General features: G+C 57.7%; 89 protein-coding genes and 4 tRNA genes (1 of these 93 cut by a window edge). 47 read left to right on the plus strand and 46 right to left on the minus strand.

Features of this window, described 5'->3' with window-relative positions; translation table 11 throughout:
• Positions 1-130 precede the first annotated feature (130 nt).
• The 9 genes from TSACC_RS07855 to TSACC_RS07900 form a co-directional block, all read right to left on the minus strand.
• Positions 131-1,246 carry a formylglycine-generating enzyme family protein gene (locus tag TSACC_RS07855; RefSeq protein ID WP_501211790.1) on the minus strand — a complete coding sequence of 372 codons (1,116 nt, stop codon included), beginning with the start codon at positions 1,244-1,246 and terminating at the stop codon, positions 131-133.
• Positions 1,247-1,365: 119 nt separating this feature from the next.
• Positions 1,366-2,406, minus strand: a complete 1,041-nt coding sequence (locus TSACC_RS07860; protein WP_075078797.1) for a vWA domain-containing protein — start codon at positions 2,404-2,406, stop codon at positions 1,366-1,368.
• A 14-nt stretch (positions 2,407-2,420) separates the two neighbouring features.
• The gene (locus tag TSACC_RS07865) at positions 2,421-2,879 is read right to left on the minus strand and encodes an ExbD/TolR family protein (RefSeq protein WP_075078798.1); all 459 of its coding nucleotides are present in this window, start codon (positions 2,877-2,879) and stop codon (positions 2,421-2,423) included.
• Positions 2,880-2,885: 6 nt separating this feature from the next.
• On the minus strand, positions 2,886-3,347 hold the full coding sequence (locus tag TSACC_RS07870) for an ExbD/TolR family protein (protein ID WP_075078799.1): 462 nt from the start codon (positions 3,345-3,347) through the stop codon (positions 2,886-2,888).
• Between the two features lie 12 nt (positions 3,348-3,359).
• Positions 3,360-4,196 (minus strand): MotA/TolQ/ExbB proton channel family protein, encoded by an 837-nt coding sequence (locus TSACC_RS07875; protein ID WP_075078800.1) that lies wholly within the window; start codon positions 4,194-4,196, stop codon positions 3,360-3,362.
• The gene (locus TSACC_RS07880) at positions 4,193-5,062 is read right to left on the minus strand and encodes a hypothetical protein (protein WP_075078801.1); all 870 of its coding nucleotides are present in this window, start codon (positions 5,060-5,062) and stop codon (positions 4,193-4,195) included. The genes TSACC_RS07875 and TSACC_RS07880 overlap by 4 nt, the downstream gene beginning before the upstream one ends.
• Entirely contained in the window at positions 5,062-7,932 is a 2,871-nt protein-coding gene (locus TSACC_RS07885; protein ID WP_084400302.1) for a tetratricopeptide repeat protein, read from the minus strand. The genes TSACC_RS07880 and TSACC_RS07885 overlap by 1 nt, the downstream gene beginning before the upstream one ends.
• Before the next feature lie 235 nt (positions 7,933-8,167).
• Positions 8,168-9,340, minus strand: a complete 1,173-nt coding sequence (rhaT, locus tag TSACC_RS07895; protein WP_075078804.1) for an L-rhamnose/proton symporter RhaT — start codon at positions 9,338-9,340, stop codon at positions 8,168-8,170.
• A gap of 40 nt (positions 9,341-9,380) precedes the next feature.
• On the minus strand, positions 9,381-9,884 hold the full coding sequence (locus TSACC_RS07900) for a carbohydrate binding domain-containing protein (protein WP_084400303.1): 504 nt from the start codon (positions 9,882-9,884) through the stop codon (positions 9,381-9,383).
• Between the two features lie 413 nt (positions 9,885-10,297).
• Here TSACC_RS07900 and TSACC_RS07905 point away from each other — a divergent pair, with 413 nt between their 5' ends.
• Entirely contained in the window at positions 10,298-11,152 is an 855-nt protein-coding gene (locus TSACC_RS07905; RefSeq protein WP_169809576.1) for an NAD(P)-dependent oxidoreductase, read from the plus strand.
• Here the strand turns inward: TSACC_RS07905 and TSACC_RS07910 are convergent.
• From TSACC_RS07910 to vccA (TSACC_RS07920), 3 genes are all read right to left on the minus strand, one after another.
• On the minus strand, positions 11,121-12,242 hold the full coding sequence (locus TSACC_RS07910) for a LacI family DNA-binding transcriptional regulator (protein ID WP_075078806.1): 1,122 nt from the start codon (positions 12,240-12,242) through the stop codon (positions 11,121-11,123). The genes TSACC_RS07905 and TSACC_RS07910 overlap by 32 nt on opposite strands.
• Positions 12,243-12,380: 138 nt before the next feature.
• A complete protein-coding gene (locus TSACC_RS07915; protein WP_084400305.1) occupies positions 12,381-15,824 on the minus strand; it encodes a glycosyl hydrolase in 3,444 nt (1,147 codons plus the stop codon).
• Positions 15,825-15,837: 13 nt separating this feature from the next.
• Complete coding sequence (gene vccA / locus TSACC_RS07920) at positions 15,838-19,617, minus strand: Verru_Chthon cassette protein A (RefSeq protein WP_075078808.1); 3,780 nt, start codon at positions 19,615-19,617, stop codon at positions 15,838-15,840.
• A 398-nt stretch (positions 19,618-20,015) separates the two neighbouring features.
• Here vccA (TSACC_RS07920) and TSACC_RS07925 point away from each other — a divergent pair, with 398 nt between their 5' ends.
• A complete protein-coding gene (locus tag TSACC_RS07925; RefSeq protein WP_153811333.1) occupies positions 20,016-21,857 on the plus strand; it encodes a beta strand repeat-containing protein in 1,842 nt (613 codons plus the stop codon).
• 226 nt (positions 21,858-22,083) lie between these two features.
• Here TSACC_RS07925 and TSACC_RS07930 read toward each other — a convergent pair whose 3' ends face one another.
• The 3 genes from TSACC_RS07930 to TSACC_RS07940 form a co-directional block, all read right to left on the minus strand.
• Positions 22,084-23,616 (minus strand): alginate lyase family protein, encoded by a 1,533-nt coding sequence (locus TSACC_RS07930; protein WP_084400306.1) that lies wholly within the window; start codon positions 23,614-23,616, stop codon positions 22,084-22,086.
• A 97-nt stretch (positions 23,617-23,713) separates the two neighbouring features.
• Positions 23,714-25,042: a DUF2334 domain-containing protein gene (locus tag TSACC_RS07935; RefSeq protein WP_075078811.1), complete on the minus strand. Its 1,329-nt coding sequence runs from the start codon at positions 25,040-25,042 to the stop codon at positions 23,714-23,716.
• Between the two features lie 95 nt (positions 25,043-25,137).
• Positions 25,138-26,826, minus strand: coding sequence for an FAD-dependent oxidoreductase (locus tag TSACC_RS07940; protein ID WP_237763921.1), 1,689 nt, complete (start codon positions 26,824-26,826; stop codon positions 25,138-25,140).
• Positions 26,827-27,059: 233 nt separating this feature from the next.
• Here TSACC_RS07940 and TSACC_RS07945 point away from each other — a divergent pair, with 233 nt between their 5' ends.
• The 3 genes from TSACC_RS07945 to TSACC_RS07955 all read left to right on the plus strand — a co-directional run bounded on the left by TSACC_RS07945 (position 27,060) and on the right by TSACC_RS07955 (position 30,714).
• A complete protein-coding gene (locus TSACC_RS07945) occupies positions 27,060-28,496 on the plus strand; it encodes an arylsulfatase (RefSeq protein WP_084400598.1) in 1,437 nt (478 codons plus the stop codon).
• Between the two features lie 157 nt (positions 28,497-28,653).
• Complete coding sequence (locus tag TSACC_RS07950; protein WP_075078813.1) at positions 28,654-29,460, plus strand: sugar phosphate isomerase/epimerase family protein; 807 nt, start codon at positions 28,654-28,656, stop codon at positions 29,458-29,460.
• Between the two features lie 57 nt (positions 29,461-29,517).
• Complete coding sequence (locus TSACC_RS07955; RefSeq protein ID WP_202815928.1) at positions 29,518-30,714, plus strand: multidrug effflux MFS transporter; 1,197 nt, start codon at positions 29,518-29,520, stop codon at positions 30,712-30,714.
• Here the strand turns inward: TSACC_RS07955 and TSACC_RS07960 are convergent.
• A complete protein-coding gene (locus tag TSACC_RS07960) occupies positions 30,698-31,609 on the minus strand; it encodes an AraC family transcriptional regulator (RefSeq protein WP_075078815.1) in 912 nt (303 codons plus the stop codon). The genes TSACC_RS07955 and TSACC_RS07960 overlap by 17 nt on opposite strands.
• 86 nt (positions 31,610-31,695) lie before the next feature.
• Here TSACC_RS07960 and TSACC_RS07965 point away from each other — a divergent pair, with 86 nt between their 5' ends.
• Positions 31,696-34,068, plus strand: coding sequence for an alpha-L-rhamnosidase-related protein (locus tag TSACC_RS07965; protein WP_075078816.1), 2,373 nt, complete (start codon positions 31,696-31,698; stop codon positions 34,066-34,068).
• A 100-nt stretch (positions 34,069-34,168) separates the two neighbouring features.
• A complete protein-coding gene (gene xylB / locus TSACC_RS07970) occupies positions 34,169-35,656 on the plus strand; it encodes a xylulokinase (protein WP_075078817.1) in 1,488 nt (495 codons plus the stop codon).
• A 7-nt stretch (positions 35,657-35,663) separates the two neighbouring features.
• Here the strand turns inward: xylB and vccD are convergent, their stop codons facing one another.
• Genes vccD through TSACC_RS07990 form a run of 4 tightly spaced genes read right to left on the minus strand, consistent with a single transcriptional unit; the run spans position 35,664 to position 41,612 of the window.
• Complete coding sequence (vccD, locus tag TSACC_RS07975) at positions 35,664-36,272, minus strand: Verru_Chthon cassette protein D (protein WP_075078818.1); 609 nt, start codon at positions 36,270-36,272, stop codon at positions 35,664-35,666.
• On the minus strand, positions 36,272-39,973 hold the full coding sequence (vccA, locus tag TSACC_RS07980) for a Verru_Chthon cassette protein A (RefSeq protein WP_075078819.1): 3,702 nt from the start codon (positions 39,971-39,973) through the stop codon (positions 36,272-36,274). The genes vccD and vccA (TSACC_RS07980) overlap by 1 nt, the downstream gene beginning before the upstream one ends.
• A 5-nt stretch (positions 39,974-39,978) precedes the next feature.
• Positions 39,979-41,049 (minus strand): hypothetical protein, encoded by a 1,071-nt coding sequence (locus tag TSACC_RS07985; RefSeq protein ID WP_153811335.1) that lies wholly within the window; start codon positions 41,047-41,049, stop codon positions 39,979-39,981.
• Between the two features lie 50 nt (positions 41,050-41,099).
• Positions 41,100-41,612: a hypothetical protein gene (locus TSACC_RS07990; protein WP_075078821.1), complete on the minus strand. Its 513-nt coding sequence runs from the start codon at positions 41,610-41,612 to the stop codon at positions 41,100-41,102.
• A gap of 273 nt (positions 41,613-41,885) precedes the next feature.
• Here TSACC_RS07990 and TSACC_RS07995 point away from each other — a divergent pair, with 273 nt between their 5' ends.
• Complete coding sequence (locus TSACC_RS07995; RefSeq protein WP_169809577.1) at positions 41,886-44,438, plus strand: LamG domain-containing protein; 2,553 nt, start codon at positions 41,886-41,888, stop codon at positions 44,436-44,438.
• A gap of 4 nt (positions 44,439-44,442) precedes the next feature.
• Here the strand turns inward: TSACC_RS07995 and TSACC_RS08000 are convergent, their stop codons facing one another.
• On the minus strand, positions 44,443-45,564 hold the full coding sequence (locus tag TSACC_RS08000; RefSeq protein WP_075078823.1) for a substrate-binding domain-containing protein: 1,122 nt from the start codon (positions 45,562-45,564) through the stop codon (positions 44,443-44,445).
• Positions 45,565-45,820: 256 nt separating this feature from the next.
• Here TSACC_RS08000 and galB point away from each other — a divergent pair, with 256 nt between their 5' ends.
• Both galB and TSACC_RS08010 read left to right on the plus strand, forming a co-directional pair.
• The gene (gene galB / locus TSACC_RS08005; protein ID WP_075080630.1) at positions 45,821-48,439 is read left to right on the plus strand and encodes a beta-galactosidase GalB; all 2,619 of its coding nucleotides are present in this window, start codon (positions 45,821-45,823) and stop codon (positions 48,437-48,439) included.
• A gap of 7 nt (positions 48,440-48,446) precedes the next feature.
• Positions 48,447-50,885, plus strand: coding sequence for a hypothetical protein (locus TSACC_RS08010; protein ID WP_075078824.1), 2,439 nt, complete (start codon positions 48,447-48,449; stop codon positions 50,883-50,885).
• 363 nt (positions 50,886-51,248) lie between these two features.
• On the opposite strand, the gene TSACC_RS08015 is transcribed toward TSACC_RS08010, so the two are convergent.
• The 5 genes from TSACC_RS08015 to TSACC_RS08035 all read right to left on the minus strand — a co-directional run bounded on the left by TSACC_RS08015 (position 51,249) and on the right by TSACC_RS08035 (position 59,509).
• A complete protein-coding gene (locus TSACC_RS08015) occupies positions 51,249-53,024 on the minus strand; it encodes a right-handed parallel beta-helix repeat-containing protein (protein WP_169809578.1) in 1,776 nt (591 codons plus the stop codon).
• A gap of 67 nt (positions 53,025-53,091) precedes the next feature.
• Complete coding sequence (locus TSACC_RS08020; RefSeq protein ID WP_075078826.1) at positions 53,092-55,038, minus strand: sodium:solute symporter family protein; 1,947 nt, start codon at positions 55,036-55,038, stop codon at positions 53,092-53,094.
• 189 nt (positions 55,039-55,227) lie between these two features.
• Positions 55,228-57,555, minus strand: coding sequence for a glycoside hydrolase family 2 TIM barrel-domain containing protein (locus TSACC_RS08025; RefSeq protein WP_075078827.1), 2,328 nt, complete (start codon positions 57,553-57,555; stop codon positions 55,228-55,230).
• A 7-nt stretch (positions 57,556-57,562) separates the two neighbouring features.
• The gene (locus TSACC_RS08030) at positions 57,563-57,754 is read right to left on the minus strand and encodes a hypothetical protein (RefSeq protein ID WP_075078828.1); all 192 of its coding nucleotides are present in this window, start codon (positions 57,752-57,754) and stop codon (positions 57,563-57,565) included.
• A gap of 9 nt (positions 57,755-57,763) precedes the next feature.
• Entirely contained in the window at positions 57,764-59,509 is a 1,746-nt protein-coding gene (locus TSACC_RS08035; RefSeq protein ID WP_075078829.1) for a sodium:solute symporter family protein, read from the minus strand.
• Positions 59,510-59,755: 246 nt separating this feature from the next.
• Between TSACC_RS08035 and TSACC_RS08040 the strand changes: the two genes are divergently transcribed.
• The 6 genes from TSACC_RS08040 (at position 59,756) to TSACC_RS08065 (ending at position 66,726) form a co-directional block, all read left to right on the plus strand.
• Positions 59,756-60,778 (plus strand): UDP-glucose--hexose-1-phosphate uridylyltransferase, encoded by a 1,023-nt coding sequence (locus tag TSACC_RS08040; RefSeq protein ID WP_075078830.1) that lies wholly within the window; start codon positions 59,756-59,758, stop codon positions 60,776-60,778.
• Positions 60,779-60,907: 129 nt separating this feature from the next.
• Complete coding sequence (locus tag TSACC_RS08045) at positions 60,908-62,638, plus strand: right-handed parallel beta-helix repeat-containing protein (protein ID WP_237763922.1); 1,731 nt, start codon at positions 60,908-60,910, stop codon at positions 62,636-62,638.
• Between the two features lie 55 nt (positions 62,639-62,693).
• A complete protein-coding gene (locus TSACC_RS08050; RefSeq protein ID WP_075078832.1) occupies positions 62,694-63,521 on the plus strand; it encodes a type II secretion system protein in 828 nt (275 codons plus the stop codon).
• Positions 63,522-63,610: 89 nt separating this feature from the next.
• On the plus strand, positions 63,611-65,290 hold the full coding sequence (locus TSACC_RS08055) for a right-handed parallel beta-helix repeat-containing protein (RefSeq protein ID WP_169809579.1): 1,680 nt from the start codon (positions 63,611-63,613) through the stop codon (positions 65,288-65,290).
• A gap of 84 nt (positions 65,291-65,374) precedes the next feature.
• On the plus strand, positions 65,375-66,112 hold the full coding sequence (locus TSACC_RS08060; RefSeq protein ID WP_075078834.1) for a hypothetical protein: 738 nt from the start codon (positions 65,375-65,377) through the stop codon (positions 66,110-66,112).
• A gap of 17 nt (positions 66,113-66,129) precedes the next feature.
• A complete protein-coding gene (locus TSACC_RS08065) occupies positions 66,130-66,726 on the plus strand; it encodes a hypothetical protein (protein ID WP_153811336.1) in 597 nt (198 codons plus the stop codon).
• A gap of 215 nt (positions 66,727-66,941) precedes the next feature.
• Here the strand turns inward: TSACC_RS08065 and TSACC_RS08070 are convergent, their stop codons facing one another.
• Positions 66,942-68,705, minus strand: a complete 1,764-nt coding sequence (locus TSACC_RS08070; RefSeq protein ID WP_075078836.1) for a right-handed parallel beta-helix repeat-containing protein — start codon at positions 68,703-68,705, stop codon at positions 66,942-66,944.
• Positions 68,706-68,891: 186 nt separating this feature from the next.
• Between TSACC_RS08070 and TSACC_RS08075 the strand changes: the two genes are divergently transcribed.
• From TSACC_RS08075 to TSACC_RS08100, 5 genes are all read left to right on the plus strand, one after another.
• Positions 68,892-69,425, plus strand: a complete 534-nt coding sequence (locus TSACC_RS08075) for a hypothetical protein (protein ID WP_075078837.1) — start codon at positions 68,892-68,894, stop codon at positions 69,423-69,425.
• A 419-nt stretch (positions 69,426-69,844) separates the two neighbouring features.
• Positions 69,845-70,255, plus strand: a complete 411-nt coding sequence (locus TSACC_RS08085) for a response regulator transcription factor (RefSeq protein ID WP_237763923.1) — start codon at positions 69,845-69,847, stop codon at positions 70,253-70,255.
• Between the two features lie 13 nt (positions 70,256-70,268).
• Entirely contained in the window at positions 70,269-71,666 is a 1,398-nt protein-coding gene (locus TSACC_RS08090) for a sigma-54-dependent transcriptional regulator (protein WP_202815929.1), read from the plus strand.
• Positions 71,663-73,447, plus strand: a complete 1,785-nt coding sequence (locus TSACC_RS08095; protein ID WP_075078839.1) for an ATP-binding protein — start codon at positions 71,663-71,665, stop codon at positions 73,445-73,447. The genes TSACC_RS08090 and TSACC_RS08095 overlap by 4 nt, the downstream gene beginning before the upstream one ends.
• On the plus strand, positions 73,447-74,073 hold the full coding sequence (locus TSACC_RS08100; RefSeq protein WP_075078840.1) for a response regulator transcription factor: 627 nt from the start codon (positions 73,447-73,449) through the stop codon (positions 74,071-74,073). Before TSACC_RS08095 ends, TSACC_RS08100 begins: the two co-directional genes overlap by 1 nt.
• Positions 74,074-74,098: 25 nt before the next feature.
• Here the strand turns inward: TSACC_RS08100 and TSACC_RS08105 are convergent, their stop codons facing one another.
• Positions 74,099-75,079 carry an alpha/beta hydrolase gene (locus TSACC_RS08105; protein WP_075078841.1) on the minus strand — a complete coding sequence of 327 codons (981 nt, stop codon included), beginning with the start codon at positions 75,077-75,079 and terminating at the stop codon, positions 74,099-74,101.
• Positions 75,080-75,107: 28 nt separating this feature from the next.
• On the minus strand, positions 75,108-75,848 hold the full coding sequence (locus tag TSACC_RS08110; RefSeq protein WP_075078842.1) for an SDR family oxidoreductase: 741 nt from the start codon (positions 75,846-75,848) through the stop codon (positions 75,108-75,110).
• Positions 75,849-76,033: 185 nt separating this feature from the next.
• Between TSACC_RS08110 and TSACC_RS08115 the strand changes: the two genes are divergently transcribed.
• The 6 genes from TSACC_RS08115 (at position 76,034) to TSACC_RS08140 (ending at position 82,953) form a co-directional block, all read left to right on the plus strand.
• The gene (locus TSACC_RS08115; protein WP_075080633.1) at positions 76,034-77,044 is read left to right on the plus strand and encodes a zinc-binding alcohol dehydrogenase family protein; all 1,011 of its coding nucleotides are present in this window, start codon (positions 76,034-76,036) and stop codon (positions 77,042-77,044) included.
• A 128-nt stretch (positions 77,045-77,172) separates the two neighbouring features.
• The gene (ahr, locus tag TSACC_RS08120) at positions 77,173-78,189 is read left to right on the plus strand and encodes an NADPH-dependent aldehyde reductase Ahr (RefSeq protein WP_075078843.1); all 1,017 of its coding nucleotides are present in this window, start codon (positions 77,173-77,175) and stop codon (positions 78,187-78,189) included.
• Positions 78,190-78,322: 133 nt separating this feature from the next.
• A complete protein-coding gene (locus tag TSACC_RS08125; protein ID WP_202815930.1) occupies positions 78,323-80,062 on the plus strand; it encodes a SulP family inorganic anion transporter in 1,740 nt (579 codons plus the stop codon).
• A gap of 60 nt (positions 80,063-80,122) precedes the next feature.
• Entirely contained in the window at positions 80,123-81,085 is a 963-nt protein-coding gene (gene cysK, locus TSACC_RS08130) for a cysteine synthase A (protein ID WP_075078844.1), read from the plus strand.
• A 75-nt stretch (positions 81,086-81,160) separates the two neighbouring features.
• A complete protein-coding gene (locus tag TSACC_RS08135) occupies positions 81,161-82,138 on the plus strand; it encodes a sulfate ABC transporter substrate-binding protein (protein WP_075078845.1) in 978 nt (325 codons plus the stop codon).
• Positions 82,138-82,953 (plus strand): M14 family metallopeptidase, encoded by an 816-nt coding sequence (locus tag TSACC_RS08140; protein WP_075078846.1) that lies wholly within the window; start codon positions 82,138-82,140, stop codon positions 82,951-82,953. The genes TSACC_RS08135 and TSACC_RS08140 overlap by 1 nt, the downstream gene beginning before the upstream one ends.
• Here TSACC_RS08140 and TSACC_RS08145 read toward each other — a convergent pair whose 3' ends face one another.
• The 8 genes from TSACC_RS08145 to TSACC_RS08180 all read right to left on the minus strand — a co-directional run bounded on the left by TSACC_RS08145 (position 82,954) and on the right by TSACC_RS08180 (position 88,984).
• Positions 82,954-83,535: a putative antibiotic biosynthesis monooxygenase gene (locus TSACC_RS08145; protein ID WP_075078847.1), complete on the minus strand. Its 582-nt coding sequence runs from the start codon at positions 83,533-83,535 to the stop codon at positions 82,954-82,956.
• Between the two features lie 15 nt (positions 83,536-83,550).
• Positions 83,551-84,279 carry a hypothetical protein gene (locus TSACC_RS08150; protein WP_153811337.1) on the minus strand — a complete coding sequence of 243 codons (729 nt, stop codon included), beginning with the start codon at positions 84,277-84,279 and terminating at the stop codon, positions 83,551-83,553.
• 278 nt (positions 84,280-84,557) lie between these two features.
• Positions 84,558-85,556, minus strand: a complete 999-nt coding sequence (locus TSACC_RS08155; protein ID WP_084400313.1) for an SGNH/GDSL hydrolase family protein — start codon at positions 85,554-85,556, stop codon at positions 84,558-84,560.
• A gap of 100 nt (positions 85,557-85,656) precedes the next feature.
• Entirely contained in the window at positions 85,657-86,115 is a 459-nt protein-coding gene (locus TSACC_RS08160) for a GNAT family N-acetyltransferase (RefSeq protein ID WP_084400314.1), read from the minus strand.
• Positions 86,116-86,121: 6 nt separating this feature from the next.
• Complete coding sequence (locus tag TSACC_RS08165; RefSeq protein ID WP_075078849.1) at positions 86,122-86,601, minus strand: hypothetical protein; 480 nt, start codon at positions 86,599-86,601, stop codon at positions 86,122-86,124.
• A gap of 101 nt (positions 86,602-86,702) precedes the next feature.
• Complete coding sequence (locus tag TSACC_RS08170; RefSeq protein ID WP_075078850.1) at positions 86,703-87,149, minus strand: hypothetical protein; 447 nt, start codon at positions 87,147-87,149, stop codon at positions 86,703-86,705.
• Positions 87,150-87,329: 180 nt separating this feature from the next.
• Positions 87,330-87,770 carry an acyl carrier protein gene (locus tag TSACC_RS08175; protein WP_169809580.1) on the minus strand — a complete coding sequence of 147 codons (441 nt, stop codon included), beginning with the start codon at positions 87,768-87,770 and terminating at the stop codon, positions 87,330-87,332.
• An 806-nt stretch (positions 87,771-88,576) separates the two neighbouring features.
• On the minus strand, positions 88,577-88,984 hold the full coding sequence (locus TSACC_RS08180) for a PH domain-containing protein (RefSeq protein WP_075078852.1): 408 nt from the start codon (positions 88,982-88,984) through the stop codon (positions 88,577-88,579).
• Between the two features lie 412 nt (positions 88,985-89,396).
• On the opposite strand from TSACC_RS08180, the gene TSACC_RS08185 reads away from it, so the two are divergent.
• From TSACC_RS08185 to TSACC_RS21720, 12 genes are all read left to right on the plus strand, one after another.
• Positions 89,397-89,472 (plus strand) — tRNA-Ile (locus tag TSACC_RS08185).
• 115 nt (positions 89,473-89,587) lie between these two features.
• On the plus strand, positions 89,588-90,607 hold the full coding sequence (locus tag TSACC_RS08190) for an alpha/beta fold hydrolase (protein WP_075078853.1): 1,020 nt from the start codon (positions 89,588-89,590) through the stop codon (positions 90,605-90,607).
• A gap of 11 nt (positions 90,608-90,618) precedes the next feature.
• Entirely contained in the window at positions 90,619-92,490 is a 1,872-nt protein-coding gene (locus TSACC_RS08195; protein ID WP_075078854.1) for a M48 family metallopeptidase, read from the plus strand.
• Positions 92,487-93,374 (plus strand): class I SAM-dependent methyltransferase, encoded by an 888-nt coding sequence (locus TSACC_RS08200; protein ID WP_075078855.1) that lies wholly within the window; start codon positions 92,487-92,489, stop codon positions 93,372-93,374. Before TSACC_RS08195 ends, TSACC_RS08200 begins: the two co-directional genes overlap by 4 nt.
• 57 nt (positions 93,375-93,431) lie before the next feature.
• On the plus strand, positions 93,432-94,538 hold the full coding sequence (locus TSACC_RS08205) for an ABC transporter permease (RefSeq protein ID WP_075078856.1): 1,107 nt from the start codon (positions 93,432-93,434) through the stop codon (positions 94,536-94,538).
• A gap of 1 nt (position 94,539) precedes the next feature.
• The gene (locus tag TSACC_RS08210) at positions 94,540-95,295 is read left to right on the plus strand and encodes an ABC transporter ATP-binding protein (protein ID WP_075078857.1); all 756 of its coding nucleotides are present in this window, start codon (positions 94,540-94,542) and stop codon (positions 95,293-95,295) included.
• 7 nt (positions 95,296-95,302) lie between these two features.
• Positions 95,303-96,247 carry an MlaD family protein gene (locus TSACC_RS08215; protein WP_075078858.1) on the plus strand — a complete coding sequence of 315 codons (945 nt, stop codon included), beginning with the start codon at positions 95,303-95,305 and terminating at the stop codon, positions 96,245-96,247.
• A 53-nt stretch (positions 96,248-96,300) separates the two neighbouring features.
• Complete coding sequence (gene lysS / locus TSACC_RS08220; protein WP_075078859.1) at positions 96,301-97,752, plus strand: lysine--tRNA ligase; 1,452 nt, start codon at positions 96,301-96,303, stop codon at positions 97,750-97,752.
• A complete protein-coding gene (locus TSACC_RS08225) occupies positions 97,749-99,128 on the plus strand; it encodes an MFS transporter (RefSeq protein WP_075078860.1) in 1,380 nt (459 codons plus the stop codon). Before lysS ends, TSACC_RS08225 begins: the two co-directional genes overlap by 4 nt.
• A 6-nt stretch (positions 99,129-99,134) precedes the next feature.
• Positions 99,135-100,424: an ABC transporter permease gene (locus tag TSACC_RS08230; protein WP_084400317.1), complete on the plus strand. Its 1,290-nt coding sequence runs from the start codon at positions 99,135-99,137 to the stop codon at positions 100,422-100,424.
• Between the two features lie 103 nt (positions 100,425-100,527).
• Positions 100,528-100,601, plus strand: a tRNA-Arg gene (locus tag TSACC_RS08235).
• A 747-nt stretch (positions 100,602-101,348) separates the two neighbouring features.
• Positions 101,349-101,861, plus strand: coding sequence for a hypothetical protein (locus tag TSACC_RS21720; RefSeq protein ID WP_153811338.1), 513 nt, complete (start codon positions 101,349-101,351; stop codon positions 101,859-101,861).
• A 615-nt stretch (positions 101,862-102,476) separates the two neighbouring features.
• On the opposite strand, the gene TSACC_RS08240 is transcribed toward TSACC_RS21720, so the two are convergent.
• Positions 102,477-102,552 (minus strand) — tRNA-Phe (locus TSACC_RS08240).
• A gap of 165 nt (positions 102,553-102,717) precedes the next feature.
• Between TSACC_RS08240 and TSACC_RS08245 the strand changes: the two genes are divergently transcribed.
• Positions 102,718-103,374: a hypothetical protein gene (locus TSACC_RS08245; RefSeq protein ID WP_153811339.1), complete on the plus strand. Its 657-nt coding sequence runs from the start codon at positions 102,718-102,720 to the stop codon at positions 103,372-103,374.
• Entirely contained in the window at positions 103,371-103,937 is a 567-nt protein-coding gene (locus tag TSACC_RS08250) for a LemA family protein (protein WP_075078862.1), read from the plus strand. Before TSACC_RS08245 ends, TSACC_RS08250 begins: the two co-directional genes overlap by 4 nt.
• Before the next feature lie 50 nt (positions 103,938-103,987).
• Here the strand turns inward: TSACC_RS08250 and TSACC_RS08255 are convergent, their stop codons facing one another.
• Both TSACC_RS08255 and TSACC_RS08260 read right to left on the minus strand, forming a co-directional pair.
• Positions 103,988-104,467 (minus strand): hypothetical protein, encoded by a 480-nt coding sequence (locus TSACC_RS08255; protein WP_075078863.1) that lies wholly within the window; start codon positions 104,465-104,467, stop codon positions 103,988-103,990.
• Between the two features lie 344 nt (positions 104,468-104,811).
• Positions 104,812-105,081: a hypothetical protein gene (locus TSACC_RS08260; protein ID WP_075078864.1), complete on the minus strand. Its 270-nt coding sequence runs from the start codon at positions 105,079-105,081 to the stop codon at positions 104,812-104,814.
• Between the two features lie 107 nt (positions 105,082-105,188).
• Between TSACC_RS08260 and TSACC_RS08265 the strand changes: the two genes are divergently transcribed.
• Positions 105,189-106,007: an HAD family hydrolase gene (locus TSACC_RS08265; protein ID WP_075078865.1), complete on the plus strand. Its 819-nt coding sequence runs from the start codon at positions 105,189-105,191 to the stop codon at positions 106,005-106,007.
• Positions 106,008-106,021: 14 nt separating this feature from the next.
• Here the strand turns inward: TSACC_RS08265 and TSACC_RS08270 are convergent, their stop codons facing one another.
• Positions 106,022-106,417: a hypothetical protein gene (locus TSACC_RS08270; RefSeq protein WP_075078866.1), complete on the minus strand. Its 396-nt coding sequence runs from the start codon at positions 106,415-106,417 to the stop codon at positions 106,022-106,024.
• 59 nt (positions 106,418-106,476) lie between these two features.
• Between TSACC_RS08270 and TSACC_RS08275 the strand changes: the two genes are divergently transcribed.
• Complete coding sequence (locus TSACC_RS08275; RefSeq protein WP_075078867.1) at positions 106,477-107,172, plus strand: 4'-phosphopantetheinyl transferase family protein; 696 nt, start codon at positions 106,477-106,479, stop codon at positions 107,170-107,172.
• Here TSACC_RS08275 and TSACC_RS08280 read toward each other — a convergent pair.
• The 5 genes from TSACC_RS08280 to TSACC_RS08300 form a co-directional block, all read right to left on the minus strand.
• A complete protein-coding gene (locus TSACC_RS08280) occupies positions 107,169-108,122 on the minus strand; it encodes an AEC family transporter (RefSeq protein WP_075078868.1) in 954 nt (317 codons plus the stop codon). The genes TSACC_RS08275 and TSACC_RS08280 overlap by 4 nt on opposite strands.
• An 8-nt stretch (positions 108,123-108,130) precedes the next feature.
• A complete protein-coding gene (locus TSACC_RS08285) occupies positions 108,131-109,516 on the minus strand; it encodes a nucleoside recognition domain-containing protein (protein WP_075078869.1) in 1,386 nt (461 codons plus the stop codon).
• An 85-nt stretch (positions 109,517-109,601) separates the two neighbouring features.
• Positions 109,602-110,057: a peptidoglycan-binding domain-containing protein gene (locus TSACC_RS08290; protein ID WP_075078870.1), complete on the minus strand. Its 456-nt coding sequence runs from the start codon at positions 110,055-110,057 to the stop codon at positions 109,602-109,604.
• A 78-nt stretch (positions 110,058-110,135) separates the two neighbouring features.
• The gene (locus tag TSACC_RS08295) at positions 110,136-110,615 is read right to left on the minus strand and encodes a hypothetical protein (protein ID WP_075078871.1); all 480 of its coding nucleotides are present in this window, start codon (positions 110,613-110,615) and stop codon (positions 110,136-110,138) included.
• A gap of 33 nt (positions 110,616-110,648) precedes the next feature.
• Complete coding sequence (locus TSACC_RS08300; RefSeq protein ID WP_075078872.1) at positions 110,649-110,852, minus strand: hypothetical protein; 204 nt, start codon at positions 110,850-110,852, stop codon at positions 110,649-110,651.
• Positions 110,853-110,936: 84 nt separating this feature from the next.
• On the opposite strand from TSACC_RS08300, the gene TSACC_RS08305 reads away from it, so the two are divergent.
• The 4 genes from TSACC_RS08305 to TSACC_RS08320 all read left to right on the plus strand — a co-directional run.
• Positions 110,937-111,410, plus strand: a complete 474-nt coding sequence (locus TSACC_RS08305) for a Dps family protein (RefSeq protein ID WP_075078873.1) — start codon at positions 110,937-110,939, stop codon at positions 111,408-111,410.
• A gap of 524 nt (positions 111,411-111,934) precedes the next feature.
• Positions 111,935-113,161 (plus strand): DEAD/DEAH box helicase, encoded by a 1,227-nt coding sequence (locus tag TSACC_RS08310; protein WP_075078874.1) that lies wholly within the window; start codon positions 111,935-111,937, stop codon positions 113,159-113,161.
• A gap of 86 nt (positions 113,162-113,247) precedes the next feature.
• Positions 113,248-113,322, plus strand: a tRNA-Val gene (locus TSACC_RS08315).
• Positions 113,323-113,530: 208 nt separating this feature from the next.
• Positions 113,531-115,343: the 5' portion of a DUF4962 domain-containing protein gene (locus TSACC_RS08320; RefSeq protein WP_153811340.1), read on the plus strand. It continues 1,700 nt past the right edge of the window; 1,813 of the gene's 3,513 nt are visible here — the first part of the coding sequence; the start codon lies at positions 113,531-113,533; the stop codon falls past the right edge of the window.

Genomic DNA, 115,343 nt, shown 5'->3' on the forward strand with positions numbered 1-115,343 from the left:
TTCCTACAGGGCTCTCAGAATCATGACAACGGCTGCACCAGAGGAACTCATTTGTTTTTCCTGACTGGGGAGTGCCGCGTGATTGAGAGATGTTTTCGATCCAGTTTTTGACTGGTGATTCTGCGACAGCCTAAGGATTGGACGGAAGAGATTTGACGCAGCGGAAGCCAATATGGCTCGTGCCGGTATCGGGGGTCGAACCGCGACGGGCGGCAGGGCGATAGCTTTCGCAATAACTGGGAGAACAGAGAAAACTGCCGCCTTTGATGACCCGGCGCACGGTGCCGGGGACATCGGCTGGCGAGGGATCACCGGGCAGAATACGCTCCGGCTCTCCCGAGGCAGGGCCGCGGGGATCGCAGCACACCATGGTCTTGTTCTCGCCGCGTTCGGCGAATGCCGCCCCATGATAGATATCGGCGCACCAGTTCCAGACATTGCCGCCCATGTCATAGAGCCCGAATCCATTGGCAGGGAAGCTGCCGACGGGTGAGGTGCCAATAAACCCATCGGCTGCCGTATTGTGATACGGAAAGTCCCCGGTCCAGCGGTTGGCATGGTATTTGCCATCGACGATCTCTTCGTCGCCCCAGGCATACCGCTGACCATCCAGTCCGCCCCGGGCGGCGTATTCCCACTCGGCTTCTGTGGGTAGACGCTTGCCCGCCCACTTGGCATAAGCCTCGGCGTCTTCCCATGCGATTTGGACCACAGGATGATTCTCGCGGCCCTTGATCGTGCTGCCGGGGCCTTCGGGATGCTGCCAGTTTGCTCCCGGTGTCCATACCCACCAGTTAGCCATATTGTTAAGCGGCACGGGTCCGGCGGTGGGTTGAAAGACGAGAGAACCCGGTTGGAGCATTTCGTCCGGTGGCTTGGGCGTGCCGGGGGGAACCTGCTTCTTGATTTCCTCCCAGTCGACCGGCCGCTCCGCCACGGTCTTGTATCCCGTCGCTGCGACAAATTTTGCGTAATCGGCGTTTGTGACGGGGTAGATATCGATCAAAAAGGGTGAGACCTTCACGCGATGGGCGGGCTTTTCATTAGCTTGTGCATACGGTGCATCGGACCCCATCGTAAATTCCCCTCCAGGCAGGGCCGCCATGCCCGGTTCAGCTGCGGCTAAGCGCGGAACTACAGAGGACAGCGCAACGCTCAGCGCGACGAGCGCGATGAGGAGGCGGTTTCGATCCGTCGGAGTATTGCAGTTCAGAGACGAAAGCATTTCGGTTTGCTGGATTCCCATGGTCGATCTGTCGATGCCCCGTGCATAGCGCTCATCGCAGGAGTTTACTATGCCCTCGATTAATGGATAGGGAAGCCTTTACGTCCGCATCAATCGTGAGCGAGTTGGGTGGTCTGGAGCTATTTGCCGACTTCGACGTACTCTCCATCGTATTTTTCGGCGAGACGCTTGAGCACCTCGGGATGGCATTCCGACTCCGGGCGGGCGATCCAGATACAGTTTACCTTGGGCTTCTGAAAGTTCTTGCTTATGGCGTTATCGATCGCGCTGAGGGTCTTTCCGATATTATCCTTCGGGATCTGTCCATCGGTCATGAAGAAGATCAGATCGGGCGCTGGTGAGGCCAGCATGGCGTAGCGAAAGGGCTGCTTCCAGTCCGTACCGCCAGGTGCCGCCGATTGCTGGCGGAGATTGGACATAACGGAATCCACGTTCTCGGAACTGATGGAAATCCAAGGCGGGGAGTCGAGCTTTTCGTCCCCGACGAGGGAAAAGTCATCGTAGCCGGAGCCTTTTTTCCACTTGGAGTTAACTTCGCTGATTCGCTGGGTGGGCAGCCAGGCAGGGCCAGCCCAGAGGATGAGCATCACCTGCGTGCCAGGGGCGAGGGAGCGAAGGCTGCGCTCGAGTTCCTTCTCCATTTTGGTCCGAAATGGACCGCTCATGCTCCCGCTATAGTCGAGGAGGAATGCGATCCGCTTTTTTGCCTGCATGTTGACACCGAAGAAGGGAATGGATCGTCCTCCCGGAGAGCCTCCTCCTCCGGCGAGTCCGCCGAGCGAACCTAGCGACGGGGAACTCGCTCCTGCCATCGATGAAGGCAGCATGGAATTCATTTGAGGCATGTCGGGCATATCCGGGAGGGCGATTTTCGAGGCCGCGTTGGCGGTGATCTTGCTTGTCATCGCCGGCATCATGGCCGAGGCGGGGGATTGGGGTGCGGCGACCTTGTACTCCAGAACCCGACTGCTTGCCTGGGTGGATTTTCCTGCTCCCTGGAAGGTCACCTTGCGCTTGGTAACGATGCTCTGGACGACAAACGCAGTGGCGACGACGAGGATCAGGACATGAACGGCGACACTGACCCAGAAGAACCAACCTTTCTTGAGTGAGCTGAATCGGTTTTGCAGCCAATGGGTGATGGCGACTTTGGCATCCATGGCGGGAGGGTGATTTATTGGCTGACCGAATCGTCGGTGGTTGAGAATGTGACGCCCTTTACTTCGCATAGGGCGAGGGCATCGAGTACCTGGATCGCACGGGAGTATGGAGTGTCGCCTTCGCTGACCAGTGTGACCAGCAGCTCGGTCCTGGCCGCGTCGGCGTTCTGCTTCAAGCGCTGCATCGCGGCGGAGAGTTGCGGCAGGCTTTTGTTGCTGGCCGCTGTCTCGATTGGTTCTTCGTTGAGCAACACGTCTCCGTTAGCCGAGATCGAGACGATCTGTTCGTCCGGGAAGTCGACCGACTCGGATGTTGGGGCATTGCCAGGGAGTTTTGTGTTGAGCTCGCGCTCGATTTTCACCGAGCCAGCCATCACCATAAAGAAGAGCATGAGGACAAACATCACGTCCAGCATGGGGGCGATCTGAAATCCCAGGTATCCCTCCTGATCATCAAGGTCAACGTGTCGCATGGTGAACTAGTCCCTGTTGGTGGCGGAAAAGCTGATATCCGAAATCCCTGCCTGGGCGCAGGCCCCCATGGCCGCGGCGACATAGCGCACGGGGACATCGCGGTCGGCGCGGATGACCGCACGATATTCCTCGGGCGAGGTGGCGGTGTCCCGGGTTTGATCCGAGCGGGCTTTGGCGCTCCGGAGCGGTTCCAGCATGCGGGAGGCATCCTCGTAGCTTTGATCGTCGAAGGTGAACCCCGCGCTATGCTTTTCGGCATTCCATTGCACGTTGACGATGGCCTCCCGGCGCATGTTTTCCTTCTTGGTCGCGTTTTGGGCGATGGGCAGTTTGATGTTTCGGTCCACTTTAAGAACCTGCGCGGAAGTGATCGTCATGAAGAAGATCAGGATGACCAGCAGGACATCGACCATCGGAGCAATCTGAAACTCCGGTTCGCCGCTCTCGAGATTTCCACCGCCAGCCATGGATTAAAGAGGCTAGGCGTTGACTGGAGAGGCTGCCTCGACTTCCTCAGCTTGCTGGGGAAGCGTCCAGTTGGGCTGTGCGGCATAAAGCTCCTCGCTGCCGAGATGAACGTCCTTGAGCAGGTCATAAGGCATGCGGCGGAACAGTCGGGCGATTTCATCCTGGAGGTCGTGCATTGCCCGGGAGAGGCGATTGCGCAGGAAGTAGAAGCAGCCGAAGGCCGGGATCGCGATGAAGAGGCCCGATGCGGTGGCGACCAGGACCTCGCCGATGGCAGCCGAGAGACTCGAGGGGTCGCCGATGCCGGAGGAGCCCAGGGTGGCAAACGCGCGAATCATCCCGGTGACTGTCCCGAGAAGTCCGATCATGGGCGTACAAACGCCGATGACGGAAAGGTAGCTGATGTAGGTGTTGACGCTGGAGTTGACCCGTACGACCTCGCCGTGGATGGCTTCTTCGGTCGCTGTTTTCCCTTCTCCGAGTCCCGATAGTCCGGCGCAGGCGACCCTCGCCAGCGGGGAGGGGTTCTTCTGGCAATACTCATAGGCATTGACGTAATCGCCCTGCCGGAAAAAGGTTCGCAGGTTCTCCATGGTTGCCTCAGGCATCATGCGCTTGCGGCTGGTGCGCAGGACGCCTTCCCCGACGAGATACAGGGTGAGCAGAGAACATATGCTGATGGGGATCATGACCCATCCGCCTTCCTTGAGGGTTTCAAAGAGTGTTTTCTCGTGGACGCTGCCTGCTTCGCCTGCCGGACCTTCCTCCGCGAGACACAGCGGAGCAAAGCCGAGAAGCGCTATCAAAAGCAGAGCGTTCTTGATTCGATGGATTCTGTCTTTTTTCATTTGGTCTGGATGCTGGATGTGTCGGCGGGCCTGTTCTGTCGCCGCTCAAGACGCGCAAAATCGTCTTTCGCCGCCGCGAGTTCGGGTGACGCCGGGTAGAGACTCTTGAGATCCTGAAGGTAAAATGCCGTCCACTTCAGGTCATCCATCTGGAAGAACGCGCGGGCAGCCTCCAGCGTCGCGGCGGCCTGCAATTCCTTCACGCCTGGATAAAACACGCGAATACCCAGAAAGCCTTCCGCAGCCTCGCGAAATCGATCTTGCTGAGAGAGCGCCCGGGCGGTGAGGAATTTCAGCTCGGCCTTGGTGTGCGGGTCCGGGTCCTTCAGTGCCTCAGCGACCCTAGTGACGCTTTCACTGAGTTTGACACCGTGGAGTTGATCGGAGAGAGCGAGTTTTCGGAGGGCGGCGAGCGCGCCGGGTTGAGTATCCACCGGGAAATGGGTGGTGATCTCATCGTAGACCTGCGCGGCACCGGAACGATCGCCGGAGATTCGCAGTGCATCGGCCTGCACCAGTGCCGCCTCCGCCCACCATTGGCCGGGGAGATCTTTGACGGGGCCGTAGAGTTGCAGTACGGGCCGCAGCATTGCGCGGGCTTCAGCGGGCTTGTTCTCACCCAGGAGCGACTTTGCGGAGCGAATCTCCGCAGGCTCCTCGGCATCAATGGTGGCAATACTGGAAAGCGGATAACCGACCTCCATCTTTCCTCCTTCCGCCAGATCGGTCGGAACCCTAAGCGTTGCGCCGGATACGGAAAATGTCGCAAAAGGAATCCGGCGGCCATCTTTCAGAACGAGCTCCTGGGAATGCAGAGAAGCGGTCGCGATCAGCGCAAAAATGGCGGTGGGGAGTATGGCTTTCATCACTGGGCGGACTGATGGGTGGCGAGTTCTTTCCGGGCTGTGGCGAACTCCGGAAGCTTCGATAAAGCATCCTGCCTTAGCATTTCCTGCCACGTCCGGATGGCCTCCTGGGGCTTGTTCATGCGGAGAAAGCAGTCCGCGCTGGCGAGATAGGAGCGTGCGACCCAATGGGGAAACTTGAGCCAGGAGACATAGACACGCTGAAAGTATGCGTTGGCCTCGGCGTATTTCTGCTGCTTGCGCTCAATTTCGCCAAGCCAGTAAAGGCTTTCCGCCGTGGGTTCGCCCCGCCACTGTCTGGTCGACGCCACCTGCTGGAAGGTCTTGGTCGCTTCACGGTATTGACTCATCGCCATCTGGGTTCGTCCCAGACCCACGAGGGCCTGGGGCATCCATGAGCCGGGGCGGGCGATCGCCGCCTGGAAGTGCTTTTGAGCACCATCGGTGTCTCCGCCGAGCAGCGCGAGGCGGCCCAGTCCAACCTCAGCAGCATCGATATTGGCGCTCTTGGGGAAATCGCTTTTGAGGACCTCGTAAAACGATTTCGCGCGCTCTGTGTCTCCCGCAGTCAGCAGCCGGTCGCCGGCCATGGCCAGCAGTGGAGCGCTCAGGTCTTCCGGTTTGAAGTCACGGGCGATTTGATCCAGCAGGGCATTGGCGCGTTCGGGATTGCGCTTCAGGCGTGCGGCCTCAGCCTGCGCATAAAGAATGCGGGCCTTTACGAGAGGCAATTCGGTCTCTGGATCGGCGAGCGAGGAGGCGATCTCCTCGTCGATCCCCTGGGTCGTCCCGGCCTTATGATCGGCAGTGAGATTGTCTGCTCTTTTCCTGGATGCCAGTTGGGCGTAGAGGAGGAGAAGCTGTTCCACGCCGTCGCGCCGCCGGTCGGCAATGTAACGCTTTACGTTTTCCGCTGTGATGCGGCGGGCTTCCGTGGGCTGGCCGAGGCGCTCCCGGGCACGCCCGACCCAGTAGATCGCCATGACGTTCAGCGGGCTGTCGGGATGTGTATCGACAAATTCCTGGAACAGTTTTCCGATGCTTTCCCAGTCTCCGGTCTTCTGGTACGACTTCTGTGCTTCCTGCAGGGCATACTGAAGCACCTCGTCAGTCCTCGCCAGACGTACTGCGGACGCATAGGCGGCAGCTGCCTCGGGAAAGCGTTCGAGGGCTGCGTAGGTGTCGCCAAGCAGGGCGGCGTTTTCCGCCTGCAAGGGGTCCTCGGGAAATTCCTTTGCCCAGGACTGGCAGGAGGCGATCACCTTGTCGTAATCTTTTGCCGCGTAGTCCGCCACCTCCAGGCGGTATTTAGCCTCAGCGCGGAAGTTTCCCTTGGGATACTTCTCCAGATATTGGTTGAACCCCTGAACTGCCCGATTGAGATCTCCCTCAAAGAAATAGCTTAGCCCGAGGCGACAGATGATTTCCTCGGCATATTCGCCGGAGGGGAATTCCCGGAGATAGCCTTCGTATTGCTTGCGCGCCTCGGGAAGCCGGCCTTGCATGAAATTCACGTTGCCCAAAAGATAGACCATTTCGCCGCGCCGGGGATTCTTTGGCTGATCTTTGAGAGCCACCCCAAAGAACGTGGCTGCGCTGGCGAGATCCTGATGTTGCAGGGCGAGCGCGCCGTTGAGGTAGGAGATTTCCTCCGCGCGTTCGCCTTTCGGAAACTCCTTCAGGTACTGAGCGCATGCTGCCTGGGTTTCCTTGTAGGGCACGATGTCGGCCATGGAGTAAATCCAGAGCGACATCATGCTTTCGCGCAGAGGACTCTTGGGAAATTCCTCCAGCATATGCCTGAGTACGAGGTAGGACTCCCATGGCCTGCCCGCGGTGGAATAGGCGCGGGCAATACGGAACCAGACCGACTCGTCAAATCCGGACAGTTGACGAAACCCGCCCAGCGCTTCCTCCGCGGCGGCAACTGCATTCTCCAGGTCCGCAAGACGCGCGGTGCCTGCCGCGTCCTGCGTGGCGGGTTTCTTCTTCTCGTTCTCTATGGCCTGCTTCAGCTCGGCGATCTTCTTTTCCTGGAGTGCAATCAAGTCTGCCTGCAATCGGGCCATTGCGTAATATGCCAGGGCATCGGCCAGCTCGCCTTTGTCGGAATAATGATCTCCCAGACTCAATGTCAGGATGTTTAGCTGGAGCGGATTGTCGATCCTGGCCGGATGATCCTGCAGAACGCGGATGACTCTGGATGCCTCATCCCAGCGCTCGGTCGAGAGCAGCGCCTCCGCCAGCATCTGGCTGGCCGCGGCCTTTTGCCTGCTGTCCGGCAGCGGCGGCTTTCCGGTCAGGGCCTCCAGCAAAGGAATCGCTTCAGCGGGCTTCTTTTCCTGCATGGAAAGCGAGGCCTGATAGAGCAGAATTTGATTCCGGTAAGCAGGAAGTTGCTGAAGGAGGGCAAACTGGGCTTTCGCTTTTGATGGAACTCCGCTTTTTAGCGCTGCGATAGCCAGATTCATTCGCGCTTCATTCACCTTGGGCGAAGCGGGAAATTTCGAGAGAAATTTTTCCCAAGAGGATATGGCTGCGGAGTAGTTGGCGGTGTTAAAATTTGCCGCAGCCAGCGTAAGATAGGCTGCCTCGATCGCGGATTGCCATTCGGGCGGAGCGGAGGCGGGAAGCAGCGAGAAGAACTGGTTCAGATTTGTGATCGCACCAGCGAAGTCATTGGCGGAGAAGGCGGACATGCCATCGCCATGGGCCTTCATCACCTTCTCCGTCGTTGCCAGAGCGTCGGGAGCAGCCGGGGCTGCTCCGACGGCGCGGACTCCCGAGCACGCGATTCCGACCACCAATGAAGCAAGAACCACGCTGGTAGCGAGCGTGGTTCGTCTGGAGGAGGGACAAGCGAACGACATTTTTCCGAGATGTGATGGGGGTACTCTATGGGGAAATACAGTAGACTGACGTGTCTGGCGTATCCTTAAAGAAGCGATACGAAAAGAAAAATATATCGATTGAAAAGAAATGTCAACGAGGCGACCAGATGCATGCGGTCTGGTTGGAGAATGAGGGGAACCCCGGTTCAAGGGGCGCTCTTCTGATGAGCCGCGGGGATGACTATCGCGGCGATTTGCGCGGTTTTGGGAGGCGCTAGTGGGAGGGTTCCGTCCCCAGGAAGTTTCCGTATCCGACAATGACGGTCGATCCGATGAGCAGAAGGAGGCCGAGGGCAATCAAGGCATGCGTGCGGCGACTGGTGCCTCGCCACTCGTGGAGAACGATCCCCCACAATGTGCTGAAAATGATGATGCTGGCCATGTGGAGGGTCCAACTGGAAAACTCGTACTGGCCCATTTTTGTCTGCCCCATGCTATAAAAGAAAAACTGCAGATACCACGTAATGCCCGCTGCCGCGGAGAGCAGGTAATTTCGCAAGAGCGGCGCAGGTCCCGCGATGGTTTGGAGAGGTTTCTCCGAGGAGACGGATTTCTCCTCTGCGGCAGTAGAGAGCATCAGACCCTCGGCGGCACTGACTTCGGCAACCGCCGCAGGACGGAGGTTGAGGTATTCGTGTCCTGATCGGTTTTTGAAGTTCAGGATGAGGCACCAGATGAAGTTGGTGGTGAACCCGCCGAGGAGCACGATGACGAGGACGGGGAGATTCTGCCAGAGGTCGCTTCCACCATGCTCGAGGAGCGAGGCTTTGGCGAGGTCGCCTAGAGGCTTTCCGGCGGCCAGGCCGAAGGCAAAGCACGAGCTCATGATGCCGGAGAACGTCGCGACGAGCATGCCCTTGGTGAAGTGAAACTCCTTCACGGTGGCAGCCTTTTGCTCGGGAGAAAGCTCTCGTTCCTTGGACATTCCTGCCATGCCGCTAATACCGATGCCGACCAGGCATGCGAGCACACCGAGAATAACCATCTGCCCTGATACGGTGCCGACGATACTCCCGATCTTTCCCTCAAATAACGGAGGGATCAGCGTGCCAAAGGCTGCGCAGAAGCCCAGTGCAACCGCCATGCCCAGAGCGATGCCGAGATAGCGCATGGTGAGACCAAAGGTGAGCCCTCCCACGCCCCAGAGGACGCCAAAAGTATAAGCCAGTAGCAGCGCCTGCGGGGGCGCCGAGGAGATAACATGCCATAGCCGGGGTATCAGCAGCCCTGCGAAGATCCAGGGAGCAATGATCCAGCTGAAGACGCCTCCTACGAGCCAGTAGGTCTCCCACGACCAGCGCCGCACCCCGCGATAGGGGATGTAGAAACTCGCGGAGGCAAGGCCTCCCAGCCAGTGATAGAAGACGCCGAGGATCGGATTGCTCATCGGAGCAGATCAAAAGCGTGGTTAATGTAAAAATGATAGCTTATTCGATCTTAAGGCTGAAGTCATCCAGGTCTGCTTCGCCTTTTGACCCCGTCCAGGACCGAATCCAGATGCCAAATGAGGTGGCATCCTCTGGAGCAGAAAATTCCACTTTGTATGGACTCCACTCTGCGGATTTCTTTGCAACGATGATCACCGGGGGATTTCCTTTTTCGTTCAAGATAGGGCGCTTGTTTCCGCCATAGGGGACGAGCATGACGACGGCCAGGCCATTGGACGTGGCACGAGCCCAGAATTCCAGAGTCACCTTCTGCCCAGGCACGACCTCCATTCGCTCGGATTCGATGCGTGCACCAGGACCCGAGAGGTGCAGCCCAAAGGTGCCGGTGTGAGCGGCTTCCTGAGTTACGGAAGACACGGGCTGCTTTTCCTGCACCTTCCATTCATTGAACTCGGACTCAAACCCGGGATTGGTCAGTTGATTGGCGGAGAGCGGGGTCGATGCCAGCAGGACCATCGTCGCGAGGGAAAATAAAGTTCTCATCGTGGGAGGAGCGGTATGCAGACAGGCTAGCCCATTCGGCAAACTCCGGGCAATGACAGTGAAATTCGTTTTGTAGAATCTGGGGCGATTTTCCCTGTTCAGGGAATGGATGCAGAGGTCCCGGGAGCAACGTGTTGAGATTCGACAGTAAGAACAAATGCGTCGAGGCGATTCGTTTACGCCCAATGAAGCATGACCTACGATTGGTGAGTTCCTGCATGAATACGCTTGAGCTTTCGGAAACGCTGCGGGCTGCGAGATCCTCCAACGATCACGTGGTCGCTGTTTTGACGCCCTATGAAAGAGACCTCTTCCTGCCAGGTTGGAGGCCTGATAGCGGGAGCTCTGCGAGGGTCAGCCAGGTGGACGTGTCGCGGATGTCTCGGGAGGAGTGGCTGGATATGCTCAGGGAAATGCAGCCGACGGTCCTGTTGACGGCCTGGAGTTGTCCCACCCTGCCCATGGAATGGTGGGCAGAGAGCTCGTTGCGTTATCTATGCAGCATCACGGGATCAGTCAAACCGCGGGTTCCGCGCATCTTTATCGAGCAGGGGTTGCTGGTGAGTAACTGGGGCAGCCTGATCAGCCACACCGTCGCCGAGCATGCGCTATTGTTGGTCCTTGCTGCCTTGCGAGGGATCTCAGGGTGGCCCGCCATGATGAGGGAGCCGCGGGACATGCTTCAGATGATGCAACGCCTCAAGACGAAGAGGCTCCGGGGTGCACGGGTGGGGGTTCATGGGTTTGGAGCGGTCGCCCGGGAGCTTATCCTGATGCTAAAGCCGCATCACGTTGAAGTCTCCGTTTATTCGGAAGGGGTGCCGCAGGCCCACTATGATGAATACTCCGTCAGGAGATGCGATTCGCTGGACGACCTGTTTGCTGGTACCGAGGTTTTGATTGAATGCGAGGGATTGAATGACCGCACCAAGGGCGTCGTGACTCGAGAGCTCCTGTCGCTTCTGGCCGACGATGCCGTGTTTGTGAATGTCGGACGGGGACGGGTGGTGGATGAAAATGCTTTGATTGATCTCGCCCGGGAAGGACGGCTGCGGGTGGCGCTGGATGTCTATCACAGGGAGCCGCTTCCAGGGGATTCACCTCTCCTTGATACGCGGGGAATCCTGCTCTCGCCTCATGTGGCCGGGCCGACCTCCGATACCTATCCGTTGTGTGGGTGGCAGGCATTGGAGAATGTTGCCAGATTCCTGAGGGGCGAGACACCCGCTCATCTTGTCACTTTGGAGGCTTACGACCGGGCGACTTGACCGCCTTTTGTTTTTTCTGCCGGGTCGTATTCTGACGTTCGGGATGCACGGGCGACGGTTCCTGGCGCTGCAAGGTTTTGCCGGGTTGCCAGGTTCCCTCGACGAGTACGCGGACGGGAGTTTCCGGGATACCGGTTTCCCTGCGGTGAATCATGTCGACGACCATGTCGACGGCCTTGCGTCCGATGAGCCGGCCATTCTGGTGAACTCCAGATAGGTAGTAATCGTTATTATCCAGAAACGGACAGGCGAAGCCGATATCCTGAGGAACCCGGTAGCCGATCGAGCGCAGGCGATGAGCTGTCGTATGAAACGAGATGACCACATCTGGGCGGTGTTCCTTTGTCCACGCCTCCAGCTCTTTGGTTTCTTCGTTGTCCCAGATATCCCAAAGAATCGGGAGCCGAGCCAGATCCGGTCGCTGGGCGTGCAGAAGCAGCAGTCCGCTTTGCCAGGCGTGCTCCACCTTGGCGTCCCAATCACTTGGGATCACCAGGCCGATCCTGCGATAGCCCAACTCGAGCACCTTTTGCAGCAGGAGCTTCATGGTGTGCACGTGATGGTTGGACACCAGATCGAGGACGGCCGGCTGCATGGTGTAGCCAAAGGCGATGGCGGAGAGCTCGTCGTATCGGAGGTCGAGATAGATGTTTGCCAGTGGCTGGGGAGCCAGCAGTGCTCCCTGAATATTGCGTGCTCTCAGGATACGGTGGAGCTTTTCCACAGTCATGCCTGACTCTCGGAGCCAGAATTCCTCAACCATGTATCCACGCTCCTGCGCTCGCTCGCTGGCCCCGGCGTAGTATTGGCTAAACTCCCCATGACGGTAGAGCTGCTCTGGGCTCGGCCAGTTGTGAATCCACGCTATGGTGGCTTGATAATGCGCGGGGCGGCAGGACTTCCGATAGGCGTTGAGCGCAGCCAGCATCGGGTCTGGGCGATAGCCCATGGACTCCGCGATCTGAAGGACTTTTTCTCTCGTGGAGGCTTTCAGTCGAGGGCTTTGACGCAGTGCCAGGCTGACTGTGGTGAAGTGCACCCCGGCCTTTTCAGCAATATCGCGAACCGTAACCCGGGGTAAGGAAGGCATAAGATACGAAGTTCAACAGTGAGCAAGATAATGCAAGGAAATCCGGTGCGGAGAGGCAGGACGCATTCTACAACGATGAATAATTCCGGGGAACAGACTCAGTGCAGCCTTGTCAGTGGATTTCATGTGGAAAGGCATTCAGCGAGTGGCCGGCAACTCGATCTCCGGGTAGGCCACGAGTTTCACGGGGCCGAGCAAGCCGCTCTGTTCAGGCTCGGCATTCTCCGCGAGCCAGTCCTTGATCCGGGGCCACGACGTCCACGTGGTTCTCTCCCGCGCGGGCAGTGACTGGTCGGCCATGAGGCGGTTATACCAGGTGTTGACCACCTCTATGCTAATGGAATTTTCGCCGGGGTTGACAAGTCGATCGACTGAAATCTGCCATGGCTGGCGCCAGAGCGTCCCTGCATTGCGGCCGTTGATGGAAACACGGCACGCCCGCCCGACGTGGCCGATATCGAGGATTACATTTCCTGCATCCCTGAGAAAATCCGGAGGGACATTGAGCGAGGTTTCATAAACGACGAGACCGGAGTAGTTCCGGAATCTGTCGTCGGATAGACTGGTCCAGGATACGGGTTCGGTCATGGTGATTTCGGGCTGTCCTGCCAGTTGTCTAAATTGAAGCCGCCATGGTGTGTTCACGGGCAATGTGCGAGGCGAAGGAAAGTTGAGCGTAATGACTGCGCCTTCGGGGCATGTGAGGGAGACCTCTTTGCTCTGGGTTGAGGTTGCAGTCCAGCGGGTGGGCGAGCGTTCCCGAAAAGCAATGCCAGCCAGGCCGGTGAAACTGGATTCGCTCGGATGCGTCGACACCCAGCGGGGTGCCGCAACGGTTTGCAGGACGATGAAAACACTGCTTTTTGCCGGGATATCGACTGGAAAGATCGTACGGCCTGCGCGGTGCCGGAAGACGGGCAGAGGTGCAATGGAGCCGTTGGCGGGGTCCCAGCGTTCCGGCATCCTCTTTTTCAGGTCTGCGACATCGCAGACAAAGCTGGCCGGGCCCTCGTTGGGGTTGAATAAAAAGTAAGCTTCCTTATCCTCTGACAGAATGTGGCAGAATTTTACATTTCGCCCCCCTTCGGAGGAGTTCGATCGTAGCGTCGGCAGGTAGCCTGCATTTGCCAGCACCTGGGCTACGTTGTCGGTCCGATAAACAAAGCCCTTTCCCACTCGATGAGGATCAAGGGTGTTGTCAGGCAGGTTGTTCCATAGGTGCGCGACCAGCGCCTTCAGCAACGCATCCTCTTCGCGAAAATTGAGCAGTCCCGGTGTACGCAAAGGCGGCTCGCCAATGAGAGTAGCGCCTGCATCCACCAGTTTCGAGAGGCACTGCAATGTATCCACGCGCAACGCACTTCCGGAGGAGAACATCGTGCTGCCAGGCAGGATCAGGCAGGCAAAGGTTCCCGCGTTGTCGAGCCGGAGCATGCCGTCCTTTACGCTGATGCGGTTTATCAGGGTGTCGTGATCGATGAAGAGCGGCTGGACATTTTCCGGCAGGACGAACTTTGAGAGATTGAGCTCACTGCGCGGCAGAGTGTCGCCGTAGTAGATCAGGATGTCGTGAAAGGAGGAGGAGTTTTGAAAGATGTATTGTTTGCGCGCCAGCTCGGAAAGCCAGTCGCGGGCCAGGGTCCACCAGGTGTTGTGCCGCTGGAAATGCTGGCCGAATCCCTGCAAGGTCAGGCCAGGCTGTCGCTCGTCCGGCTGGTGCATCATGGAGTGCAGCGAGGCCTGATTCATGCCCTTGAGGAAAGCGAGGTCTCCGACAAACGAAAAATCTCCGGGCGTCCTGCGCCAGTCGCCACGGAGCGAGGTAAACAATTCGTAGCCAAATATCCTTTTGCCACACACCTGCGCGGCACTGGCAAATACCGTTTGCGTGATCGTGCCGTCTGGAATGGTCGGAGGTTTGCCGTCCTTCCAGTCGGACCAAAGCTCCTCCATGGGAACATCGATGGCGCGGGTCATACGGAAGGCGTCGAGACGAGGCCCGGCGAAGGCAAACTCTGCGGCAAATGCGAGGCCGTCAGCATGTGCCAGTTGGCAAAGCTTCTCGTAATAGTTCTCAATGACGAGGTCCGAGATGGTTTCCCTAAAGTCATTGAAGAAACGCAGAGTTTCCTGCGTGGAATTCACCGTCGCTCCTGTGAGTGCGGGCATCCAAGGTACGATATCGTAGCCTCGACGACGTCGGAATTGCTCGGGAAAATCGGCGCACCAGTTTTGCATGCCCGACTCCCAGCTGTCGGCTGTGAGCAGCGTGAATGTTGAGCGATTCCCAGACCCGGCTGCTTCCAGAATGGGCGTGATATATGAGCGATATTGCAACTCGGTAGCCGCGGCGCTCATCTTGTCGGACTCATAGCCAGCTCCACCCGGTGGCGCCGGGTTGATTTTCTGGTTTGTCGTGGTGTATCCGTAGCGCACGATCCGCCAACGCCCCGGCGGAACTTTCCACGTTACGATGTCGCCCGTGCGAAGAGCGGTCAGGTTGACCACCTTGTCCGCCGGGATGTCGCCTGCAGTCGGCGTGAGCGAGGCCGTTGCCAGGATGGAGAGCGGACCAGCCGAGTCGGAAATCTGGCTTCCCAGATCGCGGAATGCGCTGTCCCACTGAGGGGATTCTTCTGCCTCGAGGAACTCCGCCTCGCGCAGGGAGAACTGACTGGCATTGAAGGAGGCATTATCCGGAAGCCGGACCTCCACCTCAAAGGTTTGCGCAGTAACGCGGGGAAAGGTGATCGTGATTGGCTCCTCCAGTTGGGAAACTGACATTTCCTTTTCCGCGACGAGATGTCCGTCAGCCCTTATGCCAAGGGTGAGGGGCTGGCTTTTCATCCAGATCGAACTTTGAAGCCAGATAAAGGCCCTTTCGGCGCGGTGTCCGGTAGAGAAGGGAATCGAAACACTCCAGGTTTTACTGTCGGCTGATGCCGCTGAAGCGATCGAGGTGGATGGATTTGCATCGCATAGGGCATTCGTATCCTCAGACCGGCCGTTATTGAGAACCCGGGGTGAAAGGGACATGCGCGAGGGCGTCCGATGATCCGGCCACGCCAGGACATAGGTATCTCTGGCCCAACCGGCATTCGCCGGCAGGGCGGGAAGCTGTACGGTGACTTCCCTGTCACCATCGACGGTTACGGATGAGAAGACGACACGCTTCATGGATTGTTCCACGGGAATCCATGGCCCTCCCGCACCGCTCCAGCCGGGTCCGGCGGTGAGGCCGAGCGTAATGCCGCGCATTTTCGCTTCGTTTGCGGTAAACCGGATAACGTCGAAGAACTCCGGCGTTCCCAATGCAATCGGAGAGTCAGCGCCTGCTCCAAATCCCACCAGGGTGATCGTGGCTCGCTGTATGCCCTGCATCTTCATGCTGTCGAGATCCAGGGACAAACCGTCCTTGCTGATCCGGCCATCCATCCAGTGCCACCAGGTTTCCACTCTCGACCTTGCGGGAGGCTGGGCAAAGGAGGAAGGTTCAAACGTCTCGCCAATCACCGTGGAGAGCAACATGCTCGCGGCACCGACGGCCAGGACTCCTGCTTTCCATGATCGAGGACGATTCATATGAGGAGTGCTGTCAGGGAGCGAACGGTCGATTCGAGCGCTGGCGCCACCGGTAGAAAGTGTCGAGCGAGGGGGTGGCGTTTGGATTGGCCGCGTAGTCCTTGATATCAGGATTGGCCGGGTTGATGAACCTCTCCAGAGTCGTCGAGCCGCGGTAGTCGCCGGTGACGCTATCCTTGCCTTCTTCCCACACACCTTGATTGGAGCCGGGGCGCTTCTTTAGTGATTGGGTGCGGTAATACACGGTATAGGTATTTGAGCGGGTGGTTAGGCGAGGGTACACCGTCGTGTAGATCCGCTCTCGTGAATTGTCACCAGTAAGGGCGTGAGCCGCCCAGTAGGCGGCCATGCTTTGGTCGAGGGACTGCTTGGACCCGGTGGATGGAGAGGCGTCGTCGGGAATGATGTGAAAGTCACAGATCTCAGCGGGGGTTCGGAAGGCGTAGAGGCCCGACCCATCGGAGTTTGAAAAGCGGTAGTCGAGCTGCTTGAGGGTGTCGGGTATATTGACGGGACGTCGATAGGAGTTGGTGCCGCTATTTTTGTATGTGCCAGTGTCTTCATTGGGCACCGAAACGACCTTCTCCTGTTTAAGCACGGCGTTCAGTCCGGTATTTCGCTGCACCCAGGTGAACGGAATGATCTGCTGGTTGAGATTGATCTTTCCGGCCGTCGAGAGAGGTTCGCTGATCGCGTAGGGTTCGACGACCGGCATCCAGAAGAGATCGAGGATCAGGTAGTCGGGGTTGGCAATGAAGCCTCCGGGCGCGGAGGGGTAGTTCGGATGGCCGGGCTGCCTGCGGAAAAGCAGCGTTTCCCAATGATGCTCCCTTTTGATCCCGGTCGGCAGCGAACCAAACATGCCGGGAGAGGGAATGATGCGGTTCGGCGAGAAGAAATTGCTGACGTCGAACATTTCCGCTCCATAGCTCTCATAGTAGGGGACGCGTTCGGATGATGCGTTGATGTATGTATTGCCTTCATCTGGCTTGTTGAGGTAGGGGCCGTCGGCATCATTCGTCAATCCATTGTCCCAGTCGCCTGTCGCCTGGGCCGCGGGGACGGGGAGGGGGGTGTCGGGATGGCTGGAGCGCTGATAGTTTTGGGTCATGTTGGCCAGCTTGCCCCCATAGGTTGTGGACAGGCTGTCGTATTTGGACCCATCGCGAAAGACATGCATGTACCAGCCGCCACTATACTCGGTGAAGGAGTCGGCCAGGCGATAGTCGTTGTTATAAAGCGGGTGAGGAACGAAGTGCGTGTCTGTCGTCGGAGTGATGTCGTCGGTCCTGGCAGCGAGGATGCGGAAGTCGGCATTGTTGCCGTTTTTGTCGGCAGGCACGATGGAACGGACAAGATCGGAGTTCCGTTCCAGGACGAAAAAGTCTCCGCCTCCGAAATCACCAGCCAGCCTGCCGGCAGAGACCGTGCCACCCTTGTCATCGGTAAGTCCGGCTCCTCCTGCCTGGAACGTCCACTGCTTCTGCGCCGCTGACTTGACGGAGCCATCGGCATTTAGTGTCGTCGTATTATTCAGGATCGGCGCAGGAAAGGTGCCTCCCGGCATGTCTGCGGTGATCTTCTGTACGACGTCTCCCGTGGCCCGCTTGAGGATATGGAAGGTCAGACGTCCTCCGCTGAAGGTGAGCCTCGGATCGCTCGCCATGACCCGGATCGTCACCGGCTCACTAATAAATGGGTATTGTCGGTTCTTTGTTACTCCGGCTCCTCCATCCGTGCTGCTGCTAAACATGGAATCCTGTGGCAGGCGGCCATTGTTGCGGGCACGCACGCCTCTGCCGTCGAGAGTCCACCAGAGCCCCATGTTGCCGCCGGTTGGGAACCCCCCATTCACATCATGCGAGTATTTCCCGAGAATCATTCGGCCCGCCTTCGTTTCAGTCTGGTCGCTTTCGGGAGGGAAGCCCAGTGCAACCGCGGAGCCATCGGCATTGCCTTTTACGGTGAAGTTCTCCAGTCCCTCGATCTTGATCTCGATGTCCGGCCTCAGCCCCGCATAGCCCTGCATGGGGGTAAAGAGCTCCAGGAGCATTGCCGCCTCGATGCGGATTTGCTTGGTGCCAGCCGATGTGTCTTTCTGAAGCACCCTGTCATCCCATGCCGTGGCGGGGTCATTTGTTCCCGGCAGAGTCTTGTTGCGATCGGTGAAGACGCCGTTGGAGTCGATGCTGTTATTGGAGGCGGGAATGTCGGGGTCTGCCGTGCAGATGAACCAGATGCCTGCCTCGGTCAGGCTTAGTTCGCGTCCGAACCCCTTGGTGTCTCCGATGCGGATCGGCTCCACGACTCCATAATCAAGACGGGTTTTGTTGTCTGCTGAGTTGGCCTTTATGCCGGTGGCATACCGGCTTGCCTTGGCCAGATTGCCGTCATAGAGATTCGTGCTTCGGATATAGTCAAATATCTCGGTCAGGACCTGATCGGAATCATTGCCATATTTCCCGGAGAGCGTATCTCCGAACCCCGGAAATTTGCGCGCCATGAGGTCCCTTAAGTAGGCGTAGAGGGTCCTGTTACGGAGGATCTTGTCGTAGTCATCAGTCGGGCTGGCGGCATTGGCTCGTTGAAAGTAGTAGGGCTGATTATTGATCGTGCTGCAAAACGCGATCAGCCGGTCAAACGGGGTTCTGTAGTTGGAGGAGTTGGTCGAGTGAATCGGCCAGCACGAAACGCGGGGAAGATTGAACAGATTCGTCTCCGGAGCCCTGCTGGAGGTGGTGAGGAAGAACTTTCCGCGCTCCAGCATTGAGCGGGTGATGCCTGCATTTTCCGCGCGCGAGTTGGAGAAAAGCAGTTCGTCCTCTGTGGCGATGAGCCGGTCCTGGTCCAGCCCTGCCGCGGCGGCATCGCTGACCTTGATGGTTCCATTCCGGGAACCCTCGTTCTTCAGGCGGGGAACCAGGCTGAAGATCTGGTCTCGCGTCAGGTTGGGAAACACGGCTGAGAGGCTCGTAGTTGCCGGGTGGCCGGGATAGGCCTGAAACTCGTTCTTTGCGGGCTGGTACTGGGCCAGGTCCTTTTCCTGGGGGGTGCCAAATCTCGGGGCATCCCAATACGTTCCCTCCGAGGCGGTATTGACGTTGATCTTGCAACTCTCGTCGTCGGTCCAGAACGCGACGCGGCCCACGATGCGGTTGGAATCCGAGGCGCCGGGCACGGTGGCGGTATCGCCTGATCCTGAAGGGGCGACCATCTGGCCGTCCTGGAGGATGTAGAGCCAGGTGACGGGCATGGGCGCCGGGTTGGTGATTCCCTGGGATGCACCGGTCGGGGCGGAGTTCAGGGCGAAGCCTTCCACCTCCCCGGCGGCTGATGGATCAAGGATCGGCCACTTGTCCACTGTACCGTCGAAATCGCTATCGGCCGGCATGTTGAGGTCCGTGTAGAGAGCCGGGTGTTTATACCAATCGGAAAGTGTCGATGCTTCCGCGGTCGGAACGAGCGCTCCCTCCGTCCACATGGACGGAGAGCTGTAGAGTTTGTATGTTCTTTGAGCCTTTCCGCTGTTGTCAAAGGTGCGGATGAGCCCCGGCTGTGAGGTCCATGCGACTGTCGTGCCTTGTTTGGTAGCGGCATCGATCTGCGCCTGGACGACCTGTACAGCGTCTTCCGCAAGTATCTTTGCGCTGATGGAGGAAGCGTAACCACTGGCCACTCCTCGCTCGACCTGCACCCGCGAAAGAATTCCTACGACGAGAGCCAGCACCAGTACCATGATCGCGAGGGCGATGATCAGTGCAGCTCCCTTTGTTGGAGTGGGACGAGACTTCATGGACGCGGGGTAAAAGCTAGGCGGATATCGTTAGGTCCCCGACAAGTGGCCGGGCGAGGAATCTCGGCTTTCCATCGCGCACGATTACTTCCCGCGACGCAGGGATTTGAATCGTTTCGGAGGGTGAAACGGAGTCCATGGAGGACTATTAGGCTGGGGGGAGGGGGAAACCAAATCGTTTATTGTTCGTGTTGTAGAATCTCGCGCTTTCGGCGAGCTTCCGTCCGCGAACAGGTGAGATGATGTGAGGGAAATTTCAGGCTGTCGATTTTGATGGTCGGAAGTGGTTTTTGGAAGGCGCTGCACCGGAATTCCCTCGAGGAGAGGGAATCAACAGGTAGAATGGATTTTTTGAGAATTTCGCTTTTGTGCGGCTGGTTGCATTCTAAAATCGTCTCATGAGTAAGTGTCCCCTCACACTTCCGATGCTGTTGATTTGTGCCTCGGCGGCATTTGGACAGACCTCCCAAACCTGGAACTCCGATGTGGCGGGTTCGCTATGGTCCGAAAATACAAACTGGAGTCCCAACGGCAGTCCGGCGGGAAATGACGTGATATTCGGAGATACTTACGGAAAGACAGCGAATTCCACCACGGTCGGAAATGTCGTCGATCAAAGCTATACGCTGAACTCACTGACGTATAATAATACGAATATCGCCGGAAATCCCTGGCAGGTCACCCAGATCAACTCTGGTGTCACGCTGACGCTGAATTCCTCGGCGACCACGGCGCCGAACCCCATTTTCTCCGTCGGCGGAGTGGCGGCAACGGTAACTAGCATTCAAATGAGGGTGGCTATACGCGGAAGCGGCGCCCTGGTGATTGATGAAAGTTCTTCCAGTATCTCTGTGGGCGGGCCATCTTCAGGATCATCCGCGATGCTGGATATGTCGGGGCTGTCGACCTTCAATGCCAACGTGGCGACCCTGAACTTCGGCGGTGATACGAGTCGGTCGACGGGATCGGTTTCCCTCGCAGATGCCAATGTGCTGACGGCTTCCACTATGAACCTCGGCACCTCGACCGGCAGCACGAGCGGTGGAGCGGTGAGTGCGCTCACTCTGGGGCAGACCAATACGATCAATATCTCGACGATCAATGTGGGCAGCAATTACGGTGGAGCTACGATTTCCTATCGTGCGAGCCTGATTGACGCGACGACGGTGATACGTGGGACGAGCGGAGGCTCCGCACGGGCCAATCTCAATATCGGAACATTCGCGAGCACCTTCGGCGTGAACAACTCCAAGAATGGGACAGTTGATCTACGTGGCGGCAGTATTGATGCGTTAATTGATCAGATGAAGGTGGGAACCCGCTCTGAGTCAGGAGCCAACCTCGGCGGCAACACGACGGCCGGCTTTTATATGAAGCAGGGCACCGTGGATGCAAACTCCCTGGTCGTGGGAAGGACCGCATATGGTTCCGGAACCCCGGGGAGTTTAGGGGCTCTCACCGCAACCATCGGCATCGAGGGCGGGTCCTTCCGTGTCAACGGAGATGTCAATATGGCAGAAAATGCCAGCGGGGTCGTTCCAGTGACCGCCTCCATTAATGTCTCGGTCACCGGATCGATGTCAGTCGGAGGCAATGTAACCATGGGAAGCAAGGCGGGAACAGCCGCCACGGTCGCCGCCAATGTCACGGTCTCGGGCGGCACGCTCCTGATCCAGGGAAATCTCACGGAGGGAGCAGGAGGCGATGGAGTCACGTCGACCGTCACAGTGAGCGGCGGCACCCTGAACATGGATCGTGGCAATATCGCGGTGGATACATTCAACTTCACCTCGGGAAAGCTGAAGGACGTCGCGTCTTTCTCGGCAGGCACCTCTGGCGGTCTCAATGTGCAGAATGCATCCACTCTCGCCTATAGCCTGGATGGATCGTTCACCAGCCTGGCTCTGGTGGGAACACTGACTTTGGGCGCAGCGTCAAACCTGGAGCTCACTCTTGCCAGTGGATTTACGCCCGGAGGGAGCTTTGTCCTGGTGGCGAATGACCAGTTGGATTCCATCACTGGAACATTTGCCAAGATCAACGGTTCGGCTTTTGGAGTTGGCAATACGTTTTATCTCAGCAACGACATGGGGACTTTTGAATATCGCCTCAGCTACGCCGGAGGGGATGGAAATGATCTGGTCATTTCGGCTGTTCCCGAACCCGTCACTGGCGCTCTCTTCGTGGGTGCATTGGCCAGCCTGTGGATATTACGTCGACGTGCCACCTCGCAGGGTTAAGGGCTTTCCCCAAACCCGCCGGCATTGATCTGTCCTAGACGGCGGAAGAGGGGACGTGCGGTGAACTGCACGTCGGTAGGGCGGCAGGGAGTTCATGTCGACTCGTTTGTCCAGGGGGCTCGGGCCTGCCTTGGGTACCGCGGGAGGTCTTCTTCATGATGCCTCAAGCAAAAAGGCGCGCTGAGGATAGCGCGCCTTTTCCTGCCTTGGTAGCTCGAGATGAAGGTTACTTTGTCGGACCGGTATTCGAGTGAGTCAGCGTTTCCCAGGCGACATTACACCCGGTGGGCCACACGACGTTCTCGGCGCGGATGCCGGGTTCCACGGGAACCCAGGACCAGGAGCGCCCGTTGATTTCCTTGGTGAGGCAGGGACGCAGAGCCTTGTCGATAAGGGCCTTGGTTTTGGGCAGTTCCATGCCGAGGCGGTTGTGATAGTGATTGTAGCCAGCCTCCACGAACGACTGGATCGGCGTACCACGAACGCGGAAAAATACCGGAGGAACGGTTTCGTCAATACGTAATCCGGAGTTCAGCTCGAGGAACTTCGTGAGCCTTTTCGCCTCCAGGGCATAGAGGTCGATGCCCTGGTGCCAGGCGATTTCCGCGCAGCTTACGAGCGCGGCAAATCCCAGGTCGCAATGGCCCAGGTCGCGGAATGTTTCCGCCGACAAGCCATCTACAAATGCCGCAGCCGGCGCGCCGTTCCAATGGCGACGACCCACACCGAAGTTTTCCTCCAGCTTGTAGAGCGAGGAATCGTCGCCCAGCTTGTTCTCCTTCATGACCGTCAGTATCTCCTGGTCGCGGAACATCCACTTTTTTCCCGGTGAGAGGGCGGCAAGCTCTTCATTGCTGGGCTTGGTCAGCCAGAAGTCGGGGCGGATTGGCTCAGGACCATCCTCTGTCAGGTAGATCCAGCAAGGCACGTAGCTGATCCACCGGTGCATGCCCTCGGCAAAGGCAGCCTTGTCATTGTTGAAGACGCCGATGGCCATCATAGCCTGACAGACGGAGAAGTACCGGTTCCCGAAGGCCATGCGATTGTGAAAGATCGGCAGAAAGGCTTCCTCCAGCATTTCGGAAAAGGCGGCGATTTCGTCCTGTTTCCAGCCATCCCAGGTATAACGCATGATCTCGGCCGCCTCGGCAAACGTGCCTGCGAGCCAGGCTGCCTGCAGATACCAGTTTCCTCCCAGGTTTTCTCGCAGGATGCTCCAGTTATTCAGGATCGCCACCGCATTGCGGGCATATTGCTCGTTGCCGGTGAAGACCCACATGAGTGCCTGGGTATATGCCGCCTTGGCGTCCATCGAAGCGCCGCTGACCCCGCCATCTGCCGCTCCTGCGCCATTGATGCCGGAGCGGATGGTTTTCCGGGGGGTATTGGGTTTGTAGTCAAGCGCCGCCCAGAAGGAGTTCTTCATCTGCTCGAAGGCGCTCTTCCATGGCTCCTCTCCTGCGGCGATCTTGCCTTTTACAAACTCCAACTCCTCTCGGGTATTCAGGATGCCGGGATGGGTGAACTTCTCCGGGATGGCCGGGAGTTTGATGGGACGAGGGGTAAAGGACGGCCGGATCGCTGGAGTATCGGCAGGCTTTGGTGAAGCGTCGGACTCCGATGCGGGGTTATCGCTTTCCGGCGAGTCCGTCTCGGCTGCCTGCACTGAGGACAAGTGAGCGGAAAAGCCGAGGATCAAAAGTGCTGCAGCAACCTGGAGGCGGCGGGACATGCTCTGGAGTGGGGCGGGGAGTGGCATTACGATTTCACCTCTATCGTCGGGTTTCCAAATATGCAAATGTGGGGAAATTCTTCTTGTAGTACCTCAAGCGCACTGCTGTGCATATCGCTATGGTCTATTTGGAGGCAAAATCGGAGGCCTTCACAAACTCCGCCTTTTGCGCGACTAGGAACTCGACGATTTTTATGAACTGATTCCAGCGGTCATCGTTCCAATGGGTGGGATGTCCCTGCATGACAAAGTATTCCGCGCCGCGGTTGTGGGCATATCCTTCGAGGAAGTCGGCATAATTTGGGATGAAGGTCGGGCTTTCGATCGTAACTGCATAACAGCGGCTCAGGACTTTCTTGCCGGCCGGTTGTTTGCCATTTCCGTACATCCAGACCTTGATGTCGGGGGATTCCTCCAGCACCTTTACGGTATTGGCGTCGGTGGCGTTAAAGGGTGCGCCGAAGGAAATGAACGGAAACCCGAGTTTCTCCCTCGCCAGTCGATTGGCATCGGCCATGTGAGCCTTCTGATGATCGAATCCGGTGCCGTTGAATTCCTGCACCTTTTTCCCCTCGGCGTTTGGTCCCTCGGCGTGATCATATCCGTGATTCCAGAACTCGATTTCCCCTGCCGCGTTGCGCTCCTTCGTCCACTGAAAAAACGCGGGAGCATCTTCCTCGAGTCCTTTGGCCACGATCCCAAACGTCACCGGGATGTTCTTTTCCTTGGCGTATTGAGCGACCTTGATCCACTTTGGGTGGACATTCCCGTTGCGCGGTCCGAAATCATCCAGCTTCAAAACGATGCGCGGCGCGGATTTGCCACGGTGGGGGTTGTCGGCGATCTCCTTCTCCAGGAGTGCAAGTCGTGCAGGGTCGGCGGGAGGGATTGGAGCTGCGCCATCGGCATCGCGCTGCATGGGCACGATCTCGCCCAGCTTTTTGACCATGAAGTCATCCAGCATGGCGGTGCCAGGATCGCTATTGGCGGCTGGAATGATCTGGATGCTGAGTGAGGCGGCATTTTCTGGAGCGGCCGCTGCCAGGATGGAGTTCTCCCAAAAAGGCCCTGCGCTCGTGCTGCCCGCGGGCCACTTGCGGATTTTTCCCATGGCAGGCTTGAGGGTGCTGCCACTGGCATCTTTGAATATCATCTTTACCGCAACCCGGCCGCTCTCTTCCTTCGAACCAGTGCTCCAAAATTCCACGGCGTACGTTTCCCCCGGCTGAACGGGTAGCGGCGTGCTGGAGATCTGAAAATCCGACCCGGTTTTCACACGGAGACCCAGCGCGCCGAGGGATGCCGCCTCGGGGACGGCCTCGGCCGGAGCGCCCGGAGAAAGAGTCCATCCGCTCAATCCGTCCTCGAAACCTGCGTTGGCCAGAGGCAACAAGGTATCGGTGGCAATGGCGAGGGGAGTGGCCAGGAGAAAGGCCGCGATAAACCGTTTCATTCCTCAATGATCGAAGAGTTCGCGTCGCGGATAAATCCAAATGGCGGGAGCATTTTGTTCGTCCTGTAGACGGATGCTCCTTTCGGCCGGCGGATTCAGTGGGTGGCCGACATCGGGGAGGGCCAATCGAGGATCTGATGATCAGCGAGTAGCTTCTCGCGGAGTTCCGTATAAGGGAGGGACTGGAGGGAACTGCCGCGATCCATCGCGAGGCAGGCCGCAGTCGCAGCGGATTGCCCGAGCACCATGAAAACCGGCTCCATGCGCATGGAGCCATAGGCGGCATGCGTGGCGGAGGCGCAGACGGGAACGAGCAGATTTCGGCATTCCTCCTCCTTGGGGATGATCGCACGATAGCTGATGCCGTACGGACCTGGGAGCTGGACAAACATGCCGCCCTCGTTTTTCACGAAACCCTTGGGAGAGATGGTATGGCGGATCGCATGGGAGTCCATGGCGTACGAACCCAGACCGACCGGATCGGAGACCGGGTCTTTGCCCAAAGCCGTATTCTCCGTGACCACGTAGTCGGCAACCATGCGACGCGCTTCGCGGATGTAAAGCTGATGCGGCCAGTTTCCCGTACGGTTGAACTCATCCCGCGCGAGCCCCCAGGGGGCATAAAAGTCCCGGATTTCCTGGGGGACGCGAGGGTGATTCTGGAGAGTCCACATAAAGCCGCGCTGGTATTGCTCATGGGCCTTGATGATTTTTTCGCGAGTTGCGTAATCCGCCTCCGGGTATGCAGCGCTCATTCCGATGAAATCGGTGGAGACGTATCCGAGGTTGTTGGAGTCGGTCTTGCGATTAGGCAGGAGATCCAGGGTGATGAATCGCTTCGTTCCGATTTCCAGGGCGCGCAGCAGGAGTTCGTATTGGCTCTCATCGTAATCGGCAGGCTTTTCGATCGCGACGCGGTTCTCCGGCACGTCTGTGAGGCACATGCGGAAATTATACGCTTGGACACCCCTATCTCCCTCACCGGGAGGGAGGCCGTGGTCGGGTTCCACCCGGGGAAGCAGTCCGCTGGCGGGGTCGCCCTTGATGCGGTAGGGATCGATGCCTTCGGGGAACTTCGCCGGGCTCAACAGCGAGCGAACTCCATTATTGGTCTCTTGGTAGCGGCTGTTGGGTTCGCGCCCCACGATATACGAGACACCGGCTGCGGCCAGAAGGTCACCCTCGTAGGAGGCATCGATGAACATGCGCCCATCGAATGTGCGGCCAGATTCCATTGTGATGGAGGAGATGGTCTGGTTTCCTTTGTGGACGCCCGCCGTGCGGTTCAGTCGCTCGCTGCGTACGATGGTGATGTGAGGATCTGCCGCCAATTGTTCGAAAAGAGACTCCGCCACTCCGGGCTCGACGATCCACATCGTTTCATCGCCTTCGGCGAGCTTGCCATGCTGGCCGGGCATGGAGCGCCGGGGTTCCCATTTCCACGAGTCATCCTTCTGATAATGCTGCCATACGCGATGAAAGTACTCGCGGGCGATGCCTCCAATCGTGCTGGGATCGCCGACATCGACCCACCCGAGGCCCCCAGCGGTCATTCCTCCCAGCCGGCCACCCGGTTCGATGAGCGTCACGGACTTTCCCATGCGAGCTCCTTGAAGCGCCGCGGCTACGCCTGCTGGCGTACCTCCGTAAATGACGAGATCGGAAGAACTGCCCTTTGCGCAGGAAATTGGGGAAAGGCCGACGATCACCGAGAGGGCCAGCGTCATGCACGCGATGTATCTGGCGGGAAGAGATGGTATGAACCGGGAGGTCGCGAGAACCATGAGTCCCTTTTTAGGGAAAGTGTCGCAGATTGCCAACATGCAAGCCGTCTTCCTGTAGATCGATCCCCTCCTTGCCGAAGAGGAATAAATGTGTTGATTATATTTATATATCGATACATTTATGTGTGTGAACGCTCCGCCCGGTCGGATGTTCGGTGTGCTATATCGCGATGTGCCGGAACGATTCCCCCCTCACGGAGTCATCACAGAGTCGTCGGAAAGAGATGGGAAAAATGAAATCCAATTTGGTGGCCAAGCGCGCGTTTGGTGGAATCTCGAGAGCAGGAAAGGCGGGGAAGGCGCTGGCATGCCTCGCCGCGATGTGGGGCTTGCATGGCGGACTCGAGGCCGCCGAGGGCAAACCGAATATCATCTTCATCCTGGCCGATGACCTGGGATATGGAGATCTCGGCTCCTATGGGCAGACAAAGGTGCAGACGCCCGCACTCGATCAGATGGCCAAAGAGGGGATGCGGTTCACGCAGTTTTACGCGGGAGCCACGGTATGCGCCCCTTCTCGATCGGTCTTGCTGACAGGATTGCATGGAGGGCATACGGCGGTGCGTGCGCTGCCGTATCATGCCGTCCCGCCTTACAAGGATGGTGAGCCGCCCATCCCCGCCAGCGCTCCGTCGTTGGGCACACTCGCAAAAGATGCGGGATACAGCACCGCAATCATTGGCAAGTGGGGCTTGGGGGCAGTCGGTAGCGAGGGCGATCCCAACAAGCAGGGCTTCGAGCTGGCTTACGGGTACATCGATCACGGAGAGGCGCATAATTACTACCCGAAATTCCTCTGGCGCAATGGCGCGAAGGAGCCTGCGAGCGGGTACTCGCACGATCGCTTCACCGAGGAGGCACTGAAGTTTCTCAATACCAACAAGGACAAGCCCTTTTTTATCTATCTCCCCTACACGATTCCGCACTTCAACCTCAACCCGCCTTCAGTCGATCCATATGCGGAAAAGGACTGGCCGCAGGTGGGTAAGCAGCGGGCTGCGATGATCACCCGACTGGACCGCGATGTCGGCAGGATCCTCGATGAACTGAAGAAGCTGGGTATCGCGGACAATACGCTGGTCCTCTTTACCAGTGACAATGGTCCGACGCCAGAGAGTGGCGCACCGTTGGAGCTCTTCAACTCCGCAGGCGGCCTGCGCGGCATCAAGCGGGATCTCTACGAGGGAGGAATTCGCGTGCCGTTGATTGCGTGGTGGCCGGGGACGGTTCCTTCCGACACCACATCGGATTTCGTCGGGAGCTTTTGCGACGTCCTGCCGACTCTGGCCCAGGTGGAGGGAGTACCCATTCCTCCCGGCATGGACGGAGTCTCCATGCTGCCGGAGTTGAAAGGAAAGCACCCGGAGCAGCAGCAACACACCGTGCTGTACTGGGAGACGGTGGAAAAAGGCGGAGCCCAGGCTGTCCGTATGGGGCGATGGAAGGGCGTGCTCAAGGGAATCTGCTCCAAGTCGCCAGGGAAATTTGAACTCTATGATCTCAATACGGACCCGGCCGAGAAAACCGACCTCGCCGCCCAGCATCCAGAGCAGGTAAAAATCCTGATGGAGGCCATCAAAAAGGAACATGTCACCTCGCCAATTTTCCCGCTCAATGTCGAGGAGCGGCAGGCAGCGCAAGCGACCAATGCCCGGGTTCCCTCTCCCTGAATTGATCGGGCCGCGGCGGGTCGAGGTAGATCCAATGAGAGGCTGATGCCAGAGGACGATCCTCCCTCTATCCCATAGTGTGAAGAGGGCTGGTGAGAAGTCTGCTTGGTGTCACCCGGGGTTACTTGATAAGAAGTTCCAAGCGGGCAGCCGCCTCATGAAAATCTATCTGCATACTATCGCCTTGGAACCGGCGCGCTGGACCCCGCAGCGGGTTTCGCAAACGCTTCCGGTTCTCCTTCCACTTATCGCGGAGGCTGGATTTCCGGAAGTGGAAATCTTCGAGCCGCATCTGACCGCCGAGACGATCTCCTCCGAGATCCGGGATGCTTTTGCCAGCAATAATATCACCCCGGTAATTCTCAGCTCCTATCTGAATCTCAACCCAACCGTTACCACGGACTCCCAGGTCGATTCCCTGGTTGATCAGATTGCCGAACGCATCGAATTTTACGGCTTTCAGAAGATTCGCCTCTTTCCCGGCGCGGGAATGAAGCCGGATGATGCCGAGGGCGTGCAGGCGCTCCGGGAAAGGTTGCAGCGTGTCGCTGCACGCATTCCCGACACGGAGATCCTACTCGAAACCCATGATGGTTCCGTGGCGGACGATCCGCGTGCGCTCGTACGACTGGTCGAGGAAATCGCCAATCCGAAGGTGGGGCTTCTGTTTCAACCGACTTTTTTCAAGGATGTGGACCTTATCCGGGAGCAACTTGAGTTGGAAAAGCCGTACATCCGGCACATTCACCTTCAGAACCGGAAGCCGGATGTGTCGTTCGAAACCATGGAGGCTGGTGTTGTGCCTTGGGGCGAGCTTCTCAGTGGCATCGCAGACGGAGTGGAGGCCACGATGGAATTTGTTCCTGTGGGCATTTGCGGCGTCGAGAGCTTTGATCTCGCAAAAACCATCGAAGAGGCCAGAAGCGAGGTTGCCTATGTGCGGCAGTTGCTGGCCAAGGCATAAAGTCCGACGGGCGAGAGCGACTGCGGGATGAAAAGTACGGCGGGACACCATAAAGGTGTGCCTTTTCTTCTGGCGGCGCTCTCTGCCTTGGGGCCGTTTTCGATAGACGCATATCTGCCGTCGTTTCGTGATATTGGACATCACTTTGGGGCATCACCCTTGGTGGTGCAGCAGACGATCACGGCATATCTGCTGCCATTTGGCGCCATGACCTTATTTCATGGCGCCCTTTCGGACAGCTTCGGACGGCGGAGGGTGACACTGATCATGGTGGCCATCTTTGTGCTGGCTTCGATCGGGTGCATGTGCGCCTGGAGCATTGAGTCGTTGATTTCTTTTCGTGTACTGCAGGGCCTGAGCGCTGGAGGCGGGATGATCATCGGCCGTGCCATGGTGCGCGACTTGTTCGATGGCATCGAGGCGCAACGTTTGATGAGCCAGATCGCGGTAGTGTTTGCAATAGCGCCTGCGCTTGGCCCGATTGTCGGAGGATGGCTGCAGATGGCCGTGGGCTGGCGTGCGGTGTTTGGCTTTCTCGTGGTATTCTCGGCGCTCGTTTGGCTGGCATGCTGGAAGGCATTGCCGGAAACCCTGCCGCATGCAAATCGGCAGCCTCTGCATCCCTTGCATCTTTTGCGAGGATATTGGGGCGCTCTCAGTTCCATCCAATTCGTCACGCTCGCCGTGACATTGACCCTGAATTTCTCCGCGGTCTTCGTCTACATCGTATCCGCTCCGGCATTTATCTTTGGCATTTTGAGGCGGCAGGAGACGGAGTTTTTCTGGCTTTTTGGTCCGATCACGGCGGGAATGATGCTGGGGACGGCTTTGGCGGGCAGACTCGCGGGCAGGCTTTCCTCCGCGAGGATATTGACGTCGGCCTACGGCCTCATGTTTGCCTCGGCGCTGGGTAATTTTGTGTTCAGCCTCACACACCCGCCATCCTTGCCCTGGAGCATTGTGCCGCTCTTCTTTTATGTTGTCGGGAGCGCCATGGGGATGCCGACCCTGACGATTATGGCCCTGGATATTTTCCCGCACCGCAGGGGGCTGGCATCTTCATGCCAGGGATTTATCCAGACATCCGGGAATACGATTATCACCGCTGTGGCTGCTCCCGCGCTGTGGAGTTCCGCGCTTTACCTGTCCATGGGAATGCTTGGGATTTTCCTGACGAGCGGGGTGGCGCTGCTGGCGTATTCCTTATTGAGTCGAGCCTCCCGGAAAAGACTTCCGATCAGAACGCCCGGTTAGGGGCGGTCTCCCCCAGCGATCGGGTCATCTTTCGGCGATAGGATGACGCGCTGACTCCAAAGTGACGTTGGAAGCTGGTGGCGAACTGCTTCGGTTCCGGCCATCCCACAGCGACGCCGATATCTCCGATGCGAGTTGACCCCGAAAGGAGCAGGGTGGCAGCGCGTTCCGCCCGGATGCGGGAGAGAAATTTCATCGGGCTGCTTCCGGTTTCGGTCCGGAAAAGGCGCACCAGATAGCTTGGGTTGAGTCGGAGCTGAGCGGCGAGCCTGTCCAGAGTCCAGTCCTCCGCGATACCCGAGTGTATGAGATCAAGGGCCTGTCGAATCGAGGGGTGCATTTCCAATGGCTTCACAACCGGCCGGTCCTTCGTTTGGACAAGTGTCTGGAGAAAGTCAAAAATCAGTAATAATCTTGCGAGGAGCGCTGTACGAGATCTCTTGCCCGTATAAGCTCGCTCCAGGTCGGCGAGCAACGGGTGGAGGGTCTTGAGACGACGAGGGGAAGCCCGGAGTTTTTGTACTGGAGCGAAGCCTCGTGGGCTGGAAATACCGAGGAGCTGGCCGAAAGAAGGGTCATCTTTCATCCAGCCGAGTTCCTTTTCCATCAATACCGGGGAGAGTAGGCAATTGAAGACCTCGAAATGTCTGCAATCACAGTATCCATGCCATGCCCCCGGTGGAATGATATGGATGTCCCCAGCGGAGCTTCGCTCCTCCCCATCGACGACGAAATGACGCGCATTTCCGTGGAGAATGAATGCGATCTCCAGAAAATTATGGTCATGAGCTACCACGTCCTGCTGTCCGCGCAAATGGTTCAGAAAGAGCCAGGAGGAAGGCTGGACCTCGAGGTGATTGACCGGCCGGTCGGAGGATAAGGTGACGCCATTCATGGCCGCCGCAATATGTCAATTTATGGGAAATAAAAGAAGCGGATTTCGGTAACGCTGTTTTTTCCGTTGCGATCAAATACACTCCCATGAGTGCGATTCCCTCCACCAAGGTCCCGGATATTATCACCAAGGCTTTTTGGATCTGGCCGGACAGTCTCTGCTGGGATCTGGGAAACTGTTATGCCCTGTTCCGGAAAAGCTTTTCGCTAAAGTCCCTGCCAAGAAAGGCACCATTCTACATTACGGCGGACCAATCGTATCAGCTCTACATCAATGGACGTTATGTATGTCGTGGGCCGGCGCGCGGATTTCAGCATTCCTGGCCTTATGATGAGGTGGATGTCCGGGAGTGGTTGCGGAAAGGGCGCAATGTCATCGCGGTAAGAGCGTACAACCCGGGCCGGAGCAACTTTCAGTATCTTCATCAAGGGTATGCCGGTTTGCTGGTCGCAGCGCGCTGGGGTGGGGTGGAGATCACGACGGACAAGTCCTGGAGCTGTCGTCGGCAGCGGGGTGTCAACCGTGCGACTGTGCCGACGAGTTTGCAGTTGTTTCCTCAGGAGGATATCGATCTGCGCCTTGAAGATCCGGGTTGGATGCTGCCGGGATTTCAGGAGGACGAAACCTGGACTCCTCACGAATATGGGGCGGCAGTCTGGAACAGTATGCCATGGGCATCGCTGGAGGAACGGGGACTCCCGATGCTCGATGAGGCGCTCGTTCCCTCCGGCTCTTGCATCGGCCAGGCCTCCGGTCGCAGCATGACTGATTGGCGCGTTACGCGAAATCTGGCCATCAATAGGTATAACGAAGGCCTCGGGCATGAATCCTGTACCGCATCAGCCGAGAAGAGTGAGTTCTTGCCAGTCCGGAAGGGTGGGTGGAGAAGCCTCCTGATCGATTTTGGAAAGGTCGTCGTGGGGAGTGTGATTCTATCCGTCGAGGGAGCCTCGGGCGGCGAGTGCGTAGAGACTTTTCATACGGAGACGATCGATCCAGAAAAGCTCGAGCCCCATTTCCTTCCAGAGGCTCATTGTCGGATGGCATTTGCCCACCGCCTGACGTGCCGCCCAGGCGGGCAGGAGCACCAGTTTTTCCATCCCTTCGGGTTCCGCTATCTGGTACTCACCGTGCGGGAAAACCCGGGCACGCTTCGAGTAGGCGTCTCGTTGCGCACAGCAGTCTATCCGCTCGAGCAGAAAGGCAGTTTCCAGTCCTCCGAGGGCGCTCTGGAGAAGATCTGGGAAGCCTGTGCCTGGACGGAGCGTATCTGCAGCATGGATGCCTACGTCGATACACCATGGCGAGAGCAGGCCCAGTGGTGGGGAGATGCCCGGGTCCAGGCCTGGAATACCTTTCACCTGAGCGGGGATGCCCGGTTGCTGCATCGCGGTATCCGCCAGGTCGGCGCCATGACCACGCCGACCGGCATCACCTACGGACATGCTCCGACGATGGCGCACAATTGTATCCTGCCAGATTTTACTCTGATCTGGATGGCAACGCTCTGGGACGAATATTGGCAGACTGGATCGATTGAGTCCTTCCTCGTTCAACAAGGCACCATTGCCTCCGCTCTTGCGTACTTTGAGGAGTGGACGAATCCGGAAACGGGGCTTTTGAAGTATGACCAGAGATATTGGCTCTTCCTTGACTGGACCGATATCCAGAAGGATGGAGAGTCGGCGATTTACAGCTTCTGGCTGCTGTATGCTCTCGATCGGCTGAGCACGTTGTATAGTGTGGCGGGCCAGCGGCCCGCTGCAGCGCGCTGTCGACGTTGGGCGATGAGGGTCAGAAGGGCTCTCCTGGGTTTGCAAGGAAAGGACGGTCTGATCTCCGACGGCATCCGTGTCAATGGAAGGAGAAATGCCCACTGCTCCGTTCACGCCCAGACGCTCGCCTTGATGAACCGGCTCTCCCCGCGGCACGACAGCGTCTTTGTTGAGAAGAGCCTGCTACCGTTCCTCCGGGGTGAGCTGAAGTCGGAAATCACGCCGTCTGCGTACTGGATTACCTATGTATATACCGAACTGGCCTCACGCGGGTATGGCGCGGAGGTCGTGGCCGATATCGAAAAGCGCTGGCAGGAGATGGCGGAGTTTGGGACGACATTTGAGGGATTCCACGGCGAGTTGGGGAACGGAAGCCGATCGCACGCGTGGTCGGCACATCCGTTGTTTCATTTGATGCAGATTCTGGGCGGGGTGAGGCAATCTGCGCCCGGTTGGAGTGAAATCACGTTTGAACCGGTCATAGTCGGGAGTCATGCGAGCACGAAGACCCCGAGTCCCCATGGCCTGATCCTGGCGGAGTGGCGTCGAGGAAAGGGAGGAGATCATGTGCAGGGATCGCTGACACTGCCTGCTGGTGTGAAGGCTTTGATTCGCCTGCCTGATCAGCGGCCTCATGAAGTGGATGGCCCCTGCCGCTATCGATTTACCGCAAAGGTGCCGTAGCTGTCAGCCATATCCCTGGAGGGGCGTCTCGCAAAGCCGAGGCGCTCGGCACGCGCGAGGGGAGCTTGGATTTCTCGCGGAGACCGCTACGGTTTGCTTCATGATCCTCCTTGGCATTGATTGCGGCACCCAGAGCACCAAAACGATTGCTGTCGATGGTGAAACCGGGGCGGTATTGGCGGTGGGCCAGAGGTCGCATGCCTTCGTAAGCGGTCTGGCCGCTGAGGCTGCGGAGCAAGATCCCCGCCAATGGGTGCAGGCCTTGGAGGAATCGGCCGATGAGGTGATGAAAAAGCTGGGCGACCGCCGTCGCGAGGTCGCAGCCATCGGAGTGAGCGGACAGCAGCACGGGCTGGTCGCGCTGGATCGGGCCGGGACTCCGGTGCGACCGGCGAAACTCTGGTGTGATAACTCCACGGTTGTCCAATGCGAACAACTGACGGCTGCCCTGGGAGGACCCGCCAGGACAGTTGAAACTGTCGGCAACAGTATGCGGACTGGCTACACCGCGCCGAAGATCCTCTGGCTGAAACAGCAGGAACCGGAGAACTGGAATCGAACGGCCACCGTGCTCTTGCCGCATGACTATCTGAATTTCTTCCTCACTGGAAAGGCGCGGATGGAATTCGGCGATGCATCAGGTATGGCGTTGCTGGATGTCAGGAATCGGGTGTGGTCGGAGGATGCGATCCGGGCTATTGGCGCCGAGTTGTGGGAAAAGCTGCCTCCGCTTGCATCGTCTCGCGAACCTGTGGGTGAGTTGCGTGAGGAACTGCGGGCCCGATGGGGACTCGCGCATGGTGTGATGGTAAGCGCTGGTGGCGGAGACAATATGATGGCGGCGATCGGAACGGGAAACATCCGGCCCGGCGTGGTTTCGGCAAGTCTGGGTACGTCCGGCACACTTTTTGCCTATTCCTCCGGACCCATCATTGACCCTACGGGAGAGATCGCGGGGTTTTGTGACAGTACCGATGCCTGGTTGCCCCTGGTTTGCACGGTCAATGTCACGCTGGTCACCGAGCATGTGAGGAATCTCTTTGGCTGGGATCACGTCAGGTTTGAAGCCGAGATCAGCAAGGTGCCTGCGGGGGCGGACGGGTTGTTTTTCCTGCCTTATCTGACAGGTGAGCGCACGCCGGATTTACCGCAGGCCACCGGAGCGCTTAGTGGAATGACTCTCCAGAATTTCTCGCCCGCTCATCTGGCACGCGCTGCCGTCGAGGGAGTCACTCTGGGCTTGGGCTATGGGCTGAACCGACTCAGGTCGTTCGGGCTTCGGGCCGCAGAGACTCGACTGACCGGCGGGGCGAGCAAGAGCGCGGCGTGGCGACAGATTTGTGCCGATGTCTTTGATGGGGAAACGGTGTGCCTGACAACTAGCGAAGGCGCTGCCATGGGAGCTGCCATCCAGGCTGGAGCGACATTGGCGGGTGGTACCGACTGGGGGGAGGCTCTCACTTCACTGACTGCGCGGTGTGTTCACATTGATGAATCCACCCGCTGCGTGCCGGATGTGGCCCGCCGGGCAGTCTATCAGGAATTGCAGGAGGTGTTTTCCGAGCGGTGTCGCCCGGTTCAGCGATGATCAGGAGTTACGGGCGATAAACCCGGGCCTTTCCGGTCGCCGGGGAGATACCGATAACGGCATAGTTTGCCGGCAGGCTCGCGAGACCGTTTCCCTCCCCTGTGCGATGAATGGTCAAGTAGTGCTGGCTGCTGGACGACAGGGTCGGCACTCCATTCGGTTGAAAGCGCAAATACCAGCAGTCGTAATTTGTGCCGAGAGACCCAATGACAGGCGCTGACCCGCCACCCCATTGCTTGGTATTGGCGGAGGAGACAAAAGAAGAAAGCTGTGAGCCTGTGTCGATCCCGATGCCTGTCGCCAACCGGATCAGACCGCCTTTTGCACCGGTTGTGCCATCGGGGTCTACGAGCCGCATCTGGTACGAGGAGATAAAGGGTTCATTCTTGGGCTTGAGAAACCACACCTCGACCGGTTGATTCTTTGCAATTGCAACCTCGCGCGCGAGGGAGAGTGTGTCCAGGAGTTGATTGGCCGATGCGGTCAACTGGGCCGACTGGCTATTGCCTACGCCTGTGACGACCAGCACGCCTACCAGCGACGCGATCGCGATGACGATCAGCAGTTCGATCAGTGAAAACGCTTTGCGTTTACTGGATGGTGCCGAAGCAGGCATCACGGCTGGAACCTCCTGGTTTCGGTGACACGATAGCGATAATAGCCCTCGATGGATTTATCGAAGTTCGCCGCGTTTGCGAAATCCGGCAAATCCTGTTCTCTGTCGAGATAGCGATTAATCGTATAGGAACCGCGATATTCCGAGGCGATGCGCTTCGCGTTTTCCGTCCACACACCGTCCGCGCCATTCGGGTCGGGTTTCAGGACCTGCACGCGGACATGGACGGTGAATGTATTCGACTTGGTCGTGAGGCGCGAGTACAGGCCGTTATAGGGGCGTTCACGTGTATTGTCTCCAGTGAGCTTATTATTGCCCCAGAAGGTCTCGGCGTCGGAGTCCGAGGTCCACGATTGATTGCTCGGCACCAGGTAGATTCCGCAGATTTGTGCGGCCGAGCGAAATATCTCGCCCTTGTCAAACAGGGCTTTGAACTGACGTAGAGAGCCCGTCGATTCGCCAGCGGTGACACCATCGGACTCCAGAACCTTCACGGGATTGCGATAGTTCAGTGACGGATTTCCGGAGGTTGTGCGGGATTTATACTTTCCTGCGTCGGTCGTGGGCACGGCGATCACATACTCTGACCCCAGGGTCCCAATGAGAGCAGTGGCTCTCGTTACATAGGTGAAAGGCGCCAGTTGGTAGTTCATATTGACCTTTCCTTCCGTGGCAAAGGTCGTGCTGATCGCATACGGTTCGACCACCGGCATCCAGAACCAGTCGAGCATGAGATAATCCTTTGGGTCGGTGGTCTGGCCAAAGTGGTTTCTCTGCGGACGGAAGAGCAGGGTTCGCCACGGCACAGCTGTCATGCCACCGACCGGGACGCCTGTTGAGAGTGAGCCAAACATGACGGGGGAGGCGAGATTGCGGTTGGGGCTCGAGTATCCCCTTGCATCGGTGAGAAGACCGGAGTCTCCCTGCATATAGTAGGTATAGGTGTCCTTGTTGCCCGTCCAGGTATCCAGGAAATACTGCATGCCCACCTCATCCGGCTTGTTGATATAAGGGCCGTCGGGGATGATGCCGAGGCCATTGTCCCAGTCTCCCGTGGAGTCCGGGCCATTGGGGTCGGAGACCAGACCGGTGATGGGCAGGAAGTCACCATAGGTGACGCCCTTGACCAACTGGCCGGGACTGTTGAATCCCGTGGAAACCTTGAATCCGGTGTTGGGAAACGCTTCGCGCATCGAGTGCAGGGACTGCTTGGTTTCATCGAGCCCGGAGGGATGAACGAAGGTGGAGTCTGGTACAGTCCGCAGGGCTGAAACGAGGCGCAGATCGCCGTTGAACGTGGCCACTGCGGAGCGCGTGATGTCCGTTGTGTCAACGATCGGATAATCTGCGTTATTGCCTGATCCGAAGAATGCGTCAAAGAGCCGATAGTCGAATCTCGACTTGTTCTTGACCGGGACGCTGAGGTTGGAGAATGGCGGCAAGGTAACGGTCATTTCCTGCACCAGATAGCCGGGATTGCCCGCTTTCCCTTCTCCCACCTGATCTGCCCAGAAGATTTTCAGGTGCAACGTGCCGCCGGTGAAGCTGAGTTTGTCGTCCTTGTTGACCAGGATATCATTGCCCCGGAAAGCGTAGGTGCTGGTATCGCCGCTGGCCTTTTCCACAAACATGGGCCGTGGACCGGCTGCTCCTCCCCAGAAAAATGGGAACCATGATCCATTGTGCCATCGCACCGCTTTTGGAACGGAGCTGAATACCGAGCCCGCCGCGGGTGCGCTGAACAACGGCTTTTCCGTGCCATTTACGGAAAGCTTGAGCCCCAACAGGTCCGCTGTGTCGATCTGGACGCGCATGTTGGGGTAGAGAATCGGCGGCCCCATCGAGGGCGAGAACAGGTTGATATAGATCGCGGGAACGATGGTGGGGTTGTCCACCACGGTGGTGTCTTTGGATACGCCGATATTGATAGCGACTTCGCTGATCGAGTGGAATCGACCGAACCCTTTCGTGCCGAACTCCGAGATGTAGATGGGAGTCACCTGACCGCGCCCCATATCATAACTCCTCACTGGCGAGCTAAAGCTGCTCAGGGGAGCGGTTTCCTGACGGAATTTTGTGTAGGTGTGATCCGTGGCGGGTGTCGTCCCAAACAGCATCGCATCGGTTACGTTGGTCGACCGAATATAGTCGAAGATTTCGGTGAGGATCTGATCCATGCCGGGCCGCGTGTATTTTGCGACAAAGTTGTTTCCAAATCCCGGTATCTCTGTTCCGGAAAGTCGGCGTAGATAACCGAAGAGTTCCTTGTTCCGGGAAATATTCTCGTAGTCGGATGTCGGGCTGGTCGAGTCGGCGCGGGTGAAAAAATAGGAGGCGGGCTTGGAGGAGGCGGCATTCAGTGTGGCAGCGCTGGCGATCATGCGATCGAAACGGGTCGCATAGGCGCTCGTGGCATTGCTGAGGAAGTCGTTGTGGATGGGCCACATCGCGATGCGAGGCTTTCCGAAGAGATTGATCTCCGGGGCCTCGCTTGAGGCGGTGAGGACAAACTGGAGACGGTTCAGGTCGCTGCGGGTGACGAGTTGCTTCTGCGCGCCTCCCTGTTCGACATAGGTATTGAGACTCCGTTTGCCACCAGAGGCATTCTGGCTGAATATCCATTCATCCAGAGTGGTATATGGTGTGGCTCGTGCAGGTGAGGCCATTGTGGCTGGGTCCTCCAGCTTGCCCGCAAGGTCCCAGAAGGTGACGGTGCCACCCTGCGATCCGCCCCATTGGAGGAACGGAGTGACGCCTGTTATCGCGCGGGATCTCACAAATGGGCTGGCAGGCGCCAGGTCGGGGATCACGGTGCTAAGGCGTGTCTGCGCTGGATGCCCGATATAACGTTGAAATTCCCGTGCCGCGGGCGGGGTTACGGCAAACTGGCGGTCCCCGATAGCCTGTGCCGCAGTGGGACTCTTGACCGGTAATGCGCTGTCGAATCTCGGGCTGTCGAAATAGGTGCCATCGGCAGCAGTGTTGATGTTCAGCTTGCAAGTTTCGTCATCTGCCCAGAAGGCGATCCGGCCCACGATCGGATTGCTCTTGCTCGCTCCATCGACTTTGATGCTTCCGCTGGAGCCGCCTCCCTCCCCGGGCACCAGTGTGCCATCTCGCAGCACATAAAGCCATCTTACCGGCATGGGCGCGGTGTTGGATCCCGAGGGGCGCGCCGATTGATCGATGTCGAAGCCGGGAATTGCCTTGCTGGAGTTATTGCTGAACTTTGCGCCGATCGGGTCCATGATCGGGTAGAGCTTGGTATTGCCATCAGCGGAGAGCACCGGGCTGTTGAGATCGGTAAAAACTCCGCCCCCTTCCCATGTGCCGGTAGGGAGGTCTGCCGTCAACTGGCTGAGTCCAGCGGACCCCGGTGAGGATTGGATCATCTTCTGGGCGGAGTAGAGCTTGAACCAGGTCGTCTCCTGGCCCTGATTATCATAGCACCTGATCATTCCCGGCTGGGAGGCCCAGGCGGTGGAGGGGCCTTGTGTGGTGGCTTCCTGCAGTTGGGAAATCACGGTTTGCACTGCGACGTTCGCCAGTCGCATGGCATTGTCTGCCGAGGCGTTGGCGTCGGTGGCCTGGGTATCGGTGCCCACGGTGCTCAATGTCGCCGTGATGAAGATCGCCACCAGCACGATGAGCAGCAGGGTGATGACGAGGGCAAAGCCCCGGGTGCGGGAAGGTTGGTTCACGACGCTTAAAGATTTTCCGTTTTGCTCCACGGCTTGGGCACAAGCTCGACCACGATTTCCTTGCGGTTGTATCTCAGGTGGCGCGAATTCAGGTTTTCTTCAAATCGGGCAAAGTCTCCGGCATCGCCTCCGGATGGATGAAGCTTGGATGTATCTCTGAAGAGCGAACCGTACAGATCCGGCATACTGCTGGACTGTTCCAATCGCTTTGCGGAGGGTTCGTCTATGGTGTACAGCGTGATCCGGATGGCGGGGGGAAGGCGATTTCTGGGATTGGTCGCAGGGTCGGTACGAGACTCGGAGGAGTCGTAGGCAAAGTCGCCCGTCAGCTCGGTTGCGTCTGGCGCGGTGGAATTTAGCGGTTCCACGATCATGGCGATCACGTTGTCTGCGATTGCGCGGGTTGCGAGAGGGGAACCCTGCATGGCGGTCTTCTGCCATCCGGTGGCTGGCTTGAAGGCAAACTGAGGTGATGTCGTGACGGTATCCGAATAGAGAGTGACCTCCTCCGCGGGCTGGAGAAATTGCATGAGGCGAAAACGGTACTCTTGTGATGGGGGAAGGATAGCCGGGCGATCGGCGTCTTTGTTGCTCCACTCGATGAAGTATCCGCAAATATTCAGCAGTCCCGAGAGGTTCTGATAGTTGCTATCATTGGTGACACCCAACGGGGCGGTGAAAAAGAGAGCATGGGTCGGAGAACTGCTTGAGGACCCCTGGAGAGAACTCGAGCGGCCGGAAATGAAGCGCAGTTCCGATCGACGTCCCCATTTTACCGGATACCCCGAGCTATCAAATTCGTAGCCGAGATATTCATCGAGCGTGGCCTTGGATAGATTCGCTCCGATGAGGCTCAAGCCGCCTCGGGTTTCCCTGAACTGCTCGACCTTCGAGGAGGCAAAACGCCATGCACTGCTTGCCTGCTCGATCAAACGAAAGGAGACCAGAAGGAGAATGATAAAAACTGTCAGGGCCACCAGTATCTCCAGCAAAGTCATGGCCCGCCTGTCGAGGTGGGGAATGCTGCGGCGGTATTTCATCGGGACGGGTTTGGCCGTTACGGGCAGGAGAAACACGCGGTGGAGATAAGAAACGACTCGCTGGCCCGGCGGTCTCTGGGCGTCCGCTACTGTTGCAGGACGCTCAGGTCCTTGCAGGTTACGAATCCGGAATAGGTAGCGAGGGCGGCGACATCGGCCTTGTAGAGGCCGCCTGGCGCTCGGAATATGTCAACACTCACCGTGGCCAGGGAGGTGGGAGGTGTTGCGCCGCCGGGAATGCGGATCTGCTTTTGATTTCCTCCCTGATCGCGATTCACCCTTACTCGGGCAGCGTAGACCACGGAATTGTTGGCCGCCGTCTGGAGTTCGCCTTGGGCATCAAAGTAGCGGACGAAAGTGCCTGTTTGCAGCAGGTCAACAAAGGGCATGCGGTCGGCCTCGAGCAACACGGTTTGGGAAATGCCCTGGGCTCGATTCTTTTCAATATTATTGCTGAGCTTGGCGATGTTCGAGGGCAACAGGCCGGCAAGCGAGAGCGCAGCGAACGTCATGATCGAAACACTCAGGGTCACTTCCACGAGTGAAAACCCGCGGACGAACCGGTCAATGCGGCGGGGGTGCATGCTTTGGGGGATCATTATGACTGGATTTCTGCCAGAAGGTAGAACGATTTGTAGCGTATTTCAAGAAAAATATATCGCTATAAAATGCGTAATTTGAGGTTAGATGTGAAAAAGTCCTGAGATACTTTTGTTCGTGACGTATCGAGATGAAATATGTGAGATAGCATCTGATCTCCTGGGTATGAATGATGCCTTCCCGGGTAAAGATCGCTCCACTCAACCTGGCATCCCTCCCACCGCGATATGTGCCGATCTGTTTTCCGAATCCTTCTGTATCCAGCCTGTCTTGTGGCATTCCTCCTGGGTCGACCTGTACAGGCAGGGGAGGGCTTTGTTGCTCCTGATCTGGTGACGGCTGGAATGCCATTTCAGTTGAGGCTGCCAAAGGGGACATATCAGATCAACTGGGGCGACGGGACGAATATTGTCACGGATTCCCAGGGATATGTTTCGCATGTCTATCGGCAGGCGGGCAGCGTGACAGTGGAGGTTTCGGTTACGGCCGGAGGCATAAGCAAACCCTATCCTTGGAGCTATGACGCGATGATCATTGCGGCCAAGCCGCTGGTTTTTCTCTCAACTCCGGGAGGAGATGCCATATCGGGGCCTGCCGACAACCTGCCTCGCGCTTTGCCGTTGCAGGGAGAAGCCAGGGATGTTGCGGTGGAGAGTCGGGAGGGCACGAACGAGCTCTCCGCGGATTTGTGGGTGCGTCTCGATTCTCTGGAGGGGCGCCAGGTGCTGGTAGCGAGCCGGGAGGAGGCGGGTGGATTTGCGCTGGCTTATGAGGGAGCTGCGTTGTCTTTTTCGATCGTTGGCGCTGGAGTGGTTTCATTTCCTGTAGGGGAGCGGATTGCTGCCGGGAAATGGCATCATGTGGCAGTGGTATACGACGCAGTGCCGCTATTTCCCTTTGCCAACACGGTGAGGGTGTATGTTGACGGTCAACTCGCGGGCGATGGGCGGATAGCTGCCCGCCATTCCGGCCCGCTGAAGTTCTCTGGAATCCGCTTGGGAGGAGAGGGCGTGCAGGGGGCTATGTCCGGTTTTGCGCTGTATGACAAGGTGCTCTTCCCGCTCAGTATCTGGGATCGGTACTCTGCACTTGCTTCTCCCAATAAATGGAATGTCTCTGTCGCATTTCCAGGATCGAGCAGGGTCACCGTGGTGGAACCAAAAATCCTGAAGACCATTGATGTCCCGCTTGATCCTGATCCCGCGGCGGATAATGGACCGGCCATCCGGAGTGCCGTCACGGCAGCGCAGCCTGGAACCCGCCTCAGGCTTGTCGATGCGACCACGGGAAAGCCGGGTACACGGTTCTCTGTGAAATCACTGATAGCGGGAAACAAGTGGGCGGCGATCCTTATTGAGGGCAAGCAGGATCTGGAGTTGAACGGAGGAGGCGCGACGCTCGTCTTTTCCCAGGCGATGGCCCGATACCTCTATATCCTGAAGTCCGCGCGCATCGCCGTGCGCGACCTTTCGTTCGACATCGATCCGACGTATGCGAGGCCGGGACTGTATGCAAAAATTCTCGATTTGAACCGGGAAACCGGTGTGGTGACCGCGCAATTGGTCAATGGACGTGATGGATCCCCTGATCCTATCATTCCCAGCCGGGCGTCTTATTGGCGGTGGAGACCGCATGATCCGGTCACCTTGCGCCATAGCGAAAAAGGTCCGGCCTTTCGGAGTGACATTTACGCAGAAAAGCCTGTTCCGGATGGTTCTGGCCGCCCGGGAGTAATTGTATTCAAGGCGAAAAAGAAGCCGGAGGACAAATTTTGGGATGAGCTGAAACAGTACGTGGAAGGCGATAACTTCTACATGATCAACAATGGTGATTTTTCATCGAACGCGGTGAGCCTGGACTTCAGCGAAGACGTGGTCTTTGAGCGGGTGAACTATTACGCCACACTTGGAATGGTGTTTCTTTCCTCGGATATTCGCCGGGTACGTGTCGCACATTGCGTGATCGGTATTCCGCCGGGCATGACCGCGGAGGATCGCCCGTTGTCCGCTGGCGCGGACGGGTATCACTTTCACCTGACTCAGGGAGATATCGTATTCGAGAATAACGAGGTCACCCTTACGGATGACGATCCGATCAGCATAAAGGACAGCATGTGGGGAAAGCTGAAGAGGCTGGACAATTATACACTCGATGTCGGCGCGAAAGGTTTTACCAAGGGTGATCCGGTCGAGCTTTTAACACCCGAATATGAATCTGCGGGATATAAGGCAACGGTAGTGCGGGCGGACGGGACCAAACTGACACTCAGCGTCGCTCTGCCGGCGACGATCGTCCCAGGCAGCGTTCTGATGAATCGCAGTCATCATACAAAAAATTGGATATTGAGAGGGAACTACTTCCACGACTACTACGGGCGGATCATGCTCTATACGGACTACGGGACGGTGGTCGGGAACCGTGTCCATGACAGTCTTTATCACCTCGGGATCAGCAATGCCTACTTTGAGGTGGCGGGAGTTTCGCGCAATGTGGTGACCCATAGAAACCTTTTTGATAGCACCAATGCGGATACGGCAAACTGGGGAGGGAATGCCACAGTAACGGTTTTTAATCAGATTACCTACTCCGCAAACAGCTTTGTGGGGGGGCGTCTGCTACTCGACCAGGTATCTGGTGGAGCGATGATCCGTAATGCCTTTTACCGCAAAGAGCAATCCCCTCGCGGAAGTTCGATCCAGATCAAGGGTAGTCGCAATGTGGTTGTCTCGGACAACCTGCAGTTTGGACCTGGAGCGGATCAGTTTCTGTTGAAAAGTGACAACAATACCAACCTGATCGAGACCCGGAACCGCGTCGTGAAGTGACGTTTCAGTGTCCCCGGGAAGCCCGTTTTTGCTTCCTGTCGCCGGGGTGAACGGACTGAGCGCTGCTGCGACTGACCAGATGCGGCCGGAGGGTGATATGTCGGTGGGTGGATTTTGAAGATGAGCTGGCGAGGTTTTGCTCCACAAGGTGAATGACCTCACGAGTGAACTGATTCAGATCGATTTGTACGGTTGTGAGCGGAGGGTCTGTAAAGTCGCATAATGGCGACTCGCTCGAGTACGTGACGAGACTCACATCCCCTGGTACGCGGATGTTTCTCTCGCGGAAAGCCCTTAGAGCTCCTAGTGCGCCCGTCCAGCTCAAGCAGAATACCGCGGTGAAAGGGAGCACAGGCATGGCATCCAGGCGCTGGCTGAGGCGCTCATAGGCACTGGAGATCGAGTCAGGACCATGCTGGACGGAACAGTCAATCACCAGGTCTCGGAGATCCGAAATGCCCGCTTTCAGCATTTCACTCCGCCAGCCTTGCAGGCGGGCCGTAGCCGACGGGTTATAGGGTTCGCTCAACATTGCGGCGATGTGCGTATGGCCCAGGTCCAGCAGGTGCCGGGTAGCCAGGCGGCCGACTTCGCTGTCGTCGACCCATACGGCACTGGCTTTCGCGGACTTGGGCCTTTCCCGAAGAAACACGACAGGCTTTCGTGCGCTGTTTACTGCGTGAATCTGGTCAGATGTGATGCCCTGTGTGCCAATAAGCAGCCCTGCGTCGTACTGTTTCAGGATCTGCTCGATATCGAGGTCGTGGATGTCGCTATAGATGTGGACTCCGAAGCCAAACTGCTCACGATGGCCCATTTCGTAGAGCCGGTTGGTGATTTGTTCGAAGTCCGGCGAGTACCAGAGGGGTCTAATAAGAGCCACGCGAAATCTGGAGCGTGCGCTGGTTTGTGCCACCACGAGCCGCTTTTTACCGTGCGGCTTCTCGATGAGGCCCTGCAGTCTCAGCCTCTCCAGTGCATGAGTGATCGTGATCTGGGAGCATTCATATGCCGCCTTCAGCTCTTCCATGGTCGGGAGGAGCTCCCCTGCACTCATTGACTGGATGTGATCACTGAGGAGCTTGGAGACATGAAAATGCTTGGTATGGGGAACTCGACGCGCCATTGGCTATAAAGGGGATCATTGCACAACGATGTCGGTAATGCATTTAAAATGTGTCGATATGAAAATGCATTGGGCGGCGGAGGCGTGCCGAGGGAGTTTTAAGATATTTCGTTTTCAATTGTTGATTTCAACTTGCGAAAATATCGATATAATATAATTTGCGCGAACTGCTTGATTGAAGTCTCCCCTCGGACTGGCCGACAGGCTTTCAACGACGATGGAGTGCCTTCAGTTTTGTCACCGATTTCCTGTGCTGATGAAAAAGATATTGATGAATTTCCTGACGATGGTTGCGACTTTACTCGTTGGCTTTCCAATGCTCGGGGGTGCGGTGGAGGCTGCGGAAACGCAGGCCCGCGAGCGCTCCAGCTTCAATGCCGACTGGCGATTCATCAAGGGTGATCCTGAAGAGGTGGGAGATACATTCCGACTGCCCGAGATCAATAAATGGCTCGCGAGCCAGCGGTCGGAGTACGAGGTCGGAAAGACAGCGTTGCGCCCGGAGGGTAATCTCGGTGCCGCAGTGAGCTATGTAGCGCCGGGCTTTGATGATGGCTCCTGGCGGAAGCTTAATCTGCCTCACGATTGGGGCATCGAGGGGCCTTTCAATCAGGAGTATGATGGCGAAACGGGGAAGCTGCCTTGGTGGGGGGTGGCATGGTACCGCAAACATTTCGAAGTGCCTGCCGCTGACAGGGGGAGTCAGCTCTACCTGGATTTTGACGGAGCGATGTCTTATGCGCTCGTGTGGGTGAATGGGAAGTTTGCTGGCGGATGGCCGTATGGATACAGCTCGTTTCGCGTCGACATCACCCCGTATGTGAATTTTGGAGGAGAGAATGTCGTGGCTGTCCGGCTGGATAATCCCCCGAATTCCTCGCGGTGGTATCCTGGCGGCGGGATCTACCGCAATGTCTGGTTGGTGCGCACCTCTCCCGTGCATGTCGCGCACTGGGGGACCCAGGTGACGACACCCCAGATCAGCGCTGCAGTTGGCAAAGTCGAGTTGAAAACCTCGGTTGTGAACAACACCGAAGCTCCAGCCTCGGTGTCTCTGAAAAATTCCATTTACGTACTGGATCGTGCTGGAGCCAAAGTCGGCAAAGCGGTGGCATCGGGCGCCACTCCGCCCCTTTCTATTGCACCGGGCGAGAGGAAAGAGATCCCTGCGCAGCTTGCAGTTCCCCGGCCTGACCTCTGGAGTCCCGAGACGCCTGCCCGGTATGTGGTGGTGACCGATGTCCTCCAGGGAAACAATGTGGTCGACCAGTACGAGACGCCTCTCGGCTTCCGGACGATTGCATATCATGCAAAGGACGGATTCATGCTCAATGGCAAGCCTTACAAGTTTCAGGGGGTGTGCAATCATCACGATCTCGGCGCCTTGGGAACAGCTGTCAACTATCGGGCGCTGGAGCGTCAGGTGGAGTTGCTCAAGGAGATGGGTGGCAATGCCATTCGCACGAGTCACAATCCTCCGGCGCCGGAACTGCTGGAGATCTGTGATCGGCTCGGCATGCTCGTGATGGTAGAGGCCTTTGACTGTTGGGCCTCGGGCAAGAAACCAAACGATTATGGTCGTCTATTCAAGGAATGGCATGAGGCGGATCTTCGAGCGATGGTGCGCCGCGACCGGAATCATCCCAGCGTGGTAATCTGGAGCACCGGCAACGAAATCGCCGAGCAGAATGGTCCCTGGCTTTCTGAGAAACTGACCAGGATCGTGCACGAGGAGGACAGCACACGGCCTGTATCGGTCGGGTGCAACTGGCTCGAAGCCGGATTCAATGGTTTTCAGAAGTCCGTAGATATTTTTGGCTTCAACTATAAGCCGGGCGTCTATGAGCGCTTCCACAACGAAAACCCGGATATCCCGATCTATGGGTCGGAAACCGCGTCGACGATCAGCACGCGAGGGGAATATTTCTTCCCGTTGGATCACGGTGGCCAGTCCGATTTTCAGATGAGCTCATATGACTTGTATTTCCCGGGATGGGCAACGACTCCCGATACGGAGTTCAAGGCTCAGGACAAGTATCCATACGTGATGGGTGAGTTTGTCTGGACCGGATTTGACTATCTGGGTGAGCCGACTCCGTACAACAAGGATACGACGAATCTCCTGAACATGGCCGATCCAGAGGCGAAGGCCAAGCTCAAGGAGGAACTCGATCGTCTTGGAAAGATTCAGGTTCCGTCGCGGAGTTCCTACTTTGGCATCCTCGATCTCGCGGGCTTCAAGAAGGATCGCTTCTACATCTATCAGGCAAAGTGGCGGCCCGATTTTCCGATGGCACATATCCTCCCGCACTGGAACTGGCCCGATCGCATCGGACAAGTCACGCCCGTGCACGTCTATACATCTGGAGACGAGGCGGAACTTTTCCTCAATGGAAAGTCGCTCGGCCGCAAAAAGAAGGAAGCGGGCCAGTATCGCCTCCGCTGGGACGATGTGAAGTACGAACCCGGTGAGCTCAGGGTCGTGGCGTACAAAAATGGCCGCCAGTGGGCGGAGGATAAGGTCGTCACGACTGGCGAGGCTTCACAGCTCGCTCTTTCTCCCGACCGGGCCCGGATCTCGGCCGATGGCAAGGATCTTTCTTTCGTGACCGTAAAAGTGGAGGACGGAAAGGGACGAGTCGTGCCCCGTTCGGGGAATGAGGTGAAGTTTGAGATTTCCGGTCCGGGTGAACTGGATGCCGTCGACAATGGTAACCCGGTCAGCCACGAGTCCTTTCAGGCAAGCGAGCGAAAGGCGTTCAATGGTCTGGCTTTGGCCATTGTTCGATCCAAACCCGGAGAAAAAGGAGAGATCAAGTTGAAAGCCGTATCTGCCGGCCTCGTCGCAGCCGAAACAACCATTAGCGCGGAGTAATTTTGCAATGAAGAAGACACTCGTCCCCCTGTTTATCACGATCGCGGCATCGTGTGTCCTCGGCGAGGTGCCATCAGACCAGCCAAGACAGGTGAGCGGCATCTATCCATCGCTTGCCATGTTTAACAAGGAGGGCGAGTGCGGAACGGGAGCGGTGGTTCCGTGGGCAGACAGGCTTTGGGCCATCACTTATGCACCGCATCGCCCTTATGGGTCCTCGGATAAACTTTATGAGATCACGCCGGACCTGAAGCAGATCGTTCGTAGCGAGAGCGTGGGCGGTACGCCTGCTGACCGGATGATTCACCGCGAAACCAATCAGCTGCTGATCGGCCCTTACGTGATCGATGGCGAGCGAAATGTGCGGGTGATCAAGCCGAGCCAGATGCCCGGTCGCCTCACGGCAGTGGCCCGCCATTTAGTGGACCCGGCGACATCGGTCTATTACGCGACGATGGAGGAGGGCTTGTACTCGGTTGACCTCAAGACCTTGAATGTCACCGAGCTGATCAAGGACACCAACAGGGACAACAAGGGGCTGGGCACCGGCGTTGTGAGCGATCTCCCGGGATATCATGGAAAGGGCCTCTACAGCGGTCAGGAGCGCCTCGTTTATGCCAATAATGGCGAGTATGGGCACGCGGCGGAGACAGACCCGACGACACCTAGCGGTGCTCTGGCCGAGTGGCGGAAGCCTGGCGAAAACTGGACGATGATCCGGCGGAATCAATTCACCGAGGTGACCGGACCCGGCGGGATCTATGGCAATAGCAACCCCGAGACTGATCCTCTCTGGGCGGTGGGTTGGGACTTCCGTTCTCTGATCCTCATGGTGCTCGATAAGGGAACCTGGCACTCTTACCGTCTGCCCAAGGCGAGCCATAGCTATGATGGGGCGCATGGCTGGAATACCGAGTGGCCGCGCATTCGCGAGATCGGCGAGGGGTCTCTCCTAATGACGATGCATGGCGGATTTTGGAAGTTCCCCAAGAACTTCGCTCCGTCCACCAGCGCCGGTATTTCTCCTCGGAGCAACTACTTGAAAGTGGTGGGAGATTTTGCCCGCTGGAACGATCGCATCGTGATCGGATGCGACGACACCGCGAAGAACGAGTTTCTCAACAAGCGCAAGGCCAAGGGGGAAATCGTTGGGCCGGGACAGTCGCAATCCAACCTCTGGTTCATCGATCCGACGCTCCTTGATCACCTGGGGCCGGTTATTGGTCGTGGTGCTCTGTGGTTGAACGAAGACGTGAAGAAGGGGACCACCAGCGATCCATATCTCTTCAGCGGTTTCGACTATCGAACGCTCGCGCTGTTTCACAACGGCGCAGCCCCCGTGCGGGTAGCCGTGGAGGTCGATGTCGATGGGAATGGAACGTGGACGCCATCGAAGACCATCGATGTGCTCCCGGGAGCGCTGCAATGGGCGGATATGAGCTCCGAAAAGGGCGCCTGGATTCGCCTTCGCCCGGAGGCCGATGCGAAGAAATTGACGGCGATGTTTCTCTATCGAAACCAGGACGGGCGCGAGGTTGCCGCGGCAAAAATCTTTGACGGCATCGCTGCGCCGGATAGCAAGCAGGTCACTGGAGGACTGCTTTATGCCCGTGGGAATGACATCCGGACGCTACGCTTTGCCGCGCAGGATGCCAGCGGCGACTTGGGATGCTACGATCTCGATGGGAATCTGACGTTGACGAAGGTCGACGAACCCGATGCTTCGAGGTGGATGAATGAGAATGTTGCGATTCCCTCGGGTGTGCTCGAGTATGACGACGCTTCCATTATCTATGTCGATCAGGTGGGTCGCTGGCGGCTTCCACGAGGTGACAGATCCCTGGACACTGCGGGTCCGCTTGGAGCCGAGCGCATCTGTCGCGAGGTTTGTACCGAGCGCGATCTCTTCAATGCGGGCGGCACGTTTTTTGAACTGCCGGCGGAGAACGCAGGTGGCGCGGCAAAGATCAGAGCCGTCACCACGCATAACCGGCGAATCAAGGATTACACGAGTTTTCGCGGGTTGTTTGTGATCAGTGGACTGGATCAATCTGCCCAGGCAGGGGACCATGTCATTCGATCGACCGATGGCAAGACTGCCCTATGGGTGGGTGCGGTGGATGACATCTGGCGGTTCGGAAAACCGCGGGGCTTTGGCGGACCTTGGAAAAATGCACAGGTCGAAGCGGGAAAGCCCTCCGATCCCTACCTGCTCACCGGATATGACAAGAAGAGCCTGACGCTGTCCCACGACGCAACGGTCCCCGTCAAGATCACCGTGGAAATCGATCCCTCGGGTACCGGTACATGGGTGCCCTGGAAAGAGTTTAGCGTTCCGGCCGGCGAATCCGTGTCATATCAGTTTCCCGATTCGTTTAGCGCCTATTGGTTGCGAACCAAGTCCGACAGTTTGTGCAAAGCGACTGCTCAGCTGACTTACGAGTAGCTGGAGAGGTTCAGTTCTCTTATAGATATGTCGGCCTGGGATCTTCTCCGGCCGACATATTTTATGCGCAAGAGGAACATGGGATCTGGTAATGAAGACCAGCTCCTGTAAAGTGGGAATGTCGGTACCTGGCTGGCTTGCCGGTTTCGAAGGGTAGGACTGCCCCCTTTGCGCGGCAAGGTCCTATGAGAATGAAGCGGACTTGGCTCTTCTTTCAGTCGGCCTTATCGGATGAGGAGGAACGACCTCCGTACGAAAATCGCGCCAAAGGTTGAGTCAACCATTCGTGGTCGCGGGCATGGCCGGGGCATGCCGAACTCCAAATGGCGCGAGAGGTTGCTCGCGCACCAGTTTCCAGCAACGCTAGTGACTTGGTTGCGTGAGGTTGAACGGGCTGGGCGCAGTCTCGATGGAAAAACCTTCGGCAAGCTTGTCGAGAGTATCTTGGGCGACATCTTTGCCGGAGACGGTTGCCTTGAGGTATGCACCGGGTTCGTACACCTTGTTGCCGCTTGTTGTGATGTCCGATGAGCGGGTCAGCCAAAGCAGAGATTCGCCATTGACTCCCTTGCCTGCGCCGGTGACGCTGGGAGGAGCAGTCATCACACGAGCGAAGAGGTTGTCCCGAATGGAAACACCCTTGGCCGCGAAAAGGACGATTCCGGGTCCGTTGAAGTCCTCGAATCGATTGCCCTCGATCCTGATATTCTGGAACACGGGGTATTTCGCCCCGGCCGCAATCGAAATGCACCCCGCTTGATCAGTCGACCACGACGGACAAAAATATCCCGTACCTTTGAATGTGTTGTTTCGAATCACGAGATTTCGAATTCCCGCCGCAGCCTCGCCGGGAACCTCAGGAGAGACCGTGACACCGGAATGGCCGTCAAAGATCTGGTTGCCTTCAATCATGCCGTCGCCTGCCTTGATGAGAATGCGACCGGAGCTCCGGGTAATGTTGTTGCGGAAGATGAATCCGTTTCCTTGACGATCGGGGCAGTAGACCGACTCTCCGACGAGAAAGGGGACATCGCCTTTGACGGTGACCTTGACCGCTTTCGTATTAGTGCGCCATAGCGTCCACTGGGGCGCCTCGGTCACTTTACGGGCCAAGTCATCGGGGAGTTTGACATACTCCTTGGCGATGATCTCGGCTGTCTTCCCATCGAGGGAGGTAGCGAGAGAGTCGCCGACCTGCGGGCCGAGGCAATGTTCGTCCCGGAAGGTAAGTGTCGCCGTTGAGCCATCGACGGCTACCACCATAAAGTCGCTGGACTGTACGCTCCATGAGTCGTCTCCCGCATCGCGGATCTCACATTGCTCGACCAACGGGCCGCGTTTCATGGTTTTGCTCTGCATGGCATCCCATACGCTGCTGAGCAATCGCTCCTGTGTGGCTCCTTCCGGTTTGGGGCCGGGAACCACTTTGCATCGGGTGTAGCGCATGCCGCCATCGCCATCCTGCTCGATGATGCCAAACCCGGGCGCAGAAAATACCGAGACGCCTTCAAAGACTGTGCCTGCGCAGTTTTCGATTGCGACAGCGTGGGCGACTCCTCCTGGCCGAGGACCTCCACTCATGGAAGCCATGTCACCGACCTTTGCAATCTTCCCGATGTCTTTCACATATACACGCACGACATCCTCGCCCCGCATCTCGCCCTTCGCTCCCCAAAGAAATGGCATGCCGCGTTTGCGAAACCGCGTGGCAGGATCGATGACATCGATGCGTGAATAGGGCTTCCGGGGATAACCTGCATGGATGCGTACATCGACCCAGCTGTCATCAGGCGCTGTCGCGATGATGTCGCCCTGCGTGTAGGGCAGGGGATCATAATCGATCGTCAGCCCTTTGAGCGTGACATTACGGGAGTTCTTGATTGTGACGGCCCTGGTCATGTCTCCACAGATCAGCTTCACGCCCTCGGCATTGATGGTCAGATCCTTTGCGTTATTTACCGTCACATGATTGTTGTCCCCGCCAACAGGCTTCAGATGATAGGTGCCTGCCGGGATGGTGAATTCATGCGCTCCCGACTTTACGGCCTGCTCGAGAGCGGGGCGGAAATCGTCGCTGGAGTGGACGGCTGTTGCTCCAAGACAAAATGCTGTCACGAAAGGTAGGAACGACTTTTTCATGAAGGGAGAAGGTAACATTAGGTTTTTGAGCTGATATACGGGCCTGCGGTTTTGCGGATGTTTTGATCTAGTCGGCCAGATTGTGGTGATTGACGACCGTGCCATCGTCCCGGGCATCGATGCGCTCCTCACGGAGGCGTCTGAAAAAGAGTCTGATATCCTTTACTCCACCCCACGAAAACCAGACGGCGGTAACGAGAGCAAAGAAGATCGGAATGCCGATGCCGACAATGAACCAGAATGTGGACCAGACCTGTAAGGGCCATGGTGAGATGAGGTTCCAGATGGTGCCGATGACGAAGACAGCCAGCCAGATCATGCTCCAGCCAAAAAGACCGCAGGCGATGATTTTGTCGCCGATAGAAAAGTTCTCATCGAGGCCGATGATGCGCCCCCAGGAGACCTTGGTCTTTTTCTTCGTTTGGAATTTTTGCTCTGATTCCACCGCGTATTCGCCTCGGTGCAGCATACGATCCATGTCGAAGTTTTTGCGGCAGGTCAGCAGAGAAACGGTGAAGTAAACCACGCACGCAATGATTGAGCCGCCGAAGGCAATTTGCGTGCCATTGAAGGGAAAGCTGTCACCCCAGACCTGCCGGGCCAGAATGCCAGAAGTTACAAGAGTTGACCCAGTGAGGAGGCCAGCCCACGCGCCCGCAGTGGTGCCTTTCTTCCAGTATAGTCCGCCGATAATGGCCGCTCCGGCTCCGCCAACATAGATTGCCTCGGTTACCGCCCACCACATCATCACGTACTCCGTCTGCTTGAAGAAACAGCCAAAAAGAAAGGCGAACAAAGCCACTCCTGTCATCGACCATCTCAACAGGCGGATATGTTGTCTGGGAGTGAAGGGTTTCTTGCGCAATGGCACCAGCACATCCTGGATGAAAAGGCTCCCCCACGAGTGCAGATGGTTGCCGTCTCCACCGAATACACCCATAAGGAGAACGATGCAGAGAATGCCTTTGATGCCCATGGGCAGCATGTGTTCAATGGCGATGGGAATCTTCATTTGCTGCTGGATCTTGGGCTGGGCGATCTGAGCCACCTCATGCTGAACTTCTGCAGCTTGGGCGGCATAGTGTGGATGTGCCAGATACGTCATGGCGCAAACCGCGAGGAGTGTGATTACGGCTGTATTTCCCATTCCCTTCCAGATGGAAAGGATGCCACCCATGCGTGACTCGTGCGCGGTCACAGCAGCTGTGGCATAGGCGCTCTGGTTTTGCCAGGCCATCGTCCGATAGATGCCTCCCCAGAGGCCGATGAGCACATACCAGATGTTGAAGTCTTTCAAACCCATCGAGTCGAAGGGATTCAGCAGCGACTCTCCTTTGGGCTGATTCTCGAGCACCTGGGAAATGTCCTTCCAGCTAAACATGCATAGCAGGGCTGCAATGATGATGAGGAAAAGGATCTGAGACATCATTCCCTCGAGGCAATTTGTGATCATCAACGTGATCAGGCCACCGGATAGGGTCATCGCGAGCGAGATGGTTAGCAGAACTGCCATCAATGGGATGTAGGTCTCGATCTGAAACCCAAAGAAGCTGAAGGTCTGAGGCAGCCCGAGGAAAAACGTGAGAAACCGGGAACCAATGACCGGAATGATGCCGAAGTTCACCACGCCTGCGCCGAAGCCGAGGATGCCGGTGAAGACACGGAAGCGCTTGCTATATCGAATCTCAAAGAATTGGGCGAGAGTGAGAGCTCGTGTTTCACGAAATCGGTAGATCACCCAACCGCTGATGCCCACGATCAACATCACGGGTATACTGAGCCATCCCCACCATGTGAGGACGAAACCTGAGTGCGAAATGATTTCGAAGGTGGCGACAAATACGACCGCGCCCACACCCTGTTCCCCCTTGGCCACGGCGAGAAGGTAGCGCCCGGCCATGCGACCGCCGGAGAGGAAATCCGCGACGCCGCGCACATACCGTCGGGTGTAAAGTGTGACGATAAGCAGGGTGAGCAGCGGTATCGCGATGAGGAGCCAGTCGATTAGGTGCATGGACGTCTGTAGGGGGCAGGGGGATCAGAGGCTGCGCAGGCAAACAGGATCACCGGGATATGGTGCGCGCGTAAGGACCGGAAGCGCCGACACGGGGTGCGGCAAAAGCTCGGGCAACGAAAGACCGCTTCTGAGGATGGATCTTGTGGCGCGACGCATCATCAGAAGCGAGCACATATCATTCGGCCCTTAAGCGAGCCGTTTGCTGGCAGACAAGTATCCCAGTCGCGCCGTAACGCGGATTTCCCCGAGGGGACCCGAAGTGCGAAGAAGGATCGAGGCGATCCCGGCATCGGTCGGGGCGGGATTGGGACCGATCAGTTCTGCCCGTCCATCGACCTCAAACCCGATAACCTTGCCGGAGATGGGAACCGTAGTGCCGTTCGCATCGACGATCCGGGCATGGACGATGAGGACATCAAGTCCATTTTCCGCAAGGGGGATATTGGCGAAATCAGCCCAGACTTCCAGGGAGTGGGGTTCCTCCGGGGTGGTGACATCATGCCGGGCAACTTCCGTGCCCTTGATGTAGCCGATAGCGGTGAGAGACCCGGAGCGATAGGCCACTCCTGTAAAGGTGAATGGAGGATGGGGGATATGGTTGGCGTTTCCGCCATCGTAAGGATTTCCTCCGGAGCGATCGTAATCGTCACCTACCGTCGCGAGATTGGTTTCCTTTCGCTCACTGTAGACGGTGTCCGGTCCTGCGTCTGGAGAGCGGCGACTGATTGCCAGACCGTTTACGAGGAGCTCGACTTCATCGCAGTTGGAAAAGACTATGACCTTCGTTTCTCCTGTGCGGGGCGTCCAATCGCTGGCGATGAACACCATGGGTCCGCTGGACCAGCGGCGGTCGATGATTTCCGGGTTACGCTGGCTCTGGTAAAGGTAATACACATACTTCGGCAGACGGAAGATATCCATCGCGCCGCAGGTGCAGGCGTCGTCATGGTATCCCCTGTTGTAATCAAACATCACCCATGTCGCGCAACCGCAGTAGTCGGACTTGGGATCGAGATATCCGGCATTGATGTGGTTAAGCGTCCACTGGTAGTTCCATGCCTGCTGGAGGAGCGCGGCCTCGCCTTCCCCGCGACGATGGCGGGACGTGCTTTCATTTCCTCCAAAGGAAAAATCGCCATACTCTCGGATCAGCCCCGTGACGTCCCAATCCCAGCCTGGCTTCTCGGGATACGCATCGCCAAAGGTGAAGCATTGGTCGCCAGGATACTCCAGGTGCGTGATCTCGTGGGCGGTGCGGCACCAGTCGGAATGCCCCAGACCGCTTTCGCCCACCCCTGTTTCATTGAGATTTGGCTCCCAGAAAATGATGCTGGGGTGATTGCGGTCGCGGCGAATGAGTTCACGGACGTCTTGGAAAGAGCGGCTGATGAAGGAATTATTTGGCCAGAACTGCTGCCATCCCGGGATCGCGGCCTGCACGAGGAGGCCGAGTTCATCGCAGGCATCCAGGAAGGACGGGTCCTGCGGATAGTGGCTGAGACGCACGAAGTTGAATCCAGCATCCTTGATGAGTTGGGCGTCGCGGCGCTGTGCATTAGGTGGCGCGGCGTTGCCGATGAAAGGATACTCCTGATGCCTGTTCGTCCCGCGGATCGGCAAGAGTTCCCCATTGAGGTAAAACTGGCGATCCATCGCGATATGCCGGATTCCGAAGCGCGTCTCGTGGACATCGATGAGTGCGCCATCCGCATAGACCTCGGTGATGAGGGTGTACAGCCGAGGTGTATCGGGATGCCAGGGCTTCGGGGAGACGATGACGACCTCTTGTTGGAAATGGTGTCCCTCCCCCCCTGCGATGATGAGCGGGAAGCTCTTGTCGGTCTGGACCATGACACCCTCCGGATCGAAGATGTTGGAGACGATGTGACAGCGACGGGCCGGGTCAGTGGCTTCATTGACCACATGCGTCTGGATACTGATGTGAGCGGCCTCGGGCTTCAGTTCCTTTGTGCGAACGAATACGCCTCCGCCAGCCTGGAGGTTTGCGCGGATAGGGTCGCTGACATGCAGCGGAGCTGTGATTATGAGTCTGGCTTCGCGATAGAGACCTCCGAAGTAGGAAAAATCAAGGTGCTCAAGAGGTTTGCCGGGGGGGCATTCGCTCGTGTCGCGATTATCGAGACGGACGACCACCAGAGCCTCCTTGCCATGGGATAAAAGATCAGTGAGATCGACGCTGAAAGGCAAATACCCGCCGAGGTGGCGCTGGCAATGCGTACCGTTGACCCAGATATCAGCGATTTGCATGCCAGCGCCAAACTCGAGCACCACCTGCTTCCCCACCCATTCGGGGCTGGGAGTGATTATGCGGCGGTACCAGCAGATGCCCTGGAAAGGATAACGAACAACCTCGGCCTCGACCTGCGGAGTATGAGGCAGTTCGATCGATTCCCAGCTTTCGACGGAATACGATGGCTGCTCGCAGCGAGCGTTTTCGGAAACCTGACGGGAGAATTTCCAGCCGTCACAGACTTTGATAATGGAGCGCGACATGGGCTGACTATTTTTTCCGTTTGGCCGAGAAGAACATGATGCAGCCGAAGATGAGCAGGAAGATGCCCCACCAGAGGTTGACGTTGATCCCGAGCGAACGCTGGTAGATCTCGGAGCTGGTGAAAAGTCCGGTGCCGATGAGGATGAGGCCGAAGAGGCCGAACATCAGGCCGACGGGAAGGCGAAGGTCGAAGTTCATGACGGGTGATCAGGCAAAGATGATGTTAAGGACGAGGACGAGAGCCAGCACGATGATACCGACAAAAGCAGGGCGAGTGTACCAGACTTCGCCTTCTGATTTGGGCTTGGGCGTGAGAGAGTAGACGAGGCCGGCAAGCTCCTCGTTGGTTTTCGTGCGAGCCGTCACCAGAGAGATGCCGATAGTGAGGACAAAGCAGACCGTCCACGCCACAATGGCAACCCAGAAGTTCTGCCCCATTTCGCTTTGAAAGTGAAAGACCGGCGTGATCCAGCCTCCCTTGATGCCGGGCACGGCATTGTGAGAGAGTGACAGACCGTGAAAGACTACCGCGGAAAGCGTGCCGGCCACCAACCCCCAGAAGGCGCCGTGTCCCGTAGCCCGGCGCCAGAACATACCGAGCAGGAAGGTCGCGAAAAGCGGCGCGTTCACGAATCCAAACACCAGTTGGAGCATGTCCATGATGTTATTGAAGTGCGACGCCATGAAAGCAGTGCCGATGCTCAGGATGATGCCCACTATCGTCGCCACACGGCCCATCCAGAGGTAGTGTTTGTCTGATTTTCCGGGAGCGAAATAGCTTTGGTAAATGTCGTAGGTCCAGACGGTGTTGAACGCCGTCACATTCCCCGCCATTCCGGCCATGAAGGAAGCCATGAGCGCGGTGAAACCCAGGCCGAGAAGGCCGGTCGGGAAGTATTGCGCCAATAGCGCCGGGATCACCATGTTGTAATCTGGAGTGCCGTCATGAGAAACCGGAAGGAACTTGCCCCCGGATTGGTAGTGCATGGCGATGGCGATCATGCCAGGGAGGATGACCAGAAGCGGGAAGAGCATCTTCGGTACGGCGGCGATGAGAGGAGTCCGTCGAGCTGCCGACATGGACTCGGCAGCCATGGCTCGCTGGACGACCAGGAAGTCCGTACACCAGTAGCCAAAGGAAAGGACGAAGCCAAGGCCCATGGCCATTGCGATCCAATTGACGCCCATGGGATTTTCTGCCGCGGAACCCATGTAGTGCCAGGAATGCGTCCATGTCCCGGCGGCGAAGCCTTCATTGGTCGCCACGGGAATAAGCTTTTCCTTCAGCGCACTCCAGCCGCCGATGGCCTTTAGGGCCAGATAGACGAGCGGGGTAAACCCGAGCACGATCATAAAGAACTGGAGGACCTCGTTATAAATTGCCGAGGTCAGCCCGCCGAGAAGGATGTATACCAGCACGATCGCGGCGGAGATCCCGATACAGGTCCAGTAGTTCCAGCCGACTAGGACCTCCAGCAGCTTGGCCAGCGCATGGAGGGAAATGCCGGAGGAGAAGATGGTCATTAGCGCGAATGAGAACGCATTGAATCCACGCGTCTTTTCGTCAAATCGCAGCTTGAGATACTCCGGCACCGAACGCGCCTTTGACCCATAGTAGAAGGGCATCATGAAGATGGCCAGGAAGACCATCGCCGGGATTGCGCCGAGCCAATAGAAATGGCTGGTCATGATGCCATACTTTGCGCCGGAAGCAGCCATTCCGATGATTTCCTGAGCTCCAAGATTGGCGGAAAGGAAAGCCAGTCCGGTGACCCACGCCGGGATCGCGCGGCCCGACTGAAAAAACTCGCTGCTGCCCTTCATGTAGCGCTTGAGGGCGAGACCGATGCCGATGACGAATACGAAGTACAATCCGAGGATCAGGTAATCAACCGGCGTGAGATTGATATTGATCGAGGATGCGACGGAGGAGGTGGTCGGGGATGCGGTCATTGAGGGCGGTAACGAAGTCTAGGGCGCAAGGGGAGTGGGCGGGAGAAAAGTCGGTATCGGGAAGTTTTTATATCGATATTGCTGCATGAAAAATAAGCAAGAATATTTGGCGTGATCGAGGGGGAGACGGTGCGGAAAAGGTCTCGGAGCAGGTTTTTCTTGGGATTTAACATATCGACATAAAATCTCGGATCAGCTAGGTCAGCATTTCCTGAGCGCCTTTTTTTGGTTCGCAGCAATCTGGATATGAAAGCACTCTCTTCCGCTCCTCATCGACGTCTCAACGCCCTCACGGGTGAGTGGGTCCTCGTCTCTCCACATCGTACGCAACGCCCTTGGTTGGGCCAGAAGGAGGCAGGTTCAAACGAGAAGCCTCCGACCCATGACGAGAAATGCTACCTGTGTCCGGGGAATGCGCGGATGGGAGGGGAACGGAATCCCGACTACGTCGGCCCCTTTGTTTTCAACAACGATTTTTCCGCCCTTCTGCCACAGCAGACCGGGAGTTCGGCATCACCGGGAGAGGGCTTGTTCCGATATGAAGAGGTGGCGGGGGAATGCCGCGTGATATGCTTCTCTCCCAGGCATGATCTGACTCTGCCCGATCTGTCGCTGCAGGAGATCCGGCAGGTGATTGATACGTGGGCCGGGCAGACCGAAGAACTCGGCAGAAAGTACCGCTGGGTTCAGATCTTTGAAAACAAAGGTGCGATCATGGGATGTTCCAATCCCCATCCGCATGGCCAGGTGTGGGCTTCGTCGTTTATACCGAACGAACCTGCCAAGGAGGACGTCCAGCAGCGCCGATATTATGAACGGGAGGGACGTACGCTTTTATCCGACTATGCCGAACGCGAGATGGTCGACCGGGAACGGATCGTGGTTGAGAATGCGGACTGGCTGGCCGTTGTTCCGTACTGGGCTGTCTGGCCCTTTGAAACGTTGTTGCTCCCCAAAGTTCCCGTGCGGCGTCTTCCCGACCTTGATGAGGCCAGAAGGCTTTCGCTGGCTAAGATTCTGAAGGCGATGTTGTCGGGATACGACCAACTATTTGAAACGTCCTTTCCGTACTCCATGGGATGGCACGGTGCGCCCTACGGTGATGAGCCGGGTGAGCATTGGCACGTGCATGCCCATTTCTATCCGCCCCTGCTACGCTCCGCCTCAGTGAAGAAATTCATGGTCGGCTATGAGTTGCTGGCAGAGGCTCAGCGCGATCTTGCGGCCGAGACGGCTGCCGCTCGATTACGCGAGGCCTGCGGGAGCTGACGGGCAAGCGGGGGGAGCGTGGATGTGTCTTTGTGTATCGAATTTGACATAAAAGAATATCGATATATAAATTTTGCCATGCTTCCATGGCGCCTCAAGTTTTGTCGCTTTGTTTCGGTTCTTTGCACTGTGGCTGGTATCCTCGGGAATATCCGGGCAGAGGCTGATATTCAGACACTGATCAGCAATGCCATCAGGCAAAAGGCCCCCGAGGTTGTAATCCCTCCCGGGGTTTACAAGGTGCAACCTGCCTCTGGTGGCCGTGTTCATTTGCAGGTTAAGGATGCGAGTAACCTGACGATCAAGGCCGAAGGAGTGACTCTCCTCTGCGGAAAGCGCACGATGGCCATGGAGTTCGTGTCCTGTAAAAACGTCCGGTTGCAAGGGCTGACGATCGACTATGAACCGCTGTGTTTCACGCAGGGGGAGGTGGTTCGTATTGCGGATGACCGTAGCTGGATCGACGTGCAGTTGGACGCTGGATACCCACGTGAACCTTTCTCTCGCATCGATCTGATTGACCGCGTCACCCGTTTTCGGAAGAGGGGAATGCCATTTCTCTGGGGCGCCAAAGCCGAGATGGTCGGGGAATCAACGGTACGTGTGTTCCGAGACGGGATCGGCAAGGCGGCCGCTCTGGGCGATCTCGCCTCGCTCAGCACGGGACCAGATCCGGGCGGGGCTCCGCATGGTCTGACGATCACGGCCAGTTCGGACATGACCTTTGAGGATGTGACAGTGCACTCGGCCCCAGGATTTGGGATATTCGAGAGCGCTGGACAGGGTGGCTCGACCTTTCGACGGTGCAGTGTGACGCCGGGTCCGCCCCCCACCGGTGCCACCTCGGAACGGCTGCTCAGCAGTTCATGGGATGCAATGATGACCGCTGCGGTGCGGAAAGGTCCCATTGTGGAAGATTGTCGGATCGAGAAGGCGGGTGACGACTCGTGGAGCGTTCAATCGACGGACTATCTCGTCCTGGCTGTCGATGGGACGAGGGCTATCATCGCCTCGCGTCAACCGTATGACGTGTTTCCCCAGGTCGGGGAGAGGCTTGTTACGGGATTAACTTCGCCGGAAGCGGTGGTCGCGAGTCTCCGCCCCGTAAACCTTGACCAGGTTTCCCTGGGGGCTGGCACCCGTGACAAGATCAAGGCGGCGAAGCCTTGGGAGGTTTGGGGAGTGAGTGCGAAGGTCTTTGAAGTCACGGCGAAGGATTCGTTCCCGTTTCCCGTCGGCCAGAATCTTTATAATCCGGATCGGCAGTGTAACGGCTTCGTTTTTCGCAATAATCACCTGCATAACTCTGGGCGTATTCTCATTAAAGCTTCAGACGGAGTTATCGAAGGTAATGACATCAAGGATGGACACGCCGGCGTGACCATTGCGCCGGAATACCCCGGGGCGATTGGCGGCGTGCGCAATGTGGTCATCCGTAATAACCGCTTCGTCGGCACGGGATATTTTTGCCCAGCTCCTTGGAGTGGGCAGGCAGGATGTATTTCCCTGTCAGGCCAGGGCAGTATCGATGCACCCACTTTCCGGGACATTGTAATTGAGAAAAATTACTTCGAGGACTTTAACGGGCCGGGCATTGTAATAGTTTCCGCCGCCGGAGTTCGCATTGCCGACAACCTCTTCCGGAACGTAATGTCGGAAACGCCAAATCCCACAGGTCAGGACCTGGGAATCGATGGTGGAGCCTTGATCTGGGTGTCACGGAGTTCGGACTTAACCATCACTGGAAATCGTGTCGTTCGCCCCGGTGCCTTCTTCAGGCAGAAGGTCGTGTGGAATGAGGCGGAAAGCGACTCCGTGGCAACACTGGAAAGCGGAATCGTGATTGAGCGGGGCGACTAACCCCGGAGCTTCCCGGTGTCTTCCGGCCTGCGACTTCGCTCACCACATTGCGTGGATGATCATCAAAGATCAGCGAAAAGCCGGCCGAGACGCATGGAAGTCATATCATTGCTCGCCAGGAAAGTTGGATGAAAAATATATCGATATTAATTTTAAGATCTGCTTGGATGCGAGAGAAGATCAACCGATGAAGATGAGAATTCCTCCCCGGAATGCAGTGAATGGTGCGTTCACACTCATGGAGCTTCTGGTGGCTATCAGCATTGTGATTCTTCTCGTCGTGGTATTGAGTCCCTCTGCCATAAATGGGATGCGGGAGGCAGAGTCGGTCAAATGCATCGCCAATCTGCGCCAGCTTGGTTCCGCGATCACGACATATACTGCGGAGAAAGGGGTGTTTCCTCCGGGGGGATGGATCGGTGGTATTCCTTGGGTTACGGAGACATTCCCCTATACAGGGAATCGCTCGGATGTCTATTTTTGCCCGGCGGGAGGGAAGCGAGGCCCGAACGGAGAATGGGCGTGGAACACGTTTCCTGCTCCCGCGCAAAAGATCCTTTACTCCATGCATTATGCCTATAATGCCATGCTTAACGGCGATGGATCACCGGTGCCCTCCGGGCCGCGTAGTCCCCAAGGTGTGAGAAGTCTTTCCCATCTCCCCATGGTGATTGATGTCGTTTGGCAGAATAATTTCTATGCTTTCGATGGAGTCTTTCCAAGGGAACCGACTCCGAAGTCTGGCTCATCGTTTGCGACCAGACATATGAATTTGGGGCATGTCCTGTGGGGCGATGGCAGCGTCACAGCCTCCAGCACCCAAACCCTATACGACCTCCAGCGCCAGGTTGGGCTGATGGAATTCTTCCGTGGCGATTACTGATGGAGATACCCGTGGAGTTCCGACATGGGGGTGATCATTCTTGTGACCCCTCCGCTCCCGATATCCTCCGCTCACCGGGAACAAACATCATGCGAAATCTTGTCGTTCTAGTAACCTTTGTCTTGCTGATCGGTCTGCCATCAGCAGGTTCTGCCCGGGCAGCGGGAGAGTTGTTCGATCTGCAAAAGTTGATTGACGATGAGGTCGCCAAAGACAGCAAGGAGATCGTGATTCCTCCCGGAGTCTATCGGGTGAAGCCGCATGACCGTGTGCATCTGCGCCTGGAGGGACTTCGGGATACTGTGATCGTGGCCAAGGGGGTGACGATGATTTGCACCGAAACCACCCAAGCCATAAGCATTGGCAACTGCCGCAATCTCACGTTGCAGGGGTTGAGTATCGACTATGATCCGCTGCCCTTTACTCAAGGACGCATTACCGCATTGGGGCCTGAGAAGAGCTGGGCCGAGTTCGAACTCTTCAATGGCTATCCGGAGAATGTTGGAACCCATGTCGAAATATTCGACGGGCGTACTGAGCAACTTAAATCGCGGACTCATTATGGATGGCGCGAGGTGGAGAGAATCGCGGAGCGAACCTACAGGATCAAAAAGAGCGCGGCGTATGCCTATGATCCCGAGTCGGATCGAGAAGAGGTGGGGGACATCATGGTTGTCAGCAGCGACTATACTCCAGGCGGCTATCGGCCTCATGCCATCGTGAGTACAGGGTGTGAAAATCTCAGACTTGAGGATGTGACACTATATGCGAGCAACTGCTTCTCCTTCTTTGAAGTGGAGTGCGACAACTCCACATACCTCAGGTGCGCTCTCAAACCCCGACCGCTGGGCGACGATATCAAGCCACGTGGTTTGCGGCGCATACGTTCAGGCAATGCCGACGCCTTCCACAGCAAGTATGCGAGGCGCGGGCCCCAGCTTATTGACTGTGTCGCCAGGTTTCAGGGTGACGATTGTGTCAATATCTGTGGCGAGTATTTCATGACAGGGGAGTCTGCCGGAAACACGGTGCGGGTATTCCTTCATCGCCCCTTGAATATCGAGGTGGGTGCACTCATCGAGATCATATCCTATGATGGAACGCGTTTACCCGACGCCACTGTGGTGGCGATCCAGGAGGGCGGCAAGGTTACGGATGAGGAACGATCCTTTATCAAGGCTCAGCGCATGGATAAAGGGCAACAGGGAAAACTTGTCGCTCCAGGAGCTCGAGCCGCACTCCTGGTCCTTGATCGCAGCGTGACAATTCCCGTTGGTTCTGTGGTTGCTTCTCAAAAACGCGTTGGAAACGGATTCCTGGTGCAGGGATGCGATTTTGGCTTCAACCGTTCCCGGGGAATCTTGATCAAGGCAAGCAACGGGAGGATCGTTAATAATAGGATCACCTCAACCTGGGGACCCTCGATTCTGGTTTCTCCAGAATGGTGGTGGCTGGAGGCGGGGAGTTCCTGCAACCTGGAGATCCGCGGGAATACGATCAAGGATTCACTCAATACCGCCATCGAAATCACGGCGCATTCCGGAGCTGGAGAAATCGCTCCTGCCGGTCTTCATCGCAATATTGCCATTATGGATAACGTCTTCGAAGGCTGCCGCCTTCCTTGTGTCAAGGTGACCTCCACGGCGGGCCTTCGTATTGAAGGCAATACATGGCCTTCAGGTGCAGCGGATGGGGCGGCAGTCGTTTATCGGAATTGTTCGGGTGTGAACCCGTCTTTCCCCGCCCCAAAGAGCCAGTCGGCAGACTAGCAATCATTTTTGCGCAGAGCTTCCAGGAAATAAATTCAACTTGCAGAAAAACAATATCGATATAAAATGATTTGATAAATAGGTATGACGAAGCTCCTGTTTCCCCTCGTGGTGGCCGGGATTGCGCTTTTTGCGCAGCTGTCTCCGGCTCAAACTCTCATAGGTATTAATTTCGGTGCAGACCAGCAGGCGGGAGAGATCCAGCCGGGTGATTTTGCCGGGGTGGTGCCCCAGTCTCACTGGAACAACACCACTGGCGGCTCAGGCACGGTGTTGGACCTGCTGGACGATGCTGGAAACACCACGGCTGTCGGGGTGACCTGGTCTTCCAGCAATACCTGGCGAGCTTGGACGGGCGGTGCGGACAATGGAGACCAACGTTTGCTTCAGGGATACCTCGATGGCGGAAGCAATGGCGTTCCGGCGGCGGTTACGGTAAGCAACATCCCGTTTTCGGTTTATAACGTCTACGTCTATATTAATCGCGATGGCGACAACTCGACCTCGACCTACACGGTCAATGGCCAGAGTCAGACTGTGACCCCTGGCGCCTACGCCACGACGCTTTCGCTGGCGGGACCAGCTGCTCCGGGTGTGCCCAATGCTTCCACAGCAGGAACGTACATCCTTTTCACCAATGTCACTGGCAGCAGCCTGAGTCTGCTGACTTCCAATGCCGCTTCCTATCCTCAGTCTCTGGATTGGCGTTCGCCCGTCAATGGCATCCAGATCGTGGCGGTGCCGGAGCCTGCGGCTGGCGCTCTCGCGGGGTTCGCGATAGCCGCTGGTGCGATGCTGGTCATCCGTCGGAAGACCGCGTAACACTGGGTGCTTATTTTATGAAATCACACATCGCACTATGGCGTCTTTGGCTGATGGCTGGAGTGCTCCTTATCGTGACGGGAGCGCAGGCGGGCGAGCTGGTCGCCTCGTTTAAGGAAGACTTTCAGGACGAGACCCCAAAGAAGGGCTGGCAGTATCAATGGAATGCCGACACCGTCGACGATACCGCAACGTATGCCAACCTATCCTACCAGAGCGAAAAACACGCCTATGTTACGGATCCCTACGCCGGGGGAGAGGGGGCTCCGGCGGGACCCTATATCAAAAGGGACTTTGCTCATCCTGGTGCGGAAAGTTCCAGCGGCGGAAAAAACTGTATCTATACCTATACGCTACAGGCAGGACAGGGCGGGAAGATCAGCATTACGGACAGCACGATCATTCGCGTCGATCAGGCGAATCCTGGCGATATCGAAGTGCGTATCCGCGTGAATGACACGGTGGGCGATCCGGTTTCGATCGAGACGAAAGGCTCCTTTGATCGCGAACTGGGAACGCTCAAGGATGGTGATGTCATTTCTGTACTCGTTGGACCAGGAGCGAGCGCGAATTTCGATATGTATCGGGTTGATTTCTCCCTCATCAAGGAATGATGGAAAGATAAAGAGGGTTCTTCTCTCTTGGGTGAAATTTTTGGGATTCCGGCGATCTGTCTGCTGTGGGAGGCAAAGACAGTCGACCGGAATCTCGCTTTCCCGTTTGAGGGGTCGGAGGTCCCGGATTGCCCGGGATGCAGCGGACGGATTTCTCGATCCGGCATTTATCTGATCTGGGGAATTCAGCGATGCGAACGGAGGGGTGAGCGGAGCTAGGCCTCTGCCACAGGAACCAGGACTTTATGGGCGTCGGGAAGCGATCTCTTTCCACAAATCTCGACAGGATCTTCCCACTGGATGCGGTCGCAGTTGGAGGAGTCGAGCCATCCGTGGCCGTCATTCTTGCGGGGAGGATAGAGATGGGTGAGTTCCACGCTGTTCTTGCGGAAGGTCAATCCCGAGACGGAATAGATCGCGACGAGTGGATGAGTGCCAAACACTCGGAAGACATTCTCCTCGATCGTGATATTTCGGTTGTACCTGCTGGCGACCCTGGAAGCTTCTGCGATGCCAGACCGGACCTCGATGCAGGCGTCTCCCCAGACGCCATAGTTGCAATTATCGAACGTATTGTTCCGGATCACGACATCACGCACCCCGGCTTGTTCAAACCAATGATTGGCGTCTCCCTCAAAGAGCAGGGCGGCGCCTGGCGTATGAAAGGTGTTTCCCGTGATGCGCATCTTCCCGCGAGACCCCAGGAGGATGCCGCGGGCGCGGTTGTTTCGAATCACGCAATTCTCGATGATGACCTCCGCGGTATTGGCATCGGCATCCGCCACCACGGTACGTGGTAGAACGCTCGCCGGGAGCATCTCCGTTGTGGTGACGATGGAGTACTCCTTGTTGAGATATTCCACGCTCTCGACGACGCACTCGCCGAAGCCTTCAAGGGTGCGATGATCGGAGAACTCCAGCCGCGTGCCTGCTTCGATAAATGTGAGGCCGGCTTGCTGGGGATGAACCAGACGCACCTCGAGTTTGTTCGGACCGAGGATGCGGGTCACCTGACCATACAGGCCGTGGATGTTTGATGCATCGTCCATCTGGTTTTCGAAAATACAGTCGCGGATCTCGATGCGGCCGGTGCAGTTGGTGAAGTGGGTGGCATCAGCGGTCGCGCTGATCACGCGGGACTCGTTCGGCGGGGCAACGATGAGATGATCCAGGGAAATATTGGCCGACCGCTGCGCGATCACTCCCATGCCTCCGACATGATGGATGCGGACATTGCGCAGCCGGATATCGCTGCTCTTGGAAATGACAAATCCGGGATCATTGCGGTGGGCTGCGGCAAAGACCAGCGTGTCTCCAGGGCTGGCATTCACCCCCGGCACTTGTATTCTTACCTGACGCGGCCCGATGCTCTCAGCTGCGATACCCGACTGCACGCCGTATTTGTCATATACCATGTAGGCGGTCTCGCGGCGCTCCGGGTCATAGGCCAGCAAATGACCATAGGGGTAGAGTATTTCTCCGCTCTTTACCGTCGTCGGGACGGACGGATGCCGGATGTCGGCGACGAAGACGAGCACGCCGTTGCGAATGTCGAAGGGATAATCCTCTGGTATCGCCAGATCTACGCTATCCTCCCGCACGGCGAGGATACGGCCTTCCGAATGAAAGGGGCGGGTATAGTCGATACTAAGATTCTCGATGCGCAGGTCGCGACACTCCTCGACCAGAAAAGGCGTCATCGGCCCGTGGAAGATAAACTGGGCGCCGCGGCCATCGATGCGGAAATGGTGCTTGCCGCGGAGCAGGAAGGCGACGCGTTTCAATCCCTCATCATTGTTGCTGATGAAGGCATATTTCTCGAATGCCCGATCCGGCCAGAAGTGATACGTGCCACCCTCGAATGCAAGCGCGGACGCATTTGTGTCCCGGCAAGCCGTCAGCGCCGCCCGCAATGCGGGGATTGCGTCTTTTTCCGAGTTGGGTTCGATCCCGAATCGGGCTGCTTCGATAAGTGGCATAATAGCGAGTAAGGTATATTAATATATCGATATGGAAAGGGAAAATGTTTTAGCCTGCCAGGGCTGGGCATGCGAGTGGGAGGCAAGGTTTACAAAGTATATACAGGGAATTTGTGTTCGGTGGTGGCGGTGAAGAAGAAAAGCGCTTGATCTTGTGCGACCAGCAGAGGCAGACCAGAGGTGTTCATGAGCCGTTATTTCCGGATCTTCCATCGCCGTGTTCTCCCGTTTCTGTTTCCCTTGATCGCCTTGACCGCGCTGACCGGGATGATCTACCGCGTCGGACGAGCATGGTTCGGAATGGATCGAACGACAGGTGATCTCGTTCTGAACATTCACACGGGTGGGTGGATGGGCGACGGGGTATCGCCCTTTTATGTTTTGTTGGTCGGATTTTCTCTTCTCGCGGCGCTGCTCACGGGCGGGGCGTATCTTGTCAGAAAAGGCGGAGGAGGCTGGTTGCGGCGGAGCCACCGGCTGCTTGGCTTGGTCTTCCTGCTTCCCTTGCTCGTAACGGCAGGCACGGGGATTCTTTTTGAGGCGGGTGAGACGTGGCTTCACTTCCCCGAGAGCACTTCCAAACTCCTGATGACGCTGCATGAAGGTCGCTGGCTGGGCAAGGGTGGACGCGTCTATTATGTCCTCGTGACCGGCAGCGCGCTGCTGGGAGTGGGCGTGATCGGCCTGGCTCTCTGGAGATCGCGCAAGAAGGCAAACTAGGAGTATTTGGGGTCGAGCAATCGTACGGTCGGGATTTCGTACGGCGGTCGGCCGGTTTGTTGAAGTCATAAGTTGCTTTCCATCAATGGAGAGCGTGTGGCGTTCGGGGTTGGCATACGGCATGAGACAGGGCGAGCCTCGATACTCAAACAGCCATGATTCTCAAAACGCACCTTTCCTCGGACAAAACGAGAGAGATCCAGACTCTGGATGAACTGCGGGCCCAAGTCCGGATGGCTCTCCGTGAACAATATCACGTCGCAGACGATGGCTCTGCAGACGCTTCTATCATACAGAGCTATGAGGCTCGGTTTGAGGATACCTTGAACCGGCTTTGTCCGGCGGATCGGGCGGCGGCCTAGGACCGCATCATACCTTGGTATAATAGACCGGTTCGGAAATCGCTGCCATTATCTCTCATGAACGATCTGATGAAAACCGACTTCTCCATAGCTGTGGTGGATGACGACGAGTCTGTCCGGGAAAGCCTGGAAAGCTTGCTCAAGTCCCTGGGCTTTCATGTTTCCACCTTCGAGAGTGCGGAAGCATTCCTGGTCGCAGGAGAGTTGCGGGCGGCGGGATGTGTCATTCTGGACGTCCGGCTTGGCAGTATGAGCGGGCTGGATTTGCATCGGACCATGTTGACGATGGATGGCACGCCCCCGGTCGTGTTTATCACGGCGCATGGTAATGAGGTATTGAGGCAAAAGGTCATGGCCGATGGTGCCATTGACTGTCTCTTCAAGCCCTTCAGCGAGGAAAAGCTTATCGCGGCGGTGGAAAAGGCCGCAGCCGCCTGGGAAGTCAGTCGCGAGATCGCTCCGCGATAATTCTGTGAACTTTATGAGCGTACCGATCCCTCCCATTTGTGTTGTCGATGACGATGCCGGCATACGTGAGGCGGTGGAGGGCCTTTTACGTGCCGAGGGATTTGAGGTGGAATTGTTTGCCTCGGCCCAGCGTTTTGCGGCCCGCGCCCGGCAGGCGCCGCTGTCCTGCGTCGTCCTTGACGTGGAACTCCCCGGCCTGAGTGGCTTGGATTTGCAGCGTGAACTCGCCAGCGCCGGACTCGATGTGCCGATTATTTTCCTAACCGGTCATGGGAGTATCCCCATGTCGGTACAGGCGATGAAGGCGGGAGCCATTGAGTTTTTGACCAAGCCGTTCGATGCCGACGATCTGCTGGGAGCGATCCAGCAGGCAGTGTCCGGCACGCACTCGGTGGAGCTGGAGACGAAAAATGGGACCACAGATGTGATCGGTGAGAGCCGGGTGATTCGCCAGACCCTCTCCCGCATTCAAATGGTGGCGCCCACGGATTCCACAGTCTTGATCCTCGGTGAAACCGGGACGGGCAAGGAGGTGCTGGCCAAGGAGATTCACAGATGCAGCCGGCGAGCAGAGAAGCCTCTCATCCGGGTGAATTGCGCATCGATCCCCAAGGATCTCTATGAGAGTGAGTTCTTTGGCCACGTGAAAGGTGCGTTCACTGGTGCTTTCAAGGATCGGGTTGGCCGGTTTGAGGCGGCGGATGGCGGGACGCTCTTTCTCGACGAAATCGGTGAGATTCCGCTCGATCTCCAGAGCAAACTCCTGCGGGCCTTGCAGGAGCGGCAGTTTGAGCGGGTTGGGGATGATCGGACGAAACGTGCCGACGTGCGGATCATCGCGGCGACCAACCGAGACCTCGGCGCAGAGGTCGCAGCAGGGCGTTTTCGCGAGGATCTATACTATCGCCTGAATGTCTTTCCCCTTGAGATTGCCCCCTTGCGAGATCGCATGGAGGATATTCCGTTGCTCGCCCGCCACTTTATGGAGCTGGCGGCAAAGGAGATGAACTGCCCTCGGGCGCGGTTGACCCCGGCGGGGCTCGCCATGCTCCAGAACTATCACTGGCCGGGGAACATCCGGGAACTGCGAAATGTTATCGAGCGGGCTGTCATCATGGCTCAGGGCGGTGCGGCGGAGTTTGATCTGCCGATCACGATTACCGAGCCTCTCCCGGTGAAATCCTCCGGCGAGGAGCCTTCTGGTACCGAGCGGGATTTTCTCACCGAGCCAGAGATGTTGAAAAGGGAGCGAGACAATCTCCTCGTGGTTCTGGAAAAGACCGGCTGGAAGATCAAGGGTGCTGATGGAGCGGCGGAACTGCTCGGCATCAAGCCGACCACGCTGCTCTCCCGCATCAAGAAAATGGGCTTGCGCCGCAGTGAGCCGGCTGCGAGGAGGGTGCCCGCGTGACAGCCTATTCGACCACCAGCGATGATACATCGCTCTCCCGCGAACAAGCGGATTTTTCGAAGTTCAAGCTGGAGCGCTCATGGCGGCACCGGTGTCCTGTGGCTCTGCGATACCTTATTGCGCTCGTGCTTGCTGGCCTTGCCTGGGTGACAACCTTTGGTCTGCGTCACCTGATTGATGCCCCGTCATTCCAGACGCCGTTTTTTGTCTGTGCCATTGTGCTGAGCAGTTGGATCGGCGGCGCAGGTCCAGGCATTGTGGCGACCATTTTTTCGATATTTGCGATCGAGTTCTCGTTCACAGAACCGCGCTACACGCTGACTTTTACGTTTTCCGAGGTGCCGAAATTCACTGTTTTTTTCCTGGCTGGAGCATTTATCAGTCTGCTGGCTCGTCGTCAGCGAAGGGACGAGGAGGCTCTGCTGGTGGCTCGGGAGAGCCTGGAGGAAAAGGTGCGCGATCGTACGACGGATCTGGAGAGAGCGAATAGAAAGCTGACAGAAGAGGTGGCCGAGAGAACCCGCGCGGAACGATCTCTGCAGCGACTTAATCGAGCCTGGCGGGTGAGGGGACTGTTCAACCGCTCGATCGCTCGCAGCGCTGATGAGCCGGAACTCGTCGCCAGAGTGTGTCAGACACTGGTAAAAAGCAGTGGATACCGACTCGCCTGGGTCGCCGAGGTGGACCAAAATCGTGTCGTCGCGGCGGCTCATGCTGCCGACGATCGCTTTGAGCGTGTGGCCGAGGCTTGGGCTGCTGATGGTCCTGGATACCCCATGGCGACCCGTGTGATCGAGTCCGGTCTGGCATTTTCCTGGGCGCAGCGAGACCGGAAGCGGGAGGAGCCGGGGGACCCTTGGTCGGAATCCAATGAGGTGAAGGCCGTGCTCGCGTTGCCGTTGATTTCCGACGACGCCATCCTCGGTGCGCTCTTGCTATACTCGGGCGATGGGGATGCCTTTGACAAACAGGAGACAGATTTGCTGCAGCAGGCCGCCAATGACGTGGCGCAGGGCATTCTGCTCTTCCGTGCTCGAGCGGCACGCGCCTCCGCGGAGACTGCCCTCAAGAAGACACGCGCTGAACTGGAGCGCGTTTCGCGAGTCACCACGATGGGGGAATTGACTGCTTCCATCGCGCACGAGATCAATCAGCCCCTGGCGGCTCTGGTTACCAATGCCAATGCGTGTCTCCGTTGGCTGGACCGCAACCCGCCCGAGATGGATGAGGCACGCGAGGCTGCGCGCAGGATCATCCGAGACGGCAAGCGTGGCAGCGACGTGCTGGCCCGCATCAGGGCCATGCTGAAGAAGCAGGATCCGATCCGCGAAGATCTTGCGATCAATGAGGTAATCGACGAGATCCTGGCGCTGGCCCGCACGGGGCTGGACGGAGTGCGGCTGGTTAAGGACTACTCCGCCCGATTGCCTCTCGTTCATGGCGACAGGGTGCAGCTTCAGCAAGTCATCCTGAATCTTGTTCTTAATAGCCTCGATGCGATGAAAGTCACACCTGACCGCGCCCCGGCTTTGAGCATCAGCACGGGCGTCACGGTGGGCGGAGATATCGAGGTGGCCATCTGCGACAACGGCATCGGCCTCACGGAGGAGCAGGTGGAAAAGATATTTACGACATTTTTTACCACCAAGACCGAGGGGCTGGGGATGGGGCTGTCGATTTGCCGTTCAATCATCGAGCAGCATGGGGGCCGACTTTGGGCGGTGCCCAATGGTGACACGGGCGTGACTTTCCGGTTTACTCTGCCGGTCGCACTCCTTTGATGGCCGACTCTCGGAAAAACTCCCAGGTTTTCGTCGTTGATGACGATCTAGCGATATGTGACGCCCTTTCGAGCCTTATTCGCTCGGCGGGATGGGCAGTCAAAACATTCGGTTCGGCGAGGGAGTTTCTCCGCCAGGAGGTTCCTGATGGTCCTGCCTGTCTGATCTTGGATTTGCGGTTGCCGGATGCCAGCGGTCTCGCTCTACAAGAAGACCTTCTCGCGCGGTCCTATCACATTCCGATCATTTTCATCAGCGGGCATGGCGATGTTCCCACGAGCGTCCGGGCCATGAAAGCGGGAGCCATGGAGTTTCTGGTAAAGCCTTTCGGAGATGAGGAACTGCTTGGCGCGATTCGTCAGGCACTCGCCCGGGCGGAGGAAATCCTTGGACGTCGCGCCGAGGAGGCTGGTTTGCGGGAACGCTATGAGACTCTGACGAATCGTGAACGGGAGGTGATGGGACTCGTTATCAGGGGACTCCTGAACAAGCAGGTGGCCGCCGAACTCGGAACCAGTGAGATCACTGTCAAGGTCCAGCGGGGCAAGGTCATGCAAAAGATGAGGGCGGAATCCCTGGTTGATCTGGTTCACATGGCTGAAAAGCTCGGTGTGAATCGATCCTAGGGGATCCCGCCCTCGGTTTCTCCTGCTAAATCTTGGAGAGGCGCAGCTTGAGTTCATCAGCCGCCTGCCGCATGGCCGACTGCACGGCTGGAACGGTGGAAAGTGCGTTCAGCAGTCCATAGTCGTGGATGAGATTGCTGTACCGGATCGCTGTCACTTCCACTCCAGCTTCGTCGAGTCTGGCTGCATAGGCTTCTCCTTCGTCGCGCAAGACATCCCGTCCTGCGGTCTGCACAAGGGCTGGAGGCAGGCCACGAAGCTGCTCCAGAGAAGCCTGGAGAGGGGAGGCAAGGATTTCCCTGCGTTGGGCCGGGTCGGGAGCGTAAGCATCCCAGAACCATTTCATCATGGCTTTTGAGAGGAAGTATCCGTCGGCATATTCGTTATAGGAACCTGTTTCGAAGTTTGCATCGGTGACCGGCCAGAGCAGAACCTGGGAGAGAATATTTGGTCCGCCTTTTGCCTTGGCCAGCAATGCGACCACGGCGCTCATGTTGCCGCCTACGCTGTTGCCGACGACCGCCAGCCGGGAGCCATCGACCTGAATTTCATCGCCATGCTGGGAAACCCATTTCGTCGCGGCATAGGCTTCATTGATTGCCGTGGGATATTGCGCCTCGGGAGATGGGGTGTAGTTCACGAATACAGCGGTAAAGCCGGAGTAGTGCACGATATCGCGCACGAGGCGTTCGTGAGTCGGGAAATCGCCAAGAATCCAGCCGCCTCCATGGAAAAACATGAAAACGGGTGTCTTTCCTTGCACGGTCTTGGGACGCACGATCGTTAGTTTCACCTCGTGGCCGTCTTGAGAGATCGTTCGCTTCGAGATGTCTGCAGGAGGAAGGGTGACCGGCACGGAGGCTTGAGCTCCCACCAGTACTTGTCGTGCTTCGGTCGGCGGGAGGGTTTCGATGGGCTGGCCGCCGGAAGAGTTGAGGGCTTTCAGGAATTCACGGACCTGATGGTCCACTTGTGGATTCTTTGCGGGGTCGATTTTTGTGCTCATGGTTTTTGATTTGTGGAGTTGGAGGGACCTAGATCATTCCGCCGTTGGCGCGGATGACTTGGCCGTTGATCCAGCCACCTTGCGGACTCATCAGAAAGGACACCGTGTTGGCGATATCGTCGGGCGAGGCTATCCGGCCGAGAGGATTGAGCTGGGCGAGGTGCTCGATTTGCTCGGGAGTTTTTCCATCCAGAAATAGCTCGGTGGCCGTCGGTCCGGGAGCGATCGAGTTCACTGTGATATCGCGTCCGCGCAGCTCCTTTGACAGGATGCGGGTGAGGGCATCGACTGCGGCTTTTGAAGCAGAGTAGAGGCCGTAGGTCGGCAGCGACAGTCCCACGACGCTGCTGGAGAAGTTCACGATACGGCCCCCATCGCGCAGGCGCTTTGCTGCTTCGCGGAGGATCAGGAAAACTCCACGGACGTTGATATTGAAGATACGTTCGTAGGTCGCCTCATCGCCATCGGCAATGGTTTGATTGATCATCACCCCGGCGTTGTTGACGACGCCGTCAATACGGCCAAAGGCCTTTTCGGCTTCGTCAAAAATGTGGGAGACATCGGTAGCCGAGGAGACATCGCCCTGAACTGAGATGGCAACTCCTCCAGAGGAAGTGATGCCCTCGACGACTTTCTGGGCCGCTTGGGCGTTTCCGGCATAATTCACAGCCACGGCATAGCCATCGGCTGCCAGACGGGTGGCCAGGGCAGCGCCGATTCCGCGCGAGGCTCCTGTGACAAGTACGGATTTTTGAGAGTTCGCAGTCATAGTTGAAAAGAGAGCTTCAGATTGTGTGCCAGGAGGGGTGGAATTTGTAAGCTTTTGCTGGCTAGCAGGTTGGTGAAAATGGCATGGCGTTGGAGGTCGTTCGATATTTCGGACGTGCGATCCTTCGCCCCGTTATCATTCAGGATTCTTTGCGAAGGTCCGACATCCAGCGCATCATCTCCCATATGAAAGCGATCGTTACGACGCGGCCTCTGGCCGTGGAAGAAGTGGACTCTTTGATCGAAATCGAGCGGCCAAAGCCTCGGGCGAGCGGGCGTGACTTGCTGGTTCGTGTCCAGGCGGTAGCGATCAATCCCGTGGATACCAAGGTACGGGCCAGCGTCGCCAATACGGACGGCGTGATCCTTGGCTGGGATGCTGCTGGCATCGTCGAGGAGGTGGGACCCGAGGTGAAGGGATTCTATCGGGGAGACGAGGTGTATTACGCTGGCGACATCACCCGTCCCGGCTCGAATGCGGAATACCAGCTCGTAGACGAGCGTATTGTTGCGCGAAAGCCGAAAACTCTCTGCTTTGCAGATGCGGCTGCGTACCCACTGGTCACCATCACAGCGTGGGAGGCGCTTTATGAACGACTGGGCATCGACAGACATGGCTCGGACGCGGGAAAATCCCTGTTGATCATCGGAGGAGCGGGAGGAGTTGGTTCCATGGCGATTCAACTGGCCAGGCTGGCAGGCCTGACCGTGATCGCGACAGCCTCCCGCCCGGCCTCGCGCGAGTGGGTGCTTTCTCTCGGTGCGAATCATGTGGTGAACCATGGTGAATCCCTGGCTGGCCAGTTGGCGAAAATCGGATTTCCTGAAGTCGATTTCATTGCAAATTTCAACAATACCGACTCCTATTGGGGCGTGATGGCCGAGGTGATCAAACCGCTCGGAAAGATCGTTGGCATCGTTGAGACCTCCAGCCCCGTGGATTTGGGGCTGCTCAAGACGAAGAGCGCCACCTTCTCCTGGGAGTTCATGTTTACCCGATCGAAGCTGCAGACTCCTGACATGGACGTCCAGGGAAAGCTTCTCGCAGAGACCGCCGGGCTGATCGACGTTGGCAGGATCAAGCCCATCATCGGTGAGCGCCTTGAGAGGATTTCTGCAATAACCCTCCGGAAGGCGCACCAGCGTGCCGAGTCTGGCACGCTCGTCGGGAAGCTCGTGATCGGAGGGTGGCAGTGATGATCACTCACTGGCTCCTGGATATTTGGCGGAATTTCCCTATCCGGCATTTCCACCCATCCGCATCCTGCGAAAGGTCGCAGACGTTAACTTAGCTGACTCGCAACACAAAAACCCCCACAAAAACCATGCCAGAATTTCACGCCTACGCCGCTACCAGTCCCAAGGGAATCCTTGAGCCCTATTCCTTCGATCCCGGTGATATCGGTCCCGAGGAGGTTGAGATCAAGGTGACGCATTGCGGCATCTGCCACTCGGACCTCTCGATGCTCAACAACGACTGGGGTATGTCGAGCTACCCCTTTGTCCCTGGCCATGAGGTGGTCGGTACGGTCGTCGCTCTCGGCGAACATGCCAAAGGTCTCAAGATCGGCCAGCGGGTCGGGGTGGGGTGGTCGGCCTCCAGCTGCCTGTCCTGCCCGCAATGTATCTCTGGTGATCACAACCTTTGCGCAACCACGCAGGGCACCATCGTCGGCCGCCATGGCGGATTCGCGGATCGTCTCCGCGTGCAATGGATATGGGCGCGGCCTTTGCCGGAAGGCCTGGATTCCAAGAACGCAGGTCCGCTCCTGTGTGGCGGAGTGACGGTTTTCACACCGCTGCTCGGCTACGATGTCTCCCCCAGCGCCCGGGTGGGCGTGATCGGTATCGGCGGGTTGGGACACATGGCTTTGCAATTTGCCAACAAATGGGGATGTGAAGTGCATGCCTTCACCACCAGCGACAGCAAGGAAGCCGAGGCGAGACAGCTCGGTGCGCATCACGTTCACAACACCCGCAGTCCGGATGCCCTGAAGAAGCTCGCCGGCTCGCTCGATCTGATTATTTCGACCATCAACGTCCCGCAGAATGTTCCGGCGTTGCTGGATACTCTGGCACCGCATGGCCGTTTGCATGTCGTCGGTGCGGTGCTAGAGCCATTGCAGATTCCCGCATTTTCGCTGATCATGGCGCAGCGTTCTGTCACGGGTTCGCCCACGGGCAGCCCGAGTGCGCTCGATACCATGTTAAGCTTCTCCGCGAGGCATAACGTCGCACCAGTGATCGAGACTTTCCCGATGTCCAAGGTCAATGACGCCCTTGATCATCTGCGCTCCGGCAAGGCTCGTTATCGTATCGTTTTGGAGAACGATATTTCCTGATATTTAACGGGCTTGTCCCTTGATGTGCTGTTTCTCCTTTTAAACTTTTCTTGATCCGATTGGCGCGGTTTCCTATCGTGCCAACGGTCAGTGAGAACAGCGAGACAGGTTGAATTGGAAAGGTTGAGCGATCGTGAAGCGATTGATTGACCGCCTCGCATTCCGCCCCCGGCTGTTCGAGCTTTTTCGCAAAAAGGGCGAGCCTGTTGTGTGGTCGCGCGAGATCCTCGCCGGTGCCACGGTCGGGTTGATTGCGTTGCCACTCGCGCTGGCTCTTGGTATCGCGAGCATTCCCTCGGGAGTAGCGACGCCCAGTCCCGCTCCGGCCCTGGGCATTCTCACTGCCATCGTGGCGGGCCTTATTATTTCGACATTGGGAGGCAGCCGTGTGCAGATCGGCGGACCGACCGCGGCGTTTGTGCCGATCATCCTGCTCATCGTCATGGAGCACGGATATGGAGGGCTGGTTCTTGCCACCATGATGGCGGGGGTCATCCTGATCCTGCTTGGCGTGGCGCGCATGGGGGCGTTGATCAAGTTCATCCCATGGCCCGTGACGAGCGGGTTTACCACCGGTATCGCCGTGGCGATCATGATCACCCAACTGCCGGACTTTTTCGGCTTCACTGCTGAGAAAGGGATGCCGCGGGAGTTCCTGGAAAAAATCCCATGGGTCTGGGAGCACCTGGGAGGCGCCAACCCGTACTCTTTCGGTCTCGCCGCAGCATGCGTTGGGATCATCTTTCTCTGGCCTCGCTTGAAGATCCGCCTTATTCCGGGCTCTATCGTTGCGATGTTGGCTGCCACCGTATTCGTGGCGATTGCAGGGTGGGGTGAAGCTCATGGGGTTGCGACCATCGGCAGCAAATTTGGCCCGGATGCGATTCCCTCCGGGCTGCCGTTCCCGCATTTTCCCAACATCGATCTGGCGACGATCGGAAAGCTCATTGGTCCCGCCACGGCCATTGCCCTGCTCGGTGCCATCGAATCCCTCCTGTCGGCCGTCGTGGCAGATGGGCTTTCCGGTGACCGTCATGACAGTAATACCGAGCTGATCGCTCAGGGCATTGCCAACCTGGTCTGCCCGTTCTTCGGTGGCTTGCCTGCCACCGGAGCTATCGCCCGCACCTCGGCCAACATCAACAATGGTGGCCGCACGCCCGTCGCGGGCATCGTTCATGCGGTGACACTGCTGGGTATCGTGCTCCTCGCCTCGCGCTGGGCGGTCTATATCCCGATGGCCTCAATGTCCGCGGTGCTCATCGTGGTCGCCTTCAAGATGGGCGAGTGGCATGAACTGGCCCGTTTTCGCCGTATGCCGATAAGCGATGCCCTCGTACTTTTTACCACTTTCGGACTCACGGTTGTCTTTGATCTGGTCGTAGCGGTCGAGGTGGGCATGGTGCTCGCAGCCATGTTGTTCATCAAGCGTGTCTCCGAGACCACGGAGGTCAGTCGGGTGACAGCCGACGATATGCTGGAGCGCCCTGAACACATCGCGCAGGGAAAGCACATCCCTGATGGCGTACTGGTGTACCGCATTTTTGGCCCCTTCCTTTTCGGCGCTGCGGAAAAGATGGAGGACGCCATCGCCAGCATCGGCCAGTGGCCCAAGGTCCTAATCCTGCGCCTCCACCTCGTCACGGCGATGGACGCCACGGGACTCAATGCCCTCGAAAGCATCGTCGAGCGCATGAAAACCCGGGGCGGCACGGTCATTCTGAGCGGTATCCATCGGCAGCCGCTGGAGATGTTGCGCAAAGCCGGTTTCATTCAGTCCATCGGACGTCGAAATTTCTGTGCAACTTTCGATGATTCCCTCCGCAGAGCCGAGGAGCTGTGCTCTTCGGAATCAATCAGTCAGCAGGGTTGACTGAATTTTTTTTCCGATTCGGAGTTGACGAGGTCTTATTAACGACCTAACTAGTCGTGTATGGCTTACTTTGAAAACGTGGTTGCATCGGTCGGCGGGACGCCTCTTATCAAACTGAATCGTCTTTCGGAGGGATTGCCCGCCACCATCGCGATCAAGGGGGAATTCAACAACCCGCTGGGGAGCGTAAAGGATCGCATCGGTGCCGCCATGATCGCTGCTGCGGAGAAAGACGGTCGTCTCACGCCGGAGACCACGATTATTGAGCCTACCAGTGGCAACACAGGCATCGCTCTCGCTTTTGCCGCCGCCGCCAAAGGATACAAACTGGTGCTCACCATGCCTGAGAGCATGAGTCTGGAGCGACGCACACTCCTTGCGCTCCTGGGGGCGCAGTTGGTTTTGACCCCCGCCGCAGAGGGAATGAAAGGTGCCATCAGCCGGGCGGAGCAGCTCGCGACCGAGTTGCCGAACGCGTGGATTCCTCAGCAGTTCAGCAATCCCGCCAACCCGGAAATCCACCGCCGCACCACGGCAGAGGAAATCTGGAAGGACACCGAGGGCAAGGTGGACGTCTTTGTTTCCGCTGTCGGTACGGGAGGTACCATCACCGGTGTCTCCGAAGTCATCAAACAGCGCAAGCCAGGCTTCAAAGCCATTGCGGTGGAACCCAAGGACTCGCCAGTTATTACCCAGACCCGTAACGGGGAGCCGGTGAAGCCCGGGCCGCACAAAATCCAGGGAACGGGCGCGGGTTTCGTCCCGAAAAATCTCAATCTCGATATCCTCGACGATGTGGTGACCGTAACGAATGAAGACGCCCTCGCGACTGCCCGCCGACTCGCCCTGGAGGAGGGGCTCCTCGTCGGCATCTCCTCGGGTGCCAATGTCTGGGCGGCACTGGAGGTCGCCAAGCGCCCCGAGAATGTCGGGAAGCTGATCGTCACGGTCGGCTGCAGCACGGGAGAACGTTATCTCTCCACCGCTCTCGCCGAGGAGGCGAGAAAGAGCGTTTCCGCCTGAGCGGACCCTTCACTCGATTCTTAACTTCTTGAGAGAGGGGCGCACGATGCGCCCCTCGTTTTATCCACCACCATCATGAAATATTTTCTGCTCAGCATTCTCTTTGCCGGCTATGCGACAGCGGCACAGCCGACCATCCTCAACGCGTCGTACGACGTGACGCGTGAGTTTTATCAGGACTTTAACAAAGCCTACGCTGCCAACTACAAGAAGGCCCACGGCGAGGAGCCGGTGATCGATCTTTCCAATGGAGGATCAAGCAAACAGGCAAGGGCCGTTATAGATGGCTTGCAGGCCGATGTGGTGACGATGAACCAGGATACCGATATCCAGGCCATCGCAAAGGCCGGACTCATCGCACCGGATTGGAAAACCCGTCTACCGGACAATGCGGCACCCTACACTTCGACGATCGTATTCCTCGTTCGCAAGGGCAATCCCAAGGGGATCAAAAACTGGGACGATCTCACGAAGCCTGGCGTATCTGTCATCGTGCCAAACCCGAAAACCTCCGGGAACGGTCGATACAGCTATCTCGCCGCATGGGCCTATGCGAAGGAAAACCCCGGCGTCGGCACTCCAGCGGATTTTGTGAAGGCAATTTTCAAGAATGTCCCGGTGCTCGAGACCGGCGGGCGGGCAGCTACCAATACCTTTGTGCAAAAGGAAATGGGTGACGTGCTCCTGACCTTTGAGAGCGAGATCCTGCAGATTACGCGAGTGTTCAGTCCGGATAAGTTTGACGTGGTTTATCCAGCGAGCAGCATCCTCGCAGAAGCGCCGGTGAGCGTCGTGGATTCCGTGGTCGACAAACGCAAGACTCGCGACCTCGCGACGGATTACCTCAAGTATCTCTGGTCCGACGAGGGCCAACAACTTGCGGTGAAGTATTACTTCCGCCCGCGCTCGGAGAAGCTTCTTTCGGAAAATGCCCCGCTCTTTCCCGCGATCAAGCTTGTAAGTGTGGACCAGGCGTTTGGCAGCTGGGCTGATGCTCAAAAGGAACACTTTGCCGACGGTGGTACGTTCGACCAGATCTACCTCGCCAAGTGATGAAGGCTGTGTCGGATTTTCGTCGCCCCATATCTCGGGAGCAGCGGCACATCCCGACCCTGTTGCGACCGCTCGATGAGCTGGCTCGTTATTCGGACCACCTCTTTGCCGCCCATATCGCCTTCGAGCGTCAACTCGGGGTGCGTGAAATACTGCCCAAGTATCTTTTCGCCGGTCCCGGCGACAGTCGTTCCTATCTGCGCGTTGGCATCTTTGCCGGAGTGCATGGGGACGAGGCCAGCGGAGTGCACGCGGCCATCGAATTGCTGAATCGCCTGCACGCCGAGCCGGAGCTTGCCCGTGGGTACGAACTGTTTGTGTACCCGGTTTGCAACGGCGCGGGATTTGGGGAGAACTCCCGCTGGCTGCGGAGCGGGAATGACATGAATCGGGAGTTCTGGAAAGGTTCCTCGGAGCTTGAGGTGCAACTGCTCGAGCGGCAGTTGCTGCATCTGCGTTTTGACGGGTTGATCTCGCTGCATAGCGACGACACGAGCGAGGGACTCTATGGCTTTGTCAAAGGTCACCAGCTCACTCGTCACGTGCTGGAGCCGGCTCTTGAGGCGGCGGGGAGCATCCTCCCGCGCAATTTCGACCGGAGCATCGATAACTTTGAGGCAAATAACGGCATCATTGAGCTGGGGTATGAGGGAATACTTTCCGCTCCGCCAGAGCAGAAGCCGAGGCCATTCGAGATTGTCTTTGAAACCCCGCATCATGCGGCGCTTGAGAAACAGGTCGCCGCGCACGTACGCGCTTCGATCACGATCCTGGATCGCTTCCGGGTACTGATCTCCGAAGCACAGAATATCTGATCACTTTGAAGCGTTCAGCCAACGCGCGAAGAGCGCGGTGAGCAGAGGGGTAATGACATAGGTCATCATCCAGACGATGACGACCGAGGTGATAAGCGTGCCCAGCAGGGTGGGAATGCGTGCCAGCGCGGGAGCGAACCACTCCGAGATTGCCAGCGACATGGGATAGACGGCAAAGATGAGCAGCACCGCCATCTTCCAGCGAGGCGGACCATCCGAGCCATTGGTGAACAAGGCCTGCATGCCGACGTATTTGGTTACGCTGCCAGACTCGGGCGGGGCGATTTCTTCCCGCCAGCTTTGGAACTCCGGGGAATTCACCCACTCATCGTGGTCCGTCTGCGTGGGAAAATGCTGGATGATCGTGATCTCAAGCTGCCCGCTGGCTGCCGTACTGCGAAAGACTTTCATCGATGCCCGGGGGTGCAGCCGGGAAAAGCTCTCCGCATGGAGCTTGAGCGCTTCCAGATAAGCGACTGACTCCGAGCTCTCAACCTGCCGACGAATCAGAGCGGTCACTCCAGCATTCGGCGAGGGCGATTCCTGCTGACCGGGGATTTCGATGGGAATAAGCGTCTCCATGGCGGCATCTGTAAACTATCGTCCGTCCGACTCCGGGGATAACTCTGCAGGAGAGGTGGACTGAAGGTACAGTCCATCAAGGATCGCTCTCTCGAAGCGCGCAAACTCGGCCTCACTTCCATAGATATGAGCGCAGACTTTGAAGACGCGATGATTTGCGTCGTGAAAATAGTATTTCTCCACGAAATAGCGGCGACCTTCCGGCATTTCGCCGTAGAATGTGGCGTGCAAGCCCTCCAGACCGGACGCGGTTTTCACCGGTACGCTGCCCTTGTATGCACGGCGGTCATTGTATGATCCCCTCGGGCCGCTTTGCTCGGTGATGCGATCGAGCTCGGCATCGATGGCTGCCTGTAGGGATTGGGGCGTGCCCTTTACCGGTTGAAGATGAATTTTGCGAGTGAGCGAGCTTTTCGTTTTTTCCGGTGGAGCGATGCCGTTGAGATTCCAATACGGCTCCAATCGCCAACCGGGGGGCGCCAGCAGGACGGCGCGGGAGTCCGGGAGGCTGACATGGAGGGGAATGATCGACTCGCCGTATCCCTCCAGGGTGGTTTCATCCAGTTTTCGGATTTCCGCCGCCAACTCGGCGACGGCTATGCCACTTCGGTCGCTCGCTTTGGTGTCGGGCGGCCAGATGACCTCGCCATGATAGTCCGTGAATCGCGTTCTGTCCGTCTTGGTGATACGAAGATAGAACGGCGCGGAACCCCGGAAGGAACCGCGATACCAGGAGGTGATCATCGTTGCTTCAGAAAAAGGGCGTTCTCCCAGAAAGTCGGGACGCCCTATCGGAGAGAAGCCGTTGATTGAGAGAAAATATTGTAGCTTCATCTCTGCGTCATCCGCCGGGATGCTCGAGATTGCACGCATATCAAAAACTGGCATGGCCGCGATCTGTCGCCCCGATTCGGAATCTGCCAGCACCATCCCGCAGTTACCGACGCATGCCAGATACGCCATGGTCATCACGAGCCGTTTGGAAAATGAGGGAGCCCTGTTCCGTGCTTCCATCGCTGCCTTCAGGCAATCTTCTTGAGCACCGGATACATCACCTCGGCCATGCGGCGGTAGCCGAGGTCGGTGGGGTGGCTGCCGTCCGGGGCGGCTTCGTTGTCGTCGCCGAAGAGATTCGTGCCGTCGATATAGTGGAGGTCTTTGATCCCGGCAGCCTGGAGTTTCTTGAAGGCGCGCAGGTATTCCCTGGCCCGTTCCTTTTCATCACGGAGCAAGGCATGGCGTATCCAGCTGTTTGTGTAGGGGCGCTCGCCGACGAGGACGATGGGCGTTTTGGGCCGGGCTTTGCGTAGGTGTTGAACAAAGGGAATGACACGCTCGCGGACATGGTCGGCGCTCATGTTGGGCACGCAATCGAGCACGTAGACCTTGGCCTCGAGTTCCGCGAGGAGTTCGGCCAGGGCGGGCTCCATGCGGGCGTTGCCGGAGAAGCCGAGATTGAGCGTCGGCCGGTTGAGCCAGCGGCCGAGCACCGCCGTGTGAATCGTGCCGGGGCGCGAAGCATAAGCGCCATGAACGATCGACGTGCCGTAAAACACCACCGGCTTCTGCTTGCGGGTGATGGGAGTGAAGGACGCGCCGTCCGGCACTCCGATCTCGACGGACTCGACCGGGTTGCGCAGCGGGAGATAAAGGAGGTACTTGCGGCGCTTTGGCGTCATCTCGCGGGCGATCGCCTGTTCGTGCTTTGCCCCCTTCACCTCATGGCCCGCGCCGACCCAGCGCCAGCCCTTCTTCGTCCACGTGTACAAATCCAGCCCGCTGAATCCGGCGGCGGGGAAGTTTGGTTCGTTGTACTCCTCGGATTCCATCGCCCACCGTCCCCAGATTTCTGCGGCATCGCTTTCAAACAGCGTCGCCATTCCCGTCGCGGAATGGCTGAGGTCCCACACCGCCTCGGGCACGCTGGCGCGGGCTCGGGCAGGCAGGCGGTCATAGTAGCGTTCCGTGTCGGTCCATCCCTTGCCCTCGATACCCCATTCGCGAATGTTGTGCCAATTCATGGTCTCTGGTGGCGATCCTCGATAGAGCGAGGCGGGGAATCAAGTGGCAAAGGCGGGGACAGTCCACCACCAGGACGACTTGGAGTCTCGGGAAGGTTTCTTACACGCTCCCCGCGAGTTCCTTGCCCATCAACTGATGCGGAATCCCGAGTTCCAGATAGATGTCGCCAATGCGGGAATACCCGAGCTTTTCATAAAAGCCGATCGCGGTATCGCGGGCGTGAAGGGAGAGGGACTTTACGCCGGAGCGGCGGAGTTCCGCTTCGGCTTCCTGCATGAGGCGACGGCCTAAACCCGAGGATTGCCTTGTCGGCGACACGGCCATTTGCCGGATGCGCACCGAGTCGTCGGAAAGCGGAGAGGCCAGCACGCAGGCTAAGAGATCGCCCGCTACGTCAAACAAACCAAAATGACGCGTGCCGTCCTCCCAATCCCGCACCTCAGCGTCCAGCGTGAGCCCAAGCGGTTGGCGGAGCAGGATGTTGCGGAGCGCGCGTTCCTGCAGATATGCGCCAGTGCCAGGGAATATCTCGCGAAAGGCGATGTCAGTTGCCGCCATGAGCCTTTAGGGAAGTGCCGCGGCGTTTCGCTTCAGCGTTGCCTCGATCTGCTTGTATTGATCGTGGATTTTTCCCGCAGGCGCATCTGTGCGATACAGAGTCCAGAGAATAACGAAGTCGTATAGTCCCGCCTTCGCTTTTTCATTCTGCGGCTCTTTGGCGAGGATTTGCCGGTAGCGTTTCAGGGCGAGGTCGTAGCGACCTGAGGACACGTAGTCCGAGGCGGATGTGAATAGCGAGTCTACACTGTCCTGTGATGTCTCGGCCTTTTTGAGAATCTCCTCCTCCAGCTTCTCCGGGCTTTTGAAAAATGCGCGGGTTCCTTCGTATCCAAAGGTTGCGCGAGGCCGGAGGATCGAACCCGAGTCATAGTCGCCCGGCGGAAAATCCTTGAGAGCCTGGTCGAGAGCCTTTTGGTAACCTGCGTCCTGAGCGAAGGCCGCAAGGGGAGTAAGAAGAAGGAATGCGAGCAGTGTGGTACGCATGGGAACCGGCAGTTTCAGGAGGTTTTGTCTCTGGGAAGCAGACTATGGTTGCGGCCCGTCCCCGGCAATCCTGTGCTTAGGACCCACCGATTCGCGAGGCGTCACTCCGCCGTCTTCGGGCGGATGCCGATGCGGTACTCGGTGTCGCGCAATAGCTCCACGTCGCCGCCCGGATAAACGAGCTCGCGAGAAAGAGTCTTGGTTGTTCCCGCGATGGGGAAGGAGATCGTGACATTATACAAGTCGCCATCAGGTTTGCGCCCGAGGTATTCGATCGAGGCGGAGTAGGGAGGCTTGCCTTCCTCGGAGGTGGTTGCGGAAAATTTCGTCTTCACGTCAGGCGACCACCGAGAGAAATCGGGCTGCGTGGTGGAGCCCTGATTGGGACCGAGTACGTAATTGTTGATGTAGAGTTCGATCCCGGGGTGAAGCGGAGTCGCAACTTCGATCACCTGGGCTGGAACGACATTCGACTGCGGAGCGGGTTTGCACGCGACTAGGAATGCGCAGGTCAGGCCGACGGTGAAAATGAGGGAAAGGTGACGCATGAGAGAGAGTGCAGGGTGTGGAGAATTTGGTGGGAGAGTCTCGCTCGGCAGAGTTGACCGCAGGTCAGCGACGGCGTGGAGTGCCGAAAGTCGGGATGCCAATTGCGAGTGATTCAAGGCAATGACGATAAGCAAGCCAATCCCTGATGCCAATCGCAACGATAGGATTCTCTCCTGGTCTCAGGCCGATTGCTCGCGAGTCGATGTCGGAAGCTTGCTCCACACCAGTTCAACGGCTTTGCGGATGCTCGTAACCCTTTCAGCTTCGCTGTCCTCAATGGTGATGCCGAAAGCCTTCTCCAGTCCCACGACGACTTCGACGCTGGACATGGAATCCAGCATCCAGATCACCTGAAAGTTTCCTGAAAAGTCGTCATCCGCACCCAGAGCAGAGAGATCAGCAGGAATATTTTCCCGAAAAATTGCCCGCACCCCCGCCACGACGTCACGTGGTATGCCCGAATCAGCGAAGGACAGGTCATAGAACGCATTATCATCAAGCGAGGGTCTGTCTCGTGTGAGGTGCGCTAATTTGCGTTTCGTTTTTCGATCGATGCTCGACATGAGCAAAAAGCTGAGCAGAAGAACGGCCGCCAATCCCATGATGGATGGTAAAGACATATTGGAAGGGGAGTGGGAAAGTTGGCCCGAAGTCAGAATGCGGAGTATTGGTAACGAGTGAAGGCAATGCGTTTCGCTATGACCCATACAATGGGGCGAACGAGTCGAGCGGTCGCGAAATGTTCTTCTTCAGAACGTCGACGATCAGCAGTCAAGAGCCTGTTCTCTACTCTGGAATCGGTGTGATTGGCAAAAGAATCGTTCGTGTTTTGCACGCGCCCTGACAGCCGGGGGCGAGGTGCGTTGGCTAATTTGGCGGACCATGAATAATTGGGTTATAGAAGAACGTCCACACTCTCACTTCCTTTATGAATTGGAGGTCGCTATGGGGCGGCAAAAACTGGAGACGCATCTTCCATGTGCCGGAATGCCAGTGGTTGTGGGATTGCGGGTGAGATGGGTCAATCAGCCATAGAGAGCCAGTTCGCCAACAGCTACTCCCGATATCTCGCCCGCTTGAGACAAATCGCAAGGAATATCTCTTTCCGTTTGGGGCGATGGCATATGAGCGTTCAATATCAATCTCTGGCTTGTCGGATTCCCTCGGGGAGTTGCTGGTCTTCCAGCTAATCGCAAGAGATCCATCGCTCTCGACATATCCGCCCAGGCGACCGTCTTTTGGTGTGATCGCTGTCTGAGTAAGGGGGATGCATCCTGATAATGTGACGATGAAGAGTGCTGCTATCGCCAGGCGTATCATAATATTGACGGCCGTCCCCAATGATCTGTTCCCTCTGGCTTCTGGCATCCTGAGGCTGTGATGTTGCGGAAATGCGAGAATTGCCGTCGGCATGGGGGTATGCTCGCTAGATATTTCCTATCTTCTGTTTAATCTCACGAATAAAGCGTTCGCGATCACGCGGCGAAATCAGTCGAAAACCATTGCCCAGTTTAATCTTTACGCGTTGGAGTGAAAGGGCTGGGGCGCTCAATGGGTCGCTGCTTGGAACGGCATCTCTGATATTCTGTAATTGGATTATTTCTCGCAGTATACCGCATTGAATAGTTAGATGCTTTTCGGTCAGCGTATATCGACATGGAATCGCGATGGCTGCAAAACCGAGAGCCATGAGAAGACCCGTGGGAATCAAAATCATAGCGGTCAAGTCACCGAGGTAGATGCCAAGGCCAATTACAAGCAATGGAACTGTAATCAGCAATATGGCAAGCCACGCATCGACCTTGGATGGATAGATGGATTCAGAATCGGGCATGTGTCTTGGCTAATGTTGAAGGAAAGGGTTGAATTTGACTCTGCCGGAGGGGGCGGGTTGTCTAAGCAATGTGCCTCCAGTGTCCCGTGCGGATGGGGTGTGTTTCTGTGGGCAGGTTGCATGGATAAGGAAGATTACAACGACGCAGGGGGCATGAGAATTAGAAAGCGCTCATGTGTTTCCGAAAAGACGGTGAACACGAGGGCAAAGTTTTTAAGGCTTTGAGCCTGCTCTTAGCTGCAATCCAGCCCTCAGATGGTTGTTCTCCTGGAAAGAAAGTCTAGTAATTTGAGGTGTCTTTCCTCGCTGGGTGCTGAATGGTTGTGGGTTGGCTGGCGTCAAAGCCTCCCGATACCACTTGGCAGGGAATTGATTTTCTGCCTACCATAGCCATAGCCGGTTCCGGGTGAACGGGGGTATAGCTCAACGGTCAGAGCAGGCGGCTCATAACTGCTTGGTTCACGGTTCGAATCCGTGTGCCCCCACCAATTCCCGGCGCTACCGGCGCGATTCGCCCGGGTTTTGCGGGTTTGGTGACCTTGGAGGGGGCGGTTTGGCGGGTTTTTCTTGCCTCTGGACGGGCAAGATTCATCACTTTGCGGGATGAAGTCCCCGTTTCGCGTGATTGGCCGCGTGTTGTTCCTGCTGGTCGTCGTCACCTTGTTGGTGATCGGCGGCGTGCTGGCGTATTTCACGTCGTGGCGGTCGGACAAGCTGGCGGAGCTGAATGAGGGCAGCGAGGTGATCAAGACGGCTTGGGGGGATGTTGAGGCTGTGACGCGCGGGAACGGGCCTGCGGTATTGGTTTTTCACGGAGCACCGGGCGGTTATGATCAGGCGCTGGTTTTGGCCAATGGTCTCGACGATGCGGGATATCAGATCATTGCGCCATCGCGTCCCGGATATCTGCGTACACCGCTCGCCTCGGGATTGCTGCCTGTCCAGCAGGCCGACATCATGGTCGCGCTGCTGGATACGCTGGATGTAAGCAAAGTCACGCTTCTCGGCGTGGCAGAAGGCGCTCCCGCAGCGATCGAGTTTGCCCTGAAGTATCCCAACCGCGTTTCCGGGCTTGTTCTTGTCTCCCCGGTCTTGCGCCGCTGGACGGCTTGGAAGAAGGAGGAACTGCCGCCGCTGGCCTCGGGAATCCTGAACGGCCTCACGGGTGACGTCGGGAGTTGGATCGCGGTGGAAAAGGCGGTGCGCGATCCTCGCAGCCTGCTCAATGACATGGAGGTGATGACCAGCTCCGGCACGGTCGATCAGCATGCCCGTATCGTCGATGGTGTGCTGGCCAACGCGGATCAGCTCGAGTGGTTCCAGAGGCTGGTGGCTTCCTTCGCTCCCTTGACGCCTCGCGAAACCGGCACCCGCAACGACATCCTCCAGATCCGCAACCTGCCGGATTATCCTTACGAGAAAATCACCGTCCCGGTGCTTCTATTGTACGGAGCGCTCGATCCGCGTCTCCCTGCTGATCTGGTCGAGTCCGTGACGAAGCGGGTCCCCTCCATCGAGATTGGCACCATGCCGGTCGAGGGTTCTGTGGTATGGCTCGGGCCGGATGGCGATACGGTGAGGGAGCGCATCCTCGCCTTTCTCAAGAAAAACGCCCAACAGTAACGCCTCGTCGCATGGATTTCTTTGATCGTCAGGCTGCCGCCCAGAAAAGGACCGGCTTGCTCGTATTCTATTTCATCCTGGCCATCGTCTGCCTGATCGCGCTGATCGTGGTGGCGGTTTCGCAGATCGCGGGGATTCCGTGGAACGACCCGCAGCTCCTGGGTTACGTCACGCTCGGCACGATCGCCGTGGTGGCCATCGGCAGCCTGACCAAGATCGCCGAGCTCGCGCAGGGCGGGCGGGTCGTGGCCGCGATGCTGGGCGGAGAACCTGTCACTCCCAACACCACCGACCCTCAGGAGAAAAAGCTCCTCAACGTGGTGGAGGAAATGTCGCTGGCCTCCGGGGTTCCGGTGCCCGAGGTCTACGTGCTGAATGACAATACGATCAATGCCTTCGCCGCCGGCCATGGACCGGGCGACACGGCCATCGGTGTGACGCGAGGCTGTATCGACAAACTGAGCCGCGACGAGCTCCAGGGCGTGATCGCCCATGAGTTCAGCCACATCCTGCACGGGGACATGAAGCTCAACGTGCGGCTGATCGGGTTGCTCAATGGCATCCTTTGCGTTGCGCTCATCGGCGCCTTCGTCATGCGCATCTTTGCCTACATCCGCGTGGATGATGGGGGGAGCTCGAATGACGGGGACCGCAAGAACGGCATGGCGCTCACGGTGGCGGTCTTTCTCATCGGGCTGGCTGTCTACATCATCGGCTATATCGGCGTGTTCTTTGGCAACCTCATCAAGGCCGCGGTGAGCAGGCAGCGCGAGTTTCTGGCCGACGCCTCGGCGGTGCAATACACTCGCAATCCGGATGGCATCGCGGGAGCCTTGTGGAAGATCGGGAAATTCGAGTCCCGGCTGTCGAGTCCGCACGCGGAGGAGGCGAGCCACCTGTACTTTGGCGATGGATTGGCGGCGAGGACGTTCAGCTTCTTTGACACGCATCCGCCGCTGGAGGACCGCATCCGCGCCATCGCGCCGAATTTCGAGCCGCCCGCCGAGCTCGACAGGCCGCCGGCCCCGAGCATCCAGCGTTCGTCCGCCGCTACTCAACCTCCACCGCTGCCCACGCAGCCCGTCACCACGGCGGAAACTCTGGAGCGTACTCTCGCCGGCGCTGCTGCCCTTCTCGCCAGCGTGCCGGACTTTGCCCTCTCCAATGTGCGCGATCTGCACGGAGCCATTGCCTTTGTCTACGCCATGCTGCTCGATGAGAGGGCGGATTACCGCGAGGCGCAGCTTGCCAGCATCGGGGTGGACGACGCCATGCGCCGCGAGGTTATGGGGCTCTACAACCGCCGGAGCGAAATCCCGCTCCCGCAGCGTCTCCCGCTCATCGACCTCGTCGTGCCGACACTGCGCCAGCTTTCGCCGGATCAGTACGCGACCTTCCGCGACAATGTCCACAAGCTCATCGCCGCCGATCAGGCGGTGCATCTCTTTGAGTTCGCCCTGCAAAAGACCCTCCTGCGCCACCTTGATCTGTACTTCACCCGCCAGACCGGCGCGTCGGTGAAATACCGCACGATCATTCCGCTCCTGCCCTCGGTGCAGACGCTGCTTTCCGCACTGGCCTACATCGACCACCCGGACCCGGCGCAGCGCGATGCGGCCTTCCAGGCCGGTGCGCAGCAGCTCATGATCAATGCCTCATCCTATCCCATGACACGGGTGGACGGCTGCGACCTCAACCGCGTCGACGCCGCCCTCGACGAGACCGCCCAGGCCGCGCCGCAGGTGAAGCGCACGATCCTCGCCGCTTGCCGCGAGGTGGTGAAGCACGATGGAGTCGTCGATACCCAGCAATACGAACTCCTGCGCGCGATCGCGGACTCCCTCGACTGCCCGATGCCCCCGCTCCCGCCCGTCACGGAATGATCTGGACGCCGCCCGAGTACGTCGCCGAGCTGGAGGGAGAGGGGACCACGGTTTGCCGCATTGCCTCCGCCGAGGGGCTGCGCATTGAGCGCTTCGGCCCCGGGGCGATCATCTCCCATCGGGAACGCGAGGTGCGGCCCGAGCTGATCGACCGCCTTGATGCCTGGACGACACGCGCGGGTATCGCCCTCGACCGCATTTACGAGCGCCAGCTCGTCATCGGCCCCGGCGAAACCGACAAGCCGCGTCCGCTGCGGGGCGACGAGCTGGATTCCGTGCTGACGGTGCAGGAGCTCGGGCTGCGCTACGAGGTGGACTTCCTCGCGGGCTACTCGTGCGGGCTCTTCATCGACCAACGGCAGAACCGGAAGTATCTCCTCGGCCTGCGCCCACGCCGCGTGCTCAATACCTTTTCCTACACCTGCGCCTTTTCCATCGCCGCCGCCAGCGTCGGAGCAGAGACGCTTAGTGTTGACCTTGCCAAGATCGCCCTCGCGCGCGGTCGGCGCAATTTGGAGCTCAATGGCATCGCGCCGGAGGGGCATCGCTTTATTGCCGACGATGTGCTCGATGTCCTGCCCCGGCTGATTCGTCGCGGGGAGAAATACGATGCCATTATCCTCGATCCGCCGACCTTTGCCCGGGGAGCGAAGGGACGCCCCTTCCGTGTCGAGCGGGATATGGAAAAGCTCCTCTCCCTCGCGCTGGAGGTGGGAACCCCGGGGGGCTGGATTTTGCTCTCCACGAATGCCTCGGAATTGCAGGTCCGCGACCTCCGCAGCATGGCGCGGCGGCAGGGTTGCGACCGCTTTCACGAGGAGGCATTGCCGAACGACCTGACCCATGGTCCGGTCTCCACGACGGTGTGGGTGCAGATTCCCTGATCCAGCCCTCAGTGCCGAACGCCTCGACGGATGGCGATTTTTGGTCATACTGGCCGGATGCCCGCCGAGACCCAGGAAGAAGCCAGCTACCGCCAGGAAGGTGGCGTCGTGCATCTTTCCGGTCGTCTCGATGCGGAAGGCTCGGCCCAGCTCTGGCGCACGATCTTTCAGCGCTCCCGCAAAAAGCGCGACGCGGTGATGTCGATCGACGCCTCGGGGTTGACGTATTGCGACGGGGCGGGCATTGCGCTGCTCTTTGCCCTTTCGCGCCAGACCAAGGCCTCCATCGACAATCTCGCCCCGGAGTTTCAGAAGCTCCTCGACCAGTTTTCCTCCGACAGCTTTGACCGGCCTGTCGACCCGCCGCGCAAGATCTCGGCGATCGAGAAGCTCGGGATGGGAGGGGCGGAGTTTGGCCGCGATCTTTACGAACAAGTCGTCTTTCTCGGGCGCATGTCGGTCGTTTCCGTACAGACGCTTTTCCGGCCCTCGCTCGTTCGGTGGGGTGACATGTGGCGTGTTTTCGAAAAGGCTGGGGTCAATGCCGTGGGCATCGTCGGAATGATTGGCTTTCTCATGGGGCTGATCATGGCGTTCCAATCCGCCATCCCGCTCAAGCAATTCGGCGTCGATATTTTCGTGATTAACCTCGTCGCGCTGGCGATGTTCCGTGAGCTGGGTGCGATCATGACGGCGATCCTGCTGGCCGGGCGCTCCGGCTCGGCCTTTGCCGCCGAGATCGGCACGATGAAGGTCAACGAGGAACTCAATGCCCTCAAGACGATGGGCATCGACGATGCGCGCTTCCTCGTCGCGCCGCGCATGATCGCAGGCATCATTGCCACGCCACTGCTGAGCATTTACGCGAATCTCATGGGCCTCCTCGGCGGCTTCATCGTCATGATGTCCTTCGGTTTTCCCTTCGCCGCCCTGTACCGCCAGGTGACAGCCAATGTGGAGATCAACGACATCCTCTCCGGGTTGATCAAATCGGTGATCTTCGGCGTTCTCGTGGCGGGCATCGGATGTCTGCGGGGATTGCAGACCAAGTCGGGCGCAACCGCCGTGGGTGACTCGACGACACGCGCCGTGGTGAGCGGCATCGTCCTCATCGTGATCACCGACGCGATCTTTGCGGTGATCTTCTACGTGCTGAATTTCTGAGATGAGTGACGCGATCATCGAAGTCAAAGACCTCACCGCCGGCTACGAGGACAATGTCATCCTCGAGGGCGTGTCGTTCGACGTCCAGAGGTCGGAGATCGTCGTCATCCTCGGCGGCTCAGGTTGCGGCAAGAGCACGCTCCTCAAGCACATGATCGGCCTCTATCATCCGCCAAAGGGTGACGTGCTGATCAATGGCAAGAGCATCGTCAATGCCGAGGGCGAGGAATTACAATCCATTCTGCGATCCATCGGCATCACCTATCAAAGCGGGGCGCTCTTTGGTTCGCTCACCTTGTCGGAAAACGTCCGCCTGCCCCTGGAGGAGTTTACCGATCTGCCCTCGGATGCGATGGCCCTGATCGCAAAGATGAAACTCAGCCTCGTCGGGCTGGAGGCTTTCACCCGCAGCCTGCCTTCGGAGGTCAGCGGCGGCATGCAGAAGCGCGCCGCCATCGCCCGAGCCATGGCGCTCGACCCTCAGGTGCTTTTCCTCGACGAACCCTCGGCAGGCCTCGATCCCATCACCTCGGCGGAACTCGACCAGCTCATCCTGCGGCTCAACGAGAGCCTCGGCATCACCTTTGTGATCGTGACGCACGAACTGCCCAGCATTTACACCGTGGCCGACCGCGTGGTGATGCTGGACAAGGAGATCAAGGGAATCGCCGAGATCGGGTCGCCCGAGGAGTTGCGCGACAAGTCACAGCACGAGTGGATTCGTGAGTTCATGAAGCGGGAAGTCCATCCCACCTAGAAAAGCCATGCCCAAACCAGCCAACTATTTTCGGATCGGTATCTTCATTCTCCTAGCCATCGCCATTCTGGTCGTGGGCCTGGTGGTGTTCGGCGCCGGTCAGTTTTTCAAGCGCAAGATCACCTTCGAGACCTATGAGAAGGGGACCGTGCAGGGCATCGATGTCGGCTCTCCGGTGAAGTTTCGCGGTGTCCAGATCGGGCAGGTGAGCTGGCTCGGCTTCAGCTTCAATACCTATCCGCAGAAGGACATGAGTAATAAGGAGAACTATGTCATCATCCGTATGGAGGTCGACAAGGAGATCTTCCCGGGCATGTTTCATGAAAATCTCCAGCCCGTCCTCGAAAAAGGGATCTCCCGGGGCATGCGCGTTCGCATTGAGCCGCTGGGCATTACCGGGCTGAATTACCTCGAGATCAACTACGTCGACGATCCGAGCCAGTATCCCCTCCTGCCTTTCCACTGGACGCCCGAGTTCTACTACATCCCGTCCGCTCCGGGCGAACTGACCGACATCCTCGACTCGATGAACAAGATCATGCGCGATGTCGAGCAACTCAACCTGGGCGAAATCCAGAATGGTCTCAAGGATCTCCTGCAGAACCTGAACAAGGCGCTCACCGACGCGCAGATTGATCAGGTGAGCCAGAACCTTCAGAAGCTCCTTACCCAGATCGATCAGGCCATCCAGGAGGCAAAGCTCGGTGACCTGAGCGCCGATGCTCGCTCCCTGATGAGTGGGCTGGAGGAATCCAATAAGGAGCTGCAGAAGGTTCTCTCCAATCTCAAGCCCGAGGATATCCGCTCCACCCTGAGAAGCCTCTCAGCCACGATGGACAATTTGGAGGACTTTTCCTCCTCGATAAAACAGCGCCCGTCCTCGCTGCTCTGGGGTAGCCCGCCGAAGCCGGAACCTGCATCCACTCCGACTCCCCGCAAGCGGAGCCGCTAGAGGAAAAAGGGCAGGGGATTGCCAAGAAAGCGCGTCCCCGATAATGTCACCCGATGGAACCGATTAGTGACTTGCTGGCCGTGCGCCGGCAAAAGCTCGACGCCCTTCGTGCCAAGGGCGTCCGCCCCTTTGGGGGCCGCTTTCCCACGGATGGCAGTATCTCGGATGTGCGCAACGCCTTCGCCGAGGGGAAAACCGTGCGCGCTGCCGGGCGCATCACCGCCCACCGCGACATGGGCAAGAGCCGCTTCCTCGACCTTTCCGACATCACGGGCCGCATGCAGCTCTTTCTCCATGCCAAGGAGATCGGAGAGGATGCCTTCGCGACCTTTCAGCAACTCGACATCGGCGACTGGATGGGGGTCGAGGGCGAGTATTTCACGACCAAGACCGGCGAGCCGTCGATCCGGGTCAAGACCCTGACCGTGCTCTCCAAGGCGCTGCGTCCGCTGCCCGACAAGTGGCACGGCGTGCAGGACGCCGAAATCAAGTACCGCCAGCGCTACCTCGATCTCATCTCCAACCCCGAGTCGCGCGAGGTTTTTCTCCAGCGTATCGCCATCGTCCGCGAAATCCGTCGCTTCCTCGATGAACGCGGGTTTCTCGAGGTCGAGACGCCCATGATGCAGGCCGTCGCGGGCGGAGCCGCCGCCGCGCCTTTCAAGACGCATCACAATGCGCTCAGCATGGACCTCTTCCTCCGCATCGCGCCGGAGCTGTACCTGAAGCGTCTTCTCGTCGGCGGGTTCCCGAAGGTGTTCGAGCTGAACCGCAACTTCCGCAACGAAGGCATTTCGCGCCGCCACAATCCGGAGTTCACCATGCTGGAGGTCTACTGGGCCTTCTCCGACTTCGAGAGCATGTCCGAGCTGGTGGAGGAGATGATCTGCCACCTCGCTCAGTCCGTGCGAGGTACCCTCCAGATCGAGCACAAGGACGCCGAGGGCAATGTCACCAAGACCATTGACCTGTCCCGCCCCTGGAAGCGCGCCCGGTACTCCGACCTCATCAAGGGCGTCGTGCCCGAGTGGTACGAGCTTTCCTCCGAGGCGAAGCGCGCCAAGTGCGTCGAGCTCGGCCTCGACATCCAGCATTGCACCGAGGACTTCGAACTCACCCAGCATGTCTTTGAGAAGCTGGTGGAGGAAAAGTCGATCAACCCGCTTTTCGTCACCCATTGCCCGAAGGAGCTCGTCCCCCTGGCCAACCAAAACGCCGAGGACGACAGCGTCGTCGATGTCTACGAACTCGTGATCAACGGGCAGGAAATCTCGCCCGGTTACTCCGAGCTGAACGACCCGGACATCCAGCGTCAACGCCTGGAGCACCAGAGCGGCGGGGAAACCCAGAAGCTCGACGAGGACTTCCTCGGTGCGCTGGAGTACGGCATGCCGCCCGCAGGAGGCGTCGGCATCGGCATCGACCGGCTGGTCATGATGCTGACCGGAGCGGAGAGCATCCGCGACGTCATCCTCTTCCCGCACATGCGGGTACGCGAGAGTTGAATGTAGAGCAGCCGGCTTCGGCGAATGACCCAGGGAGCGGTCAGAAGCACGGCGGCGGCTTTTTGTCGTCGCCGGGGCCGGTTAGCGCGCATTGGTTCCAGCTCTTCAATGCGTTTTCCTTCCAGATCGTCCTCGGGGCGCCGGTGATCGTTTTCGCGAAGTCACTCGGCGCTTCCTCTACCGTGCTCGGCATCATCGCGTCCTTTACGCCGCTGATGACCGTCTTTCAGCTCCCGGCCGCGCAGCATCTCGACCGTTATGGTTACCGTCAGTTCGTGCTGGCCGGCTGGGGGGCGAGGACGTTCTTCATCTTCCTCATGGCCTTCGTGCCTCTGCTCGTCTTCCTCGATGGTACGTCGAAGATCGTCGTGCTCATGGCGGCACTGTTCTTTTTCAACCTGCTCCGGGGTATCTCCTCGGCGGCATGGATGCCGTGGATCACGGAGATCGTGCCCGAGCCTGTGAGGGGACGGTTTCTCTCGGTCGACCAGCTCTTCATGTATGTGGGAGCGCTTCTCTCGCTCATCGCCTCGGCGGTGCTCATGGCGGGAAAGGTCGATCCCTGGGAGTATTGCCTCGTATTTCTTCTGAGCGCCTTCTCCGCCACGGCGAGCCTGTTCGTGCTGCGTCGCATCCCCGAGGTGCCTCCGAGCGAGAAAAAGTCGCGCAATTCGCAAAAGGTGCCGTGGCGCGCGATGCTCTCCTATCCGCCCTTTCGCGAGCTGATCATTTTCAACCTCCTCTTCATGTCGGTCGTGGGCAGCCTCGGCGTCTTTACCGTCGAGTACCTGCGGGAGGTGGGGCATTTCGATGTATCCTCGGTGATGTACATCTCGGCCTTTTCCTTTGTCGGGGCGCTCATCGCGCTGCCATTCAGCGGAAAAATCGTCGACCAGACCGGGAGCAAGCCGCTCATGCGATTCGCCACGGCGATGTTTTCCGCTGTGATCTTCCTCTGGTTCCTCGCTGCCGCCAGCGTCGTTCCGACCTCCATGTCGCTTATCGCGACCCTTAATGTCTTCTCCGGCATCGCGTCGGCAAATTTCAACCTCGCCAATGCCCGCATCACCATGGCGACCATGCCCGAGATGGGGCGGAATCACTTTTTTGCCCTCTTCACCGTCATCACCAGCCTCGGGCTGGGCGCTGCGCCCGTCATGTGGGGCCTCACCCTCGACATGATCGGCACCTACGAGGCCGTCACGGGCGTTTTTCACTGGAAGCGGCACAGTATTTACTTTCTGGCCCTCCTCGTTATCAACATCGTCGCATTCCTGTACATTCCGCGTCTCCACGAGTCGCCGGGGTCCGAAGGGAGGGAATCCCTGTCGATCTACCGACGGCTGAAGAGCCTTACGCAGTTCCGGCACCGCTAATCATCCATGATCCAACGCAGTTTCAGCCTTTTCCTCGCGCTCCGCTACCTGCGGCCAAAGCGCACGTTTCTCTCCATCATCACGCTCATCTCGATCCTGGGTGTCACCCTCGGCGTGATGGTGCTCATCCTCGTCATCAGCGTCATGACCGGCTTTGAGCGGGAACTCGAGCGCAAGGTCGTCGGCTTCGACGCCCACGTGGTCGTTTCCCGCATGGACAGTCCGCTGACAAACTGGGAGGAGCTTCAGGACAAGATTCTCAAGCTCAAGGACGTCGTCGCAGCTGCGCCCTTCGTCCAGGGTCCCGTCCTGGTGGAACACGAGAACATCCGCGTCGCACCGAAGATCCGCGGCATCGATCCCGAGGCCGAGGAAAAGGTCACGGAGTTGAAGCAGTTCATTGTCCAGGGCGATCTCGATCTCGATGGGGACAAGGTGATACTCGGCTCCGAGCTGGCCGCCCTCCTGCATGCACGGGTGGGGGACAAGATCACCCTCTACTCGCCCGGCAACGTCAGCCAGATCTTCAACGAGCTCGACCGCATTCAGAAGGAAGGCAACAAATCCGACGCCGCCGCGCTCAAGCAGATGATCCTGCCCCGAGAGCTTACCGTTACAGGCATCTTTGAGAGTGGGCGCTATCTTTACGATAGCGACTTCATGCTCGTGCCGCTCTACGTCGCCCAGGAGGTCTATGATCTCGGCGGCGACATCCATGGTCTCGCCATCCGCACCACCGACCGTTACCGCGCCGATGCCGTGAAGGAGGAGATTCAGGGAATCCTCAAATACCCGGATACGGCGATGACCTGGATCGACATGAACAAGCAGATATTCGACGCCATCAAGATGGAACGGAACGTCATGTTCTTCATCCTGCTCTTCATCGTCCTCGTTGCCGCCTTTGGCATCATGAATACCCTCATCACCGTGACCGTGCAAAAGACACGCGAGATCGGCATCATGAAAGCCCTCGGCGCCCAGACCATGCAGATTGTGGGCGTCTTTATGGCCCAGGGCGTCGTGGTGGGCCTCTTCGGCACGATCGTCGGCCTCATCACTGGCATTTCCCTTGTGCAATACCGCAATCAGGTCAGCGACTTCCTCGCCAATGTCTTCCACATAGAGGTCTTTCCGCGTTCCGTCTACCAGTTCAGCGAGATCCCGGCGGAAATCGTTCCCTCCGACGTCGCAATCATCTGTACCAGCGCCTTCATCATTTGTTCGCTGGCCGCACTCATTCCCGCCTATTTCGCCGCCCGCCTCGACCCCGTAAAAGCGCTCCGCTACGAGTAGAAGCGCGCAACTCTGGCGGAGAGCGGGTACAAAAATGGGAGATTTCTCGAAATTTCCCATTTGACGTGTGGCGGAAACCTCGCTTTACTTTCCCTCCCTTAAAGCAGCCGTAGCTCAATTGGATAGAGCATCTGACTACGGATCAGAAGGTTTGGGGTTCGAATCCCTACGGCTGCACTTTCCAAACCCGCAGGAATCCTTGTTCTGCGGGCTTTTTTTTGCTCCGACTCGGAGCCTGTGTGCGAAACGCCGCTCGATATGGGCGATGAGCGTTGGCCTCGGGATGGGCTCGCGCTCGGCGGATCACCTCCTGCAGTCGCTCACTTTTGGTGGTTTCTTGACGCACTAAAAATCCTCCAGAGTGCCCAGCGAGAAAAACCGGCTCATCCTGATCCCTCGGCCCCAGATGTAGAATGAGGATCTGTTTTTTTACGGCTCCCCTCCGCAGAGGGGCATAACCTCGAATCTCACGCGAGAGCAACCAACTTGGATCCTGCGAATCGCCAGCCTGCCTAGCCACCAATAATCTCTGGGACGGCCGTGGTGGCCCCATCAAGGGGCGCCAGGCTCGGGATGGGGGGCGATCGCCTCCCACAGGGCGCGAGTCAGCGCAAATGGGAACAGATACTCCGCGCTGTGGGCTGCAAACCGGCGGAGCTAAAGCGGGAGTGGGCCTCGGTGATCGCCATCGGCTGCGAACTCGTTCCACGTCTGAGGGTACTGATTATCCACTGCCGCTTCCACGTCTCTCTGCGTTGATGGATAAGCGAGTAATCGACACGGCCATAACGCGGCTATGTCGGCTCGCTTCATCTGCTTCTGGCGATCCTGCTGAGGATCGCGGTGCAGCCCAGACGCCATGCCTTAAAAAAAACGAAGACTGCTTTCTGGGAATTCACAGTTACTCCAAGCTAAAATGCAAAGATGCTTGAGGCCTATCTTTCTTCAGGTGGTCTGTCTCGGAAAAGCGGTCCGTGCGTTTATGCCCTTATCCTTATCGCGAAAGATCATGACCCTAGAATATATATTGGCCGCACCGGGACTTCCTCAAAAACAGGCGTAGACTCGCCTTTCGGAAGATTAAGCACCCACCTGAAGAAACGCGGAAAAACTGCAACATGTATTTTCGGCGGACGGAATGATCCTGCATTCATTGAATCAGCGAGAGTCGTCTTCCTTGCCGTTCACATTCCTGGTTCACATCCGGAGGTTGGGACCGCGGAGAAGTGGATGATTTGGCACTGCGAGCAGAATAAGAAAGTCGGGAGGTATGAATTGCTCAACGGAGAGGATATCCCGAAAAACGAGCCTCCCATTCGCGAATCTATAAGGGCGGAGTTGTTGAAGCTTTATAAAAAGGCTGTTCATTGTTGCGGTGTTGAACCGAAATGCCTTCCTTCAGGCAGGAGCGCACCTATCAAGACAGGAAACATATGAAGGATTGGCGGTACGCACCCGCCCGAAAATCGTCCAGCTAGTCCCGACCTTTAGGTGGTTTCGTCAAAAGTGTTCTGTTCTCCTGGGACGTGCGTCACAGATCGAAAACGTTCCGATTTCGTGTTCGTTCATCTCACAAAGCGCTCCGGCTTGGGACGCCAAGCATGGTGCACGAGGGAATAGGCGCCAAGGTTGAGGAAATATTAGCATTCGGTTCTGCAAGATTTTACGCCATTGTGCAGTTGCGGAGTCTGGTGAGGATTCTTAACACTGAGGAGGGGGCTTCAAAATTTGTTGCTGTCCTTATGGGACAGCGCTTTTCCGGGAGCTGTCTTCCAGAGACAGGTTAGCTCGCGCAGATTGATTGTTCCTTTCAAAGCGGCGGTCTGGATCGCGCGTGTTGCGGCCTCTGGATCGCGAGCAAACGAAAAGGGCCGTATGGTCACCTTCGTGCGGAAGTTGGAACATGGCCTGCGGTCAGGAATCGGGGGAATTCTGCAAGAAAAGCAGCTCCTTCACGTACCATCAGCTCGTGTGGCACAAAAGTGGCCTCGGACGGCTGTGATTCCGCTTTTCAGGACAACATGGAGCCTTTTAGCTCCATTATCAGTAAAGTGGTGGCTGGGGAGGGAATCGAACCCCCGACACGAGGATTTTCAGTCCTCTGCTCTACCGACTGAGCTACCCAGCCCCTGGGAAGGGAGGGCTGAATCTAGGGAGAAGTGCGCGAGTTGACAAGCGGAAGATTGCGAAAAATCTCATAATTTCCCGCGCGTCATTGTGGCTCGACTTGTTTCCTGGGACCTGACTGGCTTGGAGTTTCAGCATGGACAGCAACGGCATCAGTCTCATCGTCATGACCATCGTGGTGATTTTCCTCGTGAGCTGGATTGTCGCAGGGTGGCTGGAGGCGCGGCGGCGAGAAGCCTTCCGTACTTTGGCTGGAGAGTTGGGGTTGACCTACTCCCCGGATCGGGATCGCAGTCTGGCGGAGAGATACTCGTTTCTGAACCTCCTTGACCAAGGGGAAAATCGATATGCGCAGCACATCTTTACCGGGATGTACGACGGGCTACCCGTGACTGCTTTCGAGTACCATTACGAAACAAGCTCCAGGAGTTCCAAGGGCGGCCGCACTGTGCATCATCATTATCTCAGTGTTTTTCTGACCGCAGTGCCTGGACCTGTGCCTGAGATGACCATACGGCCTGAAGGTTTTTTTTCCAAAATTGCACAGGCGTTCGGGTATGATGATATCGATTTTGAATCGGCGGAGTTCTCTCGCGAATATTGTGTCCGGTCTCGGGATAAACGGTTCGCCTACGATGTGTGTCACCCTGCCGCGATTGAGTTTCTTTTGCGGTGCTCCGGTGTGGATATTGAGATCGAAGGATATGAGATGGCCTTCATCAAGGAATACGGCCTGCAAAGGCTTGAAGTGGCGGGGAATCTCGCGCTCCTCACGCGTTTCCGGCACCTTTGGCCTGCTCATTTGAACGAAATCCGCGCATGAATTTCTCGATCATATATTGGATTATCGGAGCGGTTTTCGTGATAGGCGCTCTTTATGGACTGGGCCAATACAATGGCCTCATCGTCCTGCGAAATCACATGGCCGAGGCATGGAGCGACATCGATACGGAGCTAAAGAGGCGATACGATCTCATTCCCAACATGGTGGAAGTCGTGCGGAGCTATGCCCGTCACGAGCGGGACGTTCTGGAGACTGTCGTCAGATTGAGGGCCGAGTGCATGGCTCCGCATGGCACTGTCGATCAACGGGCCGTGGACGAGAGGAGACTCTCATCGGCCTTGGGAGGGCTTCTCGCCGTGGCGGAGTCTTATCCCGGGCTAAAGGCCGATCACGCGTTTTCTCGCCTCCAGAATGAACTCGTGGAGACGGAAAATCGTATTCAGGCTGCGCGGCGATTCTACAATGGAAACGTCAGAGACTACCGAAACAAGGTAGAATCATTTCCGGGGAGCTTGGTTGCCGCAGCGTTTGGATTTGGGTCAGTCGAGTTTCTGGAATTTGACCCCGAGATATCCAGGCTGAGCGACATCCGCCTGCCATAGCAACTCCGGGGGAGTTGCCATGGCGAACGGAAAATATACGTGGGGAAAGACTAGCGCTTCTTTCCGCGGACCGGGGCCTTGGCCTTCTTGCGGGCGGGAGCCGGGGCTGCCTTGCGGCGGGCGACGGGCTTCGCTTTAGCTTTTGGCTGAGCCTTGGCTGGCTTGCGGACGGGTGCTGTCTTGGCTTTTCCCTTCACCGGTGCCTTGGCGGCCGGGCGCAGCGGCTTCCGGAGAGCCGGTTTGGCTGCTGGCTTGGCAACAGGGCGGGTGGGTCGGGCGGGAGCCGGGCGTTTGGCGCCTTTGGCTGGAGCTTTGCCGGAGCGCTTGGGCGCTTCCTGCTCAGCTTTGTGCCGGGCGCGCCAAGCCGCTACCTGCAGGCGCACGCGTTCGCGTTGGGCTTCGATGTCTCGATGATACCACTCGCTTTTTCTAGCGGCCTCAGCTTTGCGAAAGTTGGGGCTGGAGCGGTACTTTTCGGCGTACTTTTTACGGTAGTACGCTTTGCCGTATTCTTTGTCGGCGTATGGCATGATTAGGGACGGATACCGCTAACCATCGTAACGCTGCATCCGGTTTCGTCAATTCAGTTCTGCGGCAAGGAGTTCTGAACTTTGCTTTAGACAATGGATTTAAATAAGACTGAGACTCAATAAGGTTGCTTTGGGCATGGTTTCGACCAGCTTTCCGGATGCGCCTCTCGAGGGAAATCGGGAGTACGGAAGGGCCGGGCTGTGTGTCGGGCAATACCTTTTGCGGGTCGTTGTAGTCAATAGCATCGCTGCAAGACAGGCTGTGTTGCAGGGGGCTGCGACGATTTGACCTGGCTGGATTCCCGCGGCGATGCAGGCAATACCCGTGGGCAAATAAGTATCTGCTATCCCTTCCGAATCCGGTCCTTGCGTTCTTCCCGCTTTTCCTCGAGGCGGGCAAGTTCGGAGGCAAGTTGACGTCGGAGTTCGTCCTGGGCGAGGGAATCCCCGGCCGACTTTATGATTTCTCCCTCCAAAAATACCTTTTTTTCGGCGATCTTGGCATTGATTTCAGAGTCGATCTCGGCGATCTGCCGCTTTTGGTCGTCGGAGAGTTTCTGAATCGGGGCTTCCTTTTCCAGGCGGCTCATGGCGAGTTCGTAGGCAGATTTCATGGAAGCATGCTACCTCGGTAGAGACCGTTCGCCAAGCTTCAGGCGCCGACGGTGTGGCTCAACGAGCCCTTGCCACCACAGGGAACCACTTTTACTGTATCGCCGCCATGCCAAATATCCGACTCCTGAGCACAGATTTTGACGGTACGTTGATCGGATTTGATTCCGATGGACGTTGCTCAACCGAATTTGCCCTGGCGATCCGTGAATATCACGCGGGAGGCGGCCTTTGGGCCATCAATACCGGGCGCAGTGTGGAGCATGCCGTCCAGGGATTGCGGCGATTTGATCCGCCGGTCATGCCGGACTTTCTGCTGACCTGCGAGCGGGAGGTATATCGGCGGCTGGCGGATGGGCAATGGGAGGCTCACGGGCACTGGAATGAAACCTGTCGCCAGCGCCATGAAGAGCTCTATTCGTTGGCGGAGGAGCTTTATACACTGATCGCCGCCCGGGCGGAGAAAATCGGGGGCATCGAAATGATCTGGGAAGAGGGAAGACTGGTCGGTTTCGTCACCAGGACGGAAGAGTTGATGGAGACATTTCTGAAGGAGGTTGATCTGCTCTCCGCAGACTTTGTTGACTTTTCCTATCAGCGAAACACGGTTTACCTGCGCTTTTGTCATCGCGATTATCACAAAGGGTCTGCGCTGGGAGAGCTTTGCCGACTGGAAGGTATGGACCCGGCAAGGGTGCTTGCGGCAGGTGATCATTACAACGACATCCCGATGCTGGACGGGAGGCATGCCAGACACACGGCCTGCCCTGCCAATGCGATCGAAGCGGTGAAGCATCGGGTGCGTCTCTCGGGAGGCTATGTCGCAGACCGGAATTACGCGGACGGTATAGCCGATGCCCTGGCTTTTTTTGAAAGAAAAGAGGCGGAGGGCTTTCGCACCACCGCCTCGGTTGGGAATGTAATGTGAAGGGGACTCTCGAACTAGGCCTTCAGGCGGTAGCGGCCGGCGGACAGCTTCTGGATCGTGCCGAGCTTGCGACCGGTGCTGCTGAACCAGACATGGACGTTCTGGGCCTTGACGCCGAGCTTTTCCGAGAGTTCCTTGACGCTGATGCCCTTGTCGCCGGAAGCCTTCAGGGCGGCGAGGATGGCCTCCTTGAGAGCGCCGCGACGACCGGAAGACTTGCTGCCGATGGCCTTGGCGGCCTTGGTGCTTGCGCCGCGACCGCGAGGGGCTTTCGCTGCGACAACTCCGCCAGCGTAGAGGGACTCGATCTGGCTTTCGATTTTTGCGATTTCACCGAGCAGGGACTCCCGCTGCTCCGTCAGCTTCAGGATGTTCTTAAGAACCGAAGTGCTGAGTTGAGATATTGCCATAAGGGGAAAGTGCCTTAATTAGCTGGTTTGTCCAGTGCAAGAAAAATAACTATTCGAAAATGGAAAACATCCAAATAGCCGCATGGAATGAGATGCCCGGCCCCTTGCCAGTATTGGATGGCCACGTGGATGTTTGGAGAATTTTTCCTAATCTTCGGAATAATCGAGATCTCCCCGAGGAGGAATTGCAGCGATGCGAGGCTATTAACAACGCGTTAGCGAGGCAGCATGAACTCAGCTCCCGCATCGGAGTTCGGCGGATTTTAGGGCGCTACACCGGGGTTTTGCCCTCGTTGCTGGCATTTGAACGAGCAGGCCGGGGGAAGCCATTCCTCGCGGAAGGGCCGCAATTCAACCTATCGCATACACGGGATCAAATCCTGTTAGGTGTGTCACATCAACCAGTTGGGCTTGATGTGGAATCCAGGGATCGGAAAGTGAAGGCGGGCGATCTGGCCGCCAAGTTTTTTCATAAAGAAGAGCTGGCAGCTGTTATGAACCATGCCGATAGCGAGAGGGTCTTCTTAAAATATTGGGTTTGCAAGGAGGCTACGGTTAAGCTCTCCGGGGACGGGATTTATCATGGCCTCAGGGACGCCAGGATCGAGATGGAAGGGGATAGTGTCCGAGGGACTTATTGCGACCGGGAGGTCTGTCTTTCGCTGTTTGCGCCTGCGCCGGGCTTTATCGCAGCGGTGGCATCTTGGGAGACGCACCTGACACCGCGGTTTTTTGGCTTGGCGAGCGATCTTTAGTATCCTCGCACCCAATGGAGGCCGAAGCCGATCCACAGGGGGATCGCAAAGAGACCGATCAATGAGGTCCCAAGCACAACCTGCAGGGCGGTGGGGACATCGCCATCGTGAACTTTCGTGACAACGATCGGGAAGATGGCTGCAGGCATGGCTGCCTGGAGAACGAGTATTGCTTTCAGGTTGGGGTCAAACGGAACCAGCGCTGTGATCGCCAGTATAAGCACTGGCAGGGTTACGACTCGCGCCACGGTGGCGAGCAGGATCGTGCGGGAACCTTTCTTGAGGGCGGAGAAGTTGATGTGATCTGCGACTAGAGCTCCGCTCATGAGCAAACCCAGCGGCACTGCGCAAACGCCGAGGAGGTGAAAAGTCGAGTCAATGGCGGCGGGAATCCAATGCTCCGCGCCGATGGCATTCAGGAGCATTGCGCTCGGGATGGCGACGACCTGGGGGTTGATCGTCTGCCGCCAGCTTCTTGCCTCTGTTCCGCGGGTTAGCTGCCAGAGAGCAATGCTCCAGAAGGAGAGCTCCACTCCGAGCACCAGTGCGAAAAGCACGCCGACGGTTTCCTTTCCAAACAAGACCAGGCAAAGTGGCAGCGGGATATAGGCATAGTTTTGTACCGATGTGGTGAAGACGAATGTCTTTCGTACCCTGGGGTTGGTACCGGGCAGGCCCTTGGAGAATATGCGGGCCACAAGGATGCCTAATGCGACGGTGCCGACACCGGCGAGAGGAGGGATGAGCCAGTTTGCCGGAGATCTCAGGGCTTCATTTCCGATAATGGTATCCAGCGCGAGGCTGGGCGCCAGTACGGTGACGGTGGTCCGGATCAAGGATCGATCGGCCTCAGCCGAGAGGATGCCGAGTTTGCGGATGGCATAGCCGACCGCCATGACGACGAAGACCGGAGCGACGATCTGCAATAGGGAAACGTACTGAGCTCCCATCGTCTGACCTAGCGAAAGACGATGTTGCAGACGACCACTGCGGCGATAACTCCAGCGAAGTCTGCGGTCAGACCTGCGGCCACGGCATGACGCGTGCGGCGAATCGCCACCGAACCAAAGTAGACCGCCAGCACGTAAAAGGTGGTCTCTGTACTCCCCATGATGGTGCCTCCCATGCGGGCGATGAGGCTGTCAGGACCGTACTGTTTGATCAGTTCCGCGAAGAGCGCTGTCGTACCACTGCCGCTCAATGGGCGCATGAAGATCATCGGCAGAAGTTCCGATGGCAGACCGAAGGGGGTAAGTAATAGCGCCAGAGGGCGCGAAAGCAAATCGATGCCTCCGGCAGCTCGAAACATTCCGACCGCGACCAGGATCGCGACCAGGTAGGGAATGATGCGAATAGCCACCTGGAAACCTTCCTTGGCTCCTTCGACAAATTCTTCATACACCGGGACCCGGCGACCGGCGGCATACAGGGGAAAGACGATGACGATCAGCGGGATGGCAAGCAGGGAAATCGTGGCAATGGAACGTTCATACCACGGTTTGGAGAACCATGCCTCCCCGGGGGTATAATTGGCTGGGAAGGAAAGCATGGAGCGAATGTGGTTTACCAAGCCCTGAAAATACTCCGGGAAGAACGCCATGAGGACGAATACGCCAAAGAACAGGCACCCCATGACGGCGAGCAATGCCTGTGCCCACCCCTGGAGGGAGCTGGCGGGATCGGGCAGGGCTTCGAGATCGGTATCATCCTTCTCGCCGGGGAGCGCGACCTTGTTGACCGGTGGCATGACGGGGGGAATCGCGAACATCGGGAGCTTCTCGAAAAACTTCACCACGATGATGGCGACCGCGGTGGAGCAGATCGTGGCAATGAAGGAAGTGCCGATGATTGCAGTTGGCTCCTTCGATCCGGCCGCAGCGAGGAGCGCCACCGTGGTTGCCGGGATGAGCTGGATCGAACTCGTATTGATCGCGAGAAAAGTACACATCGCGTTGGTCGCGGTGCCGGGGCGGGTATTCAGCTTCTCCAGATCCTGCATGGCCCGCAGGCCCAGCGGTGTGGCGGCGTTGCTCAGGCCGAGCATGTTGGCGGCCATGTTCATCACCATCGAACCCATGGCGGGGTGATTCGTCGGCACCTCCGGGAAAAGGCGGCGCATGATGGGGCGGAGTGCCTTGGCAAGGATGGCCACCAGGCCGGCCTTTTCCGCGATGCGCATCATCCCGAGCCAGAAGGCCATGATACCCGCCAGCGGCAGGGCGAGATCCATTACCGCGGTTTTGCAGGCGGTAAAGGCGGCATTGGTCACCGCATCGAGTTGGCCGGTGAGTGCTCCCAATGCGACGGCGAGAACGATGAGGCCTAGCCAGATCCAGTTGAGCATGAGAAACGCCCAGCCTCCGCGAAGACCGGGCGTCGGGTCAAAGGATTTTCTCGAGGAATGTCAGGCCTCGCTCAGTCGGGGACTTCTAGATGCCGAGACTGGCCATCGTGCGGCGATCCAGCCGACCGGTAACAGGAAGTCCGTTATCGACCTGGTAGTGCTGGATCGCACGGCTGGTCTGTGGGCCAAATTCCCCATCGACCGAACCCCGGTAATAACCCAGGCGGTAGAGGCGGGATTGCGCCGCAATGAGGGCATTCGGGCCATAATTAGAGCCGTAGTAGACGGGAGCCGGTGTTACGATGACCGGTGCTGGCTGGTAGACGACCGGCGCAGGCTGGTAGTACACGCGGCGATAGACCGGGGTGATTGGGGCTCCGAAAGTGATGCCAAATGAGGCCGTGGAGCCACCCCATCGCGGACCGCAGTTCGGAGGTGGTGGCGGGCAATATCCTGGTCCCCATCCGCCTCCAGCCAGTGATGTTCCGGCAGAAATTGCCAAACCGACCAGTGCCACTGCGAAGAGTGAACGAATTTTCATGGATATTGCAGGTCGAACGTACGGCGGCCGTAACTGAAATCAAGTGACGACCTGCGAATTTTCCATTTCGTTCCGCGATCAGTTCCCCAGAGCGGGGAACAGCGGCCTTCCGTACTTCAGAAACGAGAGAGGCCAGGGGATCGAAAGGACGATGAGCAGGGCGGAAATGGTATACGCGATGGCTGAAGTCAGAAAACGGGACCGATCGGTCGTCGCCCGCTTGGCTCTCGAGTAACCGATCTGGGCAATAATGGCCGCCAGCAGCATTGCTGTCGGATGCTCCACCGCAAAAAAGCGGAGGTAGGGGTCCTTCATGGCCGCGCCGAAGTTTGCCATCGCCGCCTTGGTTACCGGGCTGATGGCGTAAAGGATGATGCCCAGGAGGACCTGGAGATTGAGGAAGCTGGTGAAGACGAGGCCGCACATGCGGTCCGACTTTGTCCACTCGCTGTTTCCCTTGACCCCGCTCCACAACCGGAGAAGCGCCCAGGCGCAGGTAAGGAGAACGACCCAGCGGAGGATATTATGCGTGTCTTTGAGAAAAATGTCGGGAGTCATAACGGCGGTGGCATGTGATATACGCACCGCAGGCTATTCCGCGACATCATTTTCACCTGGCCTGACTCCTGACTCGTCCTTTTTTGGCAGTTTACGGGGTTTGCAGAGCACCTTCGATGTATTGGCCACTCTCGCGCACTTGCGACAGTAGAATCTCGGCTCCAGCACAAGCTCCGCGAGCTTTTCCGGATGCCGCTCAAGGTCGCGTTTTGACCAGTCACAAAGGGTTTTGCTCATGGGTGTGCATCTACACTGGCACGGCTCGTTTCTTGCGCAAGCGCACTTCTTGTCTTAGTTTCGAATACCGAGGTAACATACACCATGAGTACGGAAACCATCTCAAAATCGGAGTCGACTGCGGTCGTCAATAACTTGAAAACCCTCCTCGCGGACAGCTACGCGCTGATGGGACAAACGCACGTTGCTCACTGGAATGTTGAGGGACCGGCCTTCTTCCAGCTGCACACGGCATTCCAGACTCAGTACGAGGAACTCTTTGAGGCGGTGGATGAGATCGCCGAGCGCCTGCGCGCTCTCGATGTATTGTCCCCGGGCGGTCTACGCACCCTCGCCGACATGTCGAGCATCTCCGAGATCGGAATCGAGCAGATCCCGGCCAAGGATTATGTCGCCCATCTCATTGAATCTCACGAGATCGTTGTGAGCGCCGCCAAGGCTGTCCGCGACAGCGCGGGGTCCGTGGAAGATCTCGAGACCCAGGATCTCGCCATCGGCCGCATCCAGACCCACGAAAAGACTCTGTGGATGCTCAAGAGCTTCCTCAAGAATCTGTAAATCACTGATCCATTGAATTCCCGACAGGCTGCGTGACCGAGCGTTGCGCAGCCTGTTTTTTGTGACGCTCTATCCTTGCGAGGCCGAGGGTGGATTCTGGAAGAGATCCAACTGAACTGGCCGTGAAAGGGGAACGGTTTTTGCGGGCTTCGGCTTCGTTTTGGCTTCTGATGGTCTCTCCTTGAGTGCGGCAAAACTTTGCCGTGTCAGAAACGCCAAGTTTCGGAGCACTGAATGAACGCCTGTGCTCGGCGTACGCGGAGGGTTTTCGTCGGTATTCACGGATAGAAAAGCCGGATGACGTGCCGACCGAGAGTTTCTCCTGGCCATCGCGCAACTGATGCGAGAGGCCTCGGATTGAGCCGGGTCGGCGAGGATGGAGATACTGGTCGCTACCACGGAAAGCGCTTATCGTGTAAAGTCACGATAATGGCAAGAAAATTGTTCTGTCGAGGGGAGGTGGGGCGTTATATTGAGCGAGGCTCTTGCCTAGGAGCGTGGGAAGACGTTAGGCTGACCGGATCATGTCTTTCCAAGATTTGGGACTCTCCGATGCTGTTGTCCACGGCGTACAGCGCATGGGATATGTCGACCCATCACCCATCCAGCTCCAAGCCATTCCCGTTATTCTCTCTGGAAAGGACCTGATCGCCTCCGCTCAGACCGGCACCGGTAAGACGGCCGCCTTCGGCCTCCCGATTCTGTCCAAGCTCGATTCGCCGCAGGAGTTTCCCCGCTGCCTCATCCTCGAGCCTACGCGTGAACTCGCCATGCAGGTTGAGACCGCGTTCCGTGACTTTTCCCGCTTCATGCACCTGGAGATCGCGCTGCTCTTCGGCGGAGTGGGTTACGGGAAGCAAAAGGATACCCTTTTGAAGGGGTGTGATGTCGTTGCCGCCACTCCGGGCCGTCTCCTTGACCATATTGAGCAAAGGACCATCAATCTTTCCAAACTTGAGATTCTCGTCCTCGACGAAGTCGACCGCATGCTCGACATGGGCTTCCTGCCTGACGTGCGCCGTATCGTGGAGAAATGCCCCAAGGAACGCCAAACGCTGCTCTTCTCAGCCACGGTGCCGGAGGAAATCGGCCGTCTGGCCTCCTGGTGCCTGCGCGATCCCGAGAAAATCGAGATCGGTGCCCGTCGTTCGCCGGCTGAGACGGTGACCCACGCACTTTACCCTGTCGCGGCCAGCCAGAAGTTTGACCTCCTCATCGCGCTCCTCAAGCGTACGGAATTTGAAAGCGTGCTCATTTTCTGCCGCACAAAGGAAGGGGCCGATCGAATCGCCCGCAAACTGAAGACCGAGAATCATTCCGTAGCCGTGCTTCACTCCAATCGCACCCAGCAGGAGCGGATCGACGCCCTGGAAGGATTCAAGGACGGCCGCTACGAGGTGATGGTCGCTACCGATATCGCTGCTCGTGGCATCGATATCGCGGGTGTTTCGCACGTGATAAACTACGACGTGCCGCAGCATCCCGAGGACTACGTGCACCGCATCGGTCGCACTGGCCGCGCCCAGAGTATTGGCGATGCGTTTACCATCATGACGGCTGAGGAATTGCCGCATGTGAAGGACATCGAGCGCTTCATCGACCAGAAGATTACTCGCCAGAAGCTGGAAGATTTCGACTACGTCTTTTCGGCGATTTTCAACGAGGATTCGGTCGCCGCAGCCCTCAAGGGAGCCAAGGGGGTGCGTACCCACAAGGGGATGCGCTTCGGCGCCTCCCGCAAGAGACGCTAGGATGAGGGGGCATGTGGGAACTTGCAGGAAATGCAAATCCCGCGCTTGAAATCCGTTTCCGGTCTGCTTTAATCAACCTCCCTTTCGCGCGATTAGCTCAGCGGTAGAGCGCCTGCTTCACACGCAGGAAGTCGCAGGTTCGAACCCTGCATCGCGCACCATCTCCCTCCCTGGCAACACGTAAAGCGTTTCTCGGAGGTCTTCTTGACGGCAATTCGTGCTGCATTGACTGACTCCATGGCGCAGTCAACGGTTTGACATTCGAACTCGTTGCTGATCTCGCAACGTTGCGGCTATACGGCCTCCATCCTTTCCCATGCAGCGATCACCAGTGAACTGATCGTTGCTGCGGATGGATCTCCCCCAGCCATGAAAATCGTTCCCCTCCTGTCGGGCTGCCTTCTGGCAGCGTTTTACGGCGTATCCGCTGCCGGTGCACAGACGACGAACACGGTCAATGCAACGACGTTGGCTTCATATGACAACGTGCACCCCAAGTTGTTGCTCGATACGACGAAATTCAACAGCATACGGAGCGCCATCGTGACCCCGCCGAGTGGCACACGCTGGGCCGACATGTGGCTGGACTTCAAGGCCGTGGCCGATGCCGCTGCGGCCAAGCTGCCGCTGGAGTATACGACGCCGGGGACCAGTGACGAGCAGCTCTGGCAGCGTGAGGTGGGTGATACCCTGGGCATCCTCGCGATGGCTTATGTCCTGACCAAGACGACTCCTCCCGCAGTCGACACCATCTGGATGGAGGCGGAAGATGTTCCGGTGTCGGCACCGATGACTGTCTACATGGAACCGACAGTCTCGGGTGGTAAATATATCGCCACGCCGATCGGGGGAGCATTGAACAACCCGAATGCTCAATCGCCGAGCGCCACGTACGCTTTTTCCACCGTGCGAACGGCCAACTACCATCTCTGGATGCGGGCCTATTCGCCCGACGCGAATTCCAACACGGCATGGCTGACCGTCAATGGTGCCCAGATGAGCTTTACCAGCCCGACTCCGCATGCCAGCTGGAAGTGGGTGTATTGCGGAAGCTGGAACCTCTCACCGGGCAATCACTCGTTCAGCCTCACATTTCAAAAACAGGGACTCTGTATTGATAAACTGGTCTTTTCTTCGGATCCCAACCTCGCGCCCTCGGGACTGGGAATCGAACAGCGTTGGGTGGAGGCAGAGAGTTTTCAACTCAACAACACAGGTCCAGCTACCAATCCGAACAACCTGAATGTGAAGACAAGCAGCGGACTCATGCCTTTCGGTGATGCGCTCGCGCATGGCCGGAAGTGGCTGGAAAGCTGGTCTGGCATCCCGGCAAACAATTCCCTGCCTGCGGCGACTGCTGTTCCAGATGCCCAAAAGACACTTACTCTGACAGGCGGCTCGTATGACGTGTGGGTGAGATTCAAGGCACCCTACAAAGGACATGACAGCTTTTACTTTGGAGTCGATACCTTGGGGTACAGTCAGGTAGCCCTGGATGGAACGAGTGTATTTCCTTACAATGCTCTCGTTCCAGTCGCGCAGCTTCCTTACAACAAGACACTCTCCGCGCCAAACAATGCCTATGCATACCGGGAGTGGGTCTGGCGCAAGGTGGCTGCAAATTATACTCTCGCGGCAGGCGATCACACCTTCAAGCTATCCAATCGAGACTCAAGCGGCGGAGCCAATCCCGCCATCGATCGCATTCTCGTCGCTCCGGCTGGAAGCGCGGCTCCGCCGGAACCGAACAAATACCTCGCCGCAGCCCAGCTGTGGGCGCGGAACTCCTGCAGCTACCCGACATGGGGCACCGGCGACTACGGTGGGGACGGCCTCGCGGCGGCGCATCAATTGGTCGGCCTCAGTCTGCTCTATGACTGGTGCGCCAATGTCCTCGGCGGCATGGATCACCTGATGCTGAAGAATACGCTAAGTACGCGAGGAGCGGACATGTACAACGGCATTCCAACAGCATGGTGGCGGGACAACTATCTTCAGAATCATCTCTGGACGGATATGAATGCGCTCACTTTTGCCGGTGTGGCGATTCATGGCGAATCTGGTGCTCCCGATACACTGCCTTGGTTGCAGGCAGCCATGGATAAACTCGGCATGACGATGTACTGTCTGGGATCGGACGGTGCTGATCATGAGGGACCAGGTTATTGGTGTGGGATCGATC

Origin of the sequence: Terrimicrobium sacchariphilum, from assembly GCF_001613545.1 — a bacterium.
Lineage (GTDB): Bacteria > Verrucomicrobiota > Verrucomicrobiia > Chthoniobacterales > Terrimicrobiaceae > Terrimicrobium > Terrimicrobium sacchariphilum.

What these genes read in the sequence shown, in the direction of transcription:
- TSACC_RS07945 (WP_084400598.1), top strand. Translation starts at nt 27,060, where the DNA reads ATGAAATCCAATTTGGTGGCCAAGCGCGCGTTTGGTGGAATCTCGAGA.
- TSACC_RS08110 (WP_075078842.1), bottom strand. Translation starts at nt 75,848, where the DNA reads ATGACTGCGAACTCTCAAAAATCCGTACTTGTCACAGGAGCCTCGCGC.
- TSACC_RS08025 (WP_075078827.1), bottom strand. Translation starts at nt 57,555, where the DNA reads ATGTCGCGCTCCATTATCAAAGTCTGTGACGGCTGGAAATTCTCCCGT.
- galB (WP_075080630.1), top strand. Translation starts at nt 45,821, where the DNA reads ATGAAAAAGATATTGATGAATTTCCTGACGATGGTTGCGACTTTACTC.
- TSACC_RS07910 (WP_075078806.1), bottom strand. Translation starts at nt 12,242, where the DNA reads ATGCCTTCCTTACCCCGGGTTACGGTTCGCGATATTGCTGAAAAGGCC.
- TSACC_RS08195 (WP_075078854.1), top strand. Translation starts at nt 90,619, where the DNA reads ATGGATTTCTTTGATCGTCAGGCTGCCGCCCAGAAAAGGACCGGCTTG.
- TSACC_RS08170 (WP_075078850.1), bottom strand. Translation starts at nt 87,149, where the DNA reads ATGCGTCACCTTTCCCTCATTTTCACCGTCGGCCTGACCTGCGCATTC.
- TSACC_RS08020 (WP_075078826.1), bottom strand. Translation starts at nt 55,038, where the DNA reads ATGCACCTAATCGACTGGCTCCTCATCGCGATACCGCTGCTCACCCTG.
- TSACC_RS08015 (WP_169809578.1), bottom strand. Translation starts at nt 53,024, where the DNA reads ATGAAAAAGTCGTTCCTACCTTTCGTGACAGCATTTTGTCTTGGAGCA.
- TSACC_RS08190 (WP_075078853.1), top strand. Translation starts at nt 89,588, where the DNA reads ATGAAGTCCCCGTTTCGCGTGATTGGCCGCGTGTTGTTCCTGCTGGTC.
- TSACC_RS07865 (WP_075078798.1), bottom strand. Translation starts at nt 2,879, where the DNA reads ATGCGACACGTTGACCTTGATGATCAGGAGGGATACCTGGGATTTCAG.
- TSACC_RS07875 (WP_075078800.1), bottom strand. Translation starts at nt 4,196, where the DNA reads ATGAAAAAAGACAGAATCCATCGAATCAAGAACGCTCTGCTTTTGATA.
- TSACC_RS07900 (WP_084400303.1), bottom strand. Translation starts at nt 9,884, where the DNA reads ATGAGAACTTTATTTTCCCTCGCGACGATGGTCCTGCTGGCATCGACC.
- TSACC_RS08040 (WP_075078830.1), top strand. Translation starts at nt 59,756, where the DNA reads ATGAAAGCACTCTCTTCCGCTCCTCATCGACGTCTCAACGCCCTCACG.
- TSACC_RS08010 (WP_075078824.1), top strand. Translation starts at nt 48,447, where the DNA reads ATGAAGAAGACACTCGTCCCCCTGTTTATCACGATCGCGGCATCGTGT.
- TSACC_RS08290 (WP_075078870.1), bottom strand. Translation starts at nt 110,057, where the DNA reads ATGAAAATTCGTTCACTCTTCGCAGTGGCACTGGTCGGTTTGGCAATT.
- TSACC_RS08245 (WP_153811339.1), top strand. Translation starts at nt 102,718, where the DNA reads ATGACCATCGTGGTGATTTTCCTCGTGAGCTGGATTGTCGCAGGGTGG.
- TSACC_RS08310 (WP_075078874.1), top strand. Translation starts at nt 111,935, where the DNA reads ATGTCTTTCCAAGATTTGGGACTCTCCGATGCTGTTGTCCACGGCGTA.
- xylB (WP_075078817.1), top strand. Translation starts at nt 34,169, where the DNA reads ATGATCCTCCTTGGCATTGATTGCGGCACCCAGAGCACCAAAACGATT.
- TSACC_RS08135 (WP_075078845.1), top strand. Translation starts at nt 81,161, where the DNA reads ATGAAATATTTTCTGCTCAGCATTCTCTTTGCCGGCTATGCGACAGCG.
- TSACC_RS07950 (WP_075078813.1), top strand. Translation starts at nt 28,654, where the DNA reads ATGAAAATCTATCTGCATACTATCGCCTTGGAACCGGCGCGCTGGACC.
- TSACC_RS08250 (WP_075078862.1), top strand. Translation starts at nt 103,371, where the DNA reads ATGAATTTCTCGATCATATATTGGATTATCGGAGCGGTTTTCGTGATA.
- TSACC_RS08200 (WP_075078855.1), top strand. Translation starts at nt 92,487, where the DNA reads ATGATCTGGACGCCGCCCGAGTACGTCGCCGAGCTGGAGGGAGAGGGG.
- vccD (WP_075078818.1), bottom strand. Translation starts at nt 36,272, where the DNA reads ATGCCTGCTTCGGCACCATCCAGTAAACGCAAAGCGTTTTCACTGATC.
- TSACC_RS08205 (WP_075078856.1), top strand. Translation starts at nt 93,432, where the DNA reads ATGCCCGCCGAGACCCAGGAAGAAGCCAGCTACCGCCAGGAAGGTGGC.
- TSACC_RS08105 (WP_075078841.1), bottom strand. Translation starts at nt 75,079, where the DNA reads ATGAGCACAAAAATCGACCCCGCAAAGAATCCACAAGTGGACCATCAG.
- TSACC_RS07860 (WP_075078797.1), bottom strand. Translation starts at nt 2,406, where the DNA reads ATGGATGCCAAAGTCGCCATCACCCATTGGCTGCAAAACCGATTCAGC.
- TSACC_RS08180 (WP_075078852.1), bottom strand. Translation starts at nt 88,984, where the DNA reads ATGCCCGATTCTGAATCCATCTATCCATCCAAGGTCGATGCGTGGCTT.
- TSACC_RS08260 (WP_075078864.1), bottom strand. Translation starts at nt 105,081, where the DNA reads ATGAAATCTGCCTACGAACTCGCCATGAGCCGCCTGGAAAAGGAAGCC.
- TSACC_RS07915 (WP_084400305.1), bottom strand. Translation starts at nt 15,824, where the DNA reads ATGAATCGTCCTCGATCATGGAAAGCAGGAGTCCTGGCCGTCGGTGCC.
- TSACC_RS08140 (WP_075078846.1), top strand. Translation starts at nt 82,138, where the DNA reads ATGAAGGCTGTGTCGGATTTTCGTCGCCCCATATCTCGGGAGCAGCGG.
- TSACC_RS07990 (WP_075078821.1), bottom strand. Translation starts at nt 41,612, where the DNA reads ATGATCCCCCAAAGCATGCACCCCCGCCGCATTGACCGGTTCGTCCGC.
- TSACC_RS07930 (WP_084400306.1), bottom strand. Translation starts at nt 23,616, where the DNA reads ATGCCACTCCCCGCCCCACTCCAGAGCATGTCCCGCCGCCTCCAGGTT.
- TSACC_RS07960 (WP_075078815.1), bottom strand. Translation starts at nt 31,609, where the DNA reads ATGAATGGCGTCACCTTATCCTCCGACCGGCCGGTCAATCACCTCGAG.
- TSACC_RS07855 (WP_501211790.1), bottom strand. Translation starts at nt 1,246, where the DNA reads ATGGGAATCCAGCAAACCGAAATGCTTTCGTCTCTGAACTGCAATACT.
- TSACC_RS08000 (WP_075078823.1), bottom strand. Translation starts at nt 45,564, where the DNA reads ATGGCGCGTCGAGTTCCCCATACCAAGCATTTTCATGTCTCCAAGCTC.
- TSACC_RS08305 (WP_075078873.1), top strand. Translation starts at nt 110,937, where the DNA reads ATGAGTACGGAAACCATCTCAAAATCGGAGTCGACTGCGGTCGTCAAT.
- TSACC_RS08065 (WP_153811336.1), top strand. Translation starts at nt 66,130, where the DNA reads ATGAAATCACACATCGCACTATGGCGTCTTTGGCTGATGGCTGGAGTG.
- TSACC_RS08100 (WP_075078840.1), top strand. Translation starts at nt 73,447, where the DNA reads ATGGCCGACTCTCGGAAAAACTCCCAGGTTTTCGTCGTTGATGACGAT.
- TSACC_RS08215 (WP_075078858.1), top strand. Translation starts at nt 95,303, where the DNA reads ATGCCCAAACCAGCCAACTATTTTCGGATCGGTATCTTCATTCTCCTA.
- rhaT (WP_075078804.1), bottom strand. Translation starts at nt 9,340, where the DNA reads ATGAGCAATCCGATCCTCGGCGTCTTCTATCACTGGCTGGGAGGCCTT.
- TSACC_RS08210 (WP_075078857.1), top strand. Translation starts at nt 94,540, where the DNA reads ATGAGTGACGCGATCATCGAAGTCAAAGACCTCACCGCCGGCTACGAG.
- TSACC_RS08265 (WP_075078865.1), top strand. Translation starts at nt 105,189, where the DNA reads ATGCCAAATATCCGACTCCTGAGCACAGATTTTGACGGTACGTTGATC.
- TSACC_RS08090 (WP_202815929.1), top strand. Translation starts at nt 70,269, where the DNA reads ATGAGCGTACCGATCCCTCCCATTTGTGTTGTCGATGACGATGCCGGC.
- TSACC_RS08300 (WP_075078872.1), bottom strand. Translation starts at nt 110,852, where the DNA reads ATGAGCAAAACCCTTTGTGACTGGTCAAAACGCGACCTTGAGCGGCAT.
- TSACC_RS08295 (WP_075078871.1), bottom strand. Translation starts at nt 110,615, where the DNA reads ATGACTCCCGACATTTTTCTCAAAGACACGCATAATATCCTCCGCTGG.
- TSACC_RS07965 (WP_075078816.1), top strand. Translation starts at nt 31,696, where the DNA reads ATGAGTGCGATTCCCTCCACCAAGGTCCCGGATATTATCACCAAGGCT.
- TSACC_RS08085 (WP_237763923.1), top strand. Translation starts at nt 69,845, where the DNA reads ATGAACGATCTGATGAAAACCGACTTCTCCATAGCTGTGGTGGATGAC.
- TSACC_RS08055 (WP_169809579.1), top strand. Translation starts at nt 63,611, where the DNA reads ATGCGAAATCTTGTCGTTCTAGTAACCTTTGTCTTGCTGATCGGTCTG.
- TSACC_RS07925 (WP_153811333.1), top strand. Translation starts at nt 20,016, where the DNA reads ATGAGTAAGTGTCCCCTCACACTTCCGATGCTGTTGATTTGTGCCTCG.
- TSACC_RS07880 (WP_075078801.1), bottom strand. Translation starts at nt 5,062, where the DNA reads ATGAAAGCCATACTCCCCACCGCCATTTTTGCGCTGATCGCGACCGCT.
- TSACC_RS08285 (WP_075078869.1), bottom strand. Translation starts at nt 109,516, where the DNA reads ATGCTCAACTGGATCTGGCTAGGCCTCATCGTTCTCGCCGTCGCATTG.
- TSACC_RS08035 (WP_075078829.1), bottom strand. Translation starts at nt 59,509, where the DNA reads ATGACCGCATCCCCGACCACCTCCTCCGTCGCATCCTCGATCAATATC.
- TSACC_RS08070 (WP_075078836.1), bottom strand. Translation starts at nt 68,705, where the DNA reads ATGCCACTTATCGAAGCAGCCCGATTCGGGATCGAACCCAACTCGGAA.
- TSACC_RS07935 (WP_075078811.1), bottom strand. Translation starts at nt 25,042, where the DNA reads ATGAAACGGTTTATCGCGGCCTTTCTCCTGGCCACTCCCCTCGCCATT.
- TSACC_RS08145 (WP_075078847.1), bottom strand. Translation starts at nt 83,535, where the DNA reads ATGGAGACGCTTATTCCCATCGAAATCCCCGGTCAGCAGGAATCGCCC.
- TSACC_RS08115 (WP_075080633.1), top strand. Translation starts at nt 76,034, where the DNA reads ATGAAAGCGATCGTTACGACGCGGCCTCTGGCCGTGGAAGAAGTGGAC.
- TSACC_RS08255 (WP_075078863.1), bottom strand. Translation starts at nt 104,467, where the DNA reads ATGCCATACGCCGACAAAGAATACGGCAAAGCGTACTACCGTAAAAAG.
- TSACC_RS21720 (WP_153811338.1), top strand. Translation starts at nt 101,349, where the DNA reads ATGCTTGAGGCCTATCTTTCTTCAGGTGGTCTGTCTCGGAAAAGCGGT.
- TSACC_RS08050 (WP_075078832.1), top strand. Translation starts at nt 62,694, where the DNA reads ATGATCATCAAAGATCAGCGAAAAGCCGGCCGAGACGCATGGAAGTCA.
- TSACC_RS08230 (WP_084400317.1), top strand. Translation starts at nt 99,135, where the DNA reads ATGATCCAACGCAGTTTCAGCCTTTTCCTCGCGCTCCGCTACCTGCGG.
- TSACC_RS07885 (WP_084400302.1), bottom strand. Translation starts at nt 7,932, where the DNA reads ATGTCGTTCGCTTGTCCCTCCTCCAGACGAACCACGCTCGCTACCAGC.
- TSACC_RS07905 (WP_169809576.1), top strand. Translation starts at nt 10,298, where the DNA reads ATGCAGCCGACGGTCCTGTTGACGGCCTGGAGTTGTCCCACCCTGCCC.
- TSACC_RS08075 (WP_075078837.1), top strand. Translation starts at nt 68,892, where the DNA reads ATGAGCCGTTATTTCCGGATCTTCCATCGCCGTGTTCTCCCGTTTCTG.
- TSACC_RS07870 (WP_075078799.1), bottom strand. Translation starts at nt 3,347, where the DNA reads ATGGCTGGCGGTGGAAATCTCGAGAGCGGCGAACCGGAGTTTCAGATT.
- TSACC_RS08155 (WP_084400313.1), bottom strand. Translation starts at nt 85,556, where the DNA reads ATGAATTGGCACAACATTCGCGAATGGGGTATCGAGGGCAAGGGATGG.
- TSACC_RS08030 (WP_075078828.1), bottom strand. Translation starts at nt 57,754, where the DNA reads ATGAACTTCGACCTTCGCCTTCCCGTCGGCCTGATGTTCGGCCTCTTC.
- vccA (WP_075078808.1), bottom strand. Translation starts at nt 19,617, where the DNA reads ATGAAGTCTCGTCCCACTCCAACAAAGGGAGCTGCACTGATCATCGCC.
- TSACC_RS08160 (WP_084400314.1), bottom strand. Translation starts at nt 86,115, where the DNA reads ATGGCGGCAACTGACATCGCCTTTCGCGAGATATTCCCTGGCACTGGC.
- TSACC_RS08275 (WP_075078867.1), top strand. Translation starts at nt 106,477, where the DNA reads ATGGAAAACATCCAAATAGCCGCATGGAATGAGATGCCCGGCCCCTTG.
- TSACC_RS07940 (WP_237763921.1), bottom strand. Translation starts at nt 26,826, where the DNA reads ATGGTTCTCGCGACCTCCCGGTTCATACCATCTCTTCCCGCCAGATAC.
- TSACC_RS08175 (WP_169809580.1), bottom strand. Translation starts at nt 87,770, where the DNA reads ATGTCTTTACCATCCATCATGGGATTGGCGGCCGTTCTTCTGCTCAGC.
- TSACC_RS08060 (WP_075078834.1), top strand. Translation starts at nt 65,375, where the DNA reads ATGACGAAGCTCCTGTTTCCCCTCGTGGTGGCCGGGATTGCGCTTTTT.
- TSACC_RS08280 (WP_075078868.1), bottom strand. Translation starts at nt 108,122, where the DNA reads ATGGGAGCTCAGTACGTTTCCCTATTGCAGATCGTCGCTCCGGTCTTC.
- cysK (WP_075078844.1), top strand. Translation starts at nt 80,123, where the DNA reads ATGGCTTACTTTGAAAACGTGGTTGCATCGGTCGGCGGGACGCCTCTT.
- TSACC_RS08270 (WP_075078866.1), bottom strand. Translation starts at nt 106,417, where the DNA reads ATGGCAATATCTCAACTCAGCACTTCGGTTCTTAAGAACATCCTGAAG.
- TSACC_RS08150 (WP_153811337.1), bottom strand. Translation starts at nt 84,279, where the DNA reads ATGATCACCTCCTGGTATCGCGGTTCCTTCCGGGGTTCCGCGCCGTTC.
- TSACC_RS08165 (WP_075078849.1), bottom strand. Translation starts at nt 86,601, where the DNA reads ATGCGTACCACACTGCTCGCATTCCTTCTTCTTACTCCCCTTGCGGCC.
- ahr (WP_075078843.1), top strand. Translation starts at nt 77,173, where the DNA reads ATGCCAGAATTTCACGCCTACGCCGCTACCAGTCCCAAGGGAATCCTT.
- lysS (WP_075078859.1), top strand. Translation starts at nt 96,301, where the DNA reads ATGGAACCGATTAGTGACTTGCTGGCCGTGCGCCGGCAAAAGCTCGAC.